Origin of the sequence: Candidatus Electronema sp. JC, from assembly GCF_048287365.2 — a bacterium.
Classification (GTDB): Bacteria; Desulfobacterota; Desulfobulbia; order Desulfobulbales; family Desulfobulbaceae; genus Electronema.
Genome location: NZ_JBLWEM020000063.1, coordinates 1 through 110,592 on the forward strand (window position 1 = coordinate 1; position 110,592 = coordinate 110,592).

Here is a 110,592-nt window from a genome sequence, read left to right on the forward strand (position 1 = left end):
AGAGACCGCCTGGCCGGATGTCAGCGTTGTGATGGTTGATGGGGGCGGCGTGCTTCCCGACAGGGTCGCCTTGAGATTGTAGCTTCCCGCTGCAAAGCCGTACACGCTGATGTACCATGTCGCGCTGCCGCTGTTCGGCAATGTGCAGCTTTCCGATGTCGTTCCGCCGGAATACGGCCTGCATAAATAGGAGGATGAGGTAGGCTCCGCGCCTTTTTGGACATACAGGTCCACGTCTGCTGACAGGCCGGTCATGTCAACTTTGAGCTGGGTGTCAGTCGAGGATGAGGTGATTTTGTACTTCTTCCATTCATTGTACGCTGCCGAACCGGAGACCGCCTGTCCGGAGGTCAGCGTTGTGATGGTTGATGGGGGCGGTGTGCTTCCCGACAGCGTCGCTTTGATGCTGAAACTACCCGCCTGATAGCCGTACACGCTGATGTACCATGTCGCGCTGCCGCTGTTCGGCAAAGTGCAGCTTTCCGATGTCGTTCCGCCGGAATACGGCCTGCATGTGAAAGCCTGCGACGTGGGTGAAGCGTCTTTCCGCACATACAAATCTACGTCCGCTGACAGTCCGGTCATGTCAACCTTGAGCTGTGTGTCGGATGAGGACGAGGTGATTTTGTAGTTTTTCCAGCTGTTCAAACCGACCGAGCCGCTCACTGCCTGGCCGGAGGTCAGTGGGTCGGCAGGGTAAATGGTTGTGCCGCCTGACAGCGTGGCTTTCATGGTGAAGCTGCCCGCTTGATAGCCCTGCACACCGATATACCAAGTCGCTCCGCCGCTGATTGTCAATGTGCAGCTTTCTGAAGCAGTGCCTCCATTATAGGGCCTGCACGTGTACGCGCTCACCGTGGGCGAATAGTCCTTCCGCACATAGAGATCAACATCCGCAGACAGGTTGGTGAGTTCAACTTTCAGCTGCGTATGGGAAGATGATGCTGTAATTTTGTAGTTCTTCCAGCTACTCAACCCCACTGAGCCGTTCACCGCCTGCCCGGAAGTCAACGGATCTGAAGGATAGATTGTGGTTTGCGCTGAAACTGCTCCGGCAACTGCCAAGAGCAGCATGGTCAATATTCCGATCAGCCAGCTCTCACGAATAGTTTTCATATCTTTCTCCTGTGAAAAAGAAAATTTAAAAGGTAGACAAAACCTTACCCCCCCCCCATGCGCTTTTGTCAAGGAAAAAGAAAATAATTATTGCTTTTAAAAAAACAACATGTTGGCCATAAACCTTTCTTTTGTTTTGACAGACTGACGGGAGCAGCGTACCATGAAAATTGTTCTGAGGGTCTTTAACCAGTCACGAAGGAAAGATTATGGTGGATTTTGAACCGCAATAAACCGGCTTTTTACTGCGTTCCAGCGCGGGCCTATGAGAAGAACTGCTTGACCAGCTTGAAGACATGGAGCTGAACGCCATTGCTGATGCCCGCAAAGGGCAGGAGCAGATCAGGGTGGAACTGACTTGACGCATTAGAGCCGTTCTGGATCAAATATAACCGTTGAATCCTTATGAACAAACACGAAAAGCTCCTCTTGCAAATTCTATGGGGGAAAAGCGATGCCAATATTTCATTCTCAGAGTTAGTCAACCTGCTGCTTTACTTAGGTTTTGAATTGCGCTTCTCTGGCCGCCACCACATTTTTCGGAAAGATGGCATCGAGGAAAAGCCGAATTTACAGAAAGACGGCAGTAAGGCGAAACCGTATCAGGTCAGACAGATTCGTAATCTCATCCTGAAATACCGGCTTGGAGAACAAAATGATCGCTAAATATGAAGTTATTATTTACTGGAGCGATGAGGACATGGCATTTATTGCCGATATCCCAGAGCTTCCTGGCTGCATGGCGCACGGCGACACATACGACTCGGCTTTGGCAAATGTTAAAGAGGCAATGAACTTGTGGCTCAAAACTGCCGAAGAATGCAATGAGCCGATTCCCGTTCCCAAAGGCCGCCGTTTAGCTTTTGCCTGACTCACCTTCCACGGCCTGCGCCGCGAGGACTTGCTTCAAATTGTGGACATCCAGATTGCCCGAATGGCAAAACGTCTGGCCGAACGCAAGCTCTTTGTCGAATTGACCGAGGCGGCCAAGATCTTCTTGGTGGAAAGCGGTTATGATCCAGCCTACGGTGCTCGGCCTTTGAAGCGGGCTATTCAACGGCAGATTGAAGATCCGCTGGCTTTGGAGCTGCTGGAAGGGATGTTTGGTGAAGGGGACAGGATTGTGGTGGATCGGGGAGGAGAAGGGCTGGTATTTGGGAAGAAGTGATGGCTTTCTGCGGGTACAAGGGCGGATGAAAGTCCGCCCTTGCTCTTTTGCACGCTGATTTTTCCAACTGCCGGGGCTGATGTTTTCAGATCGCTGCATAGGGCAAACGCATACCTTTTGCAGTCCTGCCAATGTTGCATTGTCCCATCCGGATTTAAGCCTTTTGCCCTTTATACCGAGTTCATTTTTTTCCTGTTTGCTTTGCGGCAGTGTGTCTCACGTCTTGGCAGAAAGCCACTACGCCTTGAAGACTGCCAAAAAAAGAAAAAGGGACTTGCCGCAATAACAGCAGCAAGTCCCTGAATTTTCTTTGGCGCACCTGGCAGGATTCGAACCTGCCACCCCCGGATTCGTAGTCCGATGCTCTATCCAGATGAGCTACAGGTGCAGTGAACGCAATATTTAGCCGAAAACGAAATTTTGCACAAGTTTTTTCTGCGGCAATTCGTGCTGAAAAATTGTTAGTTTTGTCAATTCAAAGAGATAGGGCAGGCATCCGTCCAGCCTTCCTCCACGCCGCCCGTATTTTTCTCCATCTGGCCCTGTCCATTTTGCTCATTTTGCTGTATAGGATGAGGGCCGGACTTCCGGGCTGTTCCAATCCGTCCTGTTTCCAATCACGTCAACGCGAACAAAAAAAATGGCTGACCGTTTTTTCCGGCATTGCCTGCCTGCGCTGCTGCTCGCCGCCTGCTGCGGCCTTCCCGGCTCTGCCGCCGCCAAAATTCTGCTGGTGCCGAGCCAGCAGCATCCGGCCATCAGCGTGGCGATGGGTGCCGCCGCGCCCGGCGACACGGTCCGGGTCGCCGCCGGAACCTACAGCGAAAACGTCATCCTCAGTCCGGGCGTGACCTTAGAGGGCGGCTGGAACGGGCAGTTCACCGAGCGTGATGTTTCCAGGCACAGCACGGTCATCGACGGCAGCGCGCGGGGCGGCTACGTTCTCTTTGGCGCGGACAAGGCGGCGGTGGACGGTTTTGTCATCACCGGCGGCGGCCCGCCGATGATGATGCCGGACGCTGATGTCGGGCCAGGCGTGTACTGCGACTCCTCCTCCTCCTTCACCGTGCGGAACTGCATCATCACCGGCAACAAGGCCGCAGGCATCTATGCCCGCACCTGCCAGATGCTGGTCACAGGCAATATCATCGCCGCCAACGGCAAGGCAGGCATTTTCCTGGAGGACGGCAGCGCGGCCCAGATTCAAGGCAATCTGATCAGCCACAATCTCTGGGCCGGAGTCAACACCGGCGGCGAGCTGCCCTCCAAGGTGGAGATTGTCAACAATGCGGTGCACAGCAACAGAAAGGCGGGCATCAACGTCGCCTTCTCCAGCGGCATGGCGGCCAACAATCTGATCTACAAGAACGGCGAGGCCGGCATCCGCTGCGGCTTGACCGAGATGCTGCTGGTCAACAACACCGTGGCCGACAACGGGCTGGCCGGAATTTCCGTGGCTGAGCCGGCTGACAGAACTGCGGCGCGGAAAAATCCTGAGATCAAAAACAACATCGTGGCCAACAACGGCGAGGCGGGCATCAAATCCTTCGGCGGCGGCTACAGCTACAACCTGCTTTACGGCAACAACCGGGCGGACGGCTTCTACCCGGACTTTCTCTGGTACATCCGCCTCCAGTTCGGCGGCTACGAGGACGAAGTCACGCTGGAGAAAAGCAAAAATGTCCTTGGCGACCCGCTTTTTGTCAATCCGGCCCAGCACGACTACCGCCTGCGGTCCGGCTCGCCCGCCATTGACGGCGGCGATCCGGCGCCGCTGTTCAATGATAAAAATTTCGGCCCCTCGCTCGGCGCGGACCGCAATGACATGGGTGCCTACGGCGGGCCGCACACTGTGGCCGAGAACAGGCCGCCCAATCAGCCGCCCCAGGCGCAGATCGAGCCGCTGAAGGAGCCGGTTTACGCCGGAGACAAGGTGACGCTCAACGGCGCGGCAAGCATTGATCCCAACGGCGATGCGATCAGCTATGACTGGCGGCTGCTCGGCAGGCCGATGCAGAGTTTGGCTGCGCTTCAGCCGCAGAAGGACGGCGCCTGCCAGTTCACAGCAGACCGAGGCGGACAATATGCTGTCCAGCTCACAGTCAGCGACCGCTGGGGCCTGCGCGGCGCGCCGGTGACGCTGACTGTGACGGCGGACCCGGACAAGCCGCCGACTGCCAAAATCGCCAAGCCGCAGGATCCTGCTCCGCTGGGAAAAACCGTGCAGCTTTCAGCTTACGACAAAAACAAGCAGAACGGCGGCGAACTGACCTACTCTTGGCTGATTGTCAGGAAGCCTGCGGCCAGTCAGACCGTGCTTTCTGATCCCGCTGCGGAGAGGCCGACCTTTGTCGCGGACGCGCCCGGCTGCTACACTGTGCGCCTGACCGTGGCCAACGGCAGAAAGACCAGCGCGCCGGACACGGTTCATTTTTGCACCAAGGAGAGCCAGGTGCCGGGCCGCCGGTCGGTGCCGGATGAATATCCCACCATCCAGACCGCATTGGATGCCGCCGAGGCGGGCGAGGACGTGATTGTCCAGTCCGGCATTTACAAAGAAAACATCATTGTGGACAAGGCGGTCAATCTGATCGGCGTGGGCAATCCGGTCATTGACGGCGGCGGCAGGAAGGCCGACGAGGCGGCGGTCTTTGTCTGCTATCTGGACAACACGGCGGCAGGCCGCATTCAAGGCTTCACCGTCACGGGCGGCGGCGCGGGCCAGTACGGCCACGGCATCCAGATCCTCAACTGCTCGCCGGAGATCGTCGGCAATCATATCACCGGCAACAAGCACGTGGGCGTGGGCATTCATGGTCAGAAGAATTTCACCAAGGACACCAAGATTCACAACAATCACATTTATGACAACGCCATCGGCGTGAGCAACGGCCTTGGCGCGTCCGGACAGATTTATCACAACGACATCTACGGCAACAAGGTGACTGGCATCGGCGTGCGCGGTCTGGCCAGCCCGGTGCTTGGCAAGAACGTCATTTACGGCAACTACATCGGCATCGGCGTGCGCGAGGAGGCTTATCCGGTGATTGAGGGCAACGAGATCCGCGACAACATTGTCGGCATCGCAGTCAATCCGGGCACAGAAGGGGCCGCCCTGCTCGGCGCGGCAGGCAGCCGCCTCAGGGTGAGCGGCAACGTGGTGAGCGGCAACCGCAGGGCGGGCGTGTTCATCTCCTCGCTCAACCGGAGCGATATTTTTGTGCAGGGGAACTCTGTCACCGGCAACGCGCAGGCGGACGGGAGCCGCAGCGGCGGAGTTGTCACCGGTTATCCGCACGAAATTCTGGCCAAAGCGGTCATGGAGAACAACATCGTCAGCAGCAACAACGGACGGGACATGCAGCTCTTCACCGAGCTGGGCGAATCCGCCGGAACTGTGGGCGGCTCGCAGGGACGCAGGCCGATGATGATGACTCCAGGTCGGTGAAATTCTGACCGGCGGCTCTTGACAAACACCGCGTTTTGTCGTATTGCATAGAGTATGTTCAGATAAATGTACTTTTGCTCTGTTTCAGTCAGGAAAAGATGTACAAACGGAGGAAAAGGCGATAGGATGATACCAAATAATGCGCTGCGCCGGGCGTGTGGGCCGGGCACGGCATTAGCCCGGGCGTGAACAGTTTGCGTTCAGGCGGCAACGGACAGGGATTTTCTCCTGTCCATCTATTTCATCAAGAGGAGGAGGTAGAAAATGAAAGGTTTGACAATGAAATGCGCACTGGGAATGGCAGCGGCGGCTTTGATGTTCGCTGGTTCAGCTTCCGCGCAGATGCAGCAGGGTGGTGCAAATTTAAGCATTGATCCGACAACCTTGCAGACTGTTGACCAGGCTCTGCTCCAGATGCAGCAGGAGATGATTCAGAAAAATTACTCCGCCATGCTGCTCAAGCCGCAGATGATGAGCAAGATGATGGCAGAGCGCACCCCGCAGAATTTCATGCAGGGCGCGATCCAGCCGGTCATGATGGAGAAAATGCGCAATCAGATCAAACCGCAGCAGATGCAGATCATGCAGACCAGATAAATTATTCTGGATCTCAGCCGGTTCTGCAAAAACAGACGGCTGCAATGCAGAAAGAGATGCCGCCTGCAAGGCGGCATCTCTTTTTTTTTGCCCTGTCCCCGCCGCGTTGTCCTTTTCCTCTCCGGCATCTCTGAGTTCCGTCCCGACACGTTGTCTTTTTCATCCCGCCGCTAAAAAAAACAGCCTCGCACCCTTGACACGAGCTGAGTTTTTTTGATAACCTGTTTTTATAGAGGAGAGGAAAAGAGCGGAAAAATGCCAGACGGGTTGTAAGAGGACTGCCGCTCACAACGAAAAACGGAGGAGAAAATCATGAATATGACCAAAAAGATTTCCAAGAGAATAATTCTTGCTGCCGCAGCTTTTGGATTTGCAATGTCTTCATCTCAGGTGTTCGCCTTTGAAGTTCCTGATGAAATCACAAAGATGATTAATCAGATAATTGTGCAGATGCAGCAGCGGACAATATCTGAACTGTATCCGCAGGCTCCGCTGAAGAACCAGATGCGCGGCAAGATGATGCAGGAATTCTCCTCGAAGATGATTCTGATGAACCAGATTCAGCCGGTGATGATGGAAGTGAACATGAACTCCACCAGAAACGGCCTGATGAACCGGATGGTTGAGAGGCCGGTTCCTCTGCCAGGCTCATGATCTGCCTTTGATTCAGGCAGTTTCGATATCGGCGGGGCCGGACGAGGCTTTCAGCTTCTCCGGCCTCGCCTTTTGCAGGCCGCCGCCGATGATGTGCGGGCTTGACTTCTGCGGCGGCGGGTGCTACGGTGTTTTGTATGCTGGAATAGCGGCTTGCGCATGTCAGCAGGTTCTGCGCGGACGGCAGGTCCGACCGCAGAAGATTTTCAGCGCGGCGCACATCAAGATTCTTCCATAGAGAGGGTTGCAATGAAAAGGCTGAAAACCACCGCCCGGCGGCAGCTGCTGGGAGCAGCCGCCGGGCTGATTCTCGCCGCCGCGCCGGTCGGCGCGCTGGACTTTGACCCGCAGACCCTGCAAACCGTTGACGAGATGATACGGCAGATGCAGCAGGACACCATGCGGCAGCAGTACGCCGCCATGCCGCTCAGGAACGAGCTGCCGGGCAAAATGATGAACAACATGTATCAGTACGCCTCCACAGCCTACCGTCAGAACATCCAGCCGCAGATGGTGCAGGTGGTGATCGGCAACATGAGGCCGTGGGAGTTTCCTGACCGGTTCAAACAGGTGATGATGCCGCAGATCGTCTCGCAGGTCAGCGGTCAGATCAAGGATATTCAGCTCCAGCAAATGCAGGAGGGCATCCGTGATCCGTCCTTCCCCAATGTGCCGGGCATGGCTGGCGGGCAGAGCCAAAACAAGTAAAAGCAGGCTGCCTGCTTTCGCAGCAGAGACATATAAGGAGAGCCGCCCCGGCAGGAGCGGCTTTTTTCTTTTTCAGGCGAACAGTGCTGTTTAAAAAATCTTTTTTAAAACAACAGCATGAAATAATGGTATATTTTCCACATTCTCTCTGTGATGGCGCCGGGCTGCCCTGCCTGCCGGTAAAAAAAATTGTACACAGGCTGGAAAAATGCTTGCAAAAAGCGGGCGGGCGGGCTATAACACTCGCATCAGTTGCGCAGCAATACTGAGCTGATGCGCGAAAATCGGGGCTGACAGGATTGCAGAGAGGTGTCCGTCCGCGTGGTGCGGGCGGCTTTTTCAACACGAGGAGGAGAAAAAAGTGAAAACAGCAGCTATCAAATGGACAGTGGGTCTTGGACTTATGCTTGCCGCAGGCTCGGCTTGGGCGCAGGGCAGCAACCCCATGTCCGGCATGGCCAGCAGCATCGCCGCCAGCATGGCCAGCAGCATGATGTCCGGTGTCAACCAGCAGGTGAGCAGCAATGTGAAAATGGACACCTTGTTCTCCCCGGAGGCCGATCAGGCCGCGCTGTCTTCGCCCGCGCCAGTGCTGGACATCCGCCAGATGATTGAGCAGGCGGTGCAGAACATGCCGCAGCAGCAGCGCGACCAGCTGGCCAATCAGATGACGCAGGACAACTTGGCCCTGCTTCAGCAGGGATCCGCAGCAGCCAGCCAGATCAGAGAGAAAGTGCGCGACACCATCATGATGGACCGCTACAAGAATATCTCCGCCATGGCCCCGAACCTGTACCGGAGCAACATTCAGCCGCAGATGGTGCAGACCATCATCAGCAACATCCGGCCTTGGGAGCTGCCGAACAAGTTCAAGAGCAAGATGATGCCGGTCATCGTCGGCCAGGTTAGCAACCAGATCAAAATGCCGCAGATCAACTTCATGCAGGAGAACATCACCAGTGCCGAGTTCCCCAACGTGCCGGGCATGCCGGGAAGCGTTGGCATGGGCGGTTCTGTTCCGAATCAGATCAAGACCCAGCAGATGCAGCAGATGCAGCAGGGCGTGATGGATCCGAACTTTATCGACCCGCAGCGGCTGATGAACGGCATGTGATGCCGGTTTGACGGCCTGATCCGTTGCCGGAACTGTCAGCTAAGGCAGTTCCGGCTTTTTTTTGCCCGGCACCGAGGGGGGTAAAAAAAATTTTACAAAGCCGCTCAAACTTGCTATCTTTAAGTGGAGCCGCTCCGGCTGAGGGAGGCAAGGAAAACTGAATTTGATTTTTATTCAAAAAGCGAGGAGAGAACAAATGAAAAAAACAGTGACACTGAAAATCGCTCTGACGCTGGCCAGCGCCTTTCTGGCCGGAGCGGCTTCTTGGGCAGGCGGCGCGCCCGGCGGCATGGGCATGGGAACGTTCAGTGACGACAGCGTCCCCGGTGCAGGGAACATGGGCGGCATGGGCATGAACCCGGTTCCGGGCAACATGGGCATGATGAACAATACCGGCGGCTTCAATCCGATGATGAGCGGCGGTTTCTCCATGCCCGTTGATCCCAACTCGCTGGCCAACAACTACAGCAATATGGGCGGAAGCTATCCCGGCGGCATGGGCGGTTATCCCAGCGGCGGCATGAACGGCGGCGGCGGAATGCCGATGCTGGATCTGCGGCAGGTGGTGCAGCAGGGCATCCAACGGCTGCCGCAGCAGCAGCGCTACAACGGCGCGGCAAACATGGCCAATCAGAATCTGGCCCAGCTGGGCAACGGCATGTCGTCGATCAACCAGATCAGGAACAGCGTTCGCGACTCGATCATGATGAACCGGGTCGGCGACATTTCCCGGATGGGCCAGGCCACGTTCAGGCCGATGGTGCAGCCGGGCGCGGTGCAGAGTATGATCAGCCAGATTCAGCCGTGGAACTTCCCCTACCGCTTCCAGAGCGCGATGATGCCAGCCATGATTCCGATGGTCAGCGCGCCGATCAAAGGGCGGCAAATGGCCTATATGCAGGCAGGGATCATGAACAACCCGAACTTCCCCAACGTGCCGCTGCCGCTGCCGATGTATGGCTCATCAGGCGGATACGGCGGGGGATATTATGACCCATACAACGGCGGAATGCCGGGCAATCAAGGCATGTACGGCGGCGGCTACTCCAATGGGATGATGCCGATGCAGCAGAATATGATGATGCCCAATATGCAGAATATGCAGAACATGATGATGCAGAATATGATGCCCAGCATGATGCCATACGGCTACGGCTACTGAGCAGCAAAGCAGGCTGGCGCGGCATCAAGCCGGAGGCGCGGGCAGCGTCTCCGGCTTTGCTGTTTTCAAAATTCCCGGATCAAGAAAAAAAGAGCATGAAGCATAAGAACGCCATCGTGCTGGCGATGTTCGGCACCACGGTGGAACCGGCCCTCAAGGGCCTGCTGAACATCAGCGGCAGGATGCGGGCGCGTTATCCGGAAACCCCGGTGCGGATCGCCTTCACCTCCAACATCATCCGCAAAAAATGGCAGCAGCGGGCCGCTGATCCGGATTACATCAAGGAGCATCCTGAAATTCCGGCGGAGATTCTTGAGGTCAGGACAGTGCTGGCGACCATCGCCGACCTGCAAGATCAGGGCCATGACACCATCATACTCCAGCCGACTCATGTCGCAATGGGCGAGGAGTATCTTGATCTCGGCACCTTTGTTGACGGCCTGATGCGGATGGGCACGGTCAAGAAGGCGAAATACAAGCCGTTCCACAAGGTTGTTTTGGGCCGTCCGGCCTTGGGCACCTACGGTGTCGCCCATCCTTATCACGAGGACATCATGGCGGCGGCAACGGCCTTGGCAGCCGATGCCGAGCTGGCCAGGCAGGAAAAGGCCGCGCTGGTCTATATGGGCCACGGCAATGAGCATTTTCCTTCTTCCGGCTCCTATTTGGAGCTGGCCGAGCGGATGCGCAGGCTGCATCCGGACGTGCTCACGCTGATCGGCAATGTTGAAGGCTATCCCGCCTTGGCTGATGTGACCGCTGAGCTGCGGCGCTTCGGCGCGAAAAAAGTGCTGCTCAAGCCCTGCATGGTTGTGGCTGGAGACCATGCGGTCAATGACATGACCGGGCCGGAGGACGACTCTTGGAAAAATGTCCTTGAGCGGAACGGCTTCGAGGTGCAGGCCGCCGCATCCGGGCTTGGCGAGATTGACGCGTTCGCCGACATCTTTGTCCGCAATGCCGGCGAGGCCGCCGCAGACGCAGGCATTGTCCTGCGATAACGCTCTCCGTTCTTCCCCGCCTTGTTCCAGAGGCGGGCGTATCTCCTTCTTTCCTGCCGCACTGCCAGATCCCTGTCTGGATTTCTCCCTCTGAAAGTTTTATAATCAATAAGACGACCTTGAAAAAGGTCAAAAATTTTACGGAGAGGCGGAGATGAAAGCAACAATAATGTTCTGTGTCACCATAGGGCTGCTGTCTTCTCAGGCGGCTTTTGCCGCTTCAGTCATCAATGAGCCGACAAAATGGGAGGATTTTGTCAACCATGACATCCGGCTTGACGACGCGGCAATTTTCAGCGGCGAGAGCTTCAGCGCGGCTGCCGGAGAAACGGTGTATTACATCTCCGCGTCAGGAAAAAGCGGCAACAGCGGCCTCTCTCCCGATTCGCCGTGGGATTTGGCCGCCTGCAACGCCCACAAAGCAGACAATTCCATATATTTGTTCAAGCGCGGCGACCAGTTTCGGGGCTTCATCAGCCGGAAGAGCGACAAGCTCAACACCAAATTCGGCGCATACGGCGCCGGAACCCGCCCGCTCTTTCTTGGCAGCATTGTCATCAGCGGCTGGCAGAAAACAGCGGACAGCCGGATTGCCGCCGCCGTTCGAGGACAGGTCTATGAAGCGGATTTAAGCGGCGCGGTCTTTGGCGGCACAGACGGCGGCAACGGCGTCCGCCATCTCTTTTTCAACCGCAAGCTGATGACCATAGCCCGCTATCCAAATGTTGCCGGGCCGGAGCAGGTCAACTGGCTGAACATCACTGAAAAAACAGGAGACTACAGCTTTTATGACACGCATCTTGCTGGCCGCAGCAACACCGCTGGCTATTGGACCGGCGCGACCTTGCGGGCGAGAACGTACAGCTGGCAGTATTCGGTGCGGCAGGTGACAGGCTATAGCAGCGGCATCATCACTACTGAAAGCGTCAGTACGCCGTGGTATCCGGTCAAAGGCTGGGGTTATTTCTTAGACAACAAGATTGAGGAACTGGACTATCCCGGCGAGTGGTTTTATGATCCGCTGCATAAAAAGATATTTTTTTATCCGCCGCAAGATACGAATATCAGTGCCAGTCTGGCTGAGGGTATGACCCATGACACGGGTATCAATATATACTGGCAGCAGCATCAGACTTCAGTTAAAGATCTTTCCTTTAAACAATATATTGGCAACTGCGTCAATATTAACAGCTCGAACCAGATATTGCTTGCCAATGTTGCAACGCAGCACTGCGGCCAAGGCGTTTATATCTACAATGCAAATGACAGCGAGCTGCGCGGCAATCATATTGACGGTTCCTTTGAAACCGGTATCAATATTGCCAAGCACGAAAACATCCTTGTTGCGGAGAATATCATCTCCAACAACGGCATGTATCCAACTTACGGCAGTTTCAGTGCCGCTCTGACCCAAGGCAAGGGCATAAATAGTCTGAACGATGGCGTATTGACTATTTCTGGCAACACTATTGTCAATTCATCCTATTCAGGAATAGAAATCGGCACGACAAATGCCCTTGTGGAAAAGAATTTTATTCAAGGATCTCTGCTGCACATCAATGACGGCGGCGCAATTGTTTTGCGCGGCAGCAACATGCGTATTCTTAACAACATCATAATTGGTGTTTATGGCAACATCAACGACGGCGCCAATGGCTACACCGGCAATGACAAGACATCAAAGCACGGCTCCTACGGCATGGGCATATTTGACTACGCTGGAATTCAAGGCAATGTCATCAGCGGCAACACGGCAGCTTATGCCAGAGATATCGGCATCATGATTCAGGAAGGAGCGGATTACCAAATCAGCGGCAATGTCAGCTACGGCAACGAAGTGCAAATTCAGGCCAAGAAAGGCGGCAGCGGCATCAGCATTGAAGACAACATCATCTTCAATGGCGATAATATCGTCATCGGTGCAGGAACTTATGCTGATCACAAGGGGCTTGAGCTGTCCGGCTCCTTCACCAATCTTGCGGTTGACCGGAACAAATACGGCTCGCTTTGCTCAGAAAGCTACATTTTTTATAATGGCGGCTATGATATCGACTCATTCCGTCATTTTAACGGCACACTTGATCTCAATTCGACAAGCAATTCTGCAAAAGTTCCGCAGTTCTCCGTGTCCTCTCTGGTCTCAACATTGGCTGAAGATGACTTTGAAAGCTGCGAGAATACAAATCAGTGGACAAACACCTCTATTTTCTCCGGCGGCAAATGCAGCAGCGACACCAGCAAAACTGGCTCGAAGAGCTTTGTCAAAGAGGACGCAACTGTCGCGCCGACCTATTTTCAGCTCAAGAATACGGTATCTTTCGTAAAGGATAAAATTTACAGAATGGAGTTTGACTCCTATGCCAGCGGCAGAACGATCTATGAACTTTCCATCGCCAGTATGATTGATGGGGTGTGGACACGGCTGATTCCAGAATACCGCTTTCAATTCAAATCGGCACGGCAGCATCACCGTCTGATGTTCAAAGCACGGATGGACATGAGCGAGCAGCCGATATTTCATGTCAAAGACGGCAATGACCAGCAGATCTGGATTGACAACTTCGTCCTTCAGGAAGTTATGGTTCAACCCAAGGAAAAGACGAAGATAGTCTTCGACAATGCGGCCTTGCATGGGATTCAGAGCGATTCCGTCCTGCTGGTCAACAAAACCTTTGCCAGCAAAACCTGCACCGTGCCGACTGGCTACGCCACCTTGAGCGGACAGCAAGGCTCTGTCACGCTTGCACCATTCAAATCGGCAGTGCTTATCCGCGCTGAAACGCAGCCTCCTTCTGCACAGTCGTCGGCAATGCCGTGGCTTCTGCTTCTGCAATAAGCGCAGCGGCAGAATGTACGATTAATCAAAATTTATCTCAGGAGCATAATATGAAAAGCAAAAATTTTGCTGACATGATGCTGCGGGCAGGACTGTTTGCCCTTGTTGTTTTTATAGCCGCCGGAGCGCAGGCCGCGCCGCTGCTGCTGCCGCTGGCCGAGGATGCGGCGGCGGATGCCGCAGAGCCGGGCAGCGCGCTGTATGCCCTCAATAAGGAGACAGCGGCGCAGCTTCGGCAGAGCGGGAGTTTCAGCGTGACGCTGCCGGTGAATGGCCGGGAGGTGGAGTTTCAGCAGACCGAACGGCTGATCCGGGCAGGGAACCTGACGTGGCGGGGCGTTGATGCCAGCGGCCAGCTCTCCGCCTTGCTGACGCTGGCACCTGACCATATTTATGGGCAGGTCTTCGGCCCGTTCGGCGCGGTGGCGATTGCCCCTGAGGGCAGCCAAGTGCGGGTCAGGCAGCTTGATCCGGCGCAGGAAACACCATTGCAGGATGACGCGCTGCTGCCGCCGCCTGCGTCATCGTCGGCCTCAGCGCCTGCCAGCGCAGCCGCAGCAGCTGAGGACGGCTCCCGCATTGACGTGATGGTGCTGTACACCAACGGGCTGGCGGCGGCGCATCCGGGCAGCCAGATCAACACGCTCATTCAGAATGTAATTGATCAGAGCAACTTAGTCTTCAGCAACAGCGCAGTCAGCACCCAGTTCAATCTGGTTCACGCGGCGATGGTGACATATCCTGATGATTCCCTAAGCGGCATGAATGAGGCGCTCGATGATCTGACCGACAATCTCGGCGTGTTTTCCGGTGTTGAAGCGCTGCGCACCACCTATGGAGCCGATCAGGTTGTGCTGCTGCGCCGATTCGTGGATGAGGGCTGCGGCCTTGCCTGGGTGCTGCGCAGCTCCTCGCCCCGGTATGCCTATGCTGTGGTGCATGTCGGCGACAAGACGGACGGCAGCAGATCCTACTGCCCGGACACCACCTATGTGCATGAAATAGGACATAACCTCGGCTGCGCCCATGACCGCGCCAACGCCGGCTCGGCGGGCCGTTTCGACTACTCCTACGGCTACCAGAGTCCTTCGGCAACCTTCCGCACCGTCATGGCCTACGATTGCCCTGACCGCTGCCCGCGTGTGCTGTATTTCTCCAACCCGGACCTTCAGTACAGCGGCGAGGCTCTTGGCGTGCCATATACGGCCAGCAACAGCGCGGACAACGCCCGCACCATCAACCAGACCAGGGTGGAGATGGCCAACTACCGGACGGCGGCAGTCACAACTTGGACGGTGACTCCCTCTGCGGGCGCGGGCGGCAGCATCAGCCCGGACACGCCGCAGACCGTGGCGCACGGCGCAACAGCCAGCTTCACGGTCACGCCGTCCAGCGGCTGGCGGATCAGCTCGGTGAGCGGCTGCGGCGGCGCACTCAGCGGCGGCAGCTACACCACCGGGCCGGTCACTGCTGACTGCGCCGTGACCGCCCGCTTTGCTGAAGAAAGCGGCGCGGACGGCAGGGGCTTCCTTCCTGTGTACAAGCTGCTGCTGAACAAATGAGGCTTCCCTCTTGTTCTGGCAGAGAGCGCAGGGTACCATAGGGCTGTTTCCGCGCTCCTCATCCAGAAGGAAGGACAGCCATGAATCAGTTCGACAGCAAGGGCGGTGGTCAGAGCATCGCCCAAGGCGACCACTCCATCGGCCAGCAGAACAACAGCGGCTGCGTCGAGCAGACTTCTGCTGGCAACGGCTGCATCATCGCAGGCACTGGCGATGTCCGCATTGAGCATCTGCACCAGCACTATCCCCGCACTGCCCAAGGCATCCCCCTGCAACGTCCTCCCAAGGCCGAGCATTTCACCGGCAGGGACACGGAGCTGAAGGAACTGCTGGACGCGCTCCAGCCGGGCCGGGCAGTCACGCTCTGCGGCCCCGGCGGCATGGGCAAGACCGCGCTGGCCGCGCAGGCGGTCTGGACGCTGGCTCCCGGCAAGGAAGCTCCTGCCCTCTTCCCGGACGGCATCATCTTCCACTCGTTCTATGGGCAGGAGGATGTCAGCCTCGCCTTTGCCCACATCGTGCGCAGTTATGACGAAGAGCAGCAGGACACCAGTTTTGCCGCCGCGTTCCGCCTGATGGCCAGCAAGCAGGCCTTGCTCATCTTGGATGGTGCGGAAGAGGCTGGCGACCTGCCTGCGGTGCTGCGGCTGCGCGGGGCGTGCGGGGTGCTGATCACCAGCAGGAAGAAGGAGGATGCGCCGGATGAGCTGCTGGAGCTGAAGCCGCTGGATGAGCAGCCCGCAAAAGATGTCTTTCTTCTATACAGTAGGGACACGGCATGCCGTGTCCCTACTGCGGCTGATACCACGACCGTGCAGGCCATCTGCAAGCTGCTGGGCGGCTGGCCGGTGGCCCTGCGGATTGCGGGCCGCTATTGCAGCACAACGGGCGAGAGCGCGGCAGCCTACCTGCGCTTTCTCCGGCAGCAGCCTTTCAAACGGCTGGGCAAGGGCGAGCACGGGCAGGAGAATGCCGCCTTGCTGCTCCGGCGCAGCGTGGCGCAGGTGAGCGATGATGCCCGGCTTGCGCTGGGGCTGGCAGGCTGCTTGGCCTTTGCGCCGCTGGCCCGCGAGCCAGTGGCCGCCATTCTTGATGGCGATGAGCTGCGCAGTGCTGATGCCTTGGGCGAGCTGGTCAATTACGGCCTGCTGGAAAGGAAGGCGGAACGCTGGCAGACAAGCCACGCGCTCATTCATACCTACGCCCGCGAAGAGCTGGCCCTGAGCACGGAGAGCCTTGAGCGGCTGGCAGAGTGGTACATGGTCTTCTGCTATACTGCAAGCGAAGAAGGCGTGAAGGGTTACGTCCGCCTTGATGCAGAACGGGCGCACTGCCTTCGGCTGATGGAGAGCTGTCTTGCCAGCAAACTGTGGCAGGAGGTGAAACTGCTGGTGGGGGCAATTAGCGACTACTTAGACCGGCAGGGCTGGTGGACAGAGCGACTGGCTGCCCTTGAGATGGGCTTAGATGCGGCCAAGCAGGCTGGCGACCATAAAGATGAAGGCTGGCATTTGAACAGTCTTGGCTACACCTACTGGAAGCGCGGCGAATATGAGAAGGCATTGGAATGGTTTGACCAAAGCCTATCGATAAATTACAAGATAGGCAACAGGAAGGGAGTAAGCGCAACTCTAACTGGTATTGACGAAATTTATCGACGACAGAGTACCTGTGGACAAGCCTTGCAGCGTTATGTGAAGAGTCTGAGCATACAACGGAAGTTTGGCGACAGAGAAGGGGAAGGTGTGACCCTGAATAATATTGGCCTGCTTTATTGGGAACAGGGCGATTACGACCAGGCTTTGTCGTGTTATGATCAGTGCCTGACTATCGCACAGGAACTTGGGTGTAAGATATTGGAAGGAACAACGCTGAACAATATTGCCGTCATCTACCGTGCGCAGAGCAGTCCTGCCAAGGCATTAAAATATCATGAACAAGACTTGGCGATATGCCAGCAGCTTGGTGACAGGGCCAGAGAAGCAGAGTCGCGCTGGAACATCGGCCTCACCTATGAAGACATCGGCGACTTTGCTGCGGCGGAGGAACACATCAGCCTTGCCGTGCAGCTTGCAGAGAAGATAGATCATCCTTCCGTGGAGACATGGCGCAAGACATTGACTCGGCTGCGGGCAGCGCGGCGGGGGTAAGTGCGGTTTGCGAACTGCCTCCTGCGGGAATGCGCCGTGAGCCTGCTCCGGCATCGGGTGTCACCATGCTGGTACTCTGGGTATCACCATGCTGATACGTGCCGAGTCACCATGCTGGTACTTGCCGAGTCACCATGCTGACTCCCGATGAGCCACCATGCTGGTGCTCACCGTTGCACTCTGCTGGCGCCGCACCTTGAACCAATCATACAACAGCACGCAGAAATGAATGAGCACACCGCCCGCCGTCAGGTCTGGCTGATCCTCGCGCTCGGCCTTGCGCTGCGCCTGCTGATCAGTGGCCAGTTCCTTCTCACGCCCGACGAAGCCAACTACTGGCAGTGGAGCCGGTATCTCGACATCGGCTATCACGACCACCCGCCCATGATCGCCTGGACGATCTGGCTGGCAACGCGGCTCTTCGGCCAGACCGAGTTTGCCGTGCGCTTGCCCACGATCATCGGCATGAGCGCGGCATCCGTGTATCTCTGTCTGCTCGCCGCCCGTTGGTTCTCGTGGCGGACTGCCGTGCAAGCCGCGCTGCTCAGTCAGTCGCTGCTGCTCATGAACGGCTCGGCACTCATCGCCACGCCAGACGGGCTGCTCCTGCCCTGCTGGGCAGCGGCCTGCTATTGCGCCGCTGTGGCGATTGAGAGCGGACGGCAGCGCGATTGGCTGGCAACCGGGCTGTGCTTCGGCCTCGGACTGCTGTCGAAATACACCATGCTCCTCTTTCCGGCCTCGCTCTTCGCCTTCCTGCTCTTCAGCCGCGAACGGCGTGCCGCGCTGCTGACACGCCAGCCGTGGATCGGCCTGCTCGCCGGTCTGCTCCTCTTTGCCCCGGTCGTGCTCTGGAACGCCCGCAACGGCTGGGTGACGTTCCGGCATGTGCTCTTCCAAGGCGGTGTGAGCGGCGAGGCGAGCGAGTTCACGCTGCGCTATCTCTGGGAATTCCTCGGCAGTCAGGCCGGGCTGCTCTCGCCTTTCGTCTTTCTCTTCCTCATCGCCGCTTGGCTGCGCGGCTGGCGCAGTCCGCTGCCGCTGGAACGGACGCGCTTCCTGCTCTGGCTCTCGCTGCCCGGCTTTGCTGCCTTTCTGCTGCTGTCCTTGCACGGACGCATCTACGGCAACTGGCCCGCACCTGCGTATCTCACCGGCCTGCTCCTTGCTGCGGCTTTGTATGGCAGGCAGCGTTTGTGGCGATTTGGCATTGGCGTGGCAGCAGTGATGTCAGCGGCTTTGCTGCTCCAGCTCATCCAGCCTGCGCTGCCGGTTCCCGCCAAATGGGACCGCATCGCCCAGGAGACTGTGGGCTGGGACGCGCTGGCGCAGCGGCTTGAGCTGGCACGGCAGAAGATGCCCCGGCCAGAGCAGACTTTCATCTTCGGTCTCCGCTACCAGTTTGCCAGCGAGCTTGCCTTTTACATGCCGGGCCAGCCCCGGACTGTGAGCATCAACCGCTGGTCGCGGCCAAATGTCTATGATTTCTGGTTCGAGGAGGAGCCGCTCATCGGTATGGACGCGGTCGGCGTGCATGAGCACAAGGGCATGGATGCGGTGCTGCGGGAGGTCTTTGAGGAGGTTGCGCCGGAGGAGGTCATCATCCAGCGGCGCAGCTCGCCGTGGTTTGGCAGCGAGGAACTGCGCCGCGTGTATCTGGTGCGCTGTCGGGGTTACAAGGGCGGCGGCCTGCGCTGGCGGCCCAAGCTGGCAGGCGACATCCGGGCGGTCAGGAGCCAGTGAGCCTTACTGGCCGTAATAGCTGCGGTACCAGGTCACAAACCTGCTGATGCCCTCCTCAATGCTGGTCTGCGGCTTGAAGCCGATCTCCCGCACTAAGTCGTCCACATTGGCGTAGGTCGCCCGCACGTCGCCCGCCTGCATGGGCATGTAGTTGCGGATCGCCTTCTTGCCGAGACAGTCCTCCAGCACATCAATGTAGTGCAGCAGCTTCTGCTTGTCGTTGTTGCCGATGTTGTACAGCCGCCACGGGCAGTAGCTGGTGGCAGAGTCAGGCGCGTCGCCGCTCCAAGCCGGGTTGGGCACAGGCAGGTGATCAATCAGGCGGAAGACACCCTCGACAATGTCGTCGATGTAGGTGAAGTCCCGCTCCATGTCGCCGTTGTTGAAGATGTTGACCGGCTTGCCCTCCAGTATCGCTTTGGTGAAGAGGAACAGAGCCATGTCCGGGCGGCCCCACGGCCCATAGACGGTGAAGAAGCGCAGCCCGGTGCAGGGCATTCCGTAGAGATGGCTGTAGCTGTGCGCCATCAGCTCGTTCGCCTTCTTCGAGGCCGCGTAGAGGGACACCGGGTGGTCAACGTTGTCATGCACCGAGAACGGCATGGCGGTGTTCGCGCCATAGACCGAGCTGGACGAGGCGTAGAGCAGGTGCTTGACCTTGTTGTGCCTGCATCCTTCCAGCACATTGAGGAAGCCGACGATGTTGGTGTCCACATAGGAATGCGGGTTGATCAGCGAGTAGCGCACGCCTGCCTGCGCAGCCAAGTTGACCACCGCGTCGAACTGCTCTTCGGCAAAGAGCCGGGCCATCTTGTCGCGGTCGGCCATGTCGAAATAGGCATGACGGAAGCCGGGGAAGGCCAGCAGCTCGGCCAGCCGCGCTTTCTTCAGGTTGGGATCGTAGTAGTCGTTGAGGTTGTCCAAGCCAACCACGGTGCGGCCCGCCGCAAGCAGGCGTTTGGACAGATTGTGGCCGATGAACCCGGCTGCGCCGGTGACGAGTATCTTGTGCATGGTATCGGGAGGCTGAGATTCTCCGCTGCAACCACCAGCGGCGGTTAGTTATGCAGGGCGGCGATGCGGCTGAACATATGCACCAGACCGATGCAGAGGGAAAGAGTCATCTGCGCGGGCAGATTGACCCCGCAGCATGTATCAAAGAGGATGGTCAGCGAGGAGTCCAGATCACCTTCCGGCGCCTGCCAGCAGATGAGCACGGGAAAATGCGGCAGCGGACGGAGGATCAGGGCGGTGTCGGCGGCAAAGCCTGTAGCCTCTTCGCCTTGAAACAGCTCGGCCAAATCGCGGAGCAGGCCGGGATGCTGGTCGGCCAGCTCTTTCAGCAGGCGTTCGCAGCGGCTGGCAAAGAGATTGCCGCGCTCCATGCAGCCGGGCAGGTCGCGGAAGTTGAGCCAGCGGCCTGTGACCTGCTGATGCTGCGGGCTGGCGGCATAGGCCAGCAGCGGGGCCTTGACCCACGGGATGAGGTGGCATTCCGAATGCACCTGCCCTTGCTGGTCAATGGCGAATTCTTTGCCCAAGGATTTGAGCGTCAGCCTGCTGTCTTGAACGAGGCCGCCGATGCGCGGGGCGACGGCAGCAAAATCCAGTCCGGCAATCTGCCGCTCCAATTGACTGAGGTCTTTTGTAAATTTATACAGCTCCTGCTCTGGCCTGCCTGCGAGACAGGCGGCCAGCCGCTCACGCGTTGCCGCGTCAAGCAGGGGGCAGTCAGCAAGATTCTTCTGGCCGGACGCGGCGGCGGCGGCAAAGGCGAGGCAGGAGGGCAGCTGGCAGCGGCCGCAGTTGCTTTTCGCCAAGGCGCGATAAATTTCAAAATGAGGCGCGGGGCTGGATTTCATCATGCCAGATGGAGTGCCTGAAAAAAAAGGAGCCGCAGAAGCGGCTCCTTCAGCCGTCGTTCTCTGCCCTTAAACTTCTGTGACAGTGATCGCGTCGAACTCGCAGACCTCCACGCAGGTCTCGCAGCCTAAGCACTCGTCCATGTTCACCGGCTCGGATTTCCCGTCAACCAGCTCCAGCACGGAGGCAGGGCAGCTGCCAACACATTCTTCGCAACCAGTGCATTTGTCCTTGTCAACGACTACTTCAAACATTTCGTTCTCCTTGGGTGACGGGTTCAGGAAAAACCCTTTTGTGATAAAACATCCTCGCTGCTCTTTTATACAGTCATGCGGCGGCTCCGGCAAGAGAAGAAAGGGGGCCGCAGGCTGTTTAAATTTCTGTGACAGTGATGGCTTCCGCTTCGCAGACGCTCATGCAGGTCTCGCAGCCCAGACATTCATCCGGCTCGACCGCCTCAGCTTTGCCGTCAACCAGCTCCAGAACGCCTGCCGGGCAGCTGCCCACGCACTCCTCACAGCCGATGCATTTTTCCTTGCTGATCTCAATTTCCCACATGCTCTTTTTCTCCCTTCAGTTCAATTGCTTGAAAATTTTATTGAAAACAGAGCGGCTGCCGCTGCTGCCGCCGCAGCCTATTATGCACCGACTGCGGCAAAATTACCCATATTCAAAACGCTGTCAATAGTTTTTTGCGGATTTTATTTTTTCCGCTTGGAAAAATTTGGCCGCTTTAATCTATCGTATTGAAATGGAGATTTTTTTTTGCAAACTGCACGGGCCGCGCCTGACGGCCCGCCAAGCGCGGGGTCCGGCGCGGGCAAAAAATTGTATGGCAGCAAAAAACTTAACTTGACTGTTGCGTGAAAGTATCATATTTTGTATTTATAAGGATGTGAAAATTTGTTTGGGGCTGACCTGTACAACACAGAATAAAGGAGATGATTATGAAGAAAGTGCTCGTTGCCGGCACTGCTCTGATGCTCGCCGGCACAGTCGCCGCGCAGGCCAAACCCGGAGTGGATGAGCCTGGAGTGAACCTCAGCGGCGATGCCCGCGTGACCTACATCGGCAAGCAGGATTACAAGCGCGCAGCTGACAGCGCAAATGGCTATGATGATTTCTTTGAGTCCCGCGTCGGTGTGAATTTTGATGCCTTGTCAAAAGCGCAGGGCGTTTCGGCCAAAGCCCGGCTGTATTTCGACGGCTACGGTTTTGAGGATGACGCTCCATGGAACGGAGAGGAGCGCACCGAAGTCTCTGTTGACTACGCCTACTTAGTCGCGCCGCTGGGCGACTGGACCATCAAGGCGGGCCGGGTCAATCTTGACTATTCCAAATTTTTCTCTTGGAACATCCGTCCGACCCGTCTGCTCGCCACCTACACGCATGGCGACATAAAAAAGCCTGGCAGCATGAGCATCACCCCGTTTGTCGGCGTGAAAAAAGAAGGAAGCACATCGGTTGACGCTTGGGATGACAATGATTTCATGGAATACGGCCTTGTTGTCAAAGCAAAGCTGCAAAACGCATGGAATCTGGCAGGCTATGTCCGCTACGATGAAGATCAGCGGGAAAAAATGAACGGCATCGACATTGAGACCGGAGAGCCTGCGCTGCTGGACAATAAAGACAGATCTGGCGCCATCGCCGATGTCTTCCTGAACAACGACGACGCGGGCTGCGACTTCGGCTTCCATGCCGAGCTGGGCTACAAGGCCGCTGACGTGCAGGGCACTGAAGATGACGGCATCGGTGGTTACGTGAGTTTGTCTACTAAAGCGATGAGTCCGCAGTTCACTCCGACCTTGCTGGTTGGCGCGACCAAAGACGGTTTTGTTGCTGACAACGACTTTGGATTTGTCATGGTCGGCGGCGAGCTGTCCACCCAAGTGATGAAGGTCGGCGACGGCGGCGACCTGCTTTTCGGCGCCTTGGTGGCCAACTACAAAGCCAGCGACCGGCTCAGCCTGACCGGCAACCTGCTTTATGCGGACTTTGACAACGACGCGCCAGAGACATTGGACAGCGCTGTTGAGGTTTCCGGCATCATTGATTACGCGTTGAACGAGTCTGCCAGCCTGAGCTACAAGGCCGGTTATCTGACCCCCAGTCTGACCAGCGGCGGCGGTGTTGCCGAGGATGCCTATTTCGCACACCTGCTCCGTCTGAACGTCAACTTCTAAGCAAACTGTTCAAGACCTTGACGGAAAAAGCACCCTTCGCGGGTGCTTTTCTTTTTTCTGCTGCAAGCGGAAAACGTTCAGTTCAGACCGGCGAGCCGTTGGCAATAAAAAAGGAGAAACGCCGCGCGTCTCTCCTTTTTTATTGCCTGCTTTTGTTCTGAATTCAGTATGAAAAGCTGATCGACATGCCGCCGTAGAAGGTGTTCGGATTTTTCTCCGCCGCCGCCGCTGTGTCCGCGCCGCCGCCCGCTTCCAGAGAATGCGACCATTGCAGCTCCGGGGTTACAGTGAACAGGCCGCCGTAGGAGACCGGCAGGTTGAATGACAGGCAAAGAGACTGCGCCTCGCTTTCCTCCTGTTGGAGGAGGGATGGAGCCAGCAGCATGGTTCGCGAATCAAGACCGAGCGCGAAGCTCTCGCTGATCTGGAATTCTTTGGACAGGTTGAAAGTCAGGTACCACGGCTTCTCGCTTTCTTCGTGAAAAAGGCTCCGGCTGTGCGGCGCATCTAATCCCAGCAGGACAGAGCCGCTTTCCTCCGGGGCGGTGTACAGATAGCCCGCAGAAAATCCCAGCCGCCCGGACGAGCCGGTGTAGGAAAGCGTGATGTCCTGACCGTCAAGCTCTCCCTGCTCGGCGAACACGCCTTTGAATTTCTTCGCCGACTCATTCAGCGAAAGATCAAGCCCCTGCGCCGCCGGGCCGCCGTTCAAACCATACATGCCGGCCGCCAGCAGCAGGCTGCTGATCGCCGCATTGTCTCCGCAGCTGCCGCCGGAGCAGGGCGCGGAGGGTTCAGCCGCCCAAGCCGGACCGCTGATGCTGACTAAAGCCGTCAGCAGGCAGGTGCAGTATTTTCGAGTCATTTTTCACAGTTCCTGAAGAAGGTTCGGAACTCGTCCGAAACGGTTCGCTGTCTCCTGTATTCAGTATAGCTGCGGACGGCTGAAATGACAATGCAAAAAGCTGTACCGTCCGCAAAATATTTTATACCACAATGACGGCAGGTTCAGCTCCGGCGGCAATGGGCGACAACCGCCTCGGCCAGCGCGGCGATGGTGTGCCGCTCCGGCTGCACGGTCACGGTCAGGCCGTGCTCGCGCGCTGTCTCCGCTGTCACCGGGCCGATGGCCGCGATTTGCGTCCGGCCCAGCAAGGCCCGCAGCTCATCCGCATCCTTGACATCAAGCATGGCCAAGAAGTTGGTCACAGTTGAGGAGCTGGTGAAGGTGATCAGGTCAACCGTGCCACTGCCCAGTTCGGCTCTCAGCTCGTCCTTGCGGCCTTGCGGCGGCACGTTCTGATAGACCGGCGCGATGGTCACGCCCGCTCCGGCCTGCTCCAGCAGCTCCGGCAGTGTCTCCGCCGCCTTGAGGGCGCGGGGCAGCAGGAAGCGTTTGCCCTGCACGCCGCCCGCCTCAATCAGGGCCAGCGCCAAGCCTTCGCCAGTGAATTTGGCCGGAATCAAGTCGGCGCGGATGCCGTGCCGGGCCAGTTCGTCCGCTGTGGCCGCGCCCACCACGCCAATTTTGCAGCCAGCCAAGGCGCGGCTGTCCAAGCCTTTTTCGTGCAGCCGTTTGAAGAAATAGCTGACCGCATTCAGACTGGTGAGCAGAATCCAGTCATAGCTGCCCAGCTCGGCAAGAGCCTGATCCAGCACGCTGAAATCCTCAACCGGCTCGATGTGGATGGTGGGATATTCCAAGCACTCGGCACCGTATTCCTCCAGCCGGGAGACCAGCTCACTGGCCTGCTCGCGGGTGCGGGTGACGATGATCCGCCTGCCGAAGAGCGGGCGATGCTCAAACCAGTCAATGGACTCGCGCAGTTTGACCACCTCGCCGACGATGATCAGCGCAGGCGGTGCGATTTTCGCCGCCTGCACCACCTCGCTGATGGTCGCCAAAGTGCCGACCACCGACCGCTGCTGCGGAGTCGAGGCCCAGCGCACCACAGCCACCGGCGTGTCCGGCGAGCGGCCGTTGTCGATCAGCTTTTTGCTGATATTGGGCAAATTCTTGATGCCCATGTAAATGACAAGGGTGCCTGCGCCGGTGGCCAATTTGTCCCAAGCCACATCAGACTGCTCCTTGCCCGCCGCCTCGTGGCCGGTGACAAAAGCCACTGAAGCCGTGCAGTTGCGGTGCGTGATCGGGATGCCCGCGTAGGTCGCCGCCGCTGTAGCCGAAGTCACGCCCGGCACCACCTCGAAATCAATGCCCGCCTTGACCAGCTCCTCAATTTCCTCGCCGCCGCGTCCAAAAATAAAGGGGTCGCCGCCTTTGAGCCGCACCACCCGCTTTCCGGCCAAGCCGTAGTCAACCAGCAGCTGGTTGATCTCCTCCTGCGAGGCCGCGTGCAGGCCGCCGCCTTTTTTGCCGACATAGACCAGCTCCGCCGCCGCAGGCACGTGCTGGAGCAGCTTTTTGTTGGCCAAATAGTCATAAACCACCACTTCCGCCCGTTCGAGGAGGAATTTGCCGCGCAGGGTGATCAGGTTGGGATCGCCGGGACCTGCGCCGACGAGATAGACTTTGCCTTTGTGAGGAATGTTGTTCATGAGTTCAGTTGCAGAAAGGTTTTTACAAAATGGTATGAGCAGACGCAGCGGATTGTGAACCACACCTGCCTGCTGAATTTAATTTGTGTCGGACACCGCATCCATCACTACATCGCCAAAACGGACAAGATCATCCATCTTTTTTTTGATCACGTTGCAGACCACATCAATATCCATCTTTTCATACTGATGCACGAGCAGATTGCGAAAATGCGCCATCCTGATCAACGAGTCCGCCAGCTCCGCCGAGATGATGCCCCGGTCGCGCAGCAACAGAAAGCTCTCGCGACTGGAATTTGGAATGCCCAGCTTTTCCCGTCGGATGAGATGATTGGCAAGGTCAATCGCCTGCTCGCAGGCCCGGAGAACATTGAGCAAGGCTGCATCCTGTCGGCTGAAATCAAAGGCGAATCCGGCGGGATTGAAGCTGTATTCTTCCCTTGCTCGGAAAACGCACCGCTGAATGGACTGCACTTTGTTGCTGATGATGTCGTTCATCTTTTCAAACCGGCCAAGCCCGTTTGGTGCGTCGGAAATCTTTCAAAATCTCCGCCCGTTCCTCGTTCAGCTTTTGATAAAACGACAATGCCAGCATTTCAAATTCCTCAGCCGCCGCTTGATCAGCCGCATGAAGCAGGCAGTTGGCGGCGATCACCTGCACCTGAAACACCGTGGAAAGCTGGCGCAGATTGAGCAGGTCAACCTCGCGCTTCAGCCGCTCGGCCAATTCAAATGCGCAGGGAGAGAAAAGCAGCGAGGTGGCTTGCTTCGCTTCCGCAGGCGGCAAAAGCACGGCAATATCCGCGTCGCTGTCCGGCCAAGCCTCGCCAGCCGCCAGCGAACCAAACAGATACACCGCCTGCGCCGTTGGGTAATGCCGGAGAACTGTGGCAATGATGACTTGAGCAACGGCAACCTGCACATCAGCTAAAATTTTCTCCAAGTCCCTTGCGTTGACAGACGGAGCATGAATGTTCATTCCACCGTAATCAATGCGTCTCGACAGGATCCGCACGTTCAGTAAGCCATTTTTTCAATGATTCAGGACATTCAGCAGAACGATATCCTGCAAGAACTCCCAGAACTGTCAAATCTTCATCCAATTCCGGCCAGTGAATATATGCGCCGTCGCCAATAATTTGACACATATTGCGTTCGGCAGGAGTTCCATGCCATAAACGAGGATACCACATAAGCGGAGCAATAATAGTGCGGCCATCTGCAAGGTCTATCTGTAAAGAATCTTCACTGACAAAAACATTCTTAGCCCGGACATCCTGCATTTCAATTGCCAAAGAACTCATGCCATTTCTCCAAGAACAACGTTTTGTGCTTTTCAACCAATTCTGCAACAGCACCCAATTCCTTCCGGCTGAAACCGCCCGCATTGTGCAGCATCATCGGATCAAGCCAGAACTTCGCAACCAGCGCATCCCGCTGCACATGAATATGCGGCGGTTCAGCGCGGTCAAGCGCGACGAAGAAAAAACGATACGGCCCCTGCCTCAGCACTGTTGGCATGTCAATCGCCTCGTAAAATCCTCACCCTGCATACACCTCATCCAGCACCGCCTTTCCGCCAGCCGCCAGCAACTTCTCCGCCAACGTTTTGCCAATTTCCACCGCCTCTGCAACCGGCCCGGCAAGCTGTTCTTTAAAGACCGTTTTGCCATCCAGCGCGGCAATAAGCCCGGTCAATTGCACCGTGCCGCCTGCAACAGTCGCAAAGCCGCCAATCGGCACTTGGCAGCCGCCTTCCAAACGAAGAAGAAACGCCCGCTCCGCCGCCACAGCCGCCGCCGTGTCCGCATGATGGAGAAATTGAAGTCCGGCCAGCAATTCGCTGTCCGCCTCGCGCAGCTCAATGCCCAACGCGCCTTGACCGATAGCCGGAAGCATCTGCTCTGGCGAGAACAGCGCGGTGATTCTGTTTTGCATTCCTAGCCGGTTCAATCCCGCGCCCGCAAGGATGATCGCGTCATACACGCCCTCATCCAGCTTTTTCAGGCGGGTGTCGAGATTGCCGCGCAGGTCTTTGATCTCCAAATCAGGCCGCAGCGCGGCAAGCTGCGACTTACGCCGCAAGCTGGACGTGCCGATCACCGCGCCCTGTGGCAGCTCGGCCAAGCTCTTGTGTTTCACCGAAATGAAAGCATCAAAGGGGATTTCCCGCTCCGGCACAATGGCGACATGCAGGCCCGCAGGCAGCTCGGCAGGCACGTCCTTCATTGAATGCACGGCCAGATCAACCCGCCCGTCCAAGAGCGCGTCTTCAATTTCTTTGACAAACAGCCCTTTGCCGCCAACCTTCGCCAGCGGCACATCAAGAATCTTGTCGCCCTTGGTGATGATCTTGACTAACTCCACCGTGGTGCCGGGATGCTGCCGTTCAATCTGATTCTTAACCCAAGTGGACTGTGTGACGGCCAGCAGGCTGGCGCGGGTGCCGATGCGGATCAGTTGTTCCATTGCCGAATAGTGTATTTGAAAGGATTGCCATGAAAATCTGCCTTAGTCCAGCCACGAGATGAAATCATCTGCCTTGCGTTCTTCCCGCGCTGGCGGAATCTGTTTTGGAATGCCGACAACGCAACCGGACAAAGCCCATTCCTTTGCGGGCAGGCCGAGCAGCTGCATGAAGCGTTTATTTTTTGCCAAACCGCCAGTCAGCGAGAGGAGCTGCAAGCCAACCTCATGCGCAGCGGCGGTTAGCCACATGTTTTGCATCACGTGTGCCAAGGACTGCTCTGCAACAGGAGGAAAGCCTTTCTTTTCTGCGGCCACAATCAGCGAACCTTCGCGCAAACTTGGAATGCCTTTCTCCGCCGAAGCCTTCACCCGCCCGGCCAAGGTGCGCATCTTCTTGCTGAAGACCGCCGCCAGCCGCAGTTTAAACGCGCTGCTGCGGAGATGCTCCAGAATGATTTCCTGCGCCTGCGTCATGGCTGCCGTGCCCTGCCGGAAAACGAAAATCCGCCTGATGTCCTTGAACGGAATGCCGGTTCCGGCAGCATACGGCGCATATAAAGCAGATTCCACGATCTTGCGCAAAGTTTCATCCGAAACTTGGCCGGAAAAGCTGCGGACTGAGCGGCGGGCGCGGATGATCTGCTCAAGCGCGGCGATGTGCTGGGGATCGGTCATGTCGCCAATTCCATAAGACGATACACTGCGCCAAAGACTTCGGCAACATCGTCAATCATGGCGCGGCGCAGATTTTTAGTGAAGCTGTTCTTTGTCAATCTGCCGAACTGCCAGACTTCCGCATCGGTGACAATGCCAAACACCGGCTGTTCCGGGTGGTTGTTCAGATTTTGCGCGGCCACCAGCTCGGCAAGGCATTGGCCCCAGCCTTTGGTGAAGTTATTCTGCTTGGCTTCCGCAATGAGAACAAGAGGAAAGCCGAGGACATTCTTGCCGAGTTCAGAGCGGCTGGCGATGATGTAATCCGGGATGCCGGAAAGCCGCGCATCCGTGGCCACGGCAATAGCTTTGTGGCTCCAGAGCGCGTAATCCGCGACAAAGGCTTTGCAGGCTTCCCGCAGCAAAGGAAAAATCACTGCTTCGCAGCGGGAGGCTTCCGAACTGAAAATATCAAAGTTGGTCCGGCTGAACTCAAAGTCCTGAAGAAATGCGTCTGATGGCATTCTGGGCGCGGCGTGCAGAAATTCCTCTTCGGCATACGTGATGCTGTATGCTTTCTGCACTTCATCGGGCGAGTTGAAATCGGTGAAGGCCATAGGCTGTTGGTTTAGCAAAACATGGTGCGCAGAACGCACCATGTTGATTGATGTGAAAACAGTGCCCTGCCGCCAAACTAATTTTTCTTCTCTTGATTATTATCAGAAGAAGTGTTACCTGTGCTTCCGCCAGAATTTTTCTTTCCACTGGTTTCACCCTGAGAACCAGAATCTTTCGATTTGTTAGGTTCTGGTTTCAACCTACTAGCTCCATTGAAACTATTACCAGGCAATTCTTTTGATTTAGCCATATCCATCCTTCTGTTTAGTTGTGAATATTTGTCAATGCCAGCGGACATGCCGACGACAAAAGATAGAATTATCCCAACGATAAAGCTGCAATACGCTGCTTTATCAAGATACGACAGCACAGTATCTTCTGTGTCTGTGCTATTTTTCACCTTTTCAAGGTAATCTGCATTTCTGTTGAATATTATTACAACAGAGATAGCACATATTATAAAACATATGATTGCCATCATAGAAGACATCAATACGAAAAGATTTGCCGTTCCAGCTGTGGCTGTCAACGTGACAAGTAATCCGATTGCTCCAGCAGATAATGTTATAAGAGTCCTGTCCTTTTCAAGTTTTGTTAAATACCAAGCGTTAACCGTAGAAGCGTAAAATTCTACTTCTTTCATTTTTTCCAGTTCTTCAGTATTCATAGCTATTAGTAGAGTTATAGGTATCTTGTGCACGCAAAGAGATAAATCAGCCGAGAAAATTAACTATAAATCCTCTATCCTGTCCACACTCACCGCCAATCGCAGCAAACTCAGCGGCTTGCACATCGCTGTCAGCATCATGCGCCGCAAGGCCCGCGCCGTCTGGCTGAAACCCAGCTTCACCTGCCGCAAAGCCCGATTGAATCGTCCCGATTCACACTGAAAACAGGATGATTCACATTTGAAACGTCCCGTTTCCAATTGGAATCGAGGCATTTCCTGTTGACATTGTCCCGATTCCAATTGGAATTGCTCTGGTTCACACTGGAATCGTCTTGATTCCAATTGGAATCATGGCGATTTTAACCGAAATCGTCCCGGTTTCAATCGGAATCGGGGTGATTCCAATCTGAATTGCCTCGATTCAAGCGGCAAATTGCGCGTTGCAAACGACGAAAAATTCAGGCAAACCATTGCATTACTCAGAACAAGCCAGCTTATCCACAACCGTAGCCGCCAGCAGCGGAATCATCAGCTCATGGTGGCCGGTGAAATTGAAACCCTTGCCGCCTTCGAGCGTGGGCCGATGCACCACGTTGGTGCTGGGCCGGTAAGCACGAATAAAATCAAAATTTGCAGTGGTAAAACGTTGCACCACGTGGCCAAGGTTGCGGACAACAGTCAGGGCCTTGAGGAAGACCTCCGGCAGCAGCACCGCCGAGCCGAGATTGAGATACACCCCGCCTTCCAGCCCGCTGACCAAGCGGCAGAAAACGCGGAAATCGTGGTGGCTGCACTGGCCGATGGCCGCGCCGTCCGCCGCCGGATGAATATGAATGATATCCGTGCCCATCGCCACATGCACGGTCACGGGAATGTCAAGCCGCCGCGCCTGCGCCAGCAAACTCTGGCCGTTGAATGGGAAATTCTGCCGCAGCAGCGCGTTGCCTACGGCCTCGCCCAAACCGATGCCCTCTTTCGCCCCTTGGTTGATCGCCTGATTGAGAACTTCGCCTGTTTCCCGCGCCGCGCCAAAAGCTCCGGCACCAAGCACATTGGCAACCTCTTCAGAGGTGCGGCCAACCATCGCAATTTCCGCATCATGGATGATGCCCGCTCCGTTCAGGGCCAGCGCGGAGATGATCCCGCGCTCCATCAAATCAATCAGAATCGGAGCCAAGCCGACTTTGATCACATGCGCGCCCATGCCGACCAGGACAGGCCGCTTGCCGATCACCGCTGCGGCAATTCGTTCCACCAGCTCCGGAAAATCATTGCCCGCAAGCTGCTTGGGCAGATTGGCGATCAATTCCCGCACGGTCATGCCCGGCTTCACAGGCTGGGCGAAATCCGCCACCGTCACTTTGGAATGACGCTCGTGGAGGGAGTAGGTGTTGAGGCCGCTGAAGTCGAGAGGTGCTGGCGTGGACATTATTTTCACTGATAGCGGATGCGTTTCGTTCCGGCTGACTTTACCGTTTTTTCCCCGGAAGGGCAACTATGCTTTTACTGATGGCAATGGCTCTTACTTTTAAAAAAAATATAGGATTTAAACAGTTGCATAAAGATTAGCAGGCGTAAGGGTATAGATTGGCTTTACCAAGTAAGCTCGGACAGCCTTGCGATTTTTGCCTCAGCCCAAGAGATTCCCTTGACAAAACAATAATATTTGAGACGAAGAAACGCCCGCAGAGCAAGTTCAATATGATTGCGCTGTGCTGTTTCTGAACGCGCTGACAATGTTTAATTTGCAAAATTTTTTGATGACGCGACGATATGTTTCAAAAAAATCTTGGCAATCTTTCCCATCGAACAATGAAACTCACGAGCTTTAAAAAAAGATGAATCAGAATACCTTTTCCTTTATATAAGGAATTTCAGCGGAATACTATTTCAAATTGAAAAAAATCCATCAATAGCTCATTAGCTTTAGCAGATCAGCTACTTTTTCTGAGCAAGAACGAGCAGTCACTCCTTAATATCGTTGATCGTCCCGTCATGATTTGAGCCGCCGTTGACTTGAGATTTTTAATGCCCATTGCGGGCCTCGCGGAAGGTCTCACTGCCTGCATCTGGCAATCAGAATATACAGCAGCGAATTCAAAATATTCCTGAACATCTCCCGCTCAGCATCCGTCAGTCCCTCAAATCTGCCAGCCATATCAAGCCCTCCTTAGAACGAAAGGGCTTATTTTCAGTATTAACGGGACAGGCTCGTCATTCATTTTTTCAAAATGCCATTTCCGCCGCGATTTTCCTGCTGCGGCTGCATTTTTTCCGACTTTTTCGCTTTCTGCTTGACAGGCAGGCGGCGGCATGGTTATTAACTGATTAATATAGCTGAACTATGAAATGCCTGCCACTTTCCGGCGGGACTGTCAGAGCAGTTCGGAAAAGCACCGCTGATCACTTGGAACAAAGGAATGCGCAATGATTTTTCTTTTGAATATCATCACCCACATTATGATTATTCTGGGCATAATAGGGTTGATATTCTATATCAGCTATGCTGTTCATAAAGAACAGGAGATGTTTGAAAAAGTAATTTTAATTATTTCATCAATGACTGGTTTTTTAATTTATTTTGGAGCCAGGGCTTTAGGTCTTTCCATCCCATCTATGATGATGTCGTTTGTTTCAATGGCAAACCCTGTCAAGATGACTTTCTTTGCAATTATTATACCTTGGTCTGTAGGCACAATTGTTGCTTGGTATTTTAGTTGGTGCCTTAAAAAACACATAGATATTGCTTTCCGCATAGTGATTTTGATTAGTGCTTTCATAGTCACTCTTTTCAGTGATGTCTATGCTGCGTCCTATACTGTTTCAATCAACGGTGAGATTGACACATCTCTGCTGCCGAACCTCACTTTCACGGTTGGCATGGGATTGTATATAATTTTAAATTACAAGCATCGGTGAATTGTCGCCTGCTTTTTCTCAGTCGTCCTTGAAAGGAGAACCTGATATTATGGTGCGTTTCATGCTGTTATTTGCTGCGGCGCTGCTCTGTCTGAGCCAGGCAGCGGCGGCAGTCAAACCCTGCGCGGAGCTGCAAGCCGAGATCGAGGCCAAGCTGGCGGCCCGCAGCGTGAAGAGCTATGAGCTGATCGTCGCTGACAAAGGCATGGCTGTGGCAGGCAAGGTGGTGGGTGCCTGCGAAGGCGGCTCAAAACGGATTATTTACCTTAGAACGCGGACTGACCAGTCTGCCCCGGTCGTCGTCAGCGCGCCTGCCCTCCCTCCTGCGCCGGAGCAGGCCGCCGCAGAAGCGCCGAAACCAGCTGAAGCGGCCACTGCGCCGGTTCTGAGAAATGACGCGCCGGTGGTGAAGGTGCGGATGATTGAAGCTTCCAAACCGGCGGACATCAAATCCTGCGCTGAGCTGGAAGCGGAGATCAAGGCCAAGCTGGCCGCCAAAGGCGTGAAAGAGTATGAGCTGGTTGTTTCTGACCGCAACGCCCCGGCAGCAGGCAAAGTCGTCGGCATCTGCGAGAACAGCTCGAAGAAGATCACGTATTCTAAAAAATAAATGAAGCCGGAGGCGCAGCAGTTTTTTCAGGAACCGCTGTTTCAGCGGCCGCCGGGAAAGAACTGTCTGCGCATTTCCTTTCTCCCCGCTCCGCTTCCATCCTTTCCGCCGCCGTTTTTTCCACTTCCCGCCGCAATTCCTCAGCTCTCAGGCGCACAGATGAGACTGCCGCCGTGAACCCTGCGCCTTTTGAGCAGTCCCAGAACATCCTTGACGCGAAACACGTGGGACACGCGCGTCATCCCTGTATTTTTCCTCAGGCCGCAGCGCCGCCCGCCGAGCGCGCGTGCCAATGCACTCTTGGAGGCTGACAAACATGATGCACTCAACCTTGCCCCGCTCGCTGACAGGAAGTCAGCCCGGACACGAGCACTGTCACCCAGACAACATCAGTGAAACTTTGGAACAGCATTTCAGCAACATCGCCACACGCTGCCCTTATGAGACGCGGCATAAGGCCGTCTATCATCAGGCAGTTTTCGGCCCGCTGACCGATTCGACCGTGGGATTGTTTTTTGAAAACGGCTACCGCCGCAACGGCAACTGCATGTACTCCATGCGCTGCCCGCGCTGCTCGGCCTGCGTCCCCATCCGCATCAATCCGGAGGAATTCAAGCCCAACCGCAGCCAAAGGCGGGTCTGGAAGAAAAATTTTGACATCAGTGTCGGGCTGGCGCCGGTGACCATGTCTGACGAAAATCTCAATCTGCTGGAACGCTTCCTCAAAGCGCGTTTCCCTAAAGGCAGGGCGGATGCGGAAAGCTACTACAGCGGATTTTTCATCACTTCAATGACCAAGTGCTTTGAAATCCGCTACCGGAGCGAAAACAACAAGCTGCTGGGCGTGGCCGTGGTCGATTGCTCGGACCAGTGGATGAACGCGGTCTATTTCTTTTTTGACCCGGAGCAGGAATGGCGCAGCCCCGGCACGCTGAACATCCTCTATCTGCTTGATTTCTGCCGACGGCACGGCATCCCCAGCCTCTATCTCGGCTACTGGATCAAAGACCTCAAAGGGATGCACTACAAAACCGATTTCCGGCCCCACGAAATTCTGCTCGACGGTCGCTGGAAAAAAGTGGCCTGAATCTATTTTTTCTGCCGCAGGCGGACTGTGACCCGGCGGTTGAGCCGCCGTCCCTCCGTTGTTTTGTTGGAGGCGACCGGTTTAGCCTTGCCGTACCAGTAGAGCAGCACCCGGTCTTTTTTCAACGGGAAGTTGTCTAACAGGTATTTCCGCGCGCTCTCGGCCCTGCGCCGAGACAGATGGATGTTGTACCTATGGCCGCCAACGCTGTCGCAGAATCCTGAAAGCACTGCGTATTCCTGCGGATGTTCGGTCAGATGGCGGCCCAGCCGGTCCAATGTGTGCTGATATTCCTTTCTGATCTGCGATTTGTCAAAGGCAAATAGAATATTCTGAAACGGGCTGTCGGCAGGCATGTGCAGCCTGCCGAAAAGATGGTCAGGGTGGGCGGCCACGGTGTCAAAGTCAATCACCTGCGAGCAGTCGTTGACAGCGGCGATGTCGTTGAGCAGCTTCTCCGCCGTGCTGTTGGTCGCGCTGCTGATCAGGGTGAAGCAGACATCGTGCTTCTTCGCCAGCTTTTTCGCCTGCGCCAGCGGCTCCGGCTCGTCCACGCCCTCGAAGCGGAAGGCGGCCCCGTTGGTGAAGATGAAGACCTCGGTGCGGCCCGGCAGCGGCAGCAGATATTCGAGCTTCATCAGCGCGGTCTGGAGCATGGGCGGGCCGGAGCTGGTCACGGGCAGCTTTTCCAAGGCTTCCTTGAATGCCTCCCTGTCGTAATTTTGCAGCCGGTAGTAGGGCTGGAAGGTGCGCTCCGCGCCGGGCAGCCACATCACATTCCGCCAGTGCGGATACAGCCCGGTCTGCCAGTTCAGCTCCGGCAGGCCGGCGTTGCTCGTGAGGAGAATCTGTTTGGACATCTCCAGCCGGGTCATGCCGCTGTCCCGGTACGGCACGTCCATGGCGGTGGAGGGATCATAGAAGACAAAGAAATTGTCCGCCATGCGGACATGCTCCTGCCAAGCCGTTTTGCCTGCCGCCGGAGCTGGATCTGGCTGCCAGACCCAGTCTTTTTTGTCAAAGGATTTGGCTTTGGCGAGCGTCAAGGACGGCGCGGCAACGGCCAGCAGCGCAAGGACGAGCGAAGCGGCCAGCAGCCGCAGAATTGTGGAGTTCATGCTCTTCTCCTAAAAAGTCAGCCGGTGGCCGGCCACCGGCAGCAGGGCGTGCGGCACGGCCCGCACCATTTCCTCAATGCGAGGCAGCTCGGTCCGCCGCAGGGTGTGGTCAAGATGGACCAGCGCGATCCGGCCCATGTCCAGCTCTTCAGCAAGCTGGAGCGTGGTGGTCACAGAGCCGTGGTAGGGATAGGTATCAACTAAGCTGAACGATTCATGAATGACAAAATCGCAGCCTTGAATCAGCTCGCGCGCGTGGCGGCCCGCCCGCCCGTCGCCGCTGTAATAGAGCCGCCTGCCGCCATCTTCAAGGCGCAGGCCGAGATTGTACTGGGAATGCTGGGTCAGGGCGGCGGACCAAGTCAGCCCGGCGGCGGAAATGGTCTCTTGAGCGTGGAGGACATGGAATGAAAATTCAAAACTGAGTTTTTTTTCAAACGTGGGATAGGCCATGTCCAGCACGGCCCGGACCTTCTCTTCCACGCCTTTCTGCCCGACCACGCAGAGGGGGCGGGTGCGGCCCAGCTGCCAGAGACGAAGAAAGAGGAGCGGCAGGCCAAGGTAATGGTCGCCGTGAAAATGGGAAATCCAGACGCAGTCCAGCTCCTGCGGCTGCTCAACCGTCCTGAAATACTGGTGCGGCACAGAAAAACCGCAATCCAGCAGGATTCTGGTGCCGTTGCTGGCGGTGATCAGGGACGAGCTGTTGCCGTGCGCCGTGTCGCAAGCCTCCCCGACTCCAAGAAAGAAAATTTCCACCCTTGCTGCTCCGTTCTTATGATTGAAGGGCCTTTGCTGCTCATAGAAAAAGGAGTGCGCCGCCGTGCGGCTGGACTCTTTGTAATATATGCGTTTTCCGCCGCTGAAGCAAGCGGCTTTCTTGCAGGCGCGGCAGCGGAGCGCAGCTCAGGCCAAGGCGGCCAGTCCGTCCGGGGCGAAATCTAACCGGGAAAGAAGCTGCCTTTCCAACAGCTCGCATTCTCTGAAATTGTCCCGGATGCCTTCCTGCTTGCGGGCATCGCCGCCGCTGTATTTGTCGAGAATGTAATCCAGCCGTTCGGGAAGGCTGACAATCTGGTCATGCCGGACGCGCTTGTCGGCGTAATAAACAATTTCTTGGGCAGAGAAGATGCCTGCCGCATATCGCTCTGGGGAAAAATCCGGCAGGACAACATGTCCGGCGACAATTTCGGCGATTTCCGGGAAGCCGAGGCTGCGGCAGAGTTCCGCGCCTGCTTTGGCATGGTTGCAGCCGCTTTTCAGGCAGGGCGTTTTGGCGATGTCGTGCAGGAGCGCGCCACTGACACAGAGTTGCAGATCAGGCGGATGACTGCTTTTTGTCCGCAGCTCTTCGGCCAGCAGCCCGGCAATCCTCGCCACCATGAGCGAATGCGCCCGGATGTTGGCCAGCATTCCGTGCTGCTCCATCAGGGCGGCGCAGGCGGCAAGATTGGGAATATTCACGGCCTAACGGCGGCTGAGGCGATGCACCGCCTCGACGGCAATTTTCACCTGCTCCGGCGGCGTTTGCGGCAGAATGCCGTGGCCGAGATTGAAAATGTGGCCTTTGGCTGCCCGGCCTTCGGCAAGAATCGTGGCGATCCGTTTTTCCAGCTCCTCTTTGGGCAGGAAAAGGGCAATTGGATCCAAATTGCCTTGCAGAACATGCTGCTGCGCAATTTTCGCCGCTTCATCCAGCTTAATCCGCCAATCCAAACCAAGCACGTCGGCTCCGCTGGTTTTGCTTAATTCAAGCAAGGTCGCGCCGTTGTTGGCAAAATAAATGATCGGCACGTCGGTCATCTTGCGCAGATCGGCAATGATGGACTGCACATAGGGCAGGGCGAAACGTTCAAAATCGCAGGGCGCGAGAATGCCCGCCCACGAGTCGAAAATCTGCAAAACCTGTGCCCCGGCCCGCGCTTGCGCTTGCAGGTAACGGCTGGTGCAGCGGGTAATTTTTTCCAGCAGGGCGTGATACAGCTCCGGCTGCTGATAGGCCATCCGCTTGGTTTCCAAGAAGACTTTGGACGAGCCGCCTTCAATCAAGTACGTGGCCAAAGTGAACGGTGCGCCGGAAAAGCCGATCAGCGGCACCTTGAGAGCGCGGCGCAGCAGGCGGATGGTTTCCAGCACAAAGGGCAGGCACTCATCCGGGTCGGGAATCAGCAGCCGGTCAACCGCCGCTTGTGTCCGCACCGGCTCAGGGAAAACCGGCCCCTTGCTCTCGTGGAATTCGAGCTGAAGGCCCATTGCCTCCATCGGAATCAGGATGTCCGAAAAAAGAATGGCGGCATCAAAGCCAAAAATATCAATCGGCTGGAGCGTGACTTCCGTGCACAGCTCCGGGCGTTTGCACAGCTCCAAAAAGCTGACTTTGCCGCGCACAGCCTGATATTCGGGCAGATAGCGGCCCGCTTGGCGCATGAACCAGACCGGCGTGTATTCGGTGCGCTCGCCCCGGCAGGCGCGTAAGAAGGTGTCGTTCATGAGATTGTAAGATGCAGCAAAATGATGCTAAATGTGCCCTTCGGCTCCGCTCAGGGCACTGAAAAGCCGCAAGTACCCTGAGCGGAGCTGAAGGGTGCGGTGCAAGTCTGCCTTTATGATCTCGGCTGATACGCGCAGAACGGCTCCTGCGCTAAATAATCGCCGCTGACCGCATAGGCTCTGGCCCGGCAGCCGCCGCAGACGTTGACGTACTCGCAGCGTCCGCAGTTCCCTTTATAGCTCTTGAAGTCGCGCAGTTCCAGAAAAAGTTTTGACTGCTCCCAAATCTCTTGGAACCGCTGCTCGCGGATGTTGCCTGCGGCCTTGGGAAAATAGCTGCACGGCAGGACGTTGCCGTCCACGTCAATCAGGCAAATGAGCTGACCGGCAAGGCAGCCCTTCGAGCCGCCGGTGGAAAATTGCAGGCTTCTGCGCTTAAATTTGTCGCCGTCCTCTTTGGCCCGCTGGAGCACGATGCGGTAATACTGCGGAGCGCAGGTCGGGCGGACAAGCAGCTCCGGCTCATCCTTTTCCATGTCGTAATGCCAATTGAGGATGTCCTCATATTCCGAGGCCGGAATCAGCTCCTCCATGATCTCCTCGCCGCGTCCGGTCGGCACAATCATGAAGAGATACCAAGCCGTTGCGCCGAGCTTTTTCACCAGTTCGTAGAGCTTGGGTGCCTCTTCTTTGTTGCGCTGGGTGAAGGAGGAGTTGACGAGGAACTTGATGCCGTGCTCGTTGAAAAGGCGGATGGCGTTCATCGTGCCCTCGAACGCGCCGACCTGATTGCGGAAATTGTCATGAACCGCAGCTGTCGAGCCGTCCAAGCTGAGGGAAACCATCCTGATGCCGGATTCCTTGATTTTGCCGCAGATCTCGTCTGTGACCAGCGTGCCGTTGGTGGCAAGGCACATGCGCAGGCCAAGGCCAGTGCCGTAGGCGGCGATGTCGAAAATATCGGGCCGCAGGAGCGGTTCGCCGCCGGAGAGCACCACCACTGGGCTGGCATAGGATTTGATGTCGTCCAGCACCCGCTTGGCTTCCTCCAAAGAAAAATCGGGATGCCCCTGCACTGCCAAGGCTGAGGAGGAACGGCAATGCACGCAGTTGAGATTGCAGCGGCGGGTGGTCTCCCACGCGATCCATTTCGGTTCAAAATCCATTCCGGCCCCCGGCTTCGGAAAAACTGACTTGCGGAAAAGGGAAAAAGGACATAACTATGTTCAACTATATTCCGTCCGGCGGGTCAGGGTCAACAGCTTTGTGCGCCGCGCAGAACGGGGCGGCCCGCCATTCATTTTTTACATGACAAGGAGAGCGTTTCATGCAGGAAATCAAGATCGTCGTCACGCCGATAGATTTTTCCGACAACGCCAAGATGATCGCCGATTCAGCCGCTTACGTGGCAGGAAAATTCGGCGCGGAACTGCATCTGGTTTTTGTGGCGCAGAATTTTGAGGATTATTCCGGCTTTTTTGTCCCGCCGGTCAATCTGCCCAATCTGACCAAGGACCTGCTGGAGTCGGCCCAGCAGAAGATGGAGGAATTTGCGGAGAGCTGCCGCGAGCAGGCCGCCGCCGCTGGAGTTCCGGCCCTGCGCAGCCACGTGCTGACCGGCGACGTGGCAGAGGAGATTATTAATTATGCCAAAGAAGTGCGCAGCAATATGATCGTTATGGGCACCCACGGCTACAAGGGGCTGGAGCGGATCATGTTCGGCAGCGTGGCCGACAAGGTTGTGAAGACCGCCTGCTGCCCGGTGCTGACCATCAACCCCTACCGCCAAGACTGCGGCGGCCAAGACTGAAAACAAGGCGGGGCGGCCAACGGTCGTCCCAGCTTTGTTCGGCGACAGAACTATGAGCGGAGAAATCGGAACAGCGCGGATCAGCGGCGGCTTTATTGAGCTGTGCAGCCTGCTGAAATTGGAAGGCATCGCGGAGAGCGGCGGCGAGGCCAAGCAGCTGATCTGCGAAGGCCACGTGCGGGTGAACGGCGCGGCGGAGACCAGAAAGCGGAAAAAAATTTATTCAGGTGACGTGGTTGAATGCCAAGGGCGGACAGTGCGGGTGATTTAATCCCGTCGCTGTCAGGTCAGCCGTCCCTCCGCCCACACTGCCAGCTTCTCCCTGAATATCTTCGCGTTATGGCGGATGTCAACCGGGAAGCCGGGATGCACCAAGAAGGTCTCAATCGCGGCGGTGAGGGAGTTGCCCAGTGCCAGCCGCCTCAGTTCGGCAAAGAGCCGCCGCTCGTCCAGCACTTTCTCCCTCAGTTCTACAATCAGCACCGGCTTTTGCGTGCCAGCCTTGCCCACACCCACTAAGGCCGAGCGCAGCACCTGCGGGTGCTCGTTGAAGACAGCCTCGCAGCAGATGGTGTGCATCGGCCCGTCGGCAGTGAGCACACGGTGGGCCTTGCGACCGCAGAACCAGAGTCGGCCCTGCTTGTCCACGTAGCCGACATCCCCCATGCGGTGCCAGAAGCCGTCCCCGTCCCTGATCTTCGCCAGCCGCGTCTCTGCCTCGTTCCCGTCATAAGCCCGCGTTACCACCGGGCCTTTCACCACGATCTCGCCGATTTTGCCCACAGGCAGCGGCTGGGCATCGCTCCATTCAGCCAGCGGCACGCTGACCGGCCTGATGATCTGCACGCTCATGCCCGGCAGCGGCCTGCCCACGCAGGCACCTTGACCGATGCGCGTCTTCGGCCATGTCTCCCGCAGGATCTCCTCGCCGGTGATCGAGACCGAAGGCAGGCTCTCGGTCGCGCCATACGGGGTATAAATCGTTCCTCCCTCCGGCATGATCTGCTGCACGCGACTGATCAGCTCGCCAGAGACCGGCGCACCTGCCATCAGCACTTTCTTGACCGGGAGAGTGATGCCCGCAGCTATGCAGTGGCGGCTGACCACGTTCCAAATCGCCGGAGAACCAAAGGAATACGTCACCTGCCAGTCGAGCATGGAGCGGACGAACTTAGCCGGGTTGACCTTGGCTGGCCGCGTGGGATCCATGTCCGGGATCACCGCCGCAGCACCGAGGGCCGCAGCAAAGAGGCCAAAGAGCGGGAAGCCGGGCTGGTCGATGTCGCCAGGCCCAATGCCGTAATAATCGCGTATCAGTCTGAGCTGATTGAAAAAGATGCCGTGGGTGTACTGCACGCCCTTTGGCGGCCCGGTCGAGCCGGTGGTGAAAATAATGGCCGCAAGCTCGTCCTCAGCAGTCACGGCGGGGCTGAACACCGCGCTCACACCCTTGCAGGCCGCAGCCAGCGTGCTGCCGCCGATGCCGAAGGATGGCCCGACGCAGACGCGCCGCCGCACAGTTTTGAACGGCCCGGAGAAAATGCGCGAGAAGAGCTGCGCCGCCGGTATGCCGATCAGTGCTTCCGGCCTGACCGCGCCGATGCAGCGGAGCAGGTTCCGGTAGCCCATGCCCGGATCGATGAGGATCACCACCGCGCCGAGCTGGAAGAGGGCAAAGCTGAGGGCGATGAAGTCCAGCGAGGGCCGCACCATGAGCATCACCCGCTGGCCGCGCTCCACGCCTTGCCCTTGCAAAGCATTGGCATAACGGCAGCTTGTCTCCAGTAGCTCGCGGAAAGTCCACTGCTCGTATTGCCCGTTCCGGCCCGTGACCAAGGCGAGCGCGTCAGGCCTTGCTGCGGCGGACTCATGCAGGGCCGCGCCGATGTTGCAGTTTGTCATGGCGGGACTAATCCAATGGCGTTACAGAGACAGAATAGATAAAGTCCTCACCTCTTTTGATACCACTTACACTCGCTTTGTCTACAGTATTTATATTGACCTTTTGCAAAGCAATAAATGAGCCGTTAAGATAAAATCTTGCAATTCCGTTTGATATTGTTATTTTTAATTCGTTAGGAAAATCATCCCCTTTGTAATCAATATCCTTAGAGCTTTTAGTGTAGTCTCCAAATGTTAATGTGTAGTACCTGCCAAGCTCAGTTCCAGAGGCTCCGAAATCAATAGAAATAAACTCTTTAGTACCGCTCCATAAAGATATTTTTTCAGTAGCAGGTTCTCCGTTTGTATCAATTTTAACAATCAATTCAACACTGTTTTTATAAGAGAATCCAGACACGATAATCATAGCTGGAGAAGAAGAGGCACCAGTGAGAGCTAACCCGCGAGCAGTTTTTACAATCATATTATCATTACCAAGTTCTGGAACAATCTCTCCTTCGTTATATGAAGAAAAAGAATAATTAACAGGGAGGAACTTCCGCTGCACGATCTTCTTCTCAACAAGAGCGGAACAGACTTTCTCTGCCAAGGCTTTCATGCTTTCCTCACGACTTGCCGCATCCGACAGCTTGCCGCGTGAGAACCTGACACTTTGGGATGTTAAACTCTTTCCTGCAAAATTTTGCACAGCAACGATGATTTTCACTTCGCCGCTTTGAACATCATCATAGACCTCACCGAAAACGACAGCATCCGCTTCAAGCGTTTTCAAAGTATTTACACTGGCATCAGCAATGCCTTCCATGCTCATTATAGCTTGCTCATTTTCTCTCTGCGACATCAACAGGTCGTAGTTCCGCCGCTCCAAGACAGAGCAGCATTGTGTGCGAATAAACGCCCCTTCAAATTCCTGCGTTACATTCCGGGTTGTTTCAGTTTTTTGCCCTTCGCGGGTTCCAAACTCCCAGATATAGACACTGAAATCCTTCTCCGCCCGAACATCTGAAGCAGAAGACAAAAAGATGATGCTGTAAAATAAACATGCAAAAAGTGCGAACATGCCGTTTCTTGTTTCCCTCATTGCTCTATCCCCCTTGTTTTACTGACATGGATATATAATAATAGTACTCTTGTTGACAAACTGCCGCTTTTCACAGACCGCATCGCCTTTTCTGACAGTAAACTGATGACCAGTTGATTTTTTTTGAACTCGAACGGTTACGACAGTAGTTTTCTGTTCTGCAAGTATGGCTGGTTGACTGTCAACGAAAATTTCTGCTCCGCTCATCCTTGCCGGGAGCATCATCTTTACTGTATAAAAATCAGATGATGCATCAGAGATTTTTGACGCATTAGGACATATCCTTTTTATCCAATCAGGAACGCTTGGAATACCACTAAAAAAGACAAAAATAGTTATAATGGCACTTGTCGTTGAAGCAGATGGTCTCCATTTATGACCCCTGATCAACTCCTTGAAGCGTTCTTTCTTGTCCATCATGTATCGCGAGATCAATAGTTCTCAGCACAACGCTTCTGTTGCAGACGGCAAACCCAGTTAAATCGGCCTTATCGTATAGGTTTCTGCGAAATCCTGCAAGGTTGAAGTTTCCCCTGCCTTTGAGCGGATGCTCCATTGCTGGCGCGGGATGGCGGCACCGATGTTGCAGTTGCTCATAAGTATTTAACGATTCGATCTTTCATGCCATACGGTTAATTTTCCGACCGCGCCATCAGCGTAACTCTCGCCGCATTTTCTGCAAAAAAAATCTTCCTGCCTTCCAATTGATCAGAGAGCTGTCCGCCGCATGGACGCGCCGATTTTTTCCATTTCATCGAGAACAGCCGCCTCGTCCAGAGTGGTCAGCCGCCGGGCGCGCATGACCACGCGCCCATTGATCACGGAATGAATGACATCGCTGCCCTTGGCCGCATAAACAAGCTGCGAGACCGGATTGTGCAGCGGACAGAGGTGCGGCTGCCGCATGTCGAGCATGATCATATCCGCCTTTTTGCCGATCTCGATGCTGCCTATTTTATCCGCCGCGCCGAGAACTGCCGCACCGCCCAGCGTGGCGGCCCGCAGCACGGTCTCCGCGCTCATCGCCGTAGGGTCAAGGTCGCGCACTTTGTGCAGCTTGGCCGCCGTGCTCATCTCGCCGAACATATCGACATCATTGTTGGACGCACTGCCGTCCGTGCCGATGCCGACTGTCACGCCGCTGCCAAGCATCTTCTGCACCGGCGCGATGCCGGAAGCCAGCTTCATGTTCGATTCCGGGCAGTGCGCTACTTTTACGCCGCGCTGGGCCAGCAGGGCAATTTCTTCCTCGTCGAGCATGACGCAGTGCGCCGCCACAACGCGCTCATTGAGCAGCCCCAGCTGTTCCAGATGCCGCGCCGGACTGCGGCCATAGCGTTCAACGCAGCCTTTCACCTCGTCGCGGGTTTCGGCCAGATGGATATGCAGCAGGGCATTTTTCCGCTCGGCCAAAGCCGCCGCACGCTGGAGCAGGGCAGGGGAGCAGGTGTAAACCGCGTGGGGATTGACCGTGATCTTGATCAAATCGCTGTCTTTGTATGCGCTGAACAGTTCCTCGGCGTAGACGAAGCCGTTCTCCAGCTCGCCGTAGTTTGGCGAGGGAAAATCAAAGAAGCCCTCGCCGATCCACGCCCGCATTCCCGCTGCCGCCGCCGCCCGCGCTGTCTCCTTGTTAAAGAGGTACATGTCGTTAAAGCTGGTCGTTCCGGATTTGATCATCTCGCAGAGCGAGAGCAGCGTCGAATAATAGACGATTTCCTTGGTCAGCCGCGCCTCGCGGGGGAAGATGTGCCGCGTCAGCCAGTCCATCAGCGGCAGATCGTCGGCCAAGCCCCGGAAACAGGACATGGCCGCGTGCGTGTGGACGTTGACCAAGCCGGGCATGATCAGCCCATAAGGGCAGGCCAGCAGCTCGGCCTGCGGATATTTGGCCGCCAGATTCAGGCCGATTTCAACGATGCTGTCTCCAGCCACGGCCACGGAAATCCCTGCTTCCTCCCGCGCTCCGCCGTCCATGCTCACTAACCAGCGGCCAGAGAGTATCAGCTGCACGTCCTGTCGCATTGCTCACCTATCTATGGTTGAATTCAGTCTTTTTCCTGCCAGCTGATTTGCTCCAGCTCTCCAGCCGCTGTCTGCGGCAGCAGTCCGGCCAGCAGTTCCGCGATGCTCTTTTGCAGCAGCGGATGCCGGAGCTGCGGAGCGATCTCCGCCAGAGGCGCCAAGACGAAGAGCCGCTCATGCAGGGCTGGATGCGGCAGAATCAGCCGCTCTGTCCGCATCACCTGCTCATCAAAAAGCAGCAGATCCAGATCAAGCGTCCGGTCCTGATGCCCCGGCACATCCAAGCGGCGGACGCGGCCAAACTGTTTTTCAACAGCCAGCAGCACCTCAAGCAGGGCCTCCGGCGCGAGCGAGGTGCGCAGCAGTCCGGCGGCGTTGATGAACCAATGCGGGCTGTCCATGCCCACCGGCTTGGTGCGGCAGGGCGCGGAGAGCACCTGCGGGATGATGCCCGGCTGCGCGCCAAGCACCTGCCACGCCTCCAGCAGCAGTTGGCGTGACTGGCCGAGATTGGAGCCAAGACCGATGCAGGCAAGATTCATGGCAGCCGCCTCCACGAGAGCAGCAGCTCCGCTGCCAGCAGCAGCAAAGCCGCCAGAGCCGCCCACGGAAACAGCTCGTTGTGCTGGGACAGATGCCGCACTTTTCTGACGGTGGTCTCCATCGCGTTGATCTCCTCGTAGATGCGGGCCAGCGAGGCAGTGTCCGTGGCTCGGAAATATTTCGCCTTGGTCATTGCCGCGACCTTTGTCAGCGTCTCCTCGTCGATATCCACTTCGGCCTGAATCATCCGAGTTCGGCCAAATTGATCTTCCACCGGCAGCGGCGCCACGCCGTGCTTGCCCACGCCAACAGCATAAACCTTGATCTGCATCGCCGCAGCCGCTTCCGCCGCTGTGAGCGGGGCGATCTTGCCCGCGTTGTTCACGCCGTCCGTGAGCAGGATGAGGATGCGCGACTTGGCCTGCTGATCGCGCAGACGGTTCACGCCGGAAGCAATGGCCGAGCCGATGGCGGTGCCGTCCTCAATCATGCCGATGCGCAGCGAATGCAGCCGCTGCCGCAGCCAGTCGTGGTCAAGGGTCAGCGGACAGACCAGATACGGCCTGCCTGCGAAGGCCACCAGCCCAATGCGGTCGTTGGGCCGCTCCGTGATGAATTTGGCCACCACCGACTTGACCACGTCCAAGCGGTTGGCCTGTCTGCCGTTGAGGCTGAAATCCAGCGCTTTCATCGAGCCGGAGATGTCCACGGCCAGCAGGATGTCAATGCCGGAAGCCTCCACCTCGGTGCTGGTGCGGCCCCACTGCGGGCGGGCCAGGCCGATGATGAGCAGACCGATTGCCGCCAGCCGCAGCCAGGCCAGTAACCCGCCCGGCCTGACCTTGCGGCTCCCGGCAATGGCCCGCACCGCCGAAACCGAAGAGAAAAGCAGGGACGGAGCCGGGCCGCCTTTGCTGCGGAGCAAAGCCAGAACCGGCAGGAGCAGCAGCAGCCAGAGAAGCTGCGGTTCAGCGAAACGGAAGCTGTTCATAATACCTTTTGCAGATAAACTGCCAATGATGCGCGGCGCGGAAGTTTTCGGCATGACGCGCCGCGCAGCAGAAGCAGGCGGTGCGCTCTGTATCGGCGAAAAATCTTTCGCCCTGATCCGCCGGTCATTGCTCAACTGCGCACCGCCGCGTCATACAGCGCGAGGCGGCTGAAGTCAGCGACTTGAAAAGCTCCGCAACGCCTTGCCGCCGAGATCATCGAGGCGATGCGCTCAGAATTGCCTCAATGCCGAACGCGGCGGCGCGAAAATCTCGGCAGCGGCTTGCCGCCTCAGTCATCAAGGTGACGATGACGGCATTGCTTTGCCGATACAATCAATTTGGCGATGCCGAACGCGGCAGGGCATCTTTCGTCGCTTCAACAAAGGCGCGAAGCTGCGCTGTCAGTTCCGCCATATCTGCGTCGTTCAGCGCGGCTCCGGCAAATTTCGCCGCCTCGCAGAGCGCAAGCCAGGTTTGCAGCTGTTCAGAATGCGCCTGGAGCTGTTTTTCTTCAGAATCAGCAAGCAAACGGATCAGCTCGCCAGCGGTCTGCCGGGAGGCGGCAAGACGGAATCGTTCCTCCAAATAGCGGCGCAGTGTCTGATCAAAGAGCGCGGCAAAGGCGGCACTGTCGTGCGAGTCAATTAAGCCGTCCGCCTGCGTCAGCCGGAGCAGGGCGGTTTCATGAGCCAGCGGCGCGGGCAGCGGCTTCTGCTTTCTTTTCCGCAGATAGAGCGCAAGCAGACCGCCGCCGAGCAGCAGCACCGCGCCTGCCGCAATCGGCCAGCGCGGCCTTGGCTCCGGCAGCGGCAGCGGCGGTTCTATTTCCACTGCCGCCAGCTCATCGTGCAGCGGCGGGCCGGGCTGCTGCGCCGGAAGCGGCGCGGGCAGGAGCAGCAAAAGAAGCAGTATAATACGGCGGCTCATCGCGACGGCCTCCGGCTGCGGGCGCGGAAAAAGCCCATCAGCGGAGCAAGATAGGGCGTGCCGGTGGAAAGCTGGAGCAGATCAACGCCCAGGCCGCGCAGGGCGCGGGCGAAGCGTTCCCGCTGGTCACCGGTCAGATTGGCGTAGGCCCGCCGCGTCCATTCGTCCGAGGTGTTGAGGAGAATCTGCTCGCCGCTTTCCGCGTCCTCCAAGGTGATCCAGCCCGTATCCGGCAGTTCCAGCTCGCGCGGGTCAGTGACGGAAACCGCAATAAGGTCATGGCGGCGCGCTGCGGCTTGCAGTTTGGGCCGCAGCTCTTGCAGCGCGTCGTCGAAATCGCCGGGCAGGCAGAAATCAGAAATGAGGAAAGTCACGCATTTCCTTTTCGCCACCCGGCTGAAGAAATCCAGTGCGCCGCCGATGCTCGTGCCTTTGCCCTGCGGCTGAAAAAAGAGGATTTCCCGGATCACCCGCAGGATATGACTGCGGCCTTTGCCTGCGGGAATGAACAGCTCGGCGAAGTCGGAAAAGAGGAGCAGGCCGACCTTGTCGCTGTTGCGCACAGCGGAAAACGCCAGCACAGCGGCCAGCTCGGCCATTACTTCGCGCTTGGACTGACTGCCGGAGCCGAAGCTGCCCGACGCGCTCAGATCAATCAGGAGCATGATGGTCAGCTCGCGCTCTTCGGTGAACTTCTTCACGTGCGGCACGCCGGTGCGGGCGGTGACGTTCCAGTCAATGGCCCGGATTTCATCGCCCGGCACGTATTCGCGCACCTCGTCGAAATTCATGCCCCTACCTTTGAAAACGGAATGGTAGCTGCCCGCGAGGCTGCTGTCCGCCATCCGCCGCGTGCGCACTTCAATCTGGCGCACCTTTTTTAAAATTTCCCTGACCGCCGCTGTTTCCATAGATTGGTCGAGTTTTGTAAGGGCAATTCATGAATTGCCCTTACGTTGGGTGGATGATCACGGCACCGGCACGGTTTCCAGTAGACGGCGGATGATGTCCTCGCTGCTGATGCCTTCGGCCTCGGCCTCGTAGCTGATGCGGATGCGGTGGTGGAGCACGTCCGGGGCGCAGTTCTTGATGTCATCCGGGATGACATAGCCGCGTCCGTTGAGATACGCCAAGGCGCGGGCGGCGGCTTTAAGGTTAATGGTCGCTCTCGGCGAGGCCCCGGTTTCGATGTAGCCGCGCATTCCCGCGTTGGGGCCGGACGGCTCGCGGGTGCCGCAGATCAGCTCGACGATGTAGTCCTTGATCCGCTCGTCCACATAAATGCTGTCCACAACCCTGCGAGCAGCCAATATCTCCTCCGGCGCGAGGATCGGCGGCATGGCCGCTTTGTCGTCGGCATGATCGAGGAGATCAAGGATGCGCCGCTCCTCCTCGCGGGTCGGATAGCCGACTTTGACCTTGAGCATGAAGCGGTCCACCTGCGCTTCGGGCAGCGGATAGGTGCCTTCCTGCTCAATCGGGTTCTGCGTCGCCAGCACGATGAACAGCTCCGGCAGCGGAAAGGTGCTTTCGCCAATCGTCACCTGCCGCTCCTGCATCGCCTCCAGCAGGGCCGACTGCACCTTGGACGGGGCGCGGTTGATCTCGTCAGCGAGAATCAGCGAGGCGAAAATCGGCCCCTGCTTGACGACAAAGCTGGTGTCTCTGGGATTATATATCTCCGTGCCGATAATGTCCGCAGGCAGCATGTCCGGGGTGAACTGAATGCGGCGGAAGCTGGCCGAGACAGCGGCGGCCAGGGTCTTCACCGCCAAGGTTTTCGCCAGGCCGGGCAAGCCCTCCAGCAGAATGTGCCCGCCAGTGAGCAGGCCGATCAGCAGCCGCTCGACCAGCCGCTCCTGGCCGACGATGCGTTTGGCCATCTCATTTTTCAGCAGTCCGGCCCAAGCCGAGCTGTCGTGCACGGCCCGGCTGATTTCCGCAACTGACAGGCTCTGCTCCGGGGCTGCGCCGCCGCCAACGGTCTGATTCATCGTTCTTCTCTCCTCCTCGTCCCGGCTCAGGCAGCCGGGCGCATTGCTCCGCTCCGGCAGGAAGACTGCCAGAGCAATTGACACGCGCCGCTTTTCGACCTACACTGTTCAGAAATCATATATACTTCCGCGCTGAACACATTGCAACTTCCACCGCACGCTCTGGGCATGGCTTTTTTCGATTTTCTCAAAAAACTGGCAGATTCCGGCGCAAATGACCGGCGCGGGCGGCTGGAGGCCGCCTCATTCCGCCGCGAGGAGGACGAGGCGGAGGACTGCGCAGTTTTAGACAGCATTAAAATCAACGCGGAGCCGCCGCCCGCCGCCGCGCCGGACGTGGCGGTGTCTCCGGCAGCAGCCACCGGACATGCGGTGCCGCCGGAGATGCCGCCCGCGCCAGCCCGGCAGCCTGCGCCCCTGCCGCAGCCCGGCGGCATCTACGCCATGCAGGAGCGCAACGGCGGCCTCTACCGTTTGGTCAAGGTGGTGCATGCCGAGGACGGCATGGTGCATGTGCTCCGCTACGCCGGGCGTTTCCTCCAGATTCCTGAGCAGCTTGAGGAGGAGGAGCTGCATCTGGGCGTGGATGCCATAGACGGCTCTTTCGGCGCGGCGCATCTGCCCATTCCGGCCCAGTCCTTTGCCGTCAACAGCATTCATCTCGCTGACAGCCCGCTGGCGGACGAGGATTTCCACGGCTGGCGGCTGTATGTGGATTCCATTTACGACTGCCTGAGCGAGAGCGCGCCGCCGTGGCTGCGCAAGGCTGGCTCCTACGCTGCCTGGCGCGACGACCGCAACGCTATGGCCGCCTTGGCCGACCGCTATCTGCTCGGCGCGGCCCTGCCCAGAGACAGCAAGAAAGCCCGCTACTGGCTGAACCGGCTCGTCCAGCAGGGCATCGGCCTTGCGCAGCCTGGCGAGCAGGCGCAGGAGGAATATCAGCTGCTCACCGGCGGAGTTTATATCCGCGAGATGGAGGACGGCTGGGCGGTCTGCAAGGTCGTGCTGAAAGACAAGAACGGGGTGCAGCTGCTGATCTGCCCGGCCCGCTTCGAGCAGCCGCCGAAAAAGGCCAATCCGGCCCGGCTGCTGGCGCAGGCTGGCCATGACTTCGCCCACGCCTCCCTCAGCGCGGACAGCTTTCTCAGCCGCTCGGCCTTGTTCATGGGCCTGCTGCCGATCACGCTGGAGGAGTTGCTTTGCTACCGGAAGCATTTGCAGGCCCTCTGCGGCGAAACCGAGCTACGCCCCAGCGCCTTCGAGCTGATTCTGCAACGGGCCGAGGCAGGCGAGGCCGAGGCGCAGATGGAGGCCGCGCAAATTTATCTCAGCGGCGATCCTGAATGGGAAGTGGAGCAGAGCATTGCCGAAGCGGTGACCTGGCTGACCGAGGCCGCCAATCTTGGCCACGGCCCGGCAGCTCACGCTTTGGCGATGATCTGCCGCGACGGAGCAGGCGAGGCAGTGGCGCAGGATGCGCCGCTTAGTTTTGAATGGCTGCTCTACGCCGCCCAATTAGACTATGGCCCGGCCCAGCTGGAGGCGGCGGCCTGCTGTTTGCAAGGCTTAGGCTGCCCGCAAGATCCAGCCTTGGCTCATGCTTGGCTGTCGGTTGCCGCCAGCCATGAGGACAACGGCCTGAGCGAGGAGGAAAAGCAGCTGGCGCGGCAGCAGCGGCAGGATTTGGATGCCCGCCTGCCCGCCGCGCAGAAAGCCAAGGCCCGCGATTATTTCCGCCAGCTTCAGGAATCCTTTGCCGGAGAAGGCGGCTGAGCGGAGCCGAAACCGCCGATGCCTTCGGCTCCGCTCAGGCAGCGGCACGGTCGTTCCTCTCAGACAGCGCGCTGCCCGCTTATGCCGCTTGATCTTTCCGGCGGAGATTTTCCTTTCATACAACCTATCATGACTGACACCGCATTCCCTTCCCGCAGCTATTCCGACGACGTGGCTGTCATCCAGCGCGACGGCCAAACCGTGCTGCTCGTCGGCACAGCGCATATTTCCCGCGAGTCCGCCGATCTGGTCGAGCTGATCATTGAGCAGGAGCGGCCTGACACGGTCTGCATCGAGCTGGACGAGAAGCGCTACAACGCCCTGTCCAAGCCGCAGCACTGGGAGCAGCTCGACCTCAAGCAGATCATCAAGAAGCAGCAGCTTTCCACCTTGATGGTCAATCTGGTGCTGGCCTCCTACCAGAAAAAACTCGGCGGCAAGCTCGGTGTGCAGCCGGGCACCGAGCTGCTGACAGCGGCGAAAACAGCGGAGCGGCACGGCATCCCGATGGAGCTGTGCGACCGCGACGTGCGGATCACCCTGCGCCGGGCGTGGAAGGCCACGTCCTTGTGGAAGAAAGGCTATTTGGTGGCCGCGCTGATCAGTTCGCTCTTTGACGAGACCGAGCTGACCGAGGAGAAGCTGGCCGAGCTGCGCCAGAAAGACGTGCTCTCCGAGCTGATGGACGAGGTCGGCAAGGCCATGCCTGCGGCCAAAGAAGCCCTGATTGACGAGCGCGACATCTTCATGGCTGAGAAAATCAAAGCGGCGGCGGGGAAGCGGGTGGTGGCTGTGGTCGGGGCCGGGCACATGGCCGGGATCACGCGAGCCATGCAGGAGGATAACAGCGGCAGAATGGCGGAGATCAGCACCATTCCGCCGGTGGGCAAGGGCTGGAAAATCCTCGGCTGGTCCATCCCGGTCGCCATTCTGCTCTCCATCGCCGCCATCGGTGTCCGCCAGGGCGCGGGCGAGGCCGGAGCCAACATCCTCTACTGGATTCTGGCCAACGGCATTCCCTCATCCATAGGGGCGATGATCGCTCTCGCCCATCCGGCGACCATCGTCACCGCTTTTGCCGCCGCGCCAATCACCAGCCTGACTCCGGTCATCGGCGCAGGCTATGTCTGCGCCTTTGTTCAGGTGATGACCAATCCGCCGGTGGTGAAGGAATTCGAGACCGTGGCCGCCGACATCGGCACCCTGCGCGGCTGGTGGAGCAACCGCCTGCTCCGCGTCTTCCTCGTCTTCTTGCTCACCGGCTTCGGCTCTTCCATCGGCACTTGGATCGGCGGCTACAAAATTTTCACCAGCCTGTTCGGCTGACAGCTGCTGTTCTCTGCCGAGCCGGCAAGGTTCACGGCTCGCTTTTGGACATCCGTGGCCGAGCAAGGAACGTCCGCAGCTCGGTCACGGATGTTCCCGGTTCAGCCACGGACGTTCTTGGCTCAACCAAGAAGGCTGCTTGTTCGGCCACGAAGGTTGCCTGCCGAGCCGGGAACCTTCCGTGTCAAGCCAAGAAGGTTCTCTGGTAAGCCATGAACATTCCTGGCCGAGCCATGGATGTTCATGGTTGAGCAAGTTCAGCAGCTCTGCCGCCCATAAACATCGTCGAAGCGGACGATATCGTCCTCGCCAAGATAGCTGCCGATCTGAATTTCGATCAGCTCCAGCGGGATCACGCCAGGGTTTTCCAAGCGGTGAACAGTGCCCAACGGGATGTAGGTGGATTCGTCCTCGCGGAGCAGCAGGCTCTGGCCGCCGTTCTCCACCTTGGCCGTGCCGCGCACCACCACCCAGTGCTCGTGGCGGTGATGGTGCATCTGCGAGGAGAGCTGCGCTCCGGGCGAGACCGTGATCCGCTTGATCTGAAAGCGGTCGTGCATCTCCAAGGTGGTGTAGCTGCCCCAAGGCCGGTGCACGGTGCGGTGGGTGCGGAACTCCGGGCGGCCCTTCTCCTTCAGCTTGCTGACGATTTTTTTGATGTCCTGCGAGCGGTGCAGGGGCGCGATCAGCACCGCGTCCGCTGTCTCGATCACCAAGGTGTCGCGCAGGCCGACCGCCGCCACCAGCGTGTCCTCGGAGCGGATCAGACAGTTTTCCACGTCCTCCAACAGCACGTCGCCGCTGACCACGTTGCCGCGCCTGTCCTTGGCCGCCACCTCGTGCAGCGCGCTCCACGAGCCGATGTCGCTCCAGCCGAAATCCGCCTCCACCGCCGCTGCGCAGGCCGTTTTCTCCATCAGGGCGTAATCCACCGATTTAGCCGGCGACTGCTGCATGGCCGCCTCGTCAAAGCGGAAAAAGGCGCCGTCGCTGCGGCCTTTCTCCACGGCAATTTCCATGCAGCGCAATATCTCCGGGGCGTGCAGGCGGAACTCGGCCAGCAGCTTGTCCGCCGGAAAGGCGAACATGCCGCTGTTCCAGAGCCAGCCGCCCTCGGCGAGATACCGCTGCGCCGTGGCCAAATCAGGCTTCTCGACAAAGGATTCAACTTTGCCGTCCGCTGCCCGGCGGATGTAGCCAAAACCGGTTTCCGGGCGGTCAGGGACTATGCCGAAGGTGGTCAGCCAGCCCTGCTCCGCCTGCGCCTGCGCCTTGGCCACGGCGCGGACAAAATCGTCAGGCCGGGCGATGAGATGATCCGCAGGCAGCACCAGCAGGAGGATGTCCTCCTGCGCCTGCTGGCGGGCGAAAAGGGCCGCGCCGCAGACCGCCGGGGCCGTGTCCTTGCCGAGCGGCTCCAGCAGCAGACGGCAGTCCGGGAAGAGCTTCAGCGCGTCCACCTGATTCTTGGTCAGAAAACGGTGCTCCTCGCCGACCACAATGAGCGGCGGCAGCAGGCCCGGCAGCAGGCCGACTCGGATCAAAGTGGTTTGCAGCAGAGTCTGCTCTCCGGTCAGGCAGAGGAGCTGCTTGGGATACAGCTCGCGGGAAAGCGGCCAAAGCCGGGTGCCGGTGCCGCCGGCAAGGATGACAGGCTGAATGCGCATGATTTCAATGAATTCATAAAAAAGGAAAGAAAAAAGGGGGACGCTTGACGCGCCCCCCTCTGATCCGACTCAAACACAGCCGGACTGCCGCTGGCTTTTACTGATAGATGCCCAGCGCCTCAAGGGTTTCCTTGGTCAGTGTGCCGCCGACAGCCAGCCCCTTGTCCTCTTGGAACTTCCAGATGGCCTGCTTAGTCTGCTCATGCAGGGCGCCGTCCGCAGGGCCTGCGGGATAGCCCGCCTGGATCAGGGCAGTCTGCACCTGGCCGATCAGGCTGGTGTAGCTCTTGCCGTCATCCTGGCAGATGGCCTCCTGCCGCCAGACCATAACCGGCTTGCAGGCTTGGACTTTCTGCTGAACGCAGTCATACACCGGAGCGTTCGGCTTGCAGGTCTTGGCATACGAAGGCACTTTGGCCGTGACCATGCCCTTCTTGCCCGGAACTGGGAAGCTCACCGGCTTGCCGGACTCGCAGACGCTCTCCATCACATCAACCTGCTGATAGACCGGAGGCTTGATCATCACCGTGATCTCATCAACGCGGCAGCTCTCAGCAGGCGGCGGCAGCTGCGGCGGAATGCCGATCTCGACATTGTAGGAGACCACAACCGGCGGCATGGTCTGCTGCGTGAAGCGGCAGCCCTTGTCCTTGCAGCGGCTGATGCGGATTCTTTGCCGCTTGCCCGGCTTGATTTCGCTGCACACCGCCGAGCAGTCGGTCATGCCGGAACCATTGGGCGGGCAGGGCGTGGCCTTGCGGTAAAGATGCTCCCACGACGACTGGGCGGGCACCGTGATCCACGCTGTCTCCATCTGGCCGGGCAGTCCGACCGGCTTGGTGTAGGGAACGGCCAGCTGACGAGGCTCAGACCTGTAGCTGGGCCACAGAGTCTGCTCTTTATGCGGGATGCACTTTTTTATTTTCATCTTCCCGTACTCAGCGTCGGCGACCTTCACCCACTTTTGGCCAGCCACCTGCTGCTTGCCGCAGTTGGACGCGGGAATCTTGTATCCATGCGAGGGAGTGCGCAGGAGCACCTCTTTGGAGACCGTTGTGTGGCCGTTCTGATGAACACCCGGAGTCGCGCAGGGCTGGCAGGTGGCCACCGGCTTGCTCACGATTCTGAATTTGGCCGGAATAATGCACTGCGACCAGCACTCGCCGGGTTTGATCGGCGGCGAGCACTGTCCGTCCGGGCAGTCAGACTGCGGACAGACCGGCGGCGGCGGGTTGTAGCACTGCCCGCCTTTGGGCGGATTTTGCGGCGGCAGGCACTGACCGGACCCGCCGGGCCAGCCGCCTTTGTCCTGATACTGCCCGCCGGCAAAATCGTCTTCGATCACTTGCTGCCCTTGGCCGGGAAAAGCCCCCTGCGCCAGTCCTGCCTCAGCCGCGAATCCTATCAGCGCGAAAATCATCGCTCCGGCGGCCAGCCTTCCTTTCCTCATCACTTCCTCCCTCTTCCTTTAAATTTTTCTGATGTGGTCTCAGCAGTCTGGCGGAAGCGCATGGGAATCGAACCCACCTGCCAAGCTGTTCGCCCGGCACACCGGATTTGAAGTCCGGGAGAGCCACCAGCACCCTTTCCGCTTCCGAATCTGCCGCTGCGGCCGGCAGCCTGTCCATTCCGCCCAGCAGCGGCGGAACAGATATGCTCTGCTTCTTATAATAGCTGTTGACCCAAAAAACAACTTTTTTTATAATTCAGACAAATTTTTATATCATCCGGTCGGCCGGCATCCGGCGTTTTCTTCTTAACTGTTTGAAAAACAATCGATCTCTATGCAATGCAAGCAGCTGCTCCGCCTGGTCAAAGAGTGGTACACCCATGTCAGGCAGGAAACAATGGCGCCGGGACGCATGATGCAGTTTGTGGACAGCCACGTCAAAGAATGCAAAGTCTGCCGTGAGGACAGCGGCCTGCCGCGTGAAATTGAAAAAATCAGGGAGCATGTCTTCCCAGAGCTGAAACATGCCAAGGCGGGCCGCGCCACGCAGGATCTCTTCACCCCGGACATTTTCGCTGGCGACGAGCCGGACAACGACCCGCCCGACGACCTGCCTGCGGACGGCCCTTTCTGACTCCTCTCCGCGCTGTCAAGGCCGGGAAAAAAGATTTGACAGTTTTCCCGGCCCGTGCTTGAATACTTCATGCGGCCCGCGCCGCTGCTCCAGTCTGAAGTGTCATTCTGTTCCCCCCATTATTTTACAGTTTTGTCCAACCAATGGCTGCCAAAGCAAAAAATCCAGTCTGGGCTTTTCTCGCCTCAGTGCGGCTGGCCCTGCTCCTCATCGGCCTGCTCGCCTCCACCTCAATCATCGGCACGGTCGTGCAGCAGAACAAAGAGCCGGAGCATTATGTCCAAGCCTGGGGCAAAACCGGCGCGGCGGTGATCGACGCGTTCCATTTCGACGACATGTACAACTCGGTCTGGTTCCTGCTCCTGCTGGGCGCGTTCAGCTTGAACCTGACGGTGTGCAGCATCGACCGGCTGCCGGGCGTTGTCCGTCTCGTGCGCAAGGACAATCTGGAAATCTCGCCGGAGCAGCTGCTGAAGATGAAAATGCAGCGCACGGTTCCGGTTGGCGGCTCCGTCGCTGCGGCGGCGGAGAAGGCTGCGGCTTATTTGACCGGCAAAGGCTGGAAGACCGCCCGCCGGGACAAGGAAGGCGGGCAAATTCTGCTCTTTGCCCAGAAAGGCGGCTGGACCCGCTACGGGGTTTATGTCGTCCACATTTCAATTCTGATCATCCTGCTCGGCGCGGTGATCGGCTCGCCGACCGTGGCCAAAAAAATCCTCAAAAATGAGCAGTTCGCCTTCAAAGGCGGGGTGCTGCTGCCGGAGACCCGCGCCACCAGCCGCATCTTCTCCTATGACGACGAGAGCGAAATTCCCCTCGGCTTCACTGTCCGCTGCGATTTTTTCGACATCCATTTTTATGACAACGGAATGCCGAAAGACTATCTTTCCGGCCTGACCGTGCTGGAGGACGGCAAAGAGGTGCTGACCACCACCATTGAGGTCAACAAGCCGCTGATCTACAAAGGCGTGACCTTTTATCAGTCGAGCTACAACGACATGCACAGGCCGATCATTCATCTGACCAACACCGCGACCGGCAAAAAAATGGTCTTTCCGGTCAATCCGCAGGAATACGATAAAACGCAGAGCTGGCAGGAGGCGGACGGCAGCCAAGGAATGCTGCGCATTCAGTCAGCGGAAAGCATTCCCTCGCCCAGCGGCGCAGGCTCGACCACGAAAATGCAGATATGGCTGATGGACGCGCAGGGGCCGCCTTCGATGTTCAGCATTTTCTACAATCAGCCGGTGATCGTCGAGCGGCCCGGCGCGAAATATGAGCTGCGCATCGGCCCGCATTACGCCACCGGCCTGCAAGTCGCCAAAGATCCGGGTGTCTGGTGGGTTTATGGCGGCTCCGCCCTGATGCTGCTCGGCCTCTGGGTCGCCTTTTTCATGTCCCACCGCAAAATCTGGATCTGCGTCCGGGAGGAGAAGGGCGGCGCGACGGCGGTCTTCATCGGCCAAGTCAACAAAAACAGCCTCGGCTTTGAGAACACGTTCGCCGCGCTGGCCGAAGGGTTCAGCGGGAACCGCCGCTGAACAGCGGTCTTTCCAACAGAACATCACCCACCGAACACGCCATGATCACCAGCTCTCAGCTTTTTGGCCTCACCACACTGGCCTACCTGCTCTCGTCAGCCTGCTATATCGGCTTTCTCGTCTTCCGGCAGCGTAAAATCGGCTTGGCCGGCCTCGCGCTCGCCGCAGCAGGCATCCTCGCCCAGACCGTCGGCCTCGGCCTGCGCTGGCGTGAGTCCTATCAGCTCGGCATCGGCCACGCGCCGCTGACCAACATGTATGAGTCGCTGCTCTTTTTCGCTTGGTGCACAGCGGTCATCTACGTGCTGCTGGAGGTCAAGTTCAAGCATCCGGTGATCGGGGCCTTCGCCATGCCGATCCCGCTCATCACCTTGGCCTACACCTCGTTAGACAAGACTTTGAGCAAGGAAATCAGCCCGCTGATTCCGGCACTTCAGTCCAACTGGCTGATCGCCCACGTCATCACCTGCTTCATCGGCTACGGCGCCTTTGCCGTGGCCGCCGGTTTGGGCAGCATGTATTTGATCAAACATTATTTTTTCAAAAACCGTGACAGCGCGGCGGCGGACAGCGGCGCTCTGCCTGATCTGCGGACGCTGGACGACCTGATTCACAAGACCATTGTTTTCGGCTTCATGTGGCTGACGGCAGGCATCATCACCGGCGCGGTCTGGGCCAACGAGGCTTGGGGCACCTACTGGAGCTGGGATCCGAAAGAGACATGGTCGATCATCACCTGGTTCGTTTACGCTCTGACACTGCACGCCCGGTTCACGCGGGGCTGGAACGGCGCGCGCATCGCCTGGCTGGCGCTGCTTGGTTTTGTTTCCGTGTTTTTCACCTATTTCGGAGTCAACTACTGGCTCTCCGGGCTGCACAGCTACGGGTCCAACTGAAATGGCATTTTCTCCGCTTGACAAAACAAAGCCGCCGCGCTATATCAGGGTGACGTGAAAAAGATTGTCAAACAACGGCTTCCGTTGTCCAATTTTATTGATTTATTCCACATCATCTTTTTTGAAGGAGTTTTGTCATGAAGAAGGCATTCGTTTTCAGCGCAGCTCTGGCTCTGCTCTTTGGCGGCGCAGGCTTTGTTTCCGCCCAGCAGGATCAGGGGCCAGAGCATCTGGTCATCACCGACGGCACTGACTCGTCCGCAAACCCGGCCTATTTTCCGCACCGCGACCATCAGGATCGTCTGAAAGACTGCGGCATCTGCCATCATGGCAAGACTGCGGACGGCAAGCAGGAGAAATATGAGGCTGGCAAAACCCAGCATCTTAAGTGCAACATCTGCCACAACAAGAGCGCAGACGGCATCAGCCTTGAGGGCAAAGCGGCTCCGGTTGTCGGCATCTCCCCGATTCAGCGCGCCGGTCATGGCCGCTGCCAAGGCTGCCATAAAGATCAGAAGAGCACCAAAACTCCTCCAGTCATGCTGATGGCCTGCCCGACCTGCCACACCAAAAAATAAGCTGCTGACATGTCGTGCGAAAGCCGCCTGCAAAGGCGGCTTTTCTTTTTTCCGCGTTCAAACCTTCAAACCTGCTCCGCAGACATCCGGGAGATGTCGCCGACCTGCCGCACCAAGGCGGCTAAGCCGGTGAGCAGATTGAGCCGGTTGCGGCGCACTGCCGGGTTCTCGTCCATGACCATCACCTGCTCGAAGAAGCGGTCAACCGGCTCCTTCATCGCCAGCATGGCGTTGAGGGCAGCGGCGTAGTCGCGCTGCGCCAGCAAAGGATTTGCCTGCGCCGCCACGGCCTTGCAGACGCTGTGCAGCTCTTGCTCCGCCGCCTCAGCCAGCAGAGCTTCCTCCACCGCTGTTTCCTGATTATCCTTGATGATGTTGGCGATGCGCTTGAACGAGCCAGCCAGTACGGCGAATGTCTCGCTGCCGCGCATGGTCTCAAGGGCTTCAATGCGGGATATGCAGTCGGTCAGATCATCAAAAGCAACTGAGGTCGCCGCTTCGACAGCGGCTTGGCTTTTTCCGGCGGCGGTCAGGTCGTTCTCGAAACGCAGGCGGATGAAGGTCAAGGCTTCGGCCAGCGTGTCCTCTTTCGCTTCGATTTTGCCAGCATAAGCGGCCAAAGCCTGCTGCGCCAGCTCGTGCAGCGAAAGGCGCAGGTTGAGGCTGCGGATGATGTTGATCAGGCCGAGCGCCAGCCGCCGCTGGCCGAAAGCGTCTTTGCTGCCCGTGGGCCGCTCGCCGATGGCAAAGCAGCCGATGATGGTGTCAATGCGGTCAGCGATGCCGACCATCGCGCCAAGCAGCGACTGCGGCAGCTCGCCGCCCGCCCGCACCGGAAGATAGTGCTCACGGATCGCATCAGCCACAGCAGGCTTCTCGCCGTCTAACAAAGCGTAGGCGCGGCCAATGATGCCCTGCAAGGTCGGGAATTCGCCGACCATCGCTGTGAGCAGGTCGGCCTTGGCCAGCTCCGCCGCCCGCAGCGCGTCCGCTTTCTGCTCAGGGGCGAGCCGGTCGGCCAGCCAGGCGGTGAGCGCGGCGATGCGCCCGCTCTTCTCGGTCATGGTGCCGAGCTTGTGCTGGAAAACGATGCCGCTCAGGCCGTCAATGCGGCTGGATAGCGGCTTTTTCGTGTCCTCTTTGAAGAAGAAAAAAGCATCTTCCAAGCGGGCGCGAAGAACGCGCTGATGACCGCTGACCGCGAGTTCACGGTCGGCGACGGCGTTGTTGTTGACCGCGACAAAATAGGGCAGCAGCTTGCCGCTTTGGTCGGCAACCGGAAAATATTTCTGATGCTCGCGCATGGAGGTGATCAGCACTTCAGCGGGCAGGGCGAGGAATTTTTCCTCAAAACTGCCGCAGACTCCGTGCGGCTTCTCAACCAGATTGGTGACGATGTCCAGCAGTCCTTCATCAATCAGCGGCTGCGCTTCAGCTCCGGCCTGCGCCAGCACCGCCTTTTTCACCTCCTCAATCACCATGCACCGGCGGGTTTCCATGTCGGCGACGACCGATTTCTCCGCCAGCTTGGTCAAATACTCCTCAAAATTCCGCACCGGAACCGGCTCCGGGCTGAGGAAGCGGTGCCCACAGGTCGTGCCGCAGCCGCGCAGGTCTTCCACAGCAATGGGGATCACCGCGCCGCCGTACAGAGCCAGCAGCCATTGCACAGGCCGGGCAAAGGTCAGTTTGCTGTCCGCCCAGCGCATGGATTTCGGAAAAGGAATGGCGCGGAGCAGCTCCTCCAGCAGGCCGGGCAGCAGCTCGGCGGTTGGACGGCCTTTGATCTCCTCAGCCGCCATCAGGTATTCGCCCTTGGGCGTGGCGATGATTTGCAGCTGCTCAACAGCCACACCCTTGGAGCGGGCGAAGCCGAGCGCGGCCTTGGTCGGCTGGCCGTCCGCGTCAAAGGCGGCCTGCTTGGCCGGGCCAATATGCTCCTGCAAGCGGGCAGGCTGCTCCTCCTGCACCTCGTCCACAGCCACGGTCAGGCGGCGCGGCGTGCCTGCGCTGCGCACCCAGCCGAAGCTCAGGCCGAGTTCGCGAAGTTTGTCCTGGACGGCCTGCTCTAAAAATGCGAGTGCTGGCCGGATGTAGCTGGCCGGAATCTCCTCCGTGCCGATTTCAAATAGAAGTTGCTGTGCCATTGTTGGAATGAATCAAGGGAGGGATTGTGGAATAAGCTGACAGCTCTGCACTATAACGCAAGAGCGGCTTGCTGACAAAGAAAATCAGGTCGCTACGCTGCGCCGAGCAGGCTGCCGGTCTCCTGAATCAGCCGCTGCAGCTCCTCAATTTTGACCGCCGCCTCAGGGCAGCCGTTGTCCAGAACTAAGGCGCGGCGGTACATGATCAGGGCGCGGGTGTGCCACTGGCCGCTCATGTAGCTGCGTCCGGCTGCGCAGAAGCCAAGGCCGGGCCTGCCGGGGAACATGTCCTGAAAGACAGATTCAAGGGTCTCGCCCCACAGGTCTTCGACCATGTCCTCGCGCTCGACTAAAAAGCGGACGAGCAGGTGGTTGCCGGAGAGCACGGGCAGTATGGTGCGGAGCATGTTGCTGGTCTGGCCGAAGAGCATGGCCAGCTGCTCCATCTGGCGCATGACATCCACCGCCACCCGCCGCACCAGCCCTTTGCGGTCAATGACCCGGCGCAGGCGGAAAGCCGAGGCGGCCAGGCCGCTGCTCCAGAAGGCGGCGGAGCCGTAGCTGTTGAGGATCTGCACATCCTCCTTGAGTTTGACCGCCTCATGGAAGATGGAGCCGATCAGCCATTCGATCAGCGAGTCCTCCAGCTGCTGGGCCGGGCCGCCTTCGGGCCAGATCTGCTGGCAGAGGTCGCGCAGCAGCCAGAGCTGGCCTTTTTCTGACTCTGTGCCGACCATCACCGAAAGCTGGTCCCAGATGCTGCATTTCTCGTGGTTCTCGTTGCTGATCAGCAGGCAGCAGGCTTCGCCGCGCCGGGTGGTGCGGCAGTGGCAGTAAGACTGATACAGGGCCTGAAAGGCGGGCATCAGATTGAAGAAATCAGCAAAGACCTGACGGATGAAGAAATCCCGCTGCCGCTCGAACCAGCTGACGCGGAGAGAGCTGCGGAAGGCGGGCGGGAGAAAGGCGGACATCGGCGGTCAGCGCATGGCCTGCCGGTAGAGGGCGAGATAATCCTGCATCACCCGCTCCCACGTGTGCCGCTCGTGAATGCGGGCGACAGCGGCCCGCCGCATGGCATCCAGCCGGGCTGGATCGCTGCGGTGCAGGCCCAAGGCTTGCTGCATGGCGGCGGCCAAGGCTTCCGGCGCGTGTTCCTGATATGCGAAGCCGGTTTCACCGTCCAGCACCTTGACTAAGCCGCCGACGTGATGCGCGACTGGCAGATTGCCGAAGAGCTGGGCGATGTAGTCGGTCAGGCCGCAAGGTTCGTAGAGCGATGGAATGAGAAAGAAATCTCCGGCGGCGTAGATCCGGTTGGCCAAGGCCGGGGCGTATCCTTGGAGGAAGCAGAGCCGCCCGCCGCCCGCCGCAGTCATTTCCTTCAGGTGCTCTTCCAGATATTTCTCGCCGCTGCCGAGAATCAGGGTCTGAAAGCCGGTCTCGCCGGTGGCGGCCAAGAGAATCAGGGCCTTGAGCAAGACATCCACGCCTTTCTGCGCGGTCAGCCTGCCGATGAAGGTAAAAAGCGGCAAGTCCGGCTCAAAGCGCAGACTGCCGTGCTGCGTGACTTTTTCCCAGTTTTGCTCTTCGCCGCAAGCCGCCAGCAGCCGCTCCTTGCAGACGCGCTTGCCGTGCAGCTCGCCAGAAGCCGGATCAAAGGCTGCGTCAAGCCCCAGCTTTTCGGCCTCGCGGGGATTGAAATCCTCCGGGCAGATGCCGTTGGTGATGCCTGCCAGCGTCACGCCCTTGCGCAGAAGATGATGGCCGAGCCAGCCGGTGCGGCTATCCTCCTCGCTTTTTTGCAGCTCGCGGGCGTAGTTCTCGCTGACGGTGTTCATCACCGCATAGCCAGCAGCGGCGGCAAAGGGATCGAAGCAGCTGTTGAAAATGCCGGAGCGCACAACCGAAGGCGGCAGGCCGGTGACAGCCTCGGCGAATTCGATATCCGCCACCTCCTGATGATAGCCCATGCCCGCGTTGTGGATGGTCACTGCCGCGCCGGTGCGGCAGAACCAGTGCCGCCAGCCCTCGTTTTCGCGCATCATCGCGGGCAAAACAGCGGCATGGCCGTCGTGGCAATGGATGATGTCCGGGCGGAAATCAAGCAGAATCAGCAGCTCCAGCGCGGCCTTCTGGAGGAGGATGTTCATGGCGAAGTAGTCAAAATGCCCGGCCCCGGCCTGCTGCCAGCTCTTCTGCGCCTCCTCCTCGGCAGTGTAGGTGTAGACCCCGTGCTTTTCGGCAAAGCGTTTGGAGTCGAGCAGATAGACGGTCACGCCTCGGATCTGCCGCTGCCAGACGCTGACTTCCTCGCGCCGCTCCCGGCCCGGATAGTTCATGTCCACCTCGAAGCTGAAGGTCGGCGTTCCGGCGGCCTCGCGGCAGGGACAGGGCAGCGGCAGCCGCTCGAAGCCCAGCGCGGCGGCATCCATGAAGCCGTAGAGCGGCAGCGCGGCTCGCACGTCGCAGCCGCCGTGCTGCGCCAATGCCTCGGCGAGCTGACGGCAGACATCCTTCACCCCGCCCGCTCCGGCCAGCCCCTCGTACTCGCGGCTGACCATCAGGATGCGCTGCGCTCTTCGTTCTTCCAGTGGATTCATGGTGTTCTTCTTTTCCGGGTGATTTTGCCTGTCAGTCTGACTAAGCAGGTTGAATGACCTTGGCGGCTCAGTTTCCCGTGAGCAGCTCCTCGCGGTGCAATTTCACAAATTCATCGAGATCCGCCCGCCAGTCCTGCATGACATTCAGCCCATGCTCTTTCAAGCGGCGGTTCTCAAGGATGGAGTTGGCGGGCCGCCGGGCCGGAGTCGGATACTCCGCCGTCGCGCAGGGCGTGATGTCACATGCAATCTGCATGGCTTCCAAAAAATACTTCGCCCCCTCGAACCACGTGCAATGCCCTTCCGCCGTGGCATGAGCAATGCCGGTCAGGCCGCAGTCCAGCAGCCGCTCAATCTGCCTAGCCAAGGTCATCGTCCAGGTCAGTGAGCCATGCTGGTCGTTAACCACTTTAAGTGGGCGTTTGGCCCGCGCCAGCCGCAGCATGGTCTTGAGGAAATTGTTGCCGCCGATGCCGTAGAGCCAGGCCGTGCGCAGGATGAGGTGATTTTCCAGCCGCTCGGCAATGGCCTGCTCGCCTGACAGCTTGCTTCTGCCGTAGGCGGAGACTGGGCCGACTGGATCGCTTTCCAGATATGGTTCCGGCACAGGTTTCGCGCCGTCAAAAACGTAATCGGTGGAGATGTGAATCAGGCGGCAGCCGAACTCGGCGCAGGCATCGGCGATATGGGCCGGGCCGTGCGCATTGACCGTCATGCAGCACTCAGTCTCGCTCTCGCAGGCATCCACCGCCGTGTAGGCCGCGCAGTTGATCAGCACATCAGGCCGGACGCATTCCACCGCCCCCCGAACCATCTCCGCGTCGGTGACGTTGAGCTGCCGCGAGGTGAGGGCGCAGATTTCGTGCCGATCGAGCATCAGCCGCACGCAGTCCTGGCCGAGCTGCCCGCCCGCGCCGGTTATCAGCAGTTTCATAGCGGCGCGCCTCCTTCCTTGAGGATGGACATCAGATATTGGCCGTACTGATTCTTCAGCATCGGCGCGGCGATGCGCTCCACCTGCGCCGCGTCGATCCAGCCCAGCCGCCAGGCGATTTCCTCGATGCAGGAAATCTTCAATCCCTGCCGCTCCTGCACTGCCTGCACGTAGCTGGCCGCCTGCTGCAAGGACTCGTGCGTGCCAGTGTCTAACCAGCAGAAGCCGCGCCCCAGCAGCTCGACTTTCAGCCGCTCCTGCCGCAGATACGCGCTGTTGACATCGGTGATCTCCAGCTCGCCCCGCGCCGAGGGCGTGATGGACGAGGCGATCTCCACCACGCTGTTGTCGTAAAAATACAAGCCCGGCACGGCATAGCGCGACTTCGGCTTGGCAGGCTTCTCCTCGATGCCGATCACCCGCTGCTGCGCGTCAAACTCCACCACGCCGTAGCGCTCCGGGTCTTTGACTAAATAGCCGAAGATGATGCCGCCTTCGCCGTTCTTCAGCTTGCTGCACCGCTTGACAATCTCCTGAAAGCCGGGACCGAAGAAAATGTTGTCGCCCAGCACCAGCGCGACCGACGACCTGCCGATGAACTTTCTGCCGATGACAAAGGCCTGCGCCAGCCCCTCCGGCTTGGGCTGCTCAGCGTAGGAGATGTGCAGGCCGAGCTGGCTGCCGTCACCGAAAAGCTGCTCGAAGCGGGGCAGATCCTCCGGCGTGGAGATGAGCAGGATGTCCCGGATTCCGGCCAGCATCAGCACGGAAAGCGGGTAATAAATCATCGGCTTGTCGTAGATCGGGATGAGCTGCTTGCTGATCACCTTGGTCAGCGGATATAAACGGGTGCCTGAGCCGCCCGCGAGGATGATTCCTTTCATGCCTTTGCCTTGAACCGCCTTGCGGCGGCATTTGCCGCTTGCCTGCGCGGTGAATTGGTGATTAAATGAAACGCTCCGGCATTTGTCAGTATAACGTGTCTGCCGCGCTTGTTCAAAAATTATTTCCGCTGAGGTTATTATGTCGGCACCGTTGAAATGTTTCACCGCCTACGATGTCCGGGGCCGCGTGCCCGAAGAGCTGAACAGCGGGATCGCCGCTCGCATCGGTCTCGCCTTCTGCCGCCAGATCGGGGCGCGCAAGGTGGTGATCGGCCGCGATGTCCGCCTGTCGAGCGCGGAGCTGGCTGAAACCCTCTGCCAGACGCTGGTGCGGGCGGGCGTTGACGCAGTGGACATCGGCCTCTGCGGCACGGAAGAGGTCTATTTTGCGGCCTTCAAGGGTGAGGCCGAGGGCATAGACGGCGGCATCATGATCACCGCCAGCCACAATCCGGCGGAATGGAACGGCATGAAGTTTGTCCGCCAAGGGGCGCGGCCCATCTCCGCTGACTCCGGCCTGCTCGAAGTCGCGGAGATGGCCGCCTCGTCCGACTGGTGGCGCGATGCTCTGCCGGAGCGGCCGGAGCGGGTGGGCCAGCACATCAAACTGCCGAACAAACATCAGTACATTTCCCGCCTGCTTGCCGCAGTGAAGAGCGAGAGCCTTCGTCCGCTGCGCATCGTCGTCAACGCGGGCAACGGCTGCGCCGGGCCGGTGATTGATCTGCTGGAACGGCATCTGCCCTTTACCTTTATCAAAATCAATCATCAGCCTGACGGCAGCTTTCCCAACGGCGTGCCCAATCCGCTGCTGCCGGAAAAGCGGGAAGACACCGCCCGCGCCGTCCGCGAACATCATGCTGATCTTGGCATTGCTTGGGACGGCGACTGCGACCGCTGCTTCCTCTTCGACGAGCGGGGCGGATTCATAGAAGGATATTACATCGTCGGCCTGCTGGCGGCGGCGATGCTGCAACTGCATCCGGGCGCGACGATTCTGCACGATCCGAGGCTGATTTGGAACACGCAGGAAATGGTCGCGCAGGCGGGCGGCAAAGCGGTGATGACCAAGACCGGCCACGCCTTCATCAAGGAGGCCATGCGCCGGGAAAATGCGGTCTATGGGGGCGAGATGTCAGCGCATCATTATTTTCAGGACTTCGGGTATTGCGACTCCGGGATGCTGCCGTGGCTGCTCATCTCCCAGCTCATGAGCGAGACCGGCAAGCCGCTCTCCGCCTTGGTCGAGGAGCGGATGCGGGCCTTTCCGGTCAGCGGGGAGATCAACTCCACAGTCGCCGATCCTGACGCGGTGATCCGCTTGATCGAGGAGCGGTATGCCGACGCGGAGAAGGATTACACGGACGGCCTGTCGGCTGCGTATCCGGGCTGGCGTTTCAATCTGCGCAAATCCAACACGGAGCCGGTGCTGCGCCTCAATGTGGAAACACGCGCGGACGAGCGGCTGCTGCGGGAAAAGACCGCCGAGCTGCTGGAGCTGATCCGGGCCGCATAAATCAAGGAAACCGCCATGCTTCAGAAACTGCTTTTCGTCCTCCTGCTGGCCTGCTCCGCCGCCGCTTCTGCCGAGCCGCTGCCGGTGCTGGTCTCGATTGTCCCGCAGAAATGGCTGGCCGAGCAGGTCGGCGGCAGCCATGTCAGCGTCCGCGCCCTGCTTGACAAAGGCCAGGATCCGCACGGCATCCAGCCTACGCCGGAGCAGATGACGGCCCTGTTCCGCGCCAAAATATATTTTTCCATCGGCTTGGAGTTCGAGCGCGAGCTGCTGGATAAGGTCAGACAGTCGGCTGACGGGGTGCGGGTGGCGGATGTGTCCGCCGGAATCAAAAAAATCCCCATGACCGGGCATGATGATCACGGCCATGACCACGGCGGCAGCGGCCTTGATCCCCATATCTGGCTTGATCCGCAGAATCTTCAGCAGATGGCGGCAAACATGGCTGCCGCGCTGCAAGAGGCTGATCCGGCCAACGCCGCAGCCTATGCAAATAATTTGCAGACCGTGACCGCCAGTCTGGCCGCTTTGGACGAGGAGCTGAAGACCGCGCTTGCGCCGTTCAAAGGCCAGACTTTTCTTGTCTATCATCCGGCCTTCGGCTATTTCGCCCAAGCCTGCGGCCTGCGCCAGGAGGCGGTGGAGACGGGCGGCAAATCGCCCTCGCCCCGGCAGCTCCGATCCTTGATCAGCGCAGCAAAAAAGGAAAAGGCAAAAGTGGTCTTTGTCCAGCCGCAGTATGACCGTAAGAACGGAGAGACTGTGGCCAAGGCCATTGGCGGCAGAGTGGCTGTCCTTGATCCGATGGCTGAAAACGTGCCGGAAAACCTGCGCTTCATGGTCAAGGAAATCAGCGCGGCTTTGAGCAAAAAAGAATGAGCGAAGCCGTCATCGAAATCCGCGATCTCCGCTTTTCATACAGTCACGATATCCCGGTTCTGTCAAATGTGAGCTTGGACATCTGGCCGCAGGACTCGGCCTGCATTGTCGGGCCAAACGGCGGCGGCAAGACCACGCTGGTCAAGCTGATGCTCGGCCTGCTGGAGCCGGACAGCGGCAGCATTCGCATCGGCGGCCAGACCCCGGCAGATGCGCGGACCCGGATCGGCTATGTGCCGCAGTACGCCCGCTACGATGCCTGCTTTCCCATTTCCGCGCTGGAGGTGGTCTGCATGGCCCGGCTTGGCGGCACGTTCAGCGGCAGATACACAAAGCAGGACAAGCAGGCGGCGATGGACGCGCTGGCGGCGGTCAGCTTGGCTGATCTGGCGCGGCGGCCTTTTTCCGCCCTCTCCGGCGGACAGCGGCAGCGGGTGCTGATCGCCCGCGCGCTGGCCTCAGGCGGCGACATCCTCATTCTTGATGAACCCACGGCCAGTCTTGACCGCGAGTCCGAGCAGCAGCTCTTAGCACTGCTGGCCGAGCTGAACAAGGAGCGCATCGTCCTGATGGTGACGCACGAAGTGGGCTTTTCCTCGACCTTTTTCAAACGGATCATCTGCGTCAACAATCAGGTTTATGTCCACCCGACCAGTGCGCTGACCGGCGAGCTGATCCGCGAGATGTACGGCGGCGACCTGCGCATGATCCGCCACGACCACCGCTGCTGCCCCGGAGGGCACGAGCATGACTGAGCTGTTCGCCGCCCTGACCGACCCTGATCTGCCGTTCCTCCGCTACGGCCTGCTCACCGGCCTTTTAGCCTCAATTTCCTTCGGCATCATCGGCACTTTTGTCGTGGTGCGGCGGATCAGCTACTTGGCCGGGGCCATATCGCACTGCATTCTGGCGGGCATCGGCGGCGGGCTGTACTTGCAGACTGTGGCCGGGATTTCTTGGTTCACGCCGATGCAAGGGGCAGTGATCGTCGCCCTGCTTTCGGCGGTGATTCTCGCTCAAGTCAGCCGTCACGCCGGGCAGCGCGAGGACTCCATCATCGGCGCGCTCTGGTCGGGCGGGATGTCCATCGGATATCTCTTCATCGCCAAAACACCCGGCTACTTTGACCCCAACTCCTATCTCTTCGGCAACATCCTCCTGATCACCAAGCAGGACATCTTCTTTGTCGCCGGACTGGACATTCTCATCCTCGCCGTGGTCTGCCTCTTCTACAACAAACTGCTGGCCCTCTGTTTTGACGAGGAATACGCCTTCCTCCGGGGCGTGCGGACACAATGGCTGCATCTGCTCCTGCTCTGCCTCACCGCTCTGACCATTGTTCTGCTGATCCGCATTGTCGGCATCATCATGGTCATCGCCCTGCTCACCCTGCCTGCGGCCATCGCGGGCAATTTCGCGGCCAGCATCCGCCAGATGATGCTCATCGCCACCGCAGTCTGCGCGGTCTTCATCACCGCCGGGCTGGGCGCGAGCTTCTATCTCGACCTGCCCAGCGGCTCGGTGATCATCCTCATCGCCACCGGGGCGTATCTGCTCAGTCTGTTTTTGGACCCGACAGGGAAAAGCGGCTCGTCTTCCGGCGGAAGATGAGCTGAAGAAAAGACTTGAAGGTTTTGGAAAGTTCCTATAGACTGAGGGCGGAAGCTGGAGGGAGTCTTTTGTTGTCTGCCGCATCTATGAGGAGAGAGAGAATGAAGGCACGGCATTTTTTCACTGTTTCAGCCGCCGTCATGCTGAGCGGCTGCCAGATCTGCACCGACTGCGAGCCGGTTGACTACGTGTTCGACGAACCGAATATTGTTTATGGCGACACTTTTTATCTTGATGAAGGTTCTGATGTCTTCACAGAAGATGTCATCGTCGGCGATGATGTCTGGACAGCAGGAGAGACATGGACAGAGGATGTGACGGTGGATTACATCCCCGATTCATCCTATCGGTATCAATATTATTATTCCGCGCCGACGCAGAGTTACAGGCCGCAGTGGAATGTTTTCAGCAGGCAGCGGCCATACTCAGGCCCGCCGTTCACCACGCCGCCGATGCAGCCTGTTCCGTATCCGACTGAAACCTACTATCCGTTCAAGCGCCCCTCACCCGGAGTGTACACGCCGTGGCGGAGCACCTATTATAATAATTACTCGGTGCCGACGTACCGCCCCATGCCGTATTTTTATTAAGCGCGAAGCGGCAGGAGGCGTTCTCCATCAACCTTCATGCGGAGAAAAAAATCATGAAGAAAAAAATGCGGCTTTTGTTCGCCTCGCTGGCTGCGGCGGGCTTTTTGAGCGGCTGCTACTATTATCCGCCGCCGCCTCCAGGGCCGGGACCGGCTGTGATTCTGCCTGCGCCGCACCCGCTGCCGCCGCCGCACATCGTCGTTCCGGCACCTCCTCCTCCCCCGCCGCCCGTTTTTTTCCACCCATGACGGACGGCGGCGGAAAAAATCCAGCACCGCTGCCGAACAATGGACTGTTTCGGCAGGCCGTCCGTCGGCTTGAGCGTCCCCGCTGACGGGATTGGTGTCAGCGTCTGTTGTTTCCTCATGCACATAAGAAGGAGAAAAACATGAAAAAAGTTCTGACACAACTGCTGGTGCTGGCAGCGGCTCTCAGCTTCCTCGGCGGCTGCTGCGTGCTGCCTCCGCCCCCGTATCCTCCGCCTCCGCATCATTACTGATCTGAGCGGAGCCAAAAGTTCCTTTACCTCATAACCTATAACAGGAATCGCTATGAAAAACCTCATGAAAGTGACCCTCACACTGCTGGCCGCCCTCTGTCTCCTTTCCGCCTGCATGGTGCATCCTTATGACCACCACCGCGATCGTCGCGACGGCGGCGGAAAAGGTCAGTATCAGAACCGGTAAAATTTTTTTTCAGCAGGATTCTTTTTTAAATAAAAAAGAATCCTGTTCTGCCGCGCAAACAATGCCGCCTTCTTTCAGCTTCGCAAGAAAAGGCGGCATTATTTTTTCTCCTTGCTTGACAGCATATAGTTCTTCTGTGCTATAATGGAGATTATTTTATCTGCGCCGATAAAAAAGCCGGTCAGATTCTCTGACCGGCATCAGCCCAGCTTTTATTTCAAGGAGAACACCATGAGAAAAGGAATTATCAGAACTATTGCCGGGGCCTGCCTGCTGGCTTTGGCCGCCGCGCCTGCCGTCTTCGCCACACCCTTGACCGCAGATCAGGCTTTGGCGAAATTGAAAGAGGGCAACGAGCGCTTTGTCAGCGGCAAATCCATGCACCCGCACAGCGATGCGGCCCGGCTGATTCAGGCAGGAACGGAAAATCAGGGCGATCATGCCTATGCGACCATTATCTCCTGCTCAGATTCGCGGGTGCCGGTTGAGCGTCTTTTTGACGCAGGCATCATGGACCTTTTCATCATCCGCGTGGCCGGCAATGTGATTGACACCGACGAGGCCGGCTCGATAGAGTACGGTCTGGCCCATGTCAACACCCCGGTTTTCCTCGTGCTGGGCCATACCCAGTGCGGCGCGGTCACAGCGGTCACAGCGGCTGTGACTGGTCATGGCCATGCGCTGGAAATCAACATTCCGCCGCTGGTGGACAACATCGAGCCTGCGGTCAAGCGGGCGATGGAGCTGAACCCCAAGGCCAAAGATGCCAAGGACATTGTTCCGGCGGCCATTGTTGAGAACGTCTGGCAGGGTGTGACCGATCTCTTCATGCGGAGCGCGAAAGTGCGCGAAATGGCCAAGGAAGGCAAAGTGAAGGTGGTCGGCGCGATGTACGACGTGGGCACCGGCAAGGTGGACTGGCTGCCGGAGGATAAAGTGGCCAGCATTTTAGCTGAAGTGGAGAAAAATCCGGCCCGCCAGATGCAGGCTATGGCTGGCGGCGGCCATGACGAAGGTCACGGCGAGAAGAAGGAGAAGGAAGGCAAAAAGGGACACTGATTTCTTCCTGCTCTGACTGAATAAGGCCGGACGCGCAGAAGCTGCGTGTCCGGCCTTATTTTTTGCGGGCAATCAGAAGCTGCCCAGACCCAGCACGTCAAACATGGTGTACAAACCTTTGGGCTTATCCGCCACCCAAGCCGCAGCCAAGGCCGCGCCGCGCGCGAAGTTGTCGCGGCTGTGGGCGCGGTGAGTGATCTCAATCCGCTCGCCCGCGCCCGCGAAATAGACGGTGTGCTCGCCGACGATGTCGCCCGCCCGCACGGTCTGAATGCCGATTTCCTTGTCCGTGCGCTCGCCGATCATGCCGTGCCGCTCATACACGCCGACCTCGGCCAGATCGCGGCCCAAGCCTGCGGCGGCCATCTCGCCTAAGCGGAGCGCGGTGCCGGAGGGCGCGTCCTTCTTCATCCGGTGATGCGCCTCGACAATCTCCACATCGTAGGCATCGCCGAGCACGGCGGCGGTTTTCTCCACTAATTTGAAGAGGACGTTCACGCCCACGGCCATGTTCGGCGACTGCACGCAGGGGAAATGCCCGGCGGCAGTCTCGCGCAGCACAACGAGGTTGTCGGCGGTCAGGCCAGTGGTGCCGATCACCATCGCCCGGCCATAGTGGGCCGCAATTTTGATGAATTCCATCGTGGACTTGTGGAAGGTGAAGTCAATGATGACCTCGCCCTGCTCAATCACCGCTTCCAAGCCCGCCGCGATTTTCACGCCGTTTGCGCCGAAGCCCGCGACTTCGCCCGCATCCTTGCCCACAAAGGGGCTGTCGGCCTGCTCAAAGGCCGCGCTCAAGGTCAGGCCGGGGTGCTGCCGCACCATGTCGCAGATGCGGCGGCCCATGCGTCCGGCTGCTCCGGCTACAATTACTTTAGTCATAATTTTTTTTTCGTGTGCTGATTCCTGAGGCGCCCTTCACGTTCCGCCTTTTGACAAAGGCAGTTCAGTATAAACTTGGAACTGCCTTTGTCAACTGGAAAAATTCATCAGGCCGCCAAAGCCGGCTCAGAGCATTTTCCTCGCCTTGGCGATTCCCTCCGCCAGCGTGCGGGAAAACTCTACTTTTCCTGACTTCTTCCGCAGCCCGGCCCGGCGCAGCTTGAGGATCATCTGCGGCTGAAGGCCGCTGACGATCAGCCCCACTCCGTTTTTTTGCAAATTCCGGCTGATGGACTCCATCGCCACGATAGCGCTCATGTCAATCATGTTCACCTTGCTCATGTCCAGCACAACTGCGCGCACATCGGGCGTGACAGAGGTGATGTTCTTCATCGCCTTCTGCGCCGAGCCGAAGAAAAGCGGCCCGTTGATGTCGTAGACCGCGACGGACGCGGGCAGCTCGCCCAGCTCGGCGCGGCCTTGAACTTTAGTCGCGGTGGTCAGGCTGATGCTGCGCTGGATGAAGAGAATTGCGGCCAGACTCATGCCCACGCCCACGGCAATTGCCATGTCGAAGAGCACGGTCAGCGAAAAACAGATCAGCAGCACGGCCACGTCGCTGCGCGGCGCGACTTTGACGGTGCGGATGAAGTGTTTGGTCTCGCTCATGTTCCACGCCACCATGAACAGCAGGGCGGCCATTGAGGCCATTGGAATGCGGGACAGCAGCGGAGCGATCAGCAGGATGGAGAGCAGAACAAAAATGCTGTGGACTGTCGCGGCCAAGGGTGTCCGTCCGCCCGCCTTGATGTTGGTCGCGGTGCGGGCGATGGCGGCGGTGGCCGGAATTCCGCCAAAAAATGGCGCGATTATGTTGCCGATGCCTTGACCGATCAGCTCGTCGTTGGAATCATGCTTGTGACCGGCGCTCATGCCGTCAGCGATCACCGAGCAGAGGAGCGATGTGATCGCGCCGAGCACAGCGATGGCGATGGCCGACGGAAAAAGGGTGTGAATCATTTTCCAGCTCAGGCCGACCGGCAAGCCGTCCGCGCCGGGCAAATTCCAAGGCCAGTCAAAGCTGGGCGCGAAGGGCGGGATGCCGTTGCCGACAACGCCTTGCAGCTCAAAATGAAAGCGGCTGCCGATGGTCGCGACGGTCAGCTCCGGACTGACCCTGCTGCACGCCCAGGCGGCGATGGAGCCGAGAATCACCGCCGCCAGATGGCTCGGCACCCGCGAGCGGAACCGCCGCCAGAGCAGCAGCGTGGCCAAGGTCAGCAGGCCGATGAGAAAATCAATCAGCCTGAAGGTGGGCGCAGCTTGAACAATCGCGCCGAGCTGCTCAAGATAGTGGCCGTCCACCGGCGCGACAGTCAGGCCGAAAAAATCTTTAATTTGAAACGTGGCGATGATCACGGCGATGCCGGAGGTGAAGCCGAGCGTGACCGGATAGGGCACCACCTCAATCAGGCTGCCGAGCCGGGCCATGCCCATGCCGATCAGCATGATGCCCGCCATCAAGCCGCTGAGAAGCAGGCCGCCGAGGCCGAACTGGTGGACTATGGGCAGCAGGACAACGACAAAGGCGGCGGTCGGGCCGGAGATGTTGATGGTCGAGCCGCCGACCAAGGAGCTGACTATGCCCGCGACAATGGCGGTGTAGAGGCCGTGCTGCGGGGCCACCCCGCTGGCGATGGCAAAAGCCATGGAAAGCGGCAGGGCGACGATGCCGACGGTCAGACCGGCCAGCACGTCAGCTTGAATGTCCGCAAAGGAGGGTTTCGCTTTGACGGTCTGGTTGAGAGCTGCAAACATGGTTTTCCTTTCCTCAAAATTTTGGGCGGGCCGGAACGGGGCCGCTCTGATCATGCGGAAAGGTTTTGAAATATAGCGCGGTTTGCCAGTCTGTAAAGAGGGATGTGCGAAAAAAGCGCAGGGCGGAAAAAGACGGAGGATTGGGCTTGCAAAAATGCTGTTCCGTTTTTAAAGTAGGGCGTTTTTTTGAACATGTCATCGCATCCTCCAACCTTCAACCAACCAGTTACAGCTATGGCGCTGATCGTGCAGAAATTCGGCGGGACCTCGGTGGGTTCCACGGAAAAGATAAAAAATGTGGCCAAGCGGGTGCTGCGTTATCAGCAGCAGGGTCACCAAGTGGTCGTGGTGCTGTCGGCCATGTCCGGCCAGACCGACCGGCTGCTGGGCTGGGCCGGGGAGATGCAGCGGCTGCCTGACCTCCGCGAGACCGACATGCTTTTAGCCACCGGCGAGCAGGTGACGATTGCCCTTTTCGCGATGGCGATGAAGGAGGCAGGCTGCGACGCAGTCTCGCTGCTCGGCGATCAGGTGCGGATACTCACCGATGCCATGCACACCAAGGCCCGCATCCGCGAGATCGAGACCGGCCTGATCCGCAGGCATCTTGACGCAGGGCGGGTTGTTGTTGTCGCCGGCTTCCAAGGGGTCACGGCGGAGGGCGAGATCACCACGCTGGGCCGTGGCGGCTCCGACACCACCGCCGTGGCGCTGGCCGCCGCGCTCAAGGCCGACAGCTGCGAGATTTACACTGATGTTGAGGGCGTGTACACCACCGACCCCAACATCTGCGCTCAGGCGCGCAAAATCAAGATGATCACCTATGACGAAATGCTGGAGCTGGCCAGCCTCGGCGCCAAGGTGCTGGAAATCCGCTCCGTGGGCTTGGCCAAACGCTACAAGGTTCCGCTGCATGTTCGTTCCACTTTTTCAGAAAACGAAGGCACTTGGGTCGTCGAGGAGGACAGACTTATGGAGTCCATGCTGGTCTCAGGCATCACCTACAGCAGAAAGGAAGCGCGCATCACCATCAAGGCTGTGCCGGATCAGCCCGGCGTTGCGTCAAAAATTTTCCTGCCCATCTCCAACGCGGGCATTTTGGTGGACATGATCCTTCAGAACACGCGGGAAGGGCAGCTGACTGACATCACCTTCACTGTGCTGCGGACAGATTATCTGCGAACTATGGAGATTCTGAAGCAGACAGCAGCGGAAATAGGAGCGGAGTCAGTGAGCAGCGACGAGTCCATCGCCAAGATTTCCATTGTCGGCGTGGGAATGCGCAATCACTCCGGCATCGCCTCGACCATGTTTCAGGTCATGGCCAATGAGGGCATCAACATCATGATGATCGCCACCTCGGAGATCAAGGTTTCCTGCATCATCGCTGAAAAATACACCGAGCTGGCAGTGCGTGCGCTGCATTCGGCCTTTGCCTTGGACAAGGTGAATCAGCCGACTGAGGAATAACGGTTTGTCCGGCGGGGCTTGTCCGACGGGAAATAATTTGACAGCCCCGCCGCCGCTGAGTAAAATAAAAAATTTCAATTCACGACGGCGGCCTCTGTCTGCCCGTATTGTGCACACCGCAGCTCTCCCTGTCCATGAAAACATTGCCCGTGCAGCGGGATTTCTGAGAAAGGCGGCAGGACAGCGGCGGGCGCAGGCCCGGAACATTCAACATCAGCATCAGGAACCCAGATCATGAGCAAGAGAACATTTCAGCCCAGCAATATCAAACGCGCCCGCACTCACGGCTTCCGCGCCCGCATGAGAACTCACTCCGGCCAGGCCGTGATCAGACGGCGGCGGGCCAAGGGACGGAAGCGGCTCTCCGCCTGATCCGCATGAAACGCTTCGCTCTGCCCAAATCCAGCCTGCTCAGGAAGAGCGGAGAGTTCAATCTGGTTTACCGGCAGGGCAGGCGGCTGCGCGGGCCAGGTTTCCTGCTGGTCTGCTGCGGCAGCGGCCTGCCGGGCAGCCGCCTTGGCATCAGCGTTCCGGCCAAAACCGGCGGCGCAGTGCGCCGCAACCGGATCAAGCGGCTCGTCCGCGAAACCTTCCGTCTGCACCGGGACATCTTTCCCAGCTCCAGCGACATCGTTTTCGCGGTGCGGCCTGAATTCACCCTTGATGGCCTGAACGAGGTGCGGGCGGCGGTGGCGGAGCTGACCGGCCTGCCGGAGCGGCACGATGCGGCAGCGGCCTGAATCTGGCCGCCGCAGTCTGGCAGCGCGAGGCTGCCTGCTGCTGGTGCGGGGCTATCAGCTCTGCATATCTCCGCTCTTTCCGCCTTGCTGCCGCTACATCCCCACCTGCTCTGAATACGCGGTGCAAGCACTGACCCGCCACGGCGCAGCGCGGGGCAGCCTGCTGGCCTTGCGGCGCATCCTGCGCTGCCATCCCTTCGCCGCAGGCGGCTATGATCCGGTTGAATAACGCCGCAGAACCGCCGCTGTTCCGCCGGACCTTTCCTTTTCAACCGACACAACACAACAATGGACACCTACCGGGCCATACTGGCCATCATTCTTTCCATGCTCATCCTGCTGGGCTGGCAGTATTTATTTCCGCCGCCCAAGCCGGTCGCGCCTCTTGAGGGGCAGCAGCGGAGCGCAGCCCAGTCCGCCGCAGTTCCGGCGCAGCCGCAGGAGCAGGCAGCGTCCATGCCCGCCGCAGCGCAAGTAGCAGTCAATGCCGACGCACGCGAGATCAACGTGGAAACCCCTCTTTACAAGGCGGTCTTCTTCGAGCAGGGCGGCGGCCTGAAGAGCTTCATTCTCAAGAATTACCGCCAGGCGCGGGATAAAAACGCGCCGCCGGTGGAGCTGATCACGGTCAGCAATCCGGCGGACTTGCCGATGACCTTCACTCTGGACGGCGGCGCGGCTCAGGAGCTGCCGCTCTTCAAGGCGGAGAAAACAGCGGTCAGCCTCACGCAGGGCGACAGCAGCCTGATGCTGCGGGCTGAGCTGGCTGGCGGCCTGCGCATTGAACGCAAGCTGACTTTTCATGCCGACAGCTACCTGATCGGCAGCGTCACCACCGTGAGCAACAGCGGCGCAGCTCCGGCGCAGCTGCTTCCGGCCCTGTCCATGAGCAATGGGCCGTTCACCGCCGGGGCCAGCAACGGCCTTTTCAGCGGCCCCACGGTCTATGTCAACAAACAGCTCCGTGAAATCGCGCTGAAAGAGCTGGCGCAAGGGCCGCTGCTGGTGCAGGGCGAAGTCGGCTGGGCCGGGCACATGGACAGCTATTTCATGCTCACCCTGCTGCCGGAAAAGAGCGGCAGCGGCAGCATCAGCGTCAGCCGCTCCGGCGAGCAGAACATCCGCACTGTGCTTGCTGAGAGCCAGAAAGAGCTGGCTCCCGGCGCGTCCGCCGTCTTCGAGCACGAGGGCTATTTCGGCCCGAAAAAGCTCTCCCTGCTGAAAGAGGTCGGCTACGAGCTGGAAGAGACGATCAACTTCGGCTGGTTTGGCCCGCTGGCCAAGCCGATGCTCTGGCTGCTCAACTTCTTCCACAGCATCTTCGGCAATTACGGCATCGCCATCATCCTGCTCACCTGCGCGGTCAAAGGGGCCTTCTGGCCGGTGACGCACAAGGGCATGAAGTCGATGAAGAACATGCAGAAGATTCAGCCCAAGGTCGCCAAGCTGCGCGAGAAGTTCAAGGACGACCCGGTGAAGATGAATCAGGAGATGATGGCCATGTACAAGACGTACAAGGTCAATCCGCTCGGCGGCTGCCTGCCGATGCTGATCCAGATTCCCTTTTTCTTTGCCCTTTACAAGGTGCTGATGGCGGCCATCGAGCTGCGCCACGCGCCCTTCATGCTCTGGATCAACGACCTGTCCGCGCCGGACCGGCTGATGATCGGCTTTGAGATCCCTTGGCTGCACGGCATCCCGGTGCTCACCCTGCTGATGGGCGGCACCATGTTTCTTCAGCAGAAGATGACCCCGACCACTGCCGACCCGCAGCAGGCCAAGATGATGCAGATGATGCCGGTCATTTTCACGGTCATGTTTGTCAATTTCGCCTCCGGGCTGGTGCTTTACTGGTTTGTCAGCAACCTGCTTTCGATTCTCCAGCAGCAGCTGATCAACCGGCAGACCGCCGCCGAGGCCGTCCTGAATTGAGGAATTTATCATGGCAAAAGAACAGGATTTCTACGGCGGCAACGTTGCCGCCGCGATTGCCAATGCCTGCAAGGAGCTGTCCGCCTCGCAGGAAGAGCTGACTATAGAAGTGCTGGAGACCGGCTCGCCCGGCATCTTCGGCCTCTGCCGGAAACGGGCGCGGATCAGAGTGAGCCGCAAAGGGCAGCCCAAGCCCGCTGCTGAGGCTGTGCGCCCGGAAACGGAGGCAGCAGCTCCGCAGCTTGAATCTGCCCCGGCCAAGGAGCTGCCGAAGAAAAAAGAGCAGCGGCCTGCCAAGGAGCGGAAAAAGCCTGTTCCCAAGCCGCAGCCGGAGAAGGCGGAACAACCGCAACAGGCCGAACCGGAAAGCAAAGCGGCTCCGGCGGAAGAACTTGGCCCTTACGTGCCGCCGACAGCCGAAGCTCTTGAAGCGGTGCGGCAGGACGTGGCCAAGCTGCTGGAGCTGATGAGCTGCCCTTCCACAGTGACCGTGGAGCTGGACAACCAGACCGTGGCCTGCAAGATCAGCGGCGAGCATCAGGACGCGCTGACCGGGCAGGAAGGCCGCACCTTGGACAGCCTCCAGTATTTGCTGCGGAAAATGACCACCCGCCTGCTGCCCGACCGCACCAAGCTCGCGCTGGAGGTCGGCGACTACCGCGAGCGGCGGATCGAAGAGCTGAAAAAACGGGTGCTGGAGCTGGCCGCCCAAGTGCGCGAGAACGGCATGACGCAGGCCATTCCCGCGCTCAATCCTTCGGAGCGGCGGGCGGTGCACATGCTTTTGCAGGACGACAAGGAGGTGCGCAGTCGCTCGGTCGGCGAGGGGCTGTTCAAAAAGGTGCTGATTTACAAGCCGGGCAAAAAGAAGCCGTTCCCGCGCAAGGGCGGCAAAGGGCAGCAGAATGACGGCCCGGCTGAAGACTGAGGATACCATCGCCGCCATAGCCACAGCTCCGGGCAGCGGCGGCATCGGCATCGTCCGCATCAGCGGGCCGGAGGCGGAAGGCATTCTGCGGCGGTTGTTCGTGCCGCAGCGTCCGCAGAACGCTTGGCAAAGCCACCGCCTCTGCTACGGCAAGGTGCTTGACCGCAGCGGCGCGGTGCTGGATGAGGCGATGGCCGTTTTGATGCGCGCGCCGCACAGCTACACCTGCGAGGACGTGGCGGAAATTCAGAGCCACGGCAGCTGGCCGGTTTTGCAGGCTATTCTTGCGGAGACAATCGCCGCCGGAGCACGCCCTGCCGAGCCGGGAGAGTTCACCAAGCGGGCCTTTCTCGCCGGGCGAATTGACCTCACCCGTGCTGAAGCGGTGGCCGATTTGATCGAGGCCCGCACCGCCGCCAGCGCGAAGTTGGCGACCGAGCATCTGCAAGGCGCGTTGTACGAGCGGATCAGCGCGGTGCGCGACGCGCTGGTTGAGCTGCTGGCGCAGGTCGAGGTGGCGATTGATTTTCCCGATGATGCCGCCGAGATATTGGAAAGCGGCCCGCTGCTGGAACTGCTGCGGACGCGGGCGGCGCAGCCTTTGCGGCAGCTGCTGGCCTTGGCCGAGCAGGGCCGAGTTTTCCGCGAGGGCCTCAAGGTGGTGATCGCCGGGCGGCCTAATGTCGGCAAATCCAGCCTGCTCAACGCCCTGCTGCGCGAGGAGCGCGCCTTGGTTGCCGATCTGCCTGGCACCACCCGCGACACCATCGAGGAGCTGATTTCGGTGCGCGGCATTCCAGTGCATCTGGTTGACACAGCGGGCATCCGCGAGCACGCTGATACGGTGGAAGGTCTGGGCATCGAACGGGCGCGGCGCAAAGTCGAGCAGGCGGATTTGGTGCTGCTGGTGCTGGATGCCTCGCAGGTGCTGACCGCCGCTGACCGCGAGCTGCATCAGTCGCTGGCGGGCAAAAAGCGTATTTTGGTGCTGAACAAAGTGGACGCGGCGGACAACGGCCTGCTGGAGCGGATCAGCCATGAATTTGCTGGAGAAATGCAGGTGCGGACAGCGGCTAAGAGCAGCGGCGGCATCGAGGCCCTGCTGGATGCTGTCTGGCAGGCAGCGATGGGCAGCGGTGAGGGTATGGACGAGCAGCCCGCCTGTGCGCCCAATCTTCGCCACAAGCTGATTTTAGAGAAAACTTTGGCCGCCTGCGCTCAAATTGAGGCGACCCTGCTGGCGGGCGAGCCTGCCGACCTGCTGGCCGTTGACCTCCAGACCGCCCTTGATCATCTTGCCGACATCGTCGGCCTGACCACGCCGGATGACGTGCTGGATGCGGTGTTTTCTAAGTTTTGTATTGGGAAGTAGAAACGACGTTCATTCGCTAAGGCGTTGGAATGAGAAAATAGCCGCAATACTAAAGAATAGTGTAACATTATGAGCACAGTGAACACAGAACAAATAAATTTTGATGATATTCCTGATAATTTTCGTTTGATGCTGCATGACGACAGGATTTCATTAGAAAATGAAACATACTTTTTTGCTGATATATTCTCTGTTGTTAAAGTGATTGAGAAACGTACTTTATCGGGTTATTTCATAAACTTTATTTCGGCATTGTTTTTATTAATCTTGTTTGCAACGGTTATAGATAGTTATAGCCACCATATTTCGTGGTGGTGGTATCCTGTTATTCTTTACTTCATAATTACATTTTTTAAATGTATTTCTGTTGGAAATGAATCAAGAAAATTTTATTTAATTCTTAATACAAGATTAGGTGTCGAGAAAATTTATTTATACGAACACGATGGCGTTGAATACGGTGCTAAAAAAGCAAGATTGTATATTGATGTTTTGGCAAGAGAACTACATAAACGTTTATCATCATTTCCGCGCTCCAACGTAGGAGGGCAGAAATAAGGTTAGAAACATAGCGATAATTGAACATCATTTGATGCCTATTCAAGTTGAAAAGACGGCAAACCTTGAGCATTTTGAAGAACCGTTCATTGGCATGTGGCGTGATCGTGATGACATGCGCGACAGTTCAGACTGGGTCAGGAAGACTCGAAATAGCGAATGGAAAATTGATGCCTCGCGAGGAATTCATGAAGCGTCGGAGTGTCTTGACAAAACACCGATTCATCGGCGAACTGAACCTTATGTCATATCCGCTGCAAAGCAGTAAACCATGCAATTAAATAACATCCTCTGGCTGCCAGACGAAATCAAGGCCATCCTTTTCGACATGGACGGCGTTCTTTTAGACAGCCTCGGTCTTGACCTGTCCATCTGCGGCGAGCTGCTGAAAAAACACCTTGGCCGGTCGGTGCATCTTTCAAAAGAGTTCATTCGCTCTATCTTCGCATATCATCCGCCGGAATTTTGGCGGCGAATTTTCGCCTTTATCGAGACCAAGCATGGCATCACTGCGGCAGATGCCGTGCAGGACGCTGTTCTTGCTGAATACAATCAGGCCCGCAACGAGGCAGTATTTCCGGTCAATCCGGGCATTATCGAGATTCTTGCCGCCTGCCGGGCGCAGGGCATCAAAACAGCGGTGGTTTCTAATAACCCGACCGAAGATGTGCGCAAGATTGTCACGCAGTCCGGCATTGCCGTGTATTTCGACTTGATTGTCGGCAATGACCTGCACAACCTGCGGCCAAAGCCTGCGCCTGACACCTACATCTACGCCGCTAACCTCTTGGACTTTCCGCCAGCACAATGCGTCGTGATTGAAGATTCTCTGCTTGGTGCGGAGGCTGGCAGCAAAGCAAGCTGCTTCACCATTGGCGTGGCTACCGGAGGCGCAGCATTTTCTGATCTTGAGCAGTCGGATTTTATCAGAAAAGTGTATTCATCCTTCCTTCCAAATCAGATTTCCCTGCATTTCGGCACGCCGACCAAGAAAAAGCTCTTCACGCCCAATGATTTTGTCAGCCACATGGTCGAGCATATCGCATGGCGGATGGGCTGTGGCATTGATTTGTTCTGGAACAGCAATGATTGGCCGCAGCTTGGCCTTGCGCTGGGCCGGGCAATCGCCGGATTCCCCCGCCGGGCGGAGAGCGGGGCCGCGCTGGGCATGATTGACGATGGCAGCGCGGAGGTCACAGTCACCGCCGCCGTCGAGCCGGACATGCTGATTGAAACCGTGGAACAACTTGATCCAAAGTGGTTTTTCGGTCTGCGCTGCGAGCAGCTTGCCTCCAGCGCGCCGCTGCTGGAGCTGCTGCGCGGGCTGGCGCAGGGCTTGCAGGCACGACTGCACATCCGCATCTGCGGCGTGGAAGACCCGCATCATGCTTGGGAAGGCGTGTTTCGCTCGATCGGCATTGCCCTAAGCAAAATGTTTTCGCCAGAAATGCCGTTGCTTCAGACAGATACGACGACGGACAAGGCTGCTCCGGCGCACGGCATCGTGGTCGAGGAGCTGTCCGAGCAGGCCGCCGCTGTTGTCCGCACCACAGCGGAAAGCCGGGTGCGCGTGGCGGTGAGCTGCGGCGGGCACTGGCCCGGTGTGTACAGTTTTAAGGTCGGCCCGTCCATTCAGGTGAGCGGCTTCGGCGGCCTGCTGGAGGCGATGGTGCAGGAGGCGGGCTTCACGCTGGCGGTGGATTTCGTCGCCGAGCGGCTGAGTTCCAGCCATGTGGTGATGGAGGATATTGGCCTTGTGCTGGGCAAGACATTGAAAGAGCTGCTCATTCTCCGCATGAACCGCTGCGGCGTGAACGGCGCGGGCAGCAGCGTCAGCACGGCGGAAGACTTGGCCAGCCAGCCGGTGAGCGTCGGGGTGAGTGTTGAAGGGCGAAAATTCGTTAAATTCGTGCCCTTCAATAAACCGTACAGCGCGTTTCGCCAGCGGTTCCTGCTTGGTCAGGATGTCTTCGGCGGCCTCTACTCTGAAGATTTGGATGACTTTCTCGACGGCTTGGCAGGCGGGCTGGATTGCAGCATCATGATTCATATCCGGGAAAACATTGCTCCGGCGGACGGCTGGCTGCTGCTCTTCCGCCATCTCGGCAAGGCGTTGAAGGAAGTGTTTCAGGAGAATCCCTGCCGGAAAGGGATTCCGCCGGGTGTGAAGGCGACGCTGTGCTGATGAAGAAAAAGCATCAAAAAATCTTGGCGGCTATTTTCGCGCATCCAGTCAGCGGTAATATTAAGTGGCAGGATATAGAATTGTTATTTGCGGAATTAGGCGCAGAGATCAGTGAGCGTGAAGGAAGCCGGGTTGCAGTGGTGCTTTTCAATGAAGTGAGGGTGTTTCACCGTCCTCATCCCAGCCCGAACACAGACAAGGGTGCAGTCGCCAGCATACGCAATTGGCTGAAACAGCATGGAGTCAAACCATGAACATTATGACGCTGGGCAAGTATAAGGCAAAGATTGAATATGACGCTGAAACAGACATGTTCAGAGGTGAAATACTCGGTTTGAACGGCGGTGCTGATTTTTATGGCCGAACCCCTGATGAGCTGAGAAGAGAGTTCAGCAAATCTTTAGAAGTCTTCCTTGAGGTCTGCCGTGAAAAAGGCATCAGCCCTCGGCGCAGCTATTCAGGGAAGTTCAATCTCAGTATTCCGCCGGAACTGCATGAACGGCTGGCGGCAGTTGCAGAAGCCAACGGGAAGAGTTTGAGTTTACTGGCACGGGAGATTTTGCAGAAGTTTGCGCAGCAGGCCAGATAATTTAATATAATGCCAAGTGCCGGTTTATCCGCGCATTTATCAAAGATTTTTAATCAACAGCAACAAATAAACAATGCTCAAAGTCAAACCCCAAATTGCCGCGCTGTCCATCTACAGGCCGCCGTGGTCGAGTCTCGACCGCACGGCCTTTCTGCGCTTTGATCTGAACGAGAACACCCTGCCGCTGCCGGACTGCGTGAAAACCGCCCTGAAACGCTGGGTTGACGCAGACCGCATCCCGCTCTATCCTGACTACGCCGACTTCATGCCCAAGCTGGCCCGCTATGTCGGGGCGGCCCCGGAGCAGCTGCTTGTCACCAACGGCTCGGATCAGGGCATCGAGGTGGTGCTGCGCTCCTTCCTCGGCGAGGGCGACGAGCTGGTGATGGCCCAGCCCGGCTTCCCCATGTTCGGCCAGATTGCCGGAGTGATCGGGGCCAAGATCAAGGGCGTTCCCTACACGTCTGACCTCCGCTTTCCCCGGCGCGAGTTCTTTGCGGCGGTCAGTCCGGCTACAAAGCTGATTGTGCTGGTCAATCCCGACAATCCGACCGGCGTTGCCATTTCGCTGGATGTGATTGAGGAAGCCCTTGCCCTGAGGCCCGACCTGCCCGTGCTAGTGGATGAAGCCTATTTCGAGTTCACCGAAGTGACCGCCCTGCCGCTGCTGGAAAAATATCCAAATTTGATCATCCTGCGCACCTTCTCCAAGGCATTCGCGCTCGGCGGCCTGCGTTTCGGCCACATCATCGCCCAGCCGGACTTGATCACGGAATTCAGCAAGGTGCGCGGGCCGTTTGATGTCAACACCTGCGCTCTGACCGCCGCCGAAGCCCAGCTTGACGACCCGGCGGCAACATGGCGGCGGTTTCCACAGGAGGCCATGCAGCTCGCCAAGCCCTATTTGGAAGCCTTCTTCAAGGAAAACAAGGTTAAACAGTATCCCGGCGCGGCGCATTTCATGCTGGTTGAGCCGGAAGACCGCGACGGAGCCGTCGCCTTTTTGAAAGCGCGGGGCATCTTGGTGCGTCCCATGGTCGCCCCGGCGATCAAAACGACCTTTCGCATGAATGTCGGCACCTTGGAGCAGACCAAGCACTTTGCCGAAGTTTATGCGGATTATCTCCAGCAGAACCGGTGATCATACGCAGCCCGCAAGCACCCTCTGCCGGAGGCATCATAGTGTTTCTTTTTACGCATCTACCCATTGAGGGCGAGGAACAGCTCTCCTCAATATAGATTGCTTTGCGCCATACTTCGATGAGCGCGCCGAAACTCTTTCCTCGTTATCTCCGCTTGTTTGGCGATAATTTTCATAAAGACAGCTGCATCAATTAACTCGACCCCATGCAAAAGTGTGACTGTAGATAGAAGCAATGAGGCAGCCGCACAGCTACCTGGTTTTTCTAAACCGTAATCACTTGCACCAGCTAAAATTATCTCGCTTTGACTTTGAGGATGAAGTCCCAATCGAAGAAAAGTCCCTCTAACGCCAGCATGAATATTATGACTTGCTTTTCGATAAGCATAACGTACGGACGAAAGATTTACATATTCTTCGATCTGGCGAAAAGATGGCTTTTTACCTCCTAAGACAGGAAATGCCCATCCGTAGTCTTCACCGAAGTGTTTCCCATATTTTTCTATCAGTTCGACTCGTTTCCTTTCGACCTCAGATTTATACCCGCAAAATTCGATATCTTCATTTAGCTCTGGATAGCAGGATTGCTGCTGGAGTATTTCTTTATATTCCTCGATAATATGATGTTGTACATATTGATCAGCCACATAATCATCATGGTCAAATATAAATGCAGAAACTACAGATAATTCATGCAAAGACCTCCATCTGGCTTCTGCTCCGTCAGCATACCCTGATTTCAATAGACAAATAATTTCTCCTGTTATCTGACAAGCTCTACCATGCAATCTGTTTAAAACAATCCATTTTGTTTCAGAGTATACAGTTTTTTCAGCATGGAACATTTTGTCAATGTATCCAATAGATTCGATAGAAAGTATTAGCAATACCTCTAATTGAGTTATAGCTCTGCCCCAGATAGAAAGAATATCTTTTTCAAAAAACGCCTGATGTTCGCGTCGGTTATTAAGACCATATCTATATGTTCTACGAATTTGTCGAAAAAAGAATTCACCAGCATGTTCGGCAAGATTCAGCATAATGTCTGGCAAACGATCTTTGATCTTATCAATTTTTTGAAACGCTTCAGAAAAGATTTCAGACAGCACCAGCTCTACAGCTTTTTCCAGCTCTGATCTTGATTTTATTTTTGCTCGCGCTACCTGTAGGTCTGTAAGATCAAAAGTTATAGCAGGATTAGTTTCCTTCAGTTGACATCGAAGTGTTTTTAACTGTAATCGGTTAAGACGTACACCAAGGTCGGCCAGCTTATTTCTGATAATTTTCAGGAGAAATTCAGATGGTTCTAATTGAATTTGCAACTGTTTCTCTATTTTTTCCTGAATACCAAACATCTCTGTCACCTGTTGAAAAATTAACCGCGCAACATTTTGTAGTTTCTATGGAATTCGATGATTCTCTATTTAAGCCTACAGTACCTTTTTTCTCCATATTCAGCAAGAGGTTCTCTCTGCAGCACGGCAACAATCCCATTGACAAACCCGCTGCCGCGCTTTAGTTTCTGCCTGAAGCAGCAGCGGCTCGGCGGCGCAGTCGCACATCCACTTTGTTTGCAGAATAAAGGAACAACCATGAATATCAACACCTACGATCTGAACACCCTCAGCGCGGCAGACAAGGCGAGAATCCTGCGCCGCTCCGAGCTGGACATCGAGGGCTTTCAGGAGACTGTGCGGCCCATCATCAAGGCGGTGCGGGAGCGCGGCGATCAGGCTTTAGTCGAGTTCTGCGCCAAGTTTGACAAGGTGACGCTCGACCCGGCAGCCATCCAAGTGACCGAGGCGGAGTTTGAGCGGGCCGAGCGCAACTTGGAGCCGGAGATCAAGGCGATGATTGAGCGGGCAGCGGCCAACATCCGCAAGTTCCATCAGGCGCAGATGCCGGAGGAGATGTGGTTCACTGAGATCAGCGAGGGCATCTTGGCGGGCGAGAAGATCACGCCGATCACCTCAGTTGGCCTGTATGTGCCGCGCGGCAAAGGCTCGTTCCCCTCAGTCATGCTGATGCTCGGCATTCCGGCGGTGATTGCTGGCGTGCCGGAGATCGTCATCTGCACGCCGCCCACGCCCGAAGGCACGGTGGACGATGCCTCGCTCTTCACCGCCAGAGTCTGCGGCATCAAGACCGTCTATAAGACCGGCGGCGCGCAGGCGATTGCGGCGATGGCTTTCGGCACCGAAACGGTGCGGAAGGTGCATAAGGTGATCGGGCCGGGCAACGCCTACGTGTCGGCAGCGAAACGCCTGCTCTACGGCCACATTGACGTGGGCACGCCCGCAGGCCCCAGCGAGTCCATCATCCTCTGCGATGAGCAGGCTGACCCGCGCATCCCCGCCCTTGACCTGCTGATTGAGGCCGAACACGGGCCGGACTCCACTGCCTTGCTGGTGACGCATTCACGCGAGCTGGCGGACAAGGTGGCGGCTCTGCTGCCGGGCTTGATTGCTGATCTGCCGGAGAAGCGGCGCGAGTTCTGCACCACGGTGCTGGGCAACTACGGCGGCATAGTCCTCAGCAAAGACTTGGCGGAGTCCATCGCCTTTGTCAACGACTTTGCCCCGGAGCATCTGGAGGTGCTGACTGCCGAGCCGATGCTGGCCTTGCAGCAGATACGCAACGCCGGGGAAATCCTGCTCGGCCAGAACACGCCGATCTCCATCGGCAACTACGCGCTGGGCGTGAACGCCATCCTCCCGACTGGCGGCTTTGCCCGCACCTTCTCTTGCGTCACGGTCTTTGACTTCCTCAAACGCTCGTCCATCGGCTACATGTCCAAGCAGGGCTACGACAGCCTGAAGGATGTGGCGCAGACTTTCGCGGAGTACGAGGGCTTTCCTGCGCACGCGAATGCGTTGAAACGGCGTTGATTTTCTATTCGCACACAAGGAGACAAGACGATGAAAGGTTGGTTTGCCGCGCTCTGCGCGCTGGCGTTGTGCTGCTCAATGACTTCCTGCCGCTCCGAGCAGCAGAAGGTGATTAAAATCGGTGTCAACGCGCCGATCACCGGCGACATCCCCAAGGTCGGCGAAGGCACTAAATATGCGGCGCAGCTTTGGCTTGAAGATGTGAACAAGGCGGGCGGCATCGAGGTCGGCGGAGTGAAGTATCCGGTCGCGCTGGTGGTTGAGGACAGCGAGGCCAAGGCCGAGTCAGCGGTGAAGGCCAACACCAAGCTGATCACCCAAGATGAGGCACTGGTGATCGTCGGGCCGCAGTCCTCGAAGGAGGCCATTCCGGCAGGTGCAGTGGCCAATGACAAGCAGACCCCGATGATTAGCCCGTGGTCGACTAACCCGGACACCACCGCCGGGCGGCCTTACGTCTTCCGCGCCTGTTTCCTCGATCCCTTCCAAGGGCCGGTGCTGGCGAACTTCATCAGCGAGGAGTTCAAGTTCACCAAGGCGGCGGTGCTGTATGACGTGGCCAGTGATTATCCCAAAGGGCTGGCTGAGTTCTTCAAGAAGGCATGGGAGGCCAAGCACGGCGCAGGCTCGGTGTTTGCCTATGAGAGCTTCACCACTAAGGACGCGGATTTCAGCGCCCAGCTGACCAAGATCATGCACTCCGGCGCAGAAGTGCTCTTCACGCCGCAGTATTACAACGAGGTGGCGTTGATCGTCCAGCAGGCCAAGGCGCTTGGCTGGAAAGGGCCGATAGTCGGCAGCGACAGCTGGGGTTCCGCCGAGACCGTCCAACTCTGCGGCGAGGCCTGCTACGGCCAGTTCTTCAGCACGCACTACGCCGCCGCCGGGGCGCAGGGAGCCACCAAGGCGTTCATTGACCGCTACAAGGCCAAATACGGCTACGTGCCTGACGACGTGGCCGCGCTGACCTGGGACGCTTTGGGCTTGGCGCAGCAGGCGATCTCCTCGCTCCCGCAACTGAGCGGCAGCATCCAGAAAGACCGGGCAGCGGTGCGCGACGCGCTGGCCAAGATTCAGGACTTTGACGGCATCACCGGCAAGATGACCTTCTCCGGCAGCGGTGATCCGAAGAAGTGCGCGGTGATCGTCAAGATCAGCGGGAAGGGCGAGTACGAGTTCTACAAATCAGTCTGCCCGGACTGAGCGGAGTCTGATGAGAAGAGAAACGCGGGCTGACAGTCCCGGCGATCTGCTGCGCGAGAAGCTGGTGGCCTTTCAGCGGGAGATCGCTGAGCTGAAGCAGCAGGCCAAAGAACGCGAGGAGAGCTGCCTGCGCCGCGAGCGCGGGCTGTATGCCGAACTGTTCGAGGTTTTGGATGTGTTTGACAATATAGAGCTGCATCTGCGGCGCAGGCCGGAGCCGCTGGACAAGGGCGGCCAGCGGCTGCTCGGCAGCATGAGGGCTGTGCAGCGCAAGCTGCTCCGCCTGCTCAGCGCCCGTCAGATTGAGCCGCTGGACTTGCCGGGCCGCCGGGCGCAGGTCGGACTGTGCGCGGTCGTGGAGACCAAAAGCATTCCGGGCCGGGAGAATGAGGAGATTCTGGCGGTGCTGAAGCGCGGCTATCGCGATGCGGCGCGGGATGTCGTCCTCCGCAAGGCCGAGGTGGTGACAGTGCGGAATGATCAGGATTGAGCCGTGAAAATGCCTTGACAGCTTGGCTGAAAATACGGTAATAATAGCGGCAGTCCAGCCGGAGTGGTGAAACTGGTAGACGCACTGGACTCAAAATCCAGCGGGCCTCGCGCCCATGTCGGTTCGATTCCGACCTCCGGCACCATGTTGCCCGCACAAGCCCGCAGCCTTCACTGGCTGGCGGGCGTTTTGTATTGCGAAAAGCCGCAGACGAAGCAGTCAATCACGCTGCCGCTGAACGGAGGGAAGAGCAGCTGTCCTTGACGCGCCTCAGCACAGCCGTCTGAACGCCGAAGCCTTGAACACCGCCACCGCTTCGCTGCCGGGCTGAAGCCCCATCTCCTCCACCGACTGCGGCACAATCTCGGCGATCAGCGTGCCGCTTTGGCCGCAGTTCAGCTCCACGCCAGTCAGCCATTCGGTCTCATACATCCTGAGTACGGTGCAGGCGAGCATGTTGCGGGCACTCGTGGCCTCCGGGTGCTTCTTGAAGAGAAGGATGTCCCGTGCGCCTAAGGCGAACTGCCCGGCAGCCGGGTTGTCGCTCTTGAGCAGCATCAGCGTTGTCCCGCCCCAGTTGTAGCGCAGCAACCTGCCGAGGTCTGCTGGTTCATCCAACTGAAGCAGGTTGGTGTAGCCGCGCTCGCTGCTGCCGAGACTGCGGCTGCGGGCCAGCTCCTCGGTCGGCATTGTCTGCTCCGCCAAGCCGCGCTCCATCACGAGTGCTTCGTCCGTCATGAGGCGCAGTTCCTGCAAGCTGTGGCTGATGAAGAGCATCGGTATAGAGAACTCGGCAAAGACTTGGCGCAGATAAGGAATGATCTGATACTTGAGCTGGCCATCCAAGCCGGAGAGCGGCTCGTCGAGCAGGATAAGCTGCGGGCAGGCCAGCACCGTCCGTCCCAGCGCGACCCGCTGCCGCTCGCCGCCGGAAAGCCGCTGCACGCTGCGGTCGAGCAGCTCCTCGATGCGCAGGACACGAACGAGCTGGTCAACGTCAACAGTCCGCTGCTGGCGCGGCAGACGGTTGAGACCGTAGAGTAGGTTCTTGCGAACGCTCAGATGCGGGAAGAGGCAAGCGTGCTGGAACACCACACCCACACGCCGCTTTTCTGGCGGCAGATTGATCTTATTCGCTGTATCAAACAACGTCTGGCCGTTGAGGCGAATGCAGCCGCTGTCCGGCTCCAGCAGCCCGGCGAGCATGTGCATCAACGTGGACTTGCCGCTCCCGGACGGCCCGAAGACCCCGCATTTCTCCGAGCTGAGAGTGAACGCAGCGCAGACGCTGAATTCTCCGAAGTGCTTCTCGACATTGACTTCCAGCAGCATGGCTATCTCCGCTCTAGATTGCGGTTGACCGCTTCACCTATCAGCAGCACGGCGAAGGACAGGACTATGGAGACGAGGCAGAGCGTCAGTGCCCTGCTGTCGCCGCCCGGCGTGCTGGTGTATTGGTAGATGGCGAGCGGGATGGTCTGGGTTACGCCGGGGATGTTGCCCGCGAGGATGACCGTCGCGCCGAACTCCCCCATGCTGCGGGCAAACATCAGGGTCATGCCCGCCAGCACCGCCCTGCCGGAGAGCGGCATGACGACCGTGAGCAGGCTGTCGAACCAGCCCGCGCCGAGCGTCCGCGCTGCCTGCACGAGCTGGCGGTCTATGTTCTCCATGCCGATGCGAATCGAGCGGACAAGCAGCGGGAAGCCGACCACCGCCGAGGCGATGATTGCCCCGCGCAGGGTGAAGACCACGCGGATGTCAGCAAGGGCCAAGAGCTGGCCCAGCCAGCCGTTGCGGCCAAAGAGCAGCAGGAGCAGGTAGCCCGTCACCACCGGCGGCAACACCAGCGGCAGGTTGATCAGCCCTTCCAGCAGGGCCTTGCCGCGCATCTTGGTCATGGCCAGCACATAGGCGGCGGCAAAACCTGCTGGCAGCGCGATGAGCGTGGCCGCAGCGGCCACTTGCAGCGAGAGCTTGACAGCGGCGAGGTCGTCAGGGGAGAGGGAGAGCATGAGCGTGTGCGATTTTTAATTGTGGATGACCGGCAGCAGTGTTATCATCAAGCTATGAGCAAAACTGTTTATATTGAGACAAGCATCATCAGTTATTTGGCAGCCCGCCCCAACCGGGATCTCATTGCGGCGGGCCATCAGCAGCTCACGCATGAATGGTGGACTGCTGAACGCAGCAGCTTTGCTGTGTACGCTTCGGCATTGGTGCTCAGAGAGGCCAGCGGCGGAGACGCTGCGGCAGCATCTGCCCGTTTGCAGTGGCTGCAAGGCATTCCTCTTGTCGTTATTGCCCCGGAGGCGGAAGAGCTGTCAGAACATCTGATCCAACAGGCGGCGCTTCCTGAAAAAGCGGCGGCGGACGCGCTGCATATCGCCATTGCCGCATACCATCGCTTGGACTTTCTGCTCACATGGAACTGCAAGCACATTGCCAATGCTGTCCAGCGACCGCTCATTGAACATGTCTGCCGCGAGTTCGGTTTCGAGCCGCCGATCCTTTGCACCCCTGAAGAGCTGACCGGAGGCAAACCTGATGTGGAATGATCCCATCGTTGAAGAGACGCGCCGTCTGCGTGAGGAGTTTGCGGCAAAGCACCACTACAGCATCCATGCGATGGTTGAAGATCTGAAGCAGTGGGAGCGGCAGGGATTTCCGCTGCCTGTTCAGCTGGGCGGCAAGCCCTGTCAGTCAGTCATTCCGCCTTCGTCTGCGCCGCAGCAGCCATAGGGCGCGTCAACGACGCGCCCTGCGCTTTTTCTAACGATGCAGCTTACAGCACCGCCATCACCGTGTTGCTCGGCAGTCCTTGTCCGGCGGCATTCTCCGCGATGATGCGGAACTCCACCTGCGTCCCGCCGGGAAGATCGGTCAGCTCAACCTTGGTTGAGGTGGCCGTGCCTTTCAGCGTCCATTCGCCTGCCGGATTGATTGTCCGCATCTCCGTCCGGTAAAAGGCCGCCTTGCCGCCGGTTCTCGGCTTTTTCCAATCCAATTCCAGCGAGTCCGCATCCTGACGGGCAATCTCCAGAACGAGCGGCTGGCCGGGAGGGGCAAGCGGGGTCGGCTCCGCCCTCGGCCCCCAGCCGATCAGGCCAAGCTCCGCCGGACTTGTCACTGTGAATTCAGCATAAGAGATGCCGTCCTTCATGGCATCATCCAACGCGGCGAAGTCGGCGGTCTTGCGCTCAGTGGCCGCCTTGGCCGCAGCCTGAGCCGCCGTCTGCCCCTCAAGGGAGGCTGCTGCCGCGTCCCGCAAATTCTTGAGATCAGACCAAGAAACAGGCGGCGAGGGGAAAACTGTGGGGTTGTCCTTGAAGCCCGCGATCATCGCGTCGGCAAGCGCGAGAATGTGGGCCGCATCTAAGGGAAATTGAGCCATGTCAGTCCTCCGTGGAAGGAAATGAAGCGCAGACAAGACCTTGTCTGCGGCGGATGGGCGACGATCTGTTCCAAACAGAACAAGAGCTGGGGTTTTTCAGGCTTGATCTGGAGAAGATCAGACGGCATGGGCAGCGGATTGCGTTCTGTCTGCCTCAGATTAAGCTCGATCTGAGGCAGACAGAACGCTGTTTGGCGCAGATCGTGCCGCATCTGCTCCTCCTTGAGGCTGAGGAACGGCAAATCAAGGCGTGTCTGCTGCCCGTCAAGCGGTAGGAGGAGGAGATTTGGGCTGCGCCTCAGCTCTTCGTCCCTATTATTCAGCGGTTGCAGCCGGATGTCAACAAGTTTCGCTCTGTTTTCTCTGGCCGGGCAGCGGCATTTTGGGTAATGTGGTCAGAAATAAGTTTCAAGCGGAGCGGGGAATCTCAGACTGATCTTGCGCAGGAAGACTGTATGAACTGGACAGAACAGATCGCAACAGTATTTTCATGGCTGCCGACAGAGCCGAAAGTCATGTTCGATGGCTGGGGCCTCGCTGTGGTGATTCCGCTCCTCGGCTGGCTCTATGCCTGTCTGCGCAAGCCAAATGCTGCTTCCGTCCAGCACGATGCCAGCGACTGGCTGGCCAAGAACCGGCGCAAGCTCCTCGGCCGCTTTCAAAGCGAGCTGGTAGACCGTCGCCAGTCCTTCCTGCTTGGACACACCGCGCTGGAGCTGGACAAAAACTTGGCCCCGAACCAAGTGAGCCGACCCTATTCTTTTCGGGACAGGACAGATTGCATTTGGGAGCGGGACGGTGTGCCAGTCGCGACCACAGATCAGCCCATTGTCGATCTCTTTTGCCGTCCCGATGTGGGCGAACAGTTGGCCATTCTGGGCAAGCCGGGCAGCGGCAAGACCGTTTGCCTCCTCACGCTGCTTGAGCATCTGCTGCAAACAGCGCAGGACAATGACGCGGCCCCGCTGCCTGTGGTCTTTGAGTGCTCGGAATGGGATGGGCGCGAGCTTTCCCTGTGGATGGCTGCGCAGCTGCGCCGCAAATACTCTTTTCCAGAAGACATGGCCCGCCATCTGGTGCAGGCGCATGACATCCTGCCCCTGCTCGACGGCTTGGATGAGCTGGCAACGGAAAAGCAGGGGGATTTTGTCCGCCAGTTCAATCTCTTCGCCGGCAACCGTCCCTTGGCGATCTGCTGTCGGCTTGAAGAATATCGCCAGCTTCGGGAAAGCACAGAGCAGAAGCTGGCCCTCAGGAATGCAGCGATCCTTCAGGATATTACTCCGCAGCGGCTCAAGGGGCATCTGCTGCGGACAGGGCTGGAGGATATTTGGACCGTGCTTGAACAGTCCCGGATTGAGGCCGGGCAGCCGCCGAGTCTGCTGGAATTGGCTCAAAGGCCCCTGTTTCTGGGCGTGATGATCGAGGTGGCCAAAGATTTGCGCCAAGGTTCAGGGCGGCAGCCGGGTGAAACATGGGAGGACTTCCTCTGGCGGAACTATCTCGACAAGCAGCTGAATATGCCCCCGCCCGCTCGCGGTAAGAACTACAGCCAGCAGCAGTCCCTGCACTGGCTGCGCTGCTTGGCAAAGTGGATGCAAGCGGAACAGAAGGTTGAATTGCAGATTGATGAACTCCAGCCGACCATGCTGAAGGGCTATTGGCGGTTTGGGCTGCTTTATGGCTTATTTTATGGCTTAATTTCTGTATTGGCAGGCTGGCTATATTCTGGGCAGGTGTTCGGAATATCTGCTGGGTTGGCGATGGGACTGTTCCTTGGTCTACCCGGAACATTACCTCTAAAAGAGGATGTCAAAATGGTGGTTGGACTGGTCTATGGAATGTTCACTTGGCTTGCAATCGGGCCGATTGTTGGGATAATTTTCGGTTTATTTTTCATGCTGGTATCAGAAAATGAACGAATAAAGATTGAATCCATCCGTCCGTTCCGCTTACCAGCCTCTTGCCAAGATTGGCAGGTCTTTAGTGCAAAGCTAGCTGATTGGCTAATTATCATACTGGCTATTGGCCTGCTCTTGGGATCATTCGTTGGATTAGTTCAAGCGGAGGGAATCGGCTTTGTGTCATGGTTAGCTGCCACATCATCTCTTGTGATGGCAAATGGATTGCCTGCCGGGATAGCAGCAGCATTGAAAACGGTTGCTGGCCCAATCAGCGAGACAGCCCAGCCTCATGAACGGCTGAACGAGGCTCTGCGCAGCAGTCTGTTGCTCTTTCCCATTTTTCTTCTTGCAGGCATGACGGGCTTTGTCCAACTACTCTTCCTCGCTGAATTGCTTGGGATCGCCGTCAGTTATTTTTTCAAGATGAGCTACTTTTATCTAATGTTGTTTATGGGAACAATCCTCAGTTTTTGGGTACTAGGTACCAATACAGTGCTGCAACATTACCTGCTCCGCCTTTGCCTGCGCTGGGAAGGGCAGCTGCCCCTGCGCTTTGTTTCTTGGCTGGAGGCCATGCAGCAGCGCAAGGTTTTGCAGCAGGTGGGCGGCAGCTATCATTTCCTGCACAAGCAGCTTCAGGAATATCTGGCAAAGAGCAAAGTTGCCTGATGCAGGGTGTTCTTTTTTTCACTGCCCCGCCTCAAACCCATGCTTCTTCAGTGCCGCCTTGGCTTCCGCGCCGCTCAAGTAGTCGTAAAACTCCTTGGCCGCCGCGTTCTTCGCCCCGGCAGCGGTCAGCAGCATAGGGTAGGTAATCGGCTCATGCAGGGCCGCGCCCACGGTGAAGAGCGTCTTCGCGTTCTTCGCCAGCAGCGCGTCAGTCGCATAGACAAAGGCGCCGTCCACCTCGCCCTGATCGGCATACATCAGGGCATGGCGGACATCGTCGGCCAGCACCAGCTTCTTTCCCTGCTCCAGAGCGGCGTAAACGCCTGCCTTCTCCATCGCCTGCCTGGCGTACTGCCCTGCCGGAACGCTCTTCGGATTGCCGATGGCCACGCGCTTCAGCGCAGGCAGCTGCTCCATGCTGTGCGCCGCCGTCTTCCCGCCGCCGACAAAGACGAGGCTGTTGCGGGCAAGGATGCGGCTTGATTCCGGCGCGGCCAGCCCTTTGGCCAGCAGATGCTCTGCCCAGTCCTGGCTTGGAGTCATGAAAATGTCCGCAGGCGCGCCTTGCTCGATCTGCTTGACCAGGGCTCCGGCAGGAGCGAAATGAGGCACAACCTGCGCTGCCGGATGGCTGCCCGCATAGGCCGCAATGATCTCTTTGACAACGTCAGTCAGGCCAACGCCCGCCGCCAGATGGACGGTCTCCGCCTGAATCCCAGCCGCTGCGCAGCAGTGCAGGAACAGGGCGGCGAGAACAAGTCTCCACTTCATGATCAGCTCCTTGGTCTGATGTCAGCTGCCAGGCAGCAGCTCGATGGTCACGCCAAGATCGGCGGGTTTGGCATGATAGAGCGAGCTGAGGACAATGCCGTCCACGCCGCTGCGGGCGTAGGCCTGCACATTGTCCGGGCCGACTCCGCCCGCGCTCAGAAGCGCTGTGCCGGGAAAGCGGGCCTTCAGCTCGGAACACCAAGCGGCCAGCTGCTCCGGCGGGGCCTTGTCGAACTGGACGGAGTCGGCTCCGGCTTCAGCCGCCTGAACAGCCTGCGCCAGATCGTCGCATTCCACAGTGATCTTCTGCTCGCAGCCTGCCGCCCGCATCTCGGCAAGCAGGGCAGGCAGCGCCTCTCTGCCGCCGACCAGCCGGAGATGATTGTCAAAGACCAGCACGGTCTCATACAAACCGAGGCGGTGCGGATACGCGCCTCCGGCCAAGACCGCCTTCAGCAGCGGCTTCTTCAGGCCGGGCGGATGCTTGCGCGTCACAAGCAGGGGAATATTGCCGCATTCCCGCACCTTCGCGACCAGCTCCGCCGTGCGCGTGGCCACGCCGCACATATATTCAAGCAGATTCATGGCCACTTTCCAGCCCCGGTGCAGCGCGTCCGCCGGGCCTTCCGCCGCAAGAATCACTGTTTTGGCCGGAACATCCTCTCCTGAGGCGATCTGCTTCGTGATGCGGCAGCCGAGCAGCTCGAAAATGCGTCCGGCCTCCTCAGTCAGAGCCAGCCGGACCGGGTGGCGGGTGACGACGGTCAGGCGGCTTGGCTGGCTGCTGATATGCAGCAGGCGGCTGGTCAGATCCAGCAGCGGCGCGTCCTCGTTGATCCACTGCTCAATTTCCTGGGTGGTGAAAAAGATCATGTCAGAACTCTGTGCTGAATTTGTAGGCGGCCTGCAGAAAGCCGGAACACGCGGTGTCGTCGGTCAAAAATTCCTGGCCGCCAGCCGCCGCTTCCTCAATTGCGTCGCCGGGCAGGAAGACAGATGCGGCGGCCAAGAGCGTCCACGCCGGATTCACCTTCCATGTGACCTTCAAGTCAAGCTCGCTGCCGTACTGCTCGCTGGAGCTGCTCAGGCCGTTTTTGTAGGAGAGCCATTTGTCGCTGATCTCGTCCGCATAAAACTGATGCGCCTCGCCGCGCAGGGTGATGTTTTTTGCCGGGCGATATTCAGCGGTCAGGCCATAGTCAAGCAGATTTGACCAGACCATGAGGTTGATGAGGCCGTAATACTTGTCTGACGCGCCGTACATGCCGTCAAAACGCTCATTGTCCGCCGTGCTTTTGTCGTCGCCGCTGGCATAGCTGAAGGTGGCGCCGACAGACCATTGCGGATTGAAGGCGTAGTCCAGATCAAGATTGAAGCCCTGCGCATCAACGTCAGCTTCCGCTTCTTTGGTGACGCTGCCGGTCTGCCGCACGTATGTGCTGTCAGCCGTGAAGCCGTTCTGTTCAAAAAGCAGCCGCGCCCCGTAATAGAGCAGATCTTTTTTCTGATAATCAAGGCTGCGGTCATTGTGTTTTGTCGCCAGAACCGGCTCTGCCGCCAGGCTCTCGGCCAGCTGAACATGGCCGTGCAGACCGGCGCCGTCATAGCCGTGGCGGTGATCCAGGCTGAACAGGTCAGGATCGTGCAGCATGGTTCTGCCGTAAAAGGCTTCCGCCCAATGCCCGCCTGATTGATAGCGGGCCTTGACCGCGTCCCATATCCATTTGCCGGAATTCTTCCAGTCGCTGGCCGCCAGAATCCGGCTGTTGCCGCAGCCGATCAGCTGGCGGCCTGCCTGCGCGGTCAAACCGCCGTTTTGATAGCGCAGCCAGGTCTCGCCCAGCTCCAAGGGATCCTCCTGCGGATTGCTGACGATCCCGCCGAACTCGCTGTTCGCCCAGTCCGCATCGTCAAAGCCCCAGCCGAAAACCCGGCTGTCCTGCAAGCTGGCTTTGCCGCTGAACTGCTCATTGAACTGCCGGGCCAGGCCCACGCGCACCCGGCTGAGAAGAAAGCTGTCGGAGGAATCGCCGCTCTTCGGCGCTGCGCCGTAGTATTTGTCGTTGAAGTTGTCCAGATACTCGGCCCGCCCGCGCAGCTCCAAGAAAAACTCGGTCTTCTTCGCCGGATCAGCCTCAGCCTGAGCGGCAGGCGCTGCCGCCGCTGACGGGATCTCCAAGGCCGAAGCGCCTGCTGCGGCAAGAAAGAGCATTGTTCCGCCCGCCGTTGTGACAATCCCTGCGGAACGCATCTTTGTTCTCATCGCATCTCTCCTCTTTCCACGTGCCGTTGATGTTTTCGCGCCTGGAAACGCGCTGTTTCCGGCTCAGAATGCCGCATTCCTTGCTGGCAACGGCTCGTTGCCAGCAGGGAATGCCTCGCTGCCAGTTGGCAATGCCGCATTGCCAAGCGGGAATGCCTCATTGCCAGCCGCCAGCGTCGCATTGCCAGCAGGGAATGCCGCGTTTCCAATTGGCAATGGCTCATTGCCAGAGGGAAATGTCCCGTTCCCAGCAGGAAACGCCGCATTGCCAGCAGGCAGCGGGGCCGCCGCAAGTGCCGCCGCCTGCCTTTGTCACGGGTTCACGGCAAAGCCATGCTTCTTCAGCGCCGCCTTGGCCTCCGCGCCGCTCAAGTAGTCGTAAAACGCCTTGGCCGCCGCGTTCTTCGCCCCGGCAGCAGTCAGCAGCATGGGATAGATGATCGGCTCATGCAGGGCCGCGTCCACGGTGAAGAGCGTCTTCGCAGTCTTCGCCAGCAGCGCGTCGGTCGCATAGACAAAGGCCCCGTCCACTTCCCCCTGATCCGCATACATCAGCGCATGGCGGACATCATCGGTCAGAACGAACTTCTGGCCCTGCTCCAGCGCGGCGTAGATGCCAGCCTTCTCCATTGCCTGCTTGGCGTACTGCCCTGCCGGAACGTTCTTCGGATTGCCAATGGCGACGCGCTTCAGCTCAGGCAGCTTCTCCATGCTGAGAACCGCCGCCTTTGCGCTGCCGACAAAGACCAAGCTGTTGCCAGCAAAGGTCTTTTCCGAACCCGGCGCGGCCATCTGCTTGTCCGCAAGGTGTTGCACCCATTCCGTGCTGGCGGAAATGAAGACATCCGCAGGCGCGCCCTGCTCAATCTGCTTGGCCAGCGCGCCGGATGCGCCGAAGTTGGCCAGCACCTTGGCGCCCGGCTGCTTGGCCTCGTAGGCGGCGATGATCTCCTTGCAGGCATCGGTCATGCTGGCCGCTGCCGAGAGATGGATGGTCTCCGCCTGAATCCCGGCGGCGGCGCAGCAGTTGAGGAACAGGGCGGCAAGAACAAGTTTCCACTTCATGATCAGCTCCTTTGTTGGATTGCATTACGCCACAGCCAGCAGGACATCCGAGGCTTTGACAATGGCGGATATTTTTTTGCCGACCTCCAGCCCCAGCCGCTTGACGCTGGCCGAGGTGATGATCGCGGTGACAGTGCTGCCGCCGGGCAGCTCAATGGTGATTTCGTCATTGACCGCGCCCGCGATGATGCAGCTCACTGTTCCGGCAAGGAGGTTGCGGGCGGAGATGCTCTCCGGGGCAATGTCCACGCCGAGCATGACGCTGGAAGCCTTGACAATGGCCATCACCTCTTTGCCCGGCGCAAGCTCCAGCCGCTTCACCGAAGCGTCGGTGATCATCGACGCGATCTGGTCGCCGCCTTTGAGCCGAATCTGCACCACGCTGTTGACCGCGCCTTTCTCGATCTTTGTCACTTGACCAAGCCAGACGTTTCTCGCGCTGAGTTGCATCTCCATCCTCCTGAGTGTTTTCAAAATATTGACCGCCTCCTGCGGGCCGTCCGCAAAAAGCTGCATGAAGCGGGAGCGTTCCCTTTGCAGGGCGTTGATGCGCTGAAGCAGTTTTTTTCCTTCCTCTGTCAGCACTGAGCCGCCGCCGCCGCTGCCGCCGGCGCGTTTGGTCAAGAGCGGATAGGGAAGCAAGTTGCTGATCTGGTCGAGCTTCTGCCAGGCAGATTTGTACTGCATCCCGACAGCCTGCGCCGCGCCGTTGATCGAGCCGGTTTTCTCCAAGGCCTGAAGGAGCTGCGTTGCCGGGCTGCTGCCCGGCCAGCCGATGATGGCGCACAAAAAGTCGATCGCTTCTGTTCTTGGCTCAGACATGGCTTGGTTCAGAGGAATTCTTGTTGCATCTGCGTTATGTTTTTCAGACATAGCGATATAGCACGACGAACCAAACCCTGCAATGCAAAAGAAGGGCCAGTTCCGCAAAAGCGCTGCGGAGCAGGAAAAAGTGTTTGCGTCAGCGGCTGGTTACGTTAGAATGGGCTGCTTTGGCAGCGGCGCAGCGAAGGGCGCAGGGGATGTAAGCTGTCTGACAAAAACGAAGCGGACGCTGCGGAATGGTGAGCAGGCGGCGGGCCTGCACCCGCTGAACTGCAAATATTTGACAAAGGAGCCAGCAATGAACTGCGCGAACTGCAAAATGCAGCCGAAGAACCGGTGCAACAAGGAAGGCTTTGACTGCACCGGCGGCAAAGTAAATTCTCTGGAATGCCAGCTTGAGGAGAACATCCCGTGGCAGAACATCAGCGAAGAGCTGCGCTCGCTGCACGGCGACACGCTGTGCCGATTGGAGGAGATCATTGAGTTCTCGAAGAAGGCTGGCTTCAAAAAACTTGGCTTGGCCTTCTGTGTCGGCCTGGCTGATGAAGCGGCGGTGGTCGCCGAGATTCTCAAGCAGGTCTTCACGGTGGAATCTGTCTGCTGCAAGGTCGGCGGCATGGACAAGGACAAATACGGCATGAGCAAGATCAAGCCGGACACCTTCGAGGTCGCCTGCAATCCGGTCGCGCAGGCGAAAATTCTCAATCGGGCAGAGACTGATCTCAACATCCAGCTCGGCCTCTGCGTTGGCCACGACCTGCTGTTCCAGAAATACGCCAAGGCTCCCATAACCGTTCTGGCGGTCAAAGACCGGGCGCTGGCCAACAATCCGCTCGGCGCGGTATACAGCAGCTATTGGCGCAAGAAACTTCAGGCGAAATATCGTTAGGGCATCCTGCGGCATGGCAGGACGCAGATGCCGCGATTCTTCCTGCGCATCTGCTTGTCCCTTGCGGATGACTGTGTTATGCTGGGGCGCAAAACTGATCAGACTTCCCTATATTGCCGCTGAACGAAGATGAAGAACATCCGCATATACAACACCCTGACACGCAAAAAGGAACCCTTGCAGCCGCTGGAGGCGGGTCATGTCCGCCTCTATGTCTGCGGCATCACCTCCTACGACTGGTGCCACATCGGCCACGCCCGCTCCGCGCTCGTCTTCGACATGGCCGTGCGCTATCTGCGCTGGCGCGGCTTGCAAGTGACCTTTGTCCGAAACTTCACCGATATTGATGATAAAATCATCAACCGGGCCAACGAGCAGGGCGTGGATTCCAAGGAGCTGGCGGAACGCTTCATCACCGAATTCCACACCGACATGGACGCGCTGGGCGTGCTGCGGGCGGACATTGAGCCGAAGGCCACCGAGCATATTCCTGAGATGATCGCCCTGATTGAGCAGCTCATTGAGCGCGGCCTTGCTTATCCGTCCGGCGGCGATGTCTATTACCGGGTGCGCAGCTTTGCGGACTACGGCTGCCTGTCAGGCCGCAAGTTCGAGGAGATGCAGGCCGGGGCGCGAGTGGATGTCAACGAGCAGAAAGAAGACCCGATGGATTTCGTCCTTTGGAAAGGCGCGAAGCCGGGCGAGCCGAAATGGCCCAGCCCTTGGGGCGACGGGCGGCCTGGCTGGCACATCGAATGTTCGGCCATGAGCCGAAAATATCTCGGCGCGACCTTTGACATCCACGGCGGCGGTCAGGATCTGATTTTCCCGCATCATGAGAACGAGATAGCGCAGTCGGTCGGCGCGAACTGCCAGCCTTTCGCCAAGCTCTGGATGCACCACGGCTTTGTCACGGTCAAGGAGGAGAAGATGTCCAAATCGCTGGGCAATTTCCTCACCATCCGCGAAGTGCTCAAGCACTGGCCTGCCGAAGTGCTGCGCCTTTTCCTTTTCTCCACCCAGTATCGGAACCCGCTTGATTACAACGAGACCGCTTTGCGCGATGCCGAAGCAGGTCTTGACCGTATGTATGACTGCTTGGCGAAAATCGCCGCGCTGGACGAGAAGGCGGGCGGCGGCGAGCAGCCGCGCATAGGCGGCAAGGAGCGGGAAAAGATCGCCGGGCTGCGGGAGCAGTTCGCAGCGGCGATGGACAACGATTTCAACACCGCGCAGGCTCTTGGCCAGCTCTTTGACGCAGTGAAGCTGCTCAACAAAGCGGCCTGGCTGCTGCTTGAGCAGCCCGGCTGCGCTGAGGACTTGGCCGCGCTGCGGCAAGGCGCGGCGGATTTGCGCGAGCTGGCAAGCATTCTCGGCCTCCTGGGGCAAGACCCGGCAGATTATCTGCGCCGGAAAAAGGAGAAGCTGCTCGCCGCTGTCAGCCTGACGGAAGCGCAAATCAACGAGCTGATCGCCCGGCGCAACGCCGCCCGCGAGCGCAAGGACTGGGCGGCCAGCGACGCGGTGCGCGACGAACTGCTGGCTCATAAGATTGAAATGCAGGACGGGCCGGAGGGAACGACGTGGAGCGTGAAGGCATGAGCCGCAAACCAGCAGTCGCAGGCGTGTATTACGAGGCTGACCCGGACAAGTTGCGCAAGGAGCTGGGCCGCCTGCTGCCTGCGGCGCAGCGGAAGAAAAAGGCTCCGGCCAAGGCGGTGATTGTCCCGCACGGCGGCTTCATTTATTCCGGCGAAGTGGCTGGCACGACCTTGGCGCGGGTGGAAATCCCGGAGACGGTCATTTTGCTCGGCCCCAATCACCACGGCCTCGGCGCGCCGCTGGCAGTGAGCGGCGAGGACTGGGAAACGCCGCTCGGCACGGCGCCGCTGGCTCAGGACTTGGCCGCCGCCTTGGTCAGATCCTCCAAGCTTTTCAAGAGCGACAACGCCGCCCACAGGGGCGAGCACGCCCTTGAGGTGCAGCTGCCCTTTCTTCGGCATCTGCAAAAAAAGCTGCGGATCGTGCCGGTGTCCATCTCCCGCCTGCCGCTGCCGCAGTGCCGTCAGGCAGGCATGGATTTGGCGCAGGCGATTAAAAAATATGCCAAACCGGCGCTGCTGGTGGTCAGCAGCGACATGAGCCACCATGAACCGCGCGCTGTGGCCTCGGAGAAAGACCAGCTCGCCCTTGGCGACATCCTCAGTCTTGACCCGGCTGGTCTCTACCGCACTGTGCTGACCAAGCGGATCAGCATGTGCGGGGTCACGCCGGTGACCATAGCCCTGTTCGCGGCCTTGGAGCTGGGCGCGGAGCGGGCCGAGCTGATCCGCTGCACCGACTCCGGCTATGTCAGCGGCGATGCGGAACGGGTGGTGGGCTACGCAGGGCTGGCGGTGCGGTGAACGGCACGTGTCAGCGCGAGTCCGGCAGCAGCCTGTATTCCCGGAAATAAATCTCAGTCAGCGTGAGGAAGGCCGTGACGATCAGCGGGCCGTAGATGATGCCCAGCACGCCGAAAACCGACATGCCGCCGAGGATGGCGAGGAAGACCAGCAGGGTGTGCATTTTCACCTGGCTGCCGACAAACTTGGGCTTGAGCAGGTATTCGACGCTGAAGGAGAGGATGAGGTAGAAGGCTATGACAGTCGCCGCCTGCCCCGCCGCGCCGTTGAGGAAAAGAATGGCGGCGGCGGGCAGCAGCACCGCGCCGATGCCGACGATGGGCAGGAAGGCGAGGATGGACATCACCCCGCCCCAGAGCACCGGCGAGCTGATGCCCAGGACGGCGAAGAGGATGCCGCCGAGCACGCCCTGAAACACGCCGCTGAGGCCGTTGCCGATCAGGATCACTCCGGCGATCTCCTCGAACTTCCGCAGCAGGAGAATGTCCTGCTCGTCCGGCAGGGGCGAGAGCCGGATGAGGAACTGAATCAGCCGGTCCATCTCGATGAGCAGGAAGTAGATCATCAGGATGAGAAAGCAGAACTGGAAGACGAAGCTCATCAGGTTCGCCGCCCAGACCGAGGCTTTGCTGTACATGAAAAGGCCTGCCTTCGTGCTCAGCTCTGAGACAATTTTGGTGATGTCGGCAGGCTGGAAATTGATGTGCAGCTCCTTCAGCGTCTCCTGCGTCTGCGCCACCCACTTGCTGTCTTGGATCGACTGCTGGATTTTCATGGGCAGGTTGCTGTCCCTGCCAAGCTGATAGACGCTCAGCGCCTCAGTGGACAGCGCGGTGATGCAGAAGGTCAGCGGCACAAAGATGATCAGGGCGACTAAAGCGCAGGTCAGGCTGGAGGCCATCCACGGCGAGACCCAGCGGCGCAGCCAGCTGTAGACCGGGCGGAAGATGCCGGAGAGCAGGAAGGCGAGAATCAGCATCTGCCAGAACGGCGAGAGCACCAAACCCAGCAGCAGAATAGATATGAGGAAGGCTGCGGCGAAATATTTAGACTGCCTGCTTTCAGGAGGATTGTTCTGTTCGGTCGGCATGACGGCTGTCTCTGAGGAAAGTGAAGCTGGGCTGCTGCTGCATGAGGATTCTGCCAGATTTGCGCGGCGCAGGCAAGCATGAAAACCGCCGCAGTCATCGTCACCCACAACTCGCAGGCCGTGCTGAGCCGCTGCCTTGCCGCTTTGGCCGCGCAGACCGCGCCGCCAGTCCTGACCGCGCTGATTGACTCCGGCTCAGAGGACAGCGGCTATATGCGGGCGCGCTGCCAGCAGCCCGGCTTCATTGTCCGCTGCGCCGAGAACATCGGCTTCAGCCGGGCCAACAACATCGGCTGGCAGGCGGTGCGGTCAGAAGCAGAGGCCGTCCTCTTTCTCAACCCGGACGCATTTCCTGCGCCGGAGAGCTTGGAGCTGGCCTGCGCCTTTCTTGCCGCAAACCCGGCGGTCGGCTGCGTCGGCGGCAGGCTGCTCGGCTTTGACGCGGCCAGCGGCCAGCCCACCGGCCTGCTGGACTCCACCGGCGTGTTCAGAAACTGGCATGGCCGCTGGCACGACCGCGACCAAGGCCGGCCCGACTGCGGCCAGCGCAGCCAGCGCGAAGAGGTTCCGGCGGTCTGCGGGGCCTTTCTGCTTGCCCGGCGGACTGCGCTGGAGCAGACAGCCCTGCCCGGCGGCGCAGTCTTTGATCCGGCCTTCTTTCTCTACAAAGAGGACATCGAGCTGTGCCTGCGGCTGCGGCGGGCAGGCTGGAAGATTGTGTATCTGCCCGAAGTGCTGGCGCATCATTGCCGGGGCTGGCAGCAGAACCGCAAGGCCATGCCCGCCTGGCTGCGCCTGACAGCGGCGCGCAACGAAGCGCTGCTCTACCGCCGCCATCCCTCGCCCTACATGCTCTGGGCCGTGCTGAAATACGCCGCAGTCCGCTGGCTGCGAATATAGGTGAAAGCAGAACGTTGCCGCAATGAAACGGCCGGACATCGCTGCCAAAACAACTGGATCTGACTTTGATCGCGGCGCTGCGCCGCAGCGCGTTTGAGCTTGAATAAAATGACCACAACGACCATAACCCTGCCCCTGCCTGATCTTGAACTTGTTTTCGTTCAAGGCGGAGAATTTATGATGGGGGATGACAACGGAGAATATGACGACGAGAAGCCTGCGCACCGTGTGCTGGTTTCCGGTTTCTGGATGAGCAGGTTCCAAGTGACCCAGCGGCTGTGGCAGGCGGTGATTGGGAATAATCCTTCCGAGTTCAAAGGAGAACGCCGCCCGGTGGAACTAGTTTCTTGGGATGACGCGCAGGATTTTTTACGGAAGCTTAACGCGCTGCCGGAAATGCAGAAATTCATCCGCCCGCTTGATCCGCCCGGCGCGGCATTCCGTCTGCCGACCGAGGCGGAATGGGAATACGCGGCCCGTGGCGGAATGTACAGCCAAGACTACAAATACGCAGGCAGCGACCGGGCCAAGCAGGTGGCCTGGCATGATGCGAACAGCGGCGGTGAGACGCACGAGGTTGGCCTGCTGCTGCCGAATGAGCTGGGGCTTTATGACATGAGCGGCAATGTCTGGGAATGGTGCGGCGACTGGTTTTCTGGTAAATACTACGCTGCCTGTCAGCAGCAGGGCCTTGTTGAAAATCCGCAGGGGCCTGACAGGGGCGAGTACCGGGTTCTTCGCGGCGGCAGCTTTTTCCACTATTCGCAGCGCTGCTGCGCTGTCTATCGGCTTGACAATCCGCGGGAGGATCGCAATGACGGCATTGGCTTCCGCCTTGTTCTCCCCCTTCCAGCAGGAAGCTGAACCGGCAGTTCCCGTGAGCAAAAAAAGGGAAAAAAGGGAAGAGCGGGAGCGGAGCTGGCTGCGGCAAGGAGAGCGAGGGGACCGAGCCTCCTTGCTGCTGCCAGCGCAGCGGACGCGGAAGAAGACATTTTCACCCCGAAGGGGTGCGATTCGTCAGCCCAAGGCAACGCCTTGGGCAGGCTGAGGAATGGAACTCCTTTGGAGTTTTTTTGATGCGCGATTTCACCCCGAAGGGGTGCGATTCGTCAGTGGAACTATATGACCGTCTCCCTCATCATCCCGACATGGAACGGCGGCAGACTGCTGGACGAGCTGCTGACCGCGCTGGCCCGGCAGACGCTCATGCCGGAGGAAATCCTGCTGGTTGATTCTGGCTCCACCGACGGCACGCTGGAGACAATCCAGCGGCATCAGGCTGGCAATCCCCGCCTGCGCCTGCTGCGCATCCCGCAGCAGGATTTCGATCACGGCGGCACACGCACTTGGGCCGCGCAGCAGACCACAGGCGAGATTCTCATCTGCATGACCCAGGATGCTATCCCGGCGGCTGACGACGCGCTGGAGCGGCTGATCCGGCCTTTCCGCGATGACGCGCTGCTGGCCGCGACCTACGGCAGGCAGCTGCCGCATCCTGACGCGACGCTCTTCAGCGAGCATCTCCGTCTCTTCAACTACCCAGCCCAGTCCCGGCTCCGCCGCCGCGAGGACGGTGCCGCCCTCGGTATCAAGACGGTCTTCATCTCCAACTCCTTCGCCGCGTGGCGCAGAGAGCCGTTGGCGGCGCAGGGCTGGTTTCCGCAGCGGCAGCTCTTCGGCGAGGACAGCTTGGCCTTGGCAAAACTGCTCGCGGGCGGGTATCATGTTCTGTATGTCAGCGAGGCCCTTGTCCGGCACTCGCACAACTACACTCTCTGGCAGGACATGCAGCGTTACTTCGACATCGGTGTCTTTCATGCCGGGCAGCAGGAGCTGCTGCTGCGCTTCGGCGGCCCCGGTGGCGCGGGCAGGCAGTATGTGCGCTCCGAGCTGGCCCTGCTGCTGGAGCGGCGGCAGTGTCAGCTCCTGCCGGAATGGTTCTGCCGCAACGCGGGCAAGTTCATCGCCTACCAGCTCGGCAGGCGGCAGCATCTCCTCCCGCGCGGCTGGGCGCGCCGCCTGAGCATGAACCCCGGCTGGCAGGGCTGGGCCTAACTCATGTCCCCTGCCCTGTCCTGGAACCTGCGCCAGCGCACGTCCTCCATCTACAAGCTGCTCCACATCCTCGACTGCTCGTTAGTCTGCGGCCACTTGGCCCTGCTGACGCTGCTCTACAAAGTGCCGTGGAGCCGCTACTACACCTGGCTGGAGCTGGTCGTCTTCGCCGCCAGCTTTGTCAGCTTCCACTACTTCCAGCTCTACCGCTCCTGGCGCGGCTGGAAGCTCTACCTGGAGTTCTTCGTCATCCTGAGAGCCTGGGCGGCGGTGGTTGGCTTCCTCCTCTTCTACTTCTTCGCCTTCAAGGTCTCAGACGGCTACTCCCGCGCGGTCTTCATCATCTGGTCGCTGACCACGCCGCTGCTGCTTTTCCTCTCGCACTTGGCGGTGCGGCAGGTGATGCGGCATTACCGGGCGCAGGGCAGGAACATCCGTCATGCGGTGATCGTCGGCGCGGGCGATCTCGGCGTGCGCATGGCGCAGCAGACCGAAGCCATTCCCTGGGCGGGCATCGAGGTGGTCGGCTTCTTTGACGACAAGCTGGATCAGAAGGGCCACCTTGCCGTGAACAAGCCGCTGCTCGGCAGGATACGCGACCTGCGCGAGTACCTGATGGTCAACGACATCGATTACGTCTACATCGCCCTGCCCATGCGGGCGGAGCGCAAGATCTTCTGGCTGCTGCGCGAGTGCCGCGACCTCGGCGCACACCTCTATCTGGTGCCGGATCTCTACATCTTTGGACTACACCACGCCGAGATTCAGTCCATCGGCGACACGCTCGTCCTCAGCTTCAACCCTGACCACAGCTGGAAGCGGGCCTTCGACATCGTCTTCTCCATCGCCATCCTCCTGCTGACCGCGCCGCTGATGCTCCTGATCATACTCCTGATCAAGTTAGACAGCAGAGGGCCGGTGATCTACCGGCACCGGCGCATCACCGCCATGGGCCGGGAATTCGGCTGCCTCAAGTTCCGCACGATGGTGGTGGACGCGGAGCGGAGGCTGCACGAGCTGCTGGCCGCTGATCCCGCCTTGGCCGAGGAGTGGCGCACCACCTTCAAGCTGAAGAAAGACCCGCGCATCACCCGCGTGGGCCGCTTCCTCCGCCGCACCAGCTTGGACGAGTTCCCGCAGTTCATCAACGTGCTCAAGGGCGAGATGAGCGTGGTCGGGGCGCGGCCCATCGTCGGCAGGGAGCTGGAGGAATACTACAAGGGCAGCGGCGGGCCGAGCGCGGGCCGCTACGTCTCCATGAAGCCGGGCATCACCGGCCTGTGGCAGGTGAGCAGGCGTAGCGACACCGAAAAGTATCAGGAGCGGATCGAGCTGGACGACTGGTACGTGCTCAACCACTCCCTTGTCGGCGACCTGAAGATCATCCTCAAGACTGTCGGCTGCATGATCAGCGGCAAAGGGGCGTACTGATTTTCAGCTGATCCGTTGCGCTGTGCGGCCCAGATAGGCCAGCCCGCCGATCAGCGAATAGCCGACCGCTACCGCAAAAAAAAGCAATGCCAGCGAGCGGGTTTGCAGCTCGGTCATGCCGGTCCAGCCGAAGAAGAAGACGTAGCCCGCGTCGCGCAGGCCAAGGCCGAAAATGGAAA

Annotated in this window: 112 protein-coding genes, 3 tRNA genes and 2 pseudogenes (1 of these 117 only partly in view); 63 read left to right on the forward strand and 54 right to left on the reverse strand. The window is 58.6% G+C overall.

All coding sequences use genetic code 11. The features are described from left to right. A partial coding sequence (locus tag ACNKH3_RS10335) for a PPC domain-containing protein (RefSeq protein ID WP_420209182.1) occupies nt 1–1,116 on the reverse strand: 1,116 nt, incomplete at its 3' end. A 216-nt stretch (nt 1,117–1,332) separates the two neighbouring features. Here ACNKH3_RS10335 and ACNKH3_RS10340 point away from each other — a divergent pair. From ACNKH3_RS10340 to ACNKH3_RS10355, 4 genes and pseudogenes are all read left to right on the forward strand, one after another. Beyond that, nucleotides 1,333–1,478 (forward strand): annotated as a pseudogene (locus ACNKH3_RS10340) (plasmid stabilization protein); the annotation flags it as partial. A 43-nt stretch (nt 1,479–1,521) separates the two neighbouring features. Then, nucleotides 1,522–1,782: a type II toxin-antitoxin system HicA family toxin gene (locus ACNKH3_RS10345; protein ID WP_420209183.1), complete on the forward strand. Its 261-nt coding sequence runs from the start codon at nt 1,522–1,524 to the stop codon at nt 1,780–1,782. Next, nucleotides 1,775–1,987 carry a type II toxin-antitoxin system HicB family antitoxin gene (locus ACNKH3_RS10350; protein WP_420209303.1) on the forward strand — a complete coding sequence of 71 codons (213 nt, stop codon included), beginning with the start codon at nt 1,775–1,777 and terminating at the stop codon, nt 1,985–1,987. Before ACNKH3_RS10345 ends, ACNKH3_RS10350 begins: the two co-directional genes overlap by 8 nt. Nucleotides 1,988–2,002: 15 nt before the next feature. After that, nucleotides 2,003–2,284 carry a hypothetical protein gene (locus ACNKH3_RS10355; RefSeq protein ID WP_420209304.1) on the forward strand — a complete coding sequence of 94 codons (282 nt, stop codon included), beginning with the start codon at nt 2,003–2,005 and terminating at the stop codon, nt 2,282–2,284. Between the two features lie 311 nt (nt 2,285–2,595). Here ACNKH3_RS10355 and ACNKH3_RS10360 read toward each other — a convergent pair. Next, nucleotides 2,596–2,672: transfer RNA gene (locus ACNKH3_RS10360), tRNA-Arg, on the reverse strand. Between the two features lie 252 nt (nt 2,673–2,924). Here ACNKH3_RS10360 and ACNKH3_RS10365 point away from each other — a divergent pair. From ACNKH3_RS10365 to ACNKH3_RS10415, 11 genes are all read left to right on the forward strand, one after another. Further along, nucleotides 2,925–5,732 (forward strand): right-handed parallel beta-helix repeat-containing protein, encoded by a 2,808-nt coding sequence (locus ACNKH3_RS10365; RefSeq protein ID WP_420209184.1) that lies wholly within the window; start codon nt 2,925–2,927, stop codon nt 5,730–5,732. A gap of 264 nt (nt 5,733–5,996) precedes the next feature. Next, nucleotides 5,997–6,329 carry a hypothetical protein gene (locus ACNKH3_RS10370; RefSeq protein ID WP_420209185.1) on the forward strand — a complete coding sequence of 111 codons (333 nt, stop codon included), beginning with the start codon at nt 5,997–5,999 and terminating at the stop codon, nt 6,327–6,329. A 426-nt stretch (nt 6,330–6,755) separates the two neighbouring features. Next, entirely contained in the window at nt 6,756–6,983 is a 228-nt protein-coding gene (locus ACNKH3_RS10375) for a hypothetical protein (protein WP_420209186.1), read from the forward strand. 249 nt (nt 6,984–7,232) lie between these two features. Continuing rightward, nucleotides 7,233–7,691, forward strand: coding sequence for a hypothetical protein (locus ACNKH3_RS10380; RefSeq protein WP_420209187.1), 459 nt, complete (start codon nt 7,233–7,235; stop codon nt 7,689–7,691). A 361-nt stretch (nt 7,692–8,052) separates the two neighbouring features. Next, a complete protein-coding gene (locus ACNKH3_RS10385; RefSeq protein ID WP_420209188.1) occupies nt 8,053–8,805 on the forward strand; it encodes a hypothetical protein in 753 nt (250 codons plus the stop codon). Nucleotides 8,806–9,001: 196 nt separating this feature from the next. Next, nucleotides 9,002–9,967 carry a hypothetical protein gene (locus tag ACNKH3_RS10390; protein ID WP_420209189.1) on the forward strand — a complete coding sequence of 322 codons (966 nt, stop codon included), beginning with the start codon at nt 9,002–9,004 and terminating at the stop codon, nt 9,965–9,967. A 95-nt stretch (nt 9,968–10,062) separates the two neighbouring features. Next, nucleotides 10,063–10,968 (forward strand): sirohydrochlorin cobaltochelatase, encoded by a 906-nt coding sequence (locus ACNKH3_RS10395; RefSeq protein ID WP_420209190.1) that lies wholly within the window; start codon nt 10,063–10,065, stop codon nt 10,966–10,968. A 154-nt stretch (nt 10,969–11,122) separates the two neighbouring features. Next, a complete protein-coding gene (locus tag ACNKH3_RS10400) occupies nt 11,123–13,804 on the forward strand; it encodes a NosD domain-containing protein (protein ID WP_420209191.1) in 2,682 nt (893 codons plus the stop codon). 50 nt (nt 13,805–13,854) lie between these two features. Beyond that, a complete protein-coding gene (locus ACNKH3_RS10405) occupies nt 13,855–15,366 on the forward strand; it encodes a M12 family metallo-peptidase (protein WP_420209192.1) in 1,512 nt (503 codons plus the stop codon). An 80-nt stretch (nt 15,367–15,446) separates the two neighbouring features. Next, entirely contained in the window at nt 15,447–17,516 is a 2,070-nt protein-coding gene (locus ACNKH3_RS10410; protein ID WP_420209193.1) for a tetratricopeptide repeat protein, read from the forward strand. A 225-nt stretch (nt 17,517–17,741) separates the two neighbouring features. Next, a complete protein-coding gene (locus ACNKH3_RS10415) occupies nt 17,742–19,259 on the forward strand; it encodes a glycosyltransferase family 39 protein (protein ID WP_420209194.1) in 1,518 nt (505 codons plus the stop codon). A 3-nt stretch (nt 19,260–19,262) separates the two neighbouring features. Here ACNKH3_RS10415 and ACNKH3_RS10420 read toward each other — a convergent pair whose 3' ends face one another. The 4 genes from ACNKH3_RS10420 to ACNKH3_RS10435 all read right to left on the reverse strand — a co-directional run bounded on the left by ACNKH3_RS10420 (nt 19,263) and on the right by ACNKH3_RS10435 (nt 21,680). Further along, nucleotides 19,263–20,273: an NAD-dependent epimerase gene (locus tag ACNKH3_RS10420; protein WP_417915916.1), complete on the reverse strand. Its 1,011-nt coding sequence runs from the start codon at nt 20,271–20,273 to the stop codon at nt 19,263–19,265. A gap of 44 nt (nt 20,274–20,317) precedes the next feature. Continuing rightward, complete coding sequence (locus tag ACNKH3_RS10425; RefSeq protein WP_420209195.1) at nt 20,318–21,124, reverse strand: DUF3786 domain-containing protein; 807 nt, start codon at nt 21,122–21,124, stop codon at nt 20,318–20,320. Between the two features lie 66 nt (nt 21,125–21,190). Beyond that, complete coding sequence (locus ACNKH3_RS10430; RefSeq protein WP_417915918.1) at nt 21,191–21,376, reverse strand: indolepyruvate ferredoxin oxidoreductase subunit alpha; 186 nt, start codon at nt 21,374–21,376, stop codon at nt 21,191–21,193. Nucleotides 21,377–21,494: 118 nt separating this feature from the next. After that, the gene (locus ACNKH3_RS10435; RefSeq protein WP_417915919.1) at nt 21,495–21,680 is read right to left on the reverse strand and encodes an ATP-binding protein; all 186 of its coding nucleotides are present in this window, start codon (nt 21,678–21,680) and stop codon (nt 21,495–21,497) included. A gap of 389 nt (nt 21,681–22,069) precedes the next feature. On the opposite strand from ACNKH3_RS10435, the gene ACNKH3_RS10440 reads away from it, so the two are divergent. After that, nucleotides 22,070–23,308 carry a hypothetical protein gene (locus tag ACNKH3_RS10440; protein ID WP_420209196.1) on the forward strand — a complete coding sequence of 413 codons (1,239 nt, stop codon included), beginning with the start codon at nt 22,070–22,072 and terminating at the stop codon, nt 23,306–23,308. Between the two features lie 163 nt (nt 23,309–23,471). On the opposite strand, the gene ACNKH3_RS10445 is transcribed toward ACNKH3_RS10440, so the two are convergent. The 12 genes and pseudogenes from ACNKH3_RS10445 to ACNKH3_RS10500 form a co-directional block, all read right to left on the reverse strand. Next, nucleotides 23,472–24,173: a hypothetical protein gene (locus ACNKH3_RS10445; protein ID WP_420209197.1), complete on the reverse strand. Its 702-nt coding sequence runs from the start codon at nt 24,171–24,173 to the stop codon at nt 23,472–23,474. A gap of 143 nt (nt 24,174–24,316) precedes the next feature. After that, on the reverse strand, nt 24,317–25,867 hold the full coding sequence (gene cobA, locus ACNKH3_RS10450) for a uroporphyrinogen-III C-methyltransferase (protein ID WP_420209198.1): 1,551 nt from the start codon (nt 25,865–25,867) through the stop codon (nt 24,317–24,319). Between the two features lie 78 nt (nt 25,868–25,945). Further along, nucleotides 25,946–26,365, reverse strand: a complete 420-nt coding sequence (gene hepT, locus ACNKH3_RS10455) for a type VII toxin-antitoxin system HepT family RNase toxin (protein WP_420209199.1) — start codon at nt 26,363–26,365, stop codon at nt 25,946–25,948. A 4-nt stretch (nt 26,366–26,369) separates the two neighbouring features. Continuing rightward, a complete protein-coding gene (mntA, locus tag ACNKH3_RS10460; RefSeq protein ID WP_420209200.1) occupies nt 26,370–26,846 on the reverse strand; it encodes a type VII toxin-antitoxin system MntA family adenylyltransferase antitoxin in 477 nt (158 codons plus the stop codon). Nucleotides 26,847–26,856: 10 nt separating this feature from the next. Beyond that, nucleotides 26,857–27,171, reverse strand: coding sequence for a DUF2442 domain-containing protein (locus ACNKH3_RS10465; protein ID WP_420209201.1), 315 nt, complete (start codon nt 27,169–27,171; stop codon nt 26,857–26,859). Further along, a complete protein-coding gene (locus ACNKH3_RS10470; protein ID WP_420209202.1) occupies nt 27,152–27,388 on the reverse strand; it encodes a DUF4160 domain-containing protein in 237 nt (78 codons plus the stop codon). The genes ACNKH3_RS10465 and ACNKH3_RS10470 overlap by 20 nt, the downstream gene beginning before the upstream one ends. A gap of 21 nt (nt 27,389–27,409) precedes the next feature. Then, complete coding sequence (gene hemC, locus ACNKH3_RS10475) at nt 27,410–28,336, reverse strand: hydroxymethylbilane synthase (protein WP_420209203.1); 927 nt, start codon at nt 28,334–28,336, stop codon at nt 27,410–27,412. 42 nt (nt 28,337–28,378) lie between these two features. Continuing rightward, nucleotides 28,379–29,011, reverse strand: coding sequence for a nitroreductase family protein (locus tag ACNKH3_RS10480; protein ID WP_420209204.1), 633 nt, complete (start codon nt 29,009–29,011; stop codon nt 28,379–28,381). Continuing rightward, on the reverse strand, nt 29,008–29,607 hold the full coding sequence (locus ACNKH3_RS10485) for a hypothetical protein (protein WP_420209205.1): 600 nt from the start codon (nt 29,605–29,607) through the stop codon (nt 29,008–29,010). The genes ACNKH3_RS10480 and ACNKH3_RS10485 overlap by 4 nt, the downstream gene beginning before the upstream one ends. Nucleotides 29,608–29,684: 77 nt before the next feature. Continuing rightward, nucleotides 29,685–30,275: a hypothetical protein gene (locus ACNKH3_RS10490; protein ID WP_420209206.1), complete on the reverse strand. Its 591-nt coding sequence runs from the start codon at nt 30,273–30,275 to the stop codon at nt 29,685–29,687. A 478-nt stretch (nt 30,276–30,753) separates the two neighbouring features. Next, nucleotides 30,754–31,707 (reverse strand): hypothetical protein, encoded by a 954-nt coding sequence (locus ACNKH3_RS10495; RefSeq protein WP_420209207.1) that lies wholly within the window; start codon nt 31,705–31,707, stop codon nt 30,754–30,756. A gap of 164 nt (nt 31,708–31,871) precedes the next feature. Then, nucleotides 31,872–32,006: pseudogene (locus ACNKH3_RS10500) on the reverse strand (IS701 family transposase); the annotation flags it as partial. A 699-nt stretch (nt 32,007–32,705) separates the two neighbouring features. Between ACNKH3_RS10500 and ACNKH3_RS10505 the strand changes: the two are divergent. The 3 genes from ACNKH3_RS10505 (at nt 32,706) to ACNKH3_RS10515 (ending at nt 34,894) form a co-directional block, all read left to right on the forward strand. Next, nucleotides 32,706–33,197 (forward strand): hypothetical protein, encoded by a 492-nt coding sequence (locus ACNKH3_RS10505; protein ID WP_420209208.1) that lies wholly within the window; start codon nt 32,706–32,708, stop codon nt 33,195–33,197. Between the two features lie 49 nt (nt 33,198–33,246). Beyond that, the gene (locus ACNKH3_RS10510) at nt 33,247–33,807 is read left to right on the forward strand and encodes a DUF1161 domain-containing protein (protein ID WP_420209209.1); all 561 of its coding nucleotides are present in this window, start codon (nt 33,247–33,249) and stop codon (nt 33,805–33,807) included. 316 nt (nt 33,808–34,123) lie between these two features. Continuing rightward, complete coding sequence (locus ACNKH3_RS10515) at nt 34,124–34,894, forward strand: arginyltransferase (protein ID WP_420209210.1); 771 nt, start codon at nt 34,124–34,126, stop codon at nt 34,892–34,894. Between the two features lie 2 nt (nt 34,895–34,896). Here the strand turns inward: ACNKH3_RS10515 and ACNKH3_RS10520 are convergent, their stop codons facing one another. The 5 genes from ACNKH3_RS10520 to ACNKH3_RS10540 form a co-directional block, all read right to left on the reverse strand. Continuing rightward, nucleotides 34,897–36,012 (reverse strand): OmpA family protein, encoded by a 1,116-nt coding sequence (locus tag ACNKH3_RS10520; protein ID WP_420209211.1) that lies wholly within the window; start codon nt 36,010–36,012, stop codon nt 34,897–34,899. A 9-nt stretch (nt 36,013–36,021) separates the two neighbouring features. After that, nucleotides 36,022–36,771 (reverse strand): MBL fold metallo-hydrolase, encoded by a 750-nt coding sequence (locus ACNKH3_RS10525; RefSeq protein ID WP_420209212.1) that lies wholly within the window; start codon nt 36,769–36,771, stop codon nt 36,022–36,024. A 147-nt stretch (nt 36,772–36,918) separates the two neighbouring features. After that, nucleotides 36,919–37,476, reverse strand: a complete 558-nt coding sequence (locus ACNKH3_RS10530; RefSeq protein ID WP_420209213.1) for an HD domain-containing protein — start codon at nt 37,474–37,476, stop codon at nt 36,919–36,921. A 3-nt stretch (nt 37,477–37,479) separates the two neighbouring features. Next, nucleotides 37,480–38,502 (reverse strand): uroporphyrinogen decarboxylase, encoded by a 1,023-nt coding sequence (gene hemE / locus ACNKH3_RS10535; RefSeq protein WP_420209214.1) that lies wholly within the window; start codon nt 38,500–38,502, stop codon nt 37,480–37,482. 113 nt (nt 38,503–38,615) lie between these two features. Then, the gene (locus ACNKH3_RS10540) at nt 38,616–39,668 is read right to left on the reverse strand and encodes a radical SAM protein (RefSeq protein WP_420209215.1); all 1,053 of its coding nucleotides are present in this window, start codon (nt 39,666–39,668) and stop codon (nt 38,616–38,618) included. A gap of 161 nt (nt 39,669–39,829) precedes the next feature. Between ACNKH3_RS10540 and ACNKH3_RS10545 the strand changes: the two genes are divergently transcribed. Both ACNKH3_RS10545 and ACNKH3_RS10550 read left to right on the forward strand, forming a co-directional pair. Continuing rightward, nucleotides 39,830–40,312 (forward strand): universal stress protein, encoded by a 483-nt coding sequence (locus tag ACNKH3_RS10545; RefSeq protein WP_420209216.1) that lies wholly within the window; start codon nt 39,830–39,832, stop codon nt 40,310–40,312. Nucleotides 40,313–40,364: 52 nt separating this feature from the next. Then, complete coding sequence (locus ACNKH3_RS10550) at nt 40,365–40,583, forward strand: RNA-binding S4 domain-containing protein (RefSeq protein ID WP_420209217.1); 219 nt, start codon at nt 40,365–40,367, stop codon at nt 40,581–40,583. A gap of 11 nt (nt 40,584–40,594) precedes the next feature. Here ACNKH3_RS10550 and ACNKH3_RS10555 read toward each other — a convergent pair whose 3' ends face one another. The 9 genes from ACNKH3_RS10555 to ACNKH3_RS10595 form a co-directional block, all read right to left on the reverse strand. Continuing rightward, nucleotides 40,595–42,214, reverse strand: a complete 1,620-nt coding sequence (locus tag ACNKH3_RS10555) for a fatty acid CoA ligase family protein (protein ID WP_420209218.1) — start codon at nt 42,212–42,214, stop codon at nt 40,595–40,597. Nucleotides 42,215–42,221: 7 nt separating this feature from the next. After that, nucleotides 42,222–43,295: a hypothetical protein gene (locus ACNKH3_RS10560; RefSeq protein WP_420209219.1), complete on the reverse strand. Its 1,074-nt coding sequence runs from the start codon at nt 43,293–43,295 to the stop codon at nt 42,222–42,224. Nucleotides 43,296–43,313: 18 nt separating this feature from the next. Beyond that, a complete protein-coding gene (locus tag ACNKH3_RS10565) occupies nt 43,314–43,712 on the reverse strand; it encodes a hypothetical protein (protein WP_420209220.1) in 399 nt (132 codons plus the stop codon). A gap of 291 nt (nt 43,713–44,003) precedes the next feature. Next, the gene (locus ACNKH3_RS10570) at nt 44,004–45,308 is read right to left on the reverse strand and encodes an amidohydrolase (RefSeq protein ID WP_420209221.1); all 1,305 of its coding nucleotides are present in this window, start codon (nt 45,306–45,308) and stop codon (nt 44,004–44,006) included. A 35-nt stretch (nt 45,309–45,343) separates the two neighbouring features. Then, on the reverse strand, nt 45,344–45,862 hold the full coding sequence (gene folK, locus ACNKH3_RS10575; protein WP_420209222.1) for a 2-amino-4-hydroxy-6-hydroxymethyldihydropteridine diphosphokinase: 519 nt from the start codon (nt 45,860–45,862) through the stop codon (nt 45,344–45,346). Beyond that, nucleotides 45,859–46,854 carry a vWA domain-containing protein gene (locus tag ACNKH3_RS10580; RefSeq protein WP_420209223.1) on the reverse strand — a complete coding sequence of 332 codons (996 nt, stop codon included), beginning with the start codon at nt 46,852–46,854 and terminating at the stop codon, nt 45,859–45,861. Before ACNKH3_RS10580 ends, folK begins: the two co-directional genes overlap by 4 nt. A 334-nt stretch (nt 46,855–47,188) precedes the next feature. Continuing rightward, complete coding sequence (locus ACNKH3_RS10585; RefSeq protein ID WP_420209224.1) at nt 47,189–47,782, reverse strand: DUF4381 family protein; 594 nt, start codon at nt 47,780–47,782, stop codon at nt 47,189–47,191. Beyond that, the gene (locus ACNKH3_RS10590; protein ID WP_420209225.1) at nt 47,779–48,693 is read right to left on the reverse strand and encodes a DUF58 domain-containing protein; all 915 of its coding nucleotides are present in this window, start codon (nt 48,691–48,693) and stop codon (nt 47,779–47,781) included. Before ACNKH3_RS10590 ends, ACNKH3_RS10585 begins: the two co-directional genes overlap by 4 nt. 57 nt (nt 48,694–48,750) lie before the next feature. After that, a complete protein-coding gene (locus ACNKH3_RS10595; RefSeq protein WP_420209305.1) occupies nt 48,751–49,776 on the reverse strand; it encodes an AAA family ATPase in 1,026 nt (341 codons plus the stop codon). A gap of 168 nt (nt 49,777–49,944) precedes the next feature. Here ACNKH3_RS10595 and ACNKH3_RS10600 point away from each other — a divergent pair, with 168 nt between their 5' ends. Then, nucleotides 49,945–51,552, forward strand: coding sequence for a tetratricopeptide repeat protein (locus ACNKH3_RS10600; protein ID WP_420209226.1), 1,608 nt, complete (start codon nt 49,945–49,947; stop codon nt 51,550–51,552). Between the two features lie 129 nt (nt 51,553–51,681). Next, entirely contained in the window at nt 51,682–52,878 is a 1,197-nt protein-coding gene (locus tag ACNKH3_RS10605) for a TraB/GumN family protein (protein ID WP_420209227.1), read from the forward strand. A gap of 257 nt (nt 52,879–53,135) precedes the next feature. Here the strand turns inward: ACNKH3_RS10605 and ACNKH3_RS10610 are convergent, their stop codons facing one another. The 3 genes from ACNKH3_RS10610 to ACNKH3_RS10620 all read right to left on the reverse strand — a co-directional run bounded on the left by ACNKH3_RS10610 (nt 53,136) and on the right by ACNKH3_RS10620 (nt 56,141). Next, entirely contained in the window at nt 53,136–54,545 is a 1,410-nt protein-coding gene (locus tag ACNKH3_RS10610) for a mannose-1-phosphate guanylyltransferase/mannose-6-phosphate isomerase (protein WP_420209228.1), read from the reverse strand. A 97-nt stretch (nt 54,546–54,642) separates the two neighbouring features. Next, on the reverse strand, nt 54,643–55,995 hold the full coding sequence (locus ACNKH3_RS10615) for a peptidoglycan-binding domain-containing protein (protein WP_420209229.1): 1,353 nt from the start codon (nt 55,993–55,995) through the stop codon (nt 54,643–54,645). A 48-nt stretch (nt 55,996–56,043) separates the two neighbouring features. Further along, nucleotides 56,044–56,141, reverse strand: a tRNA-Sec gene (locus ACNKH3_RS10620). A 188-nt stretch (nt 56,142–56,329) separates the two neighbouring features. Between ACNKH3_RS10620 and ACNKH3_RS10625 the strand changes: the two genes are divergently transcribed. The 4 genes from ACNKH3_RS10625 (at nt 56,330) to ACNKH3_RS10640 (ending at nt 59,644) form a co-directional block, all read left to right on the forward strand. Next, nucleotides 56,330–56,629 carry a hypothetical protein gene (locus ACNKH3_RS10625; RefSeq protein ID WP_417916162.1) on the forward strand — a complete coding sequence of 100 codons (300 nt, stop codon included), beginning with the start codon at nt 56,330–56,332 and terminating at the stop codon, nt 56,627–56,629. Between the two features lie 143 nt (nt 56,630–56,772). Continuing rightward, nucleotides 56,773–58,170 carry a cytochrome c biogenesis protein ResB gene (gene resB / locus ACNKH3_RS10630; protein WP_420209230.1) on the forward strand — a complete coding sequence of 466 codons (1,398 nt, stop codon included), beginning with the start codon at nt 56,773–56,775 and terminating at the stop codon, nt 58,168–58,170. Between the two features lie 41 nt (nt 58,171–58,211). Then, the gene (gene ccsB, locus ACNKH3_RS10635; protein ID WP_417916160.1) at nt 58,212–59,066 is read left to right on the forward strand and encodes a c-type cytochrome biogenesis protein CcsB; all 855 of its coding nucleotides are present in this window, start codon (nt 58,212–58,214) and stop codon (nt 59,064–59,066) included. A gap of 137 nt (nt 59,067–59,203) precedes the next feature. Next, nucleotides 59,204–59,644, forward strand: coding sequence for a cytochrome c3 family protein (locus ACNKH3_RS10640; protein ID WP_417916159.1), 441 nt, complete (start codon nt 59,204–59,206; stop codon nt 59,642–59,644). A gap of 65 nt (nt 59,645–59,709) precedes the next feature. Here ACNKH3_RS10640 and glyS read toward each other — a convergent pair whose 3' ends face one another. The 5 genes from glyS to rfbA all read right to left on the reverse strand — a co-directional run bounded on the left by glyS (nt 59,710) and on the right by rfbA (nt 66,212). Continuing rightward, nucleotides 59,710–61,791 (reverse strand): glycine--tRNA ligase subunit beta, encoded by a 2,082-nt coding sequence (gene glyS / locus ACNKH3_RS10645; RefSeq protein WP_420209231.1) that lies wholly within the window; start codon nt 61,789–61,791, stop codon nt 59,710–59,712. A 92-nt stretch (nt 61,792–61,883) separates the two neighbouring features. Continuing rightward, complete coding sequence (locus ACNKH3_RS10650; protein ID WP_420209232.1) at nt 61,884–62,765, reverse strand: hypothetical protein; 882 nt, start codon at nt 62,763–62,765, stop codon at nt 61,884–61,886. A 6-nt stretch (nt 62,766–62,771) separates the two neighbouring features. Next, a complete protein-coding gene (locus ACNKH3_RS10655; RefSeq protein ID WP_420209233.1) occupies nt 62,772–64,394 on the reverse strand; it encodes a glycogen synthase in 1,623 nt (540 codons plus the stop codon). Between the two features lie 67 nt (nt 64,395–64,461). Next, nucleotides 64,462–65,328, reverse strand: a complete 867-nt coding sequence (rfbD, locus tag ACNKH3_RS10660; protein ID WP_420209234.1) for a dTDP-4-dehydrorhamnose reductase — start codon at nt 65,326–65,328, stop codon at nt 64,462–64,464. Beyond that, nucleotides 65,325–66,212 (reverse strand): glucose-1-phosphate thymidylyltransferase RfbA, encoded by an 888-nt coding sequence (gene rfbA, locus ACNKH3_RS10665; RefSeq protein ID WP_420209235.1) that lies wholly within the window; start codon nt 66,210–66,212, stop codon nt 65,325–65,327. Before rfbA ends, rfbD begins: the two co-directional genes overlap by 4 nt. A 139-nt stretch (nt 66,213–66,351) precedes the next feature. Here rfbA and ACNKH3_RS10670 point away from each other — a divergent pair, with 139 nt between their 5' ends. The 8 genes from ACNKH3_RS10670 to ACNKH3_RS10705 all read left to right on the forward strand — a co-directional run bounded on the left by ACNKH3_RS10670 (nt 66,352) and on the right by ACNKH3_RS10705 (nt 72,553). Then, nucleotides 66,352–67,728, forward strand: a complete 1,377-nt coding sequence (locus tag ACNKH3_RS10670) for a phosphomannomutase (RefSeq protein ID WP_420209236.1) — start codon at nt 66,352–66,354, stop codon at nt 67,726–67,728. 15 nt (nt 67,729–67,743) lie between these two features. Continuing rightward, nucleotides 67,744–68,607, forward strand: a complete 864-nt coding sequence (locus tag ACNKH3_RS10675; protein WP_420209237.1) for a metal ABC transporter solute-binding protein, Zn/Mn family — start codon at nt 67,744–67,746, stop codon at nt 68,605–68,607. Then, nucleotides 68,604–69,362: a metal ABC transporter ATP-binding protein gene (locus ACNKH3_RS10680; protein WP_420209238.1), complete on the forward strand. Its 759-nt coding sequence runs from the start codon at nt 68,604–68,606 to the stop codon at nt 69,360–69,362. The genes ACNKH3_RS10675 and ACNKH3_RS10680 overlap by 4 nt, the downstream gene beginning before the upstream one ends. Next, nucleotides 69,355–70,218 carry a metal ABC transporter permease gene (locus ACNKH3_RS10685; RefSeq protein ID WP_420209239.1) on the forward strand — a complete coding sequence of 288 codons (864 nt, stop codon included), beginning with the start codon at nt 69,355–69,357 and terminating at the stop codon, nt 70,216–70,218. Before ACNKH3_RS10680 ends, ACNKH3_RS10685 begins: the two co-directional genes overlap by 8 nt. Before the next feature lie 101 nt (nt 70,219–70,319). After that, nucleotides 70,320–70,808: a hypothetical protein gene (locus tag ACNKH3_RS10690; RefSeq protein WP_417916197.1), complete on the forward strand. Its 489-nt coding sequence runs from the start codon at nt 70,320–70,322 to the stop codon at nt 70,806–70,808. 53 nt (nt 70,809–70,861) lie between these two features. Beyond that, nucleotides 70,862–71,056, forward strand: coding sequence for a hypothetical protein (locus ACNKH3_RS10695; RefSeq protein ID WP_417916198.1), 195 nt, complete (start codon nt 70,862–70,864; stop codon nt 71,054–71,056). Between the two features lie 315 nt (nt 71,057–71,371). Beyond that, entirely contained in the window at nt 71,372–71,494 is a 123-nt protein-coding gene (locus ACNKH3_RS10700) for a hypothetical protein (protein WP_417916199.1), read from the forward strand. Nucleotides 71,495–71,725: 231 nt separating this feature from the next. Beyond that, nucleotides 71,726–72,553: a carbonic anhydrase gene (locus ACNKH3_RS10705; RefSeq protein ID WP_417916200.1), complete on the forward strand. Its 828-nt coding sequence runs from the start codon at nt 71,726–71,728 to the stop codon at nt 72,551–72,553. Nucleotides 72,554–72,625: 72 nt separating this feature from the next. Here ACNKH3_RS10705 and dapB read toward each other — a convergent pair whose 3' ends face one another. Together dapB and dauA are read right to left on the reverse strand one after the other, a co-directional pair. Then, nucleotides 72,626–73,438, reverse strand: a complete 813-nt coding sequence (dapB, locus tag ACNKH3_RS10710) for a 4-hydroxy-tetrahydrodipicolinate reductase (RefSeq protein ID WP_417916202.1) — start codon at nt 73,436–73,438, stop codon at nt 72,626–72,628. A 126-nt stretch (nt 73,439–73,564) separates the two neighbouring features. Next, nucleotides 73,565–75,256 (reverse strand): C4-dicarboxylic acid transporter DauA, encoded by a 1,692-nt coding sequence (gene dauA / locus ACNKH3_RS10715; protein WP_417916203.1) that lies wholly within the window; start codon nt 75,254–75,256, stop codon nt 73,565–73,567. Nucleotides 75,257–75,490: 234 nt separating this feature from the next. On the opposite strand from dauA, the gene ACNKH3_RS10720 reads away from it, so the two are divergent. The 13 genes from ACNKH3_RS10720 (at nt 75,491) to ACNKH3_RS10780 (ending at nt 86,171) form a co-directional block, all read left to right on the forward strand. Further along, nucleotides 75,491–76,726, forward strand: coding sequence for an aspartate kinase (locus ACNKH3_RS10720; protein ID WP_420209240.1), 1,236 nt, complete (start codon nt 75,491–75,493; stop codon nt 76,724–76,726). A gap of 234 nt (nt 76,727–76,960) precedes the next feature. Next, nucleotides 76,961–77,098 (forward strand): 50S ribosomal protein L34, encoded by a 138-nt coding sequence (rpmH, locus tag ACNKH3_RS10725; protein WP_420209241.1) that lies wholly within the window; start codon nt 76,961–76,963, stop codon nt 77,096–77,098. 5 nt (nt 77,099–77,103) lie between these two features. Further along, on the forward strand, nt 77,104–77,466 hold the full coding sequence (gene rnpA, locus ACNKH3_RS10730; RefSeq protein ID WP_420209242.1) for a ribonuclease P protein component: 363 nt from the start codon (nt 77,104–77,106) through the stop codon (nt 77,464–77,466). Continuing rightward, nucleotides 77,450–77,695, forward strand: coding sequence for a membrane protein insertion efficiency factor YidD (gene yidD, locus ACNKH3_RS10735; protein ID WP_420209243.1), 246 nt, complete (start codon nt 77,450–77,452; stop codon nt 77,693–77,695). Before rnpA ends, yidD begins: the two co-directional genes overlap by 17 nt. Nucleotides 77,696–77,754: 59 nt before the next feature. After that, complete coding sequence (gene yidC / locus ACNKH3_RS10740; RefSeq protein WP_420209244.1) at nt 77,755–79,398, forward strand: membrane protein insertase YidC; 1,644 nt, start codon at nt 77,755–77,757, stop codon at nt 79,396–79,398. A gap of 10 nt (nt 79,399–79,408) precedes the next feature. Further along, the gene (locus ACNKH3_RS10745; protein WP_420209245.1) at nt 79,409–80,326 is read left to right on the forward strand and encodes a Jag N-terminal domain-containing protein; all 918 of its coding nucleotides are present in this window, start codon (nt 79,409–79,411) and stop codon (nt 80,324–80,326) included. Next, nucleotides 80,304–81,698, forward strand: a complete 1,395-nt coding sequence (gene mnmE, locus ACNKH3_RS10750) for a tRNA uridine-5-carboxymethylaminomethyl(34) synthesis GTPase MnmE (RefSeq protein WP_420209246.1) — start codon at nt 80,304–80,306, stop codon at nt 81,696–81,698. The genes ACNKH3_RS10745 and mnmE overlap by 23 nt, the downstream gene beginning before the upstream one ends. Before the next feature lie 69 nt (nt 81,699–81,767). Continuing rightward, nucleotides 81,768–82,256, forward strand: coding sequence for a hypothetical protein (locus tag ACNKH3_RS10755; RefSeq protein WP_420209247.1), 489 nt, complete (start codon nt 81,768–81,770; stop codon nt 82,254–82,256). 34 nt (nt 82,257–82,290) lie between these two features. Continuing rightward, nucleotides 82,291–82,524: a hypothetical protein gene (locus ACNKH3_RS10760; protein ID WP_420209248.1), complete on the forward strand. Its 234-nt coding sequence runs from the start codon at nt 82,291–82,293 to the stop codon at nt 82,522–82,524. Nucleotides 82,525–82,527: 3 nt separating this feature from the next. After that, a complete protein-coding gene (locus tag ACNKH3_RS10765; RefSeq protein WP_420209249.1) occupies nt 82,528–84,441 on the forward strand; it encodes an HAD-IA family hydrolase in 1,914 nt (637 codons plus the stop codon). After that, nucleotides 84,441–84,695 carry a type II toxin-antitoxin system HicA family toxin gene (locus ACNKH3_RS10770; protein WP_420209250.1) on the forward strand — a complete coding sequence of 85 codons (255 nt, stop codon included), beginning with the start codon at nt 84,441–84,443 and terminating at the stop codon, nt 84,693–84,695. Before ACNKH3_RS10765 ends, ACNKH3_RS10770 begins: the two co-directional genes overlap by 1 nt. After that, nucleotides 84,692–85,030, forward strand: coding sequence for a type II toxin-antitoxin system HicB family antitoxin (locus tag ACNKH3_RS10775; protein WP_420209251.1), 339 nt, complete (start codon nt 84,692–84,694; stop codon nt 85,028–85,030). The genes ACNKH3_RS10770 and ACNKH3_RS10775 overlap by 4 nt, the downstream gene beginning before the upstream one ends. Before the next feature lie 73 nt (nt 85,031–85,103). After that, complete coding sequence (locus ACNKH3_RS10780; protein ID WP_420209252.1) at nt 85,104–86,171, forward strand: pyridoxal phosphate-dependent aminotransferase; 1,068 nt, start codon at nt 85,104–85,106, stop codon at nt 86,169–86,171. Nucleotides 86,172–86,260: 89 nt separating this feature from the next. Here ACNKH3_RS10780 and ACNKH3_RS10785 read toward each other — a convergent pair whose 3' ends face one another. Beyond that, entirely contained in the window at nt 86,261–87,526 is a 1,266-nt protein-coding gene (locus ACNKH3_RS10785; protein ID WP_420209253.1) for a DUF5677 domain-containing protein, read from the reverse strand. Between the two features lie 237 nt (nt 87,527–87,763). Here ACNKH3_RS10785 and hisD point away from each other — a divergent pair, with 237 nt between their 5' ends. The 4 genes from hisD to ACNKH3_RS10805 all read left to right on the forward strand — a co-directional run bounded on the left by hisD (nt 87,764) and on the right by ACNKH3_RS10805 (nt 90,897). After that, nucleotides 87,764–89,059 carry a histidinol dehydrogenase gene (gene hisD, locus ACNKH3_RS10790; protein ID WP_420209254.1) on the forward strand — a complete coding sequence of 432 codons (1,296 nt, stop codon included), beginning with the start codon at nt 87,764–87,766 and terminating at the stop codon, nt 89,057–89,059. 78 nt (nt 89,060–89,137) lie between these two features. Continuing rightward, nucleotides 89,138–90,262 (forward strand): ABC transporter substrate-binding protein, encoded by a 1,125-nt coding sequence (locus tag ACNKH3_RS10795; protein WP_420209306.1) that lies wholly within the window; start codon nt 89,138–89,140, stop codon nt 90,260–90,262. 10 nt (nt 90,263–90,272) lie between these two features. Beyond that, nucleotides 90,273–90,752, forward strand: coding sequence for a nucleotide exchange factor GrpE (grpE, locus tag ACNKH3_RS10800; RefSeq protein WP_417916019.1), 480 nt, complete (start codon nt 90,273–90,275; stop codon nt 90,750–90,752). 57 nt (nt 90,753–90,809) lie between these two features. Further along, a tRNA-Leu gene (locus tag ACNKH3_RS10805) sits at nt 90,810–90,897 on the forward strand. 125 nt (nt 90,898–91,022) lie between these two features. Here ACNKH3_RS10805 and modC read toward each other — a convergent pair. Together modC and modB are read right to left on the reverse strand one after the other, a co-directional pair. Beyond that, on the reverse strand, nt 91,023–92,084 hold the full coding sequence (gene modC, locus ACNKH3_RS10810; protein ID WP_417916018.1) for a molybdenum ABC transporter ATP-binding protein: 1,062 nt from the start codon (nt 92,082–92,084) through the stop codon (nt 91,023–91,025). Between the two features lie 2 nt (nt 92,085–92,086). Beyond that, on the reverse strand, nt 92,087–92,767 hold the full coding sequence (gene modB, locus ACNKH3_RS10815; RefSeq protein WP_417916017.1) for a molybdate ABC transporter permease subunit: 681 nt from the start codon (nt 92,765–92,767) through the stop codon (nt 92,087–92,089). 54 nt (nt 92,768–92,821) lie between these two features. On the opposite strand from modB, the gene ACNKH3_RS10820 reads away from it, so the two are divergent. Further along, nucleotides 92,822–93,310, forward strand: coding sequence for a type II toxin-antitoxin system VapC family toxin (locus ACNKH3_RS10820; RefSeq protein WP_417916016.1), 489 nt, complete (start codon nt 92,822–92,824; stop codon nt 93,308–93,310). Then, the gene (locus tag ACNKH3_RS10825) at nt 93,300–93,494 is read left to right on the forward strand and encodes a hypothetical protein (RefSeq protein WP_417916015.1); all 195 of its coding nucleotides are present in this window, start codon (nt 93,300–93,302) and stop codon (nt 93,492–93,494) included. Before ACNKH3_RS10820 ends, ACNKH3_RS10825 begins: the two co-directional genes overlap by 11 nt. Nucleotides 93,495–93,537: 43 nt before the next feature. On the opposite strand, the gene ACNKH3_RS10830 is transcribed toward ACNKH3_RS10825, so the two are convergent. After that, on the reverse strand, nt 93,538–94,146 hold the full coding sequence (locus ACNKH3_RS10830) for a fibronectin type III domain-containing protein (RefSeq protein WP_420209255.1): 609 nt from the start codon (nt 94,144–94,146) through the stop codon (nt 93,538–93,540). Between the two features lie 11 nt (nt 94,147–94,157). Here ACNKH3_RS10830 and ACNKH3_RS10835 point away from each other — a divergent pair, with 11 nt between their 5' ends. Further along, on the forward strand, nt 94,158–94,421 hold the full coding sequence (locus tag ACNKH3_RS10835; RefSeq protein ID WP_420209256.1) for a hypothetical protein: 264 nt from the start codon (nt 94,158–94,160) through the stop codon (nt 94,419–94,421). A 213-nt stretch (nt 94,422–94,634) separates the two neighbouring features. On the opposite strand, the gene ACNKH3_RS10840 is transcribed toward ACNKH3_RS10835, so the two are convergent. Beyond that, nucleotides 94,635–94,889: a hypothetical protein gene (locus tag ACNKH3_RS10840; RefSeq protein ID WP_420209257.1), complete on the reverse strand. Its 255-nt coding sequence runs from the start codon at nt 94,887–94,889 to the stop codon at nt 94,635–94,637. Between the two features lie 57 nt (nt 94,890–94,946). Between ACNKH3_RS10840 and ACNKH3_RS10845 the strand changes: the two genes are divergently transcribed. After that, entirely contained in the window at nt 94,947–96,719 is a 1,773-nt protein-coding gene (locus tag ACNKH3_RS10845; protein WP_420209258.1) for an NACHT domain-containing protein, read from the forward strand. A gap of 18 nt (nt 96,720–96,737) precedes the next feature. Here ACNKH3_RS10845 and modA (ACNKH3_RS10850) read toward each other — a convergent pair whose 3' ends face one another. The 5 genes from modA (ACNKH3_RS10850) to ACNKH3_RS10870 all read right to left on the reverse strand — a co-directional run bounded on the left by modA (ACNKH3_RS10850) (nt 96,738) and on the right by ACNKH3_RS10870 (nt 101,640). Next, a complete protein-coding gene (gene modA / locus ACNKH3_RS10850) occupies nt 96,738–97,490 on the reverse strand; it encodes a molybdate ABC transporter substrate-binding protein (protein ID WP_420209259.1) in 753 nt (250 codons plus the stop codon). A gap of 21 nt (nt 97,491–97,511) precedes the next feature. Continuing rightward, nucleotides 97,512–98,363: a ModD protein gene (gene modD, locus ACNKH3_RS10855; protein ID WP_420209260.1), complete on the reverse strand. Its 852-nt coding sequence runs from the start codon at nt 98,361–98,363 to the stop codon at nt 97,512–97,514. Between the two features lies 1 nt (nt 98,364). Beyond that, a complete protein-coding gene (locus tag ACNKH3_RS10860; RefSeq protein WP_420209261.1) occupies nt 98,365–99,753 on the reverse strand; it encodes an alginate export family protein in 1,389 nt (462 codons plus the stop codon). Nucleotides 99,754–100,065: 312 nt separating this feature from the next. After that, on the reverse strand, nt 100,066–100,818 hold the full coding sequence (modA, locus tag ACNKH3_RS10865) for a molybdate ABC transporter substrate-binding protein (RefSeq protein WP_420209262.1): 753 nt from the start codon (nt 100,816–100,818) through the stop codon (nt 100,066–100,068). Nucleotides 100,819–100,842: 24 nt separating this feature from the next. Beyond that, nucleotides 100,843–101,640: a TOBE domain-containing protein gene (locus tag ACNKH3_RS10870; RefSeq protein WP_417916750.1), complete on the reverse strand. Its 798-nt coding sequence runs from the start codon at nt 101,638–101,640 to the stop codon at nt 100,843–100,845. Between the two features lie 301 nt (nt 101,641–101,941). Between ACNKH3_RS10870 and ACNKH3_RS10875 the strand changes: the two genes are divergently transcribed. The 3 genes from ACNKH3_RS10875 to amrB all read left to right on the forward strand — a co-directional run bounded on the left by ACNKH3_RS10875 (nt 101,942) and on the right by amrB (nt 104,937). After that, on the forward strand, nt 101,942–102,532 hold the full coding sequence (locus tag ACNKH3_RS10875) for a DUF1847 domain-containing protein (protein ID WP_417916749.1): 591 nt from the start codon (nt 101,942–101,944) through the stop codon (nt 102,530–102,532). Between the two features lie 129 nt (nt 102,533–102,661). Further along, on the forward strand, nt 102,662–104,134 hold the full coding sequence (cysS, locus tag ACNKH3_RS10880) for a cysteine--tRNA ligase (protein ID WP_417916748.1): 1,473 nt from the start codon (nt 102,662–102,664) through the stop codon (nt 104,132–104,134). Beyond that, complete coding sequence (gene amrB, locus ACNKH3_RS10885) at nt 104,131–104,937, forward strand: AmmeMemoRadiSam system protein B (RefSeq protein WP_420209263.1); 807 nt, start codon at nt 104,131–104,133, stop codon at nt 104,935–104,937. The genes cysS and amrB overlap by 4 nt, the downstream gene beginning before the upstream one ends. Before the next feature lie 10 nt (nt 104,938–104,947). Here the strand turns inward: amrB and ACNKH3_RS10890 are convergent, their stop codons facing one another. Further along, nucleotides 104,948–106,027, reverse strand: a complete 1,080-nt coding sequence (locus tag ACNKH3_RS10890; RefSeq protein ID WP_420209264.1) for an AI-2E family transporter — start codon at nt 106,025–106,027, stop codon at nt 104,948–104,950. Between the two features lie 78 nt (nt 106,028–106,105). Between ACNKH3_RS10890 and ACNKH3_RS10895 the strand changes: the two genes are divergently transcribed. The 4 genes from ACNKH3_RS10895 to ACNKH3_RS10910 all read left to right on the forward strand — a co-directional run bounded on the left by ACNKH3_RS10895 (nt 106,106) and on the right by ACNKH3_RS10910 (nt 110,413). Next, nucleotides 106,106–106,927 (forward strand): glycosyltransferase family 2 protein, encoded by an 822-nt coding sequence (locus tag ACNKH3_RS10895; protein WP_420209265.1) that lies wholly within the window; start codon nt 106,106–106,108, stop codon nt 106,925–106,927. Nucleotides 106,928–107,035: 108 nt separating this feature from the next. Then, entirely contained in the window at nt 107,036–107,791 is a 756-nt protein-coding gene (locus ACNKH3_RS10900; RefSeq protein WP_420209266.1) for a formylglycine-generating enzyme family protein, read from the forward strand. 258 nt (nt 107,792–108,049) lie between these two features. After that, nucleotides 108,050–108,982 (forward strand): glycosyltransferase family 2 protein, encoded by a 933-nt coding sequence (locus ACNKH3_RS10905; protein ID WP_420209267.1) that lies wholly within the window; start codon nt 108,050–108,052, stop codon nt 108,980–108,982. A gap of 3 nt (nt 108,983–108,985) precedes the next feature. After that, the gene (locus ACNKH3_RS10910; protein ID WP_420209268.1) at nt 108,986–110,413 is read left to right on the forward strand and encodes a sugar transferase; all 1,428 of its coding nucleotides are present in this window, start codon (nt 108,986–108,988) and stop codon (nt 110,411–110,413) included. 3 nt (nt 110,414–110,416) lie between these two features. Here ACNKH3_RS10910 and ACNKH3_RS10915 read toward each other — a convergent pair whose 3' ends face one another. Beyond that, nucleotides 110,417–110,592, reverse strand: partial view of a lysylphosphatidylglycerol synthase transmembrane domain-containing protein gene (locus ACNKH3_RS10915; RefSeq protein WP_417916545.1) — the 3' end only. 784 nt of this gene lie beyond the right edge of the window; 176 of the gene's 960 nt are visible here — the last part of the coding sequence; the start codon falls outside the window, past its right edge — the gene reads right to left on this strand; it ends in the stop codon at nt 110,417–110,419.

Coding starts and splice junctions, on each gene's coding strand:
- ACNKH3_RS10345 (WP_420209183.1), top strand. CDS start 1,522: ATGAACAAACACGAAAAGCTCCTCTTGCAAATTCTATGGGGGAAAAGC.
- ACNKH3_RS10365 (WP_420209184.1), top strand. CDS start 2,925: ATGGCTGACCGTTTTTTCCGGCATTGCCTGCCTGCGCTGCTGCTCGCC.
- ACNKH3_RS10370 (WP_420209185.1), top strand. CDS start 5,997: ATGAAAGGTTTGACAATGAAATGCGCACTGGGAATGGCAGCGGCGGCT.
- ACNKH3_RS10375 (WP_420209186.1), top strand. CDS start 6,756: ATGATTAATCAGATAATTGTGCAGATGCAGCAGCGGACAATATCTGAA.
- ACNKH3_RS10380 (WP_420209187.1), top strand. CDS start 7,233: ATGAAAAGGCTGAAAACCACCGCCCGGCGGCAGCTGCTGGGAGCAGCC.
- ACNKH3_RS10390 (WP_420209189.1), top strand. CDS start 9,002: ATGAAAAAAACAGTGACACTGAAAATCGCTCTGACGCTGGCCAGCGCC.
- ACNKH3_RS10395 (WP_420209190.1), top strand. CDS start 10,063: ATGAAGCATAAGAACGCCATCGTGCTGGCGATGTTCGGCACCACGGTG.
- ACNKH3_RS10400 (WP_420209191.1), top strand. CDS start 11,123: ATGAAAGCAACAATAATGTTCTGTGTCACCATAGGGCTGCTGTCTTCT.
- ACNKH3_RS10405 (WP_420209192.1), top strand. CDS start 13,855: ATGAAAAGCAAAAATTTTGCTGACATGATGCTGCGGGCAGGACTGTTT.
- ACNKH3_RS10410 (WP_420209193.1), top strand. CDS start 15,447: ATGAATCAGTTCGACAGCAAGGGCGGTGGTCAGAGCATCGCCCAAGGC.
- ACNKH3_RS10415 (WP_420209194.1), top strand. CDS start 17,742: ATGAATGAGCACACCGCCCGCCGTCAGGTCTGGCTGATCCTCGCGCTC.
- ACNKH3_RS10420 (WP_417915916.1), bottom strand. CDS start 20,273: ATGCACAAGATACTCGTCACCGGCGCAGCCGGGTTCATCGGCCACAAT.
- ACNKH3_RS10425 (WP_420209195.1), bottom strand. CDS start 21,124: ATGATGAAATCCAGCCCCGCGCCTCATTTTGAAATTTATCGCGCCTTG.
- ACNKH3_RS10430 (WP_417915918.1), bottom strand. CDS start 21,376: ATGTTTGAAGTAGTCGTTGACAAGGACAAATGCACTGGTTGCGAAGAA.
- ACNKH3_RS10435 (WP_417915919.1), bottom strand. CDS start 21,680: ATGTGGGAAATTGAGATCAGCAAGGAAAAATGCATCGGCTGTGAGGAG.
- ACNKH3_RS10440 (WP_420209196.1), top strand. CDS start 22,070: ATGAAGAAAGTGCTCGTTGCCGGCACTGCTCTGATGCTCGCCGGCACA.
- ACNKH3_RS10445 (WP_420209197.1), bottom strand. CDS start 24,173: ATGACTCGAAAATACTGCACCTGCCTGCTGACGGCTTTAGTCAGCATC.
- cobA (WP_420209198.1), bottom strand. CDS start 25,867: ATGAACAACATTCCTCACAAAGGCAAAGTCTATCTCGTCGGCGCAGGT.
- hepT (WP_420209199.1), bottom strand. CDS start 26,365: ATGAACGACATCATCAGCAACAAAGTGCAGTCCATTCAGCGGTGCGTT.
- mntA (WP_420209200.1), bottom strand. CDS start 26,846: ATGAACATTCATGCTCCGTCTGTCAACGCAAGGGACTTGGAGAAAATT.
- ACNKH3_RS10465 (WP_420209201.1), bottom strand. CDS start 27,171: ATGAGTTCTTTGGCAATTGAAATGCAGGATGTCCGGGCTAAGAATGTT.
- ACNKH3_RS10470 (WP_420209202.1), bottom strand. CDS start 27,388: ATGCCAACAGTGCTGAGGCAGGGGCCGTATCGTTTTTTCTTCGTCGCG.
- hemC (WP_420209203.1), bottom strand. CDS start 28,336: ATGGAACAACTGATCCGCATCGGCACCCGCGCCAGCCTGCTGGCCGTC.
- ACNKH3_RS10480 (WP_420209204.1), bottom strand. CDS start 29,011: ATGACCGATCCCCAGCACATCGCCGCGCTTGAGCAGATCATCCGCGCC.
- ACNKH3_RS10485 (WP_420209205.1), bottom strand. CDS start 29,607: ATGGCCTTCACCGATTTCAACTCGCCCGATGAAGTGCAGAAAGCATAC.
- ACNKH3_RS10490 (WP_420209206.1), bottom strand. CDS start 30,275: ATGAATACTGAAGAACTGGAAAAAATGAAAGAAGTAGAATTTTACGCT.
- ACNKH3_RS10495 (WP_420209207.1), bottom strand. CDS start 31,707: ATGTCCACGCCAGCACCTCTCGACTTCAGCGGCCTCAACACCTACTCC.
- ACNKH3_RS10505 (WP_420209208.1), top strand. CDS start 32,706: ATGATTTTTCTTTTGAATATCATCACCCACATTATGATTATTCTGGGC.
- ACNKH3_RS10510 (WP_420209209.1), top strand. CDS start 33,247: ATGGTGCGTTTCATGCTGTTATTTGCTGCGGCGCTGCTCTGTCTGAGC.
- ACNKH3_RS10515 (WP_420209210.1), top strand. CDS start 34,124: ATGATGCACTCAACCTTGCCCCGCTCGCTGACAGGAAGTCAGCCCGGA.
- ACNKH3_RS10520 (WP_420209211.1), bottom strand. CDS start 36,012: ATGAACTCCACAATTCTGCGGCTGCTGGCCGCTTCGCTCGTCCTTGCG.
- hemE (WP_420209214.1), bottom strand. CDS start 38,502: ATGAACGACACCTTCTTACGCGCCTGCCGGGGCGAGCGCACCGAATAC.
- ACNKH3_RS10540 (WP_420209215.1), bottom strand. CDS start 39,668: ATGGATTTTGAACCGAAATGGATCGCGTGGGAGACCACCCGCCGCTGC.
- ACNKH3_RS10545 (WP_420209216.1), top strand. CDS start 39,830: ATGCAGGAAATCAAGATCGTCGTCACGCCGATAGATTTTTCCGACAAC.
- ACNKH3_RS10550 (WP_420209217.1), top strand. CDS start 40,365: ATGAGCGGAGAAATCGGAACAGCGCGGATCAGCGGCGGCTTTATTGAG.
- ACNKH3_RS10555 (WP_420209218.1), bottom strand. CDS start 42,214: ATGACAAACTGCAACATCGGCGCGGCCCTGCATGAGTCCGCCGCAGCA.
- ACNKH3_RS10560 (WP_420209219.1), bottom strand. CDS start 43,295: ATGAGGGAAACAAGAAACGGCATGTTCGCACTTTTTGCATGTTTATTT.
- ACNKH3_RS10565 (WP_420209220.1), bottom strand. CDS start 43,712: ATGGACAAGAAAGAACGCTTCAAGGAGTTGATCAGGGGTCATAAATGG.
- folK (WP_420209222.1), bottom strand. CDS start 45,862: ATGAATCTTGCCTGCATCGGTCTTGGCTCCAATCTCGGCCAGTCACGC.
- ACNKH3_RS10580 (WP_420209223.1), bottom strand. CDS start 46,854: ATGAACAGCTTCCGTTTCGCTGAACCGCAGCTTCTCTGGCTGCTGCTG.
- ACNKH3_RS10585 (WP_420209224.1), bottom strand. CDS start 47,782: ATGAGCCGCCGTATTATACTGCTTCTTTTGCTGCTCCTGCCCGCGCCG.
- ACNKH3_RS10590 (WP_420209225.1), bottom strand. CDS start 48,693: ATGGAAACAGCGGCGGTCAGGGAAATTTTAAAAAAGGTGCGCCAGATT.
- ACNKH3_RS10595 (WP_420209305.1), bottom strand. CDS start 49,776: ATGAATCAGACCGTTGGCGGCGGCGCAGCCCCGGAGCAGAGCCTGTCA.
- ACNKH3_RS10600 (WP_420209226.1), top strand. CDS start 49,945: ATGGCTTTTTTCGATTTTCTCAAAAAACTGGCAGATTCCGGCGCAAAT.
- ACNKH3_RS10605 (WP_420209227.1), top strand. CDS start 51,682: ATGACTGACACCGCATTCCCTTCCCGCAGCTATTCCGACGACGTGGCT.
- ACNKH3_RS10610 (WP_420209228.1), bottom strand. CDS start 54,545: ATGCGCATTCAGCCTGTCATCCTTGCCGGCGGCACCGGCACCCGGCTT.
- ACNKH3_RS10615 (WP_420209229.1), bottom strand. CDS start 55,995: ATGAGGAAAGGAAGGCTGGCCGCCGGAGCGATGATTTTCGCGCTGATA.
- ACNKH3_RS10625 (WP_417916162.1), top strand. CDS start 56,330: ATGCAATGCAAGCAGCTGCTCCGCCTGGTCAAAGAGTGGTACACCCAT.
- resB (WP_420209230.1), top strand. CDS start 56,773: ATGGCTGCCAAAGCAAAAAATCCAGTCTGGGCTTTTCTCGCCTCAGTG.
- ccsB (WP_417916160.1), top strand. CDS start 58,212: ATGATCACCAGCTCTCAGCTTTTTGGCCTCACCACACTGGCCTACCTG.
- ACNKH3_RS10640 (WP_417916159.1), top strand. CDS start 59,204: ATGAAGAAGGCATTCGTTTTCAGCGCAGCTCTGGCTCTGCTCTTTGGC.
- glyS (WP_420209231.1), bottom strand. CDS start 61,791: ATGGCACAGCAACTTCTATTTGAAATCGGCACGGAGGAGATTCCGGCC.
- ACNKH3_RS10650 (WP_420209232.1), bottom strand. CDS start 62,765: ATGTCCGCCTTTCTCCCGCCCGCCTTCCGCAGCTCTCTCCGCGTCAGC.
- ACNKH3_RS10655 (WP_420209233.1), bottom strand. CDS start 64,394: ATGAATCCACTGGAAGAACGAAGAGCGCAGCGCATCCTGATGGTCAGC.
- rfbD (WP_420209234.1), bottom strand. CDS start 65,328: ATGAAACTGCTGATAACCGGCGCGGGCGGGCAGCTCGGCCAGGACTGC.
- rfbA (WP_420209235.1), bottom strand. CDS start 66,212: ATGAAAGGAATCATCCTCGCGGGCGGCTCAGGCACCCGTTTATATCCG.
- ACNKH3_RS10670 (WP_420209236.1), top strand. CDS start 66,352: ATGTCGGCACCGTTGAAATGTTTCACCGCCTACGATGTCCGGGGCCGC.
- ACNKH3_RS10675 (WP_420209237.1), top strand. CDS start 67,744: ATGCTTCAGAAACTGCTTTTCGTCCTCCTGCTGGCCTGCTCCGCCGCC.
- ACNKH3_RS10680 (WP_420209238.1), top strand. CDS start 68,604: ATGAGCGAAGCCGTCATCGAAATCCGCGATCTCCGCTTTTCATACAGT.
- ACNKH3_RS10685 (WP_420209239.1), top strand. CDS start 69,355: ATGACTGAGCTGTTCGCCGCCCTGACCGACCCTGATCTGCCGTTCCTC.
- ACNKH3_RS10690 (WP_417916197.1), top strand. CDS start 70,320: ATGAAGGCACGGCATTTTTTCACTGTTTCAGCCGCCGTCATGCTGAGC.
- ACNKH3_RS10695 (WP_417916198.1), top strand. CDS start 70,862: ATGAAGAAAAAAATGCGGCTTTTGTTCGCCTCGCTGGCTGCGGCGGGC.
- ACNKH3_RS10700 (WP_417916199.1), top strand. CDS start 71,372: ATGAAAGTGACCCTCACACTGCTGGCCGCCCTCTGTCTCCTTTCCGCC.
- ACNKH3_RS10705 (WP_417916200.1), top strand. CDS start 71,726: ATGAGAAAAGGAATTATCAGAACTATTGCCGGGGCCTGCCTGCTGGCT.
- dapB (WP_417916202.1), bottom strand. CDS start 73,438: ATGACTAAAGTAATTGTAGCCGGAGCAGCCGGACGCATGGGCCGCCGC.
- dauA (WP_417916203.1), bottom strand. CDS start 75,256: ATGTTTGCAGCTCTCAACCAGACCGTCAAAGCGAAACCCTCCTTTGCG.
- ACNKH3_RS10720 (WP_420209240.1), top strand. CDS start 75,491: ATGGCGCTGATCGTGCAGAAATTCGGCGGGACCTCGGTGGGTTCCACG.
- rpmH (WP_420209241.1), top strand. CDS start 76,961: ATGAGCAAGAGAACATTTCAGCCCAGCAATATCAAACGCGCCCGCACT.
- rnpA (WP_420209242.1), top strand. CDS start 77,104: ATGAAACGCTTCGCTCTGCCCAAATCCAGCCTGCTCAGGAAGAGCGGA.
- yidD (WP_420209243.1), top strand. CDS start 77,450: ATGCGGCAGCGGCCTGAATCTGGCCGCCGCAGTCTGGCAGCGCGAGGC.
- yidC (WP_420209244.1), top strand. CDS start 77,755: ATGGACACCTACCGGGCCATACTGGCCATCATTCTTTCCATGCTCATC.
- ACNKH3_RS10745 (WP_420209245.1), top strand. CDS start 79,409: ATGGCAAAAGAACAGGATTTCTACGGCGGCAACGTTGCCGCCGCGATT.
- mnmE (WP_420209246.1), top strand. CDS start 80,304: ATGACGGCCCGGCTGAAGACTGAGGATACCATCGCCGCCATAGCCACA.
- ACNKH3_RS10755 (WP_420209247.1), top strand. CDS start 81,768: ATGAGCACAGTGAACACAGAACAAATAAATTTTGATGATATTCCTGAT.
- ACNKH3_RS10760 (WP_420209248.1), top strand. CDS start 82,291: ATGCCTATTCAAGTTGAAAAGACGGCAAACCTTGAGCATTTTGAAGAA.
- ACNKH3_RS10765 (WP_420209249.1), top strand. CDS start 82,528: ATGCAATTAAATAACATCCTCTGGCTGCCAGACGAAATCAAGGCCATC.
- ACNKH3_RS10770 (WP_420209250.1), top strand. CDS start 84,441: ATGAAGAAAAAGCATCAAAAAATCTTGGCGGCTATTTTCGCGCATCCA.
- ACNKH3_RS10775 (WP_420209251.1), top strand. CDS start 84,692: ATGAACATTATGACGCTGGGCAAGTATAAGGCAAAGATTGAATATGAC.
- ACNKH3_RS10780 (WP_420209252.1), top strand. CDS start 85,104: ATGCTCAAAGTCAAACCCCAAATTGCCGCGCTGTCCATCTACAGGCCG.
- ACNKH3_RS10785 (WP_420209253.1), bottom strand. CDS start 87,526: ATGTTTGGTATTCAGGAAAAAATAGAGAAACAGTTGCAAATTCAATTA.
- hisD (WP_420209254.1), top strand. CDS start 87,764: ATGAATATCAACACCTACGATCTGAACACCCTCAGCGCGGCAGACAAG.
- ACNKH3_RS10795 (WP_420209306.1), top strand. CDS start 89,138: ATGACTTCCTGCCGCTCCGAGCAGCAGAAGGTGATTAAAATCGGTGTC.
- grpE (WP_417916019.1), top strand. CDS start 90,273: ATGAGAAGAGAAACGCGGGCTGACAGTCCCGGCGATCTGCTGCGCGAG.
- modC (WP_417916018.1), bottom strand. CDS start 92,084: ATGCTGCTGGAAGTCAATGTCGAGAAGCACTTCGGAGAATTCAGCGTC.
- modB (WP_417916017.1), bottom strand. CDS start 92,767: ATGCTCTCCCTCTCCCCTGACGACCTCGCCGCTGTCAAGCTCTCGCTG.
- ACNKH3_RS10820 (WP_417916016.1), top strand. CDS start 92,822: ATGAGCAAAACTGTTTATATTGAGACAAGCATCATCAGTTATTTGGCA.
- ACNKH3_RS10825 (WP_417916015.1), top strand. CDS start 93,300: ATGTGGAATGATCCCATCGTTGAAGAGACGCGCCGTCTGCGTGAGGAG.
- ACNKH3_RS10830 (WP_420209255.1), bottom strand. CDS start 94,146: ATGGCTCAATTTCCCTTAGATGCGGCCCACATTCTCGCGCTTGCCGAC.
- modA (WP_420209259.1), bottom strand. CDS start 97,490: ATGAAGTGGAGACTTGTTCTCGCCGCCCTGTTCCTGCACTGCTGCGCA.
- modD (WP_420209260.1), bottom strand. CDS start 98,363: ATGATCTTTTTCACCACCCAGGAAATTGAGCAGTGGATCAACGAGGAC.
- ACNKH3_RS10860 (WP_420209261.1), bottom strand. CDS start 99,753: ATGAGAACAAAGATGCGTTCCGCAGGGATTGTCACAACGGCGGGCGGA.
- modA (WP_420209262.1), bottom strand. CDS start 100,818: ATGAAGTGGAAACTTGTTCTTGCCGCCCTGTTCCTCAACTGCTGCGCC.
- ACNKH3_RS10870 (WP_417916750.1), bottom strand. CDS start 101,640: ATGTCTGAGCCAAGAACAGAAGCGATCGACTTTTTGTGCGCCATCATC.
- ACNKH3_RS10875 (WP_417916749.1), top strand. CDS start 101,942: ATGAACTGCGCGAACTGCAAAATGCAGCCGAAGAACCGGTGCAACAAG.
- cysS (WP_417916748.1), top strand. CDS start 102,662: ATGAAGAACATCCGCATATACAACACCCTGACACGCAAAAAGGAACCC.
- amrB (WP_420209263.1), top strand. CDS start 104,131: ATGAGCCGCAAACCAGCAGTCGCAGGCGTGTATTACGAGGCTGACCCG.
- ACNKH3_RS10890 (WP_420209264.1), bottom strand. CDS start 106,027: ATGCCGACCGAACAGAACAATCCTCCTGAAAGCAGGCAGTCTAAATAT.
- ACNKH3_RS10895 (WP_420209265.1), top strand. CDS start 106,106: ATGAAAACCGCCGCAGTCATCGTCACCCACAACTCGCAGGCCGTGCTG.
- ACNKH3_RS10900 (WP_420209266.1), top strand. CDS start 107,036: ATGACCACAACGACCATAACCCTGCCCCTGCCTGATCTTGAACTTGTT.
- ACNKH3_RS10905 (WP_420209267.1), top strand. CDS start 108,050: ATGACCGTCTCCCTCATCATCCCGACATGGAACGGCGGCAGACTGCTG.
- ACNKH3_RS10910 (WP_420209268.1), top strand. CDS start 108,986: ATGTCCCCTGCCCTGTCCTGGAACCTGCGCCAGCGCACGTCCTCCATC.